Source organism: Arthrobacter sp. 10N43 (genome assembly GCF_056394525.1).
This window is the reverse complement of the sequence record NZ_JBFTIA010000003.1, coordinates 622,543-717,165: the sequence shown is the minus strand read 5'-3', so window position 1 is coordinate 717,165 and position 94,623 is coordinate 622,543. Positions and strand designations below refer to the sequence as shown.

The 94,623-nt window shown below is 66.3% G+C and carries 93 protein-coding genes and 2 pseudogenes (1 of these 95 only partly in view); 50 read left to right on the top strand and 45 right to left on the bottom strand.

Translation table 11 applies throughout. From position 1 onward, the window contains the following. Positions 1-412: 412 nt before the first annotated feature. A complete protein-coding gene (locus tag AC1DDO_RS08200; protein WP_476867827.1) occupies positions 413-1,123 on the bottom strand; it encodes a TetR/AcrR family transcriptional regulator in 711 nt (236 codons plus the stop codon). Between the two features lie 177 nt (positions 1,124-1,300). On the opposite strand from AC1DDO_RS08200, the gene AC1DDO_RS08195 reads away from it, so the two are divergent. From AC1DDO_RS08195 to AC1DDO_RS08175, 5 genes are all read left to right on the top strand, one after another. Continuing rightward, entirely contained in the window at positions 1,301-2,695 is a 1,395-nt protein-coding gene (locus AC1DDO_RS08195) for a flavin monoamine oxidase family protein (RefSeq protein WP_476867826.1), read from the top strand. 43 nt (positions 2,696-2,738) lie between these two features. Further along, on the top strand, positions 2,739-3,662 hold the full coding sequence (locus tag AC1DDO_RS08190) for a universal stress protein (RefSeq protein ID WP_476971728.1): 924 nt from the start codon (positions 2,739-2,741) through the stop codon (positions 3,660-3,662). 14 nt (positions 3,663-3,676) lie between these two features. Next, the gene (locus AC1DDO_RS08185) at positions 3,677-5,206 is read left to right on the top strand and encodes an APC family permease (protein ID WP_476971734.1); all 1,530 of its coding nucleotides are present in this window, start codon (positions 3,677-3,679) and stop codon (positions 5,204-5,206) included. A gap of 302 nt (positions 5,207-5,508) precedes the next feature. Beyond that, on the top strand, positions 5,509-7,704 hold the full coding sequence (locus AC1DDO_RS08180; protein WP_476971727.1) for a multicopper oxidase family protein: 2,196 nt from the start codon (positions 5,509-5,511) through the stop codon (positions 7,702-7,704). Beyond that, positions 7,701-8,843, top strand: coding sequence for a hypothetical protein (locus AC1DDO_RS08175; RefSeq protein WP_476867823.1), 1,143 nt, complete (start codon positions 7,701-7,703; stop codon positions 8,841-8,843). Before AC1DDO_RS08180 ends, AC1DDO_RS08175 begins: the two co-directional genes overlap by 4 nt. Positions 8,844-8,877: 34 nt before the next feature. Here the strand turns inward: AC1DDO_RS08175 and AC1DDO_RS08170 are convergent, their stop codons facing one another. Further along, positions 8,878-9,516, bottom strand: a complete 639-nt coding sequence (locus AC1DDO_RS08170; protein WP_476971726.1) for an NADPH-dependent F420 reductase — start codon at positions 9,514-9,516, stop codon at positions 8,878-8,880. 52 nt (positions 9,517-9,568) lie between these two features. Next, positions 9,569-10,204 carry a hypothetical protein gene (locus AC1DDO_RS08165; protein ID WP_476971725.1) on the bottom strand — a complete coding sequence of 212 codons (636 nt, stop codon included), beginning with the start codon at positions 10,202-10,204 and terminating at the stop codon, positions 9,569-9,571. Between the two features lie 131 nt (positions 10,205-10,335). Here AC1DDO_RS08165 and AC1DDO_RS08160 point away from each other — a divergent pair, with 131 nt between their 5' ends. After that, positions 10,336-10,713 (top strand): VOC family protein, encoded by a 378-nt coding sequence (locus tag AC1DDO_RS08160; protein ID WP_476971724.1) that lies wholly within the window; start codon positions 10,336-10,338, stop codon positions 10,711-10,713. Between the two features lie 47 nt (positions 10,714-10,760). On the opposite strand, the gene AC1DDO_RS08155 is transcribed toward AC1DDO_RS08160, so the two are convergent. Both AC1DDO_RS08155 and AC1DDO_RS08150 read right to left on the bottom strand, forming a co-directional pair. Further along, positions 10,761-11,369: an NADPH-dependent FMN reductase gene (locus AC1DDO_RS08155; RefSeq protein WP_476971723.1), complete on the bottom strand. Its 609-nt coding sequence runs from the start codon at positions 11,367-11,369 to the stop codon at positions 10,761-10,763. Positions 11,370-11,509: 140 nt separating this feature from the next. Beyond that, positions 11,510-11,914: a DUF5997 family protein gene (locus tag AC1DDO_RS08150; RefSeq protein WP_476971722.1), complete on the bottom strand. Its 405-nt coding sequence runs from the start codon at positions 11,912-11,914 to the stop codon at positions 11,510-11,512. A gap of 102 nt (positions 11,915-12,016) precedes the next feature. Between AC1DDO_RS08150 and AC1DDO_RS08145 the strand changes: the two genes are divergently transcribed. Then, on the top strand, positions 12,017-12,760 hold the full coding sequence (locus AC1DDO_RS08145; protein WP_441409135.1) for a LysR family substrate-binding domain-containing protein: 744 nt from the start codon (positions 12,017-12,019) through the stop codon (positions 12,758-12,760). A gap of 34 nt (positions 12,761-12,794) precedes the next feature. Here the strand turns inward: AC1DDO_RS08145 and AC1DDO_RS08140 are convergent, their stop codons facing one another. Continuing rightward, positions 12,795-13,130: a hypothetical protein gene (locus tag AC1DDO_RS08140; RefSeq protein ID WP_476867816.1), complete on the bottom strand. Its 336-nt coding sequence runs from the start codon at positions 13,128-13,130 to the stop codon at positions 12,795-12,797. Between the two features lie 97 nt (positions 13,131-13,227). Between AC1DDO_RS08140 and AC1DDO_RS08135 the strand changes: the two genes are divergently transcribed. The 10 genes from AC1DDO_RS08135 (at position 13,228) to AC1DDO_RS08090 (ending at position 21,107) form a co-directional block, all read left to right on the top strand. Continuing rightward, positions 13,228-13,548, top strand: a complete 321-nt coding sequence (locus AC1DDO_RS08135) for a DUF6221 family protein (RefSeq protein WP_476867815.1) — start codon at positions 13,228-13,230, stop codon at positions 13,546-13,548. Between the two features lie 350 nt (positions 13,549-13,898). Further along, positions 13,899-14,465 carry a DUF805 domain-containing protein gene (locus tag AC1DDO_RS08130; protein ID WP_476971721.1) on the top strand — a complete coding sequence of 189 codons (567 nt, stop codon included), beginning with the start codon at positions 13,899-13,901 and terminating at the stop codon, positions 14,463-14,465. A gap of 201 nt (positions 14,466-14,666) precedes the next feature. Further along, positions 14,667-14,969: an urease subunit gamma gene (locus AC1DDO_RS08125; protein WP_476867813.1), complete on the top strand. Its 303-nt coding sequence runs from the start codon at positions 14,667-14,669 to the stop codon at positions 14,967-14,969. 9 nt (positions 14,970-14,978) lie between these two features. Further along, positions 14,979-15,374 (top strand): urease subunit beta, encoded by a 396-nt coding sequence (locus tag AC1DDO_RS08120; RefSeq protein WP_476867812.1) that lies wholly within the window; start codon positions 14,979-14,981, stop codon positions 15,372-15,374. After that, positions 15,371-17,116 (top strand): urease subunit alpha, encoded by a 1,746-nt coding sequence (ureC, locus tag AC1DDO_RS08115; protein WP_476971720.1) that lies wholly within the window; start codon positions 15,371-15,373, stop codon positions 17,114-17,116. Before AC1DDO_RS08120 ends, ureC begins: the two co-directional genes overlap by 4 nt. Positions 17,117-17,135: 19 nt before the next feature. After that, positions 17,136-17,618, top strand: a complete 483-nt coding sequence (gene ureE / locus AC1DDO_RS08110; RefSeq protein ID WP_476971719.1) for an urease accessory protein UreE — start codon at positions 17,136-17,138, stop codon at positions 17,616-17,618. A gap of 135 nt (positions 17,619-17,753) precedes the next feature. Beyond that, positions 17,754-18,422 (top strand): urease accessory protein UreF, encoded by a 669-nt coding sequence (locus AC1DDO_RS08105; RefSeq protein ID WP_476867809.1) that lies wholly within the window; start codon positions 17,754-17,756, stop codon positions 18,420-18,422. A 47-nt stretch (positions 18,423-18,469) separates the two neighbouring features. Beyond that, entirely contained in the window at positions 18,470-19,087 is a 618-nt protein-coding gene (gene ureG, locus AC1DDO_RS08100; protein ID WP_476971718.1) for an urease accessory protein UreG, read from the top strand. 134 nt (positions 19,088-19,221) lie between these two features. Further along, positions 19,222-20,052 carry an urease accessory protein UreD gene (locus AC1DDO_RS08095; protein WP_476971717.1) on the top strand — a complete coding sequence of 277 codons (831 nt, stop codon included), beginning with the start codon at positions 19,222-19,224 and terminating at the stop codon, positions 20,050-20,052. After that, positions 20,052-21,107 carry a HoxN/HupN/NixA family nickel/cobalt transporter gene (locus AC1DDO_RS08090; RefSeq protein ID WP_476971716.1) on the top strand — a complete coding sequence of 352 codons (1,056 nt, stop codon included), beginning with the start codon at positions 20,052-20,054 and terminating at the stop codon, positions 21,105-21,107. Before AC1DDO_RS08095 ends, AC1DDO_RS08090 begins: the two co-directional genes overlap by 1 nt. Here AC1DDO_RS08090 and galK read toward each other — a convergent pair whose 3' ends face one another. From galK to AC1DDO_RS08060, 6 genes are all read right to left on the bottom strand, one after another. Continuing rightward, positions 21,108-22,280 (bottom strand): galactokinase, encoded by a 1,173-nt coding sequence (gene galK, locus AC1DDO_RS08085; RefSeq protein WP_476971715.1) that lies wholly within the window; start codon positions 22,278-22,280, stop codon positions 21,108-21,110. Then, a complete protein-coding gene (gene galT, locus AC1DDO_RS08080; RefSeq protein ID WP_476971714.1) occupies positions 22,277-23,416 on the bottom strand; it encodes a galactose-1-phosphate uridylyltransferase in 1,140 nt (379 codons plus the stop codon). The genes galK and galT overlap by 4 nt, the downstream gene beginning before the upstream one ends. A gap of 30 nt (positions 23,417-23,446) precedes the next feature. Beyond that, complete coding sequence (locus AC1DDO_RS08075) at positions 23,447-25,612, bottom strand: alpha-galactosidase (protein WP_476971713.1); 2,166 nt, start codon at positions 25,610-25,612, stop codon at positions 23,447-23,449. Positions 25,613-25,732: 120 nt separating this feature from the next. Further along, positions 25,733-27,106 (bottom strand): ABC transporter substrate-binding protein, encoded by a 1,374-nt coding sequence (locus AC1DDO_RS08070; protein ID WP_476867803.1) that lies wholly within the window; start codon positions 27,104-27,106, stop codon positions 25,733-25,735. 53 nt (positions 27,107-27,159) lie between these two features. Next, entirely contained in the window at positions 27,160-28,086 is a 927-nt protein-coding gene (locus AC1DDO_RS08065) for a carbohydrate ABC transporter permease (protein WP_441409120.1), read from the bottom strand. A gap of 11 nt (positions 28,087-28,097) precedes the next feature. After that, positions 28,098-29,054, bottom strand: coding sequence for a carbohydrate ABC transporter permease (locus tag AC1DDO_RS08060; RefSeq protein WP_441409119.1), 957 nt, complete (start codon positions 29,052-29,054; stop codon positions 28,098-28,100). Between the two features lie 171 nt (positions 29,055-29,225). On the opposite strand from AC1DDO_RS08060, the gene AC1DDO_RS08055 reads away from it, so the two are divergent. Both AC1DDO_RS08055 and AC1DDO_RS08050 read left to right on the top strand, forming a co-directional pair. Continuing rightward, complete coding sequence (locus AC1DDO_RS08055) at positions 29,226-30,491, top strand: Gfo/Idh/MocA family protein (RefSeq protein WP_476971712.1); 1,266 nt, start codon at positions 29,226-29,228, stop codon at positions 30,489-30,491. A 1-nt stretch (position 30,492) separates the two neighbouring features. Then, on the top strand, positions 30,493-31,542 hold the full coding sequence (locus AC1DDO_RS08050) for a LacI family DNA-binding transcriptional regulator (RefSeq protein ID WP_476971711.1): 1,050 nt from the start codon (positions 30,493-30,495) through the stop codon (positions 31,540-31,542). A 36-nt stretch (positions 31,543-31,578) separates the two neighbouring features. Here AC1DDO_RS08050 and AC1DDO_RS08045 read toward each other — a convergent pair whose 3' ends face one another. Beyond that, on the bottom strand, positions 31,579-32,271 hold the full coding sequence (locus tag AC1DDO_RS08045; protein WP_476971710.1) for a GntR family transcriptional regulator: 693 nt from the start codon (positions 32,269-32,271) through the stop codon (positions 31,579-31,581). 107 nt (positions 32,272-32,378) lie between these two features. Between AC1DDO_RS08045 and AC1DDO_RS08040 the strand changes: the two genes are divergently transcribed. From AC1DDO_RS08040 to AC1DDO_RS07990, 11 genes are all read left to right on the top strand, one after another. Continuing rightward, positions 32,379-33,137, top strand: a complete 759-nt coding sequence (locus AC1DDO_RS08040; RefSeq protein ID WP_476971709.1) for a LamB/YcsF family protein — start codon at positions 32,379-32,381, stop codon at positions 33,135-33,137. A gap of 112 nt (positions 33,138-33,249) precedes the next feature. Then, positions 33,250-34,587: an MFS transporter gene (locus AC1DDO_RS08035; protein ID WP_476971708.1), complete on the top strand. Its 1,338-nt coding sequence runs from the start codon at positions 33,250-33,252 to the stop codon at positions 34,585-34,587. A 198-nt stretch (positions 34,588-34,785) separates the two neighbouring features. After that, positions 34,786-36,456: a 5-oxoprolinase subunit B/C family protein gene (locus tag AC1DDO_RS08030; protein ID WP_476971707.1), complete on the top strand. Its 1,671-nt coding sequence runs from the start codon at positions 34,786-34,788 to the stop codon at positions 36,454-36,456. Beyond that, on the top strand, positions 36,456-38,225 hold the full coding sequence (locus AC1DDO_RS08025) for an acetyl/propionyl/methylcrotonyl-CoA carboxylase subunit alpha (protein WP_476868442.1): 1,770 nt from the start codon (positions 36,456-36,458) through the stop codon (positions 38,223-38,225). Before AC1DDO_RS08030 ends, AC1DDO_RS08025 begins: the two co-directional genes overlap by 1 nt. A gap of 155 nt (positions 38,226-38,380) precedes the next feature. Beyond that, on the top strand, positions 38,381-39,328 hold the full coding sequence (locus tag AC1DDO_RS08020; RefSeq protein ID WP_476868441.1) for an amino acid ABC transporter permease: 948 nt from the start codon (positions 38,381-38,383) through the stop codon (positions 39,326-39,328). Then, a complete protein-coding gene (locus AC1DDO_RS08015; protein ID WP_476868440.1) occupies positions 39,325-40,089 on the top strand; it encodes an amino acid ABC transporter ATP-binding protein in 765 nt (254 codons plus the stop codon). The genes AC1DDO_RS08020 and AC1DDO_RS08015 overlap by 4 nt, the downstream gene beginning before the upstream one ends. 36 nt (positions 40,090-40,125) lie before the next feature. Further along, positions 40,126-41,037 (top strand): ABC transporter substrate-binding protein, encoded by a 912-nt coding sequence (locus AC1DDO_RS08010; RefSeq protein ID WP_476868439.1) that lies wholly within the window; start codon positions 40,126-40,128, stop codon positions 41,035-41,037. 32 nt (positions 41,038-41,069) lie between these two features. Then, positions 41,070-41,876, top strand: a complete 807-nt coding sequence (locus AC1DDO_RS08005; protein ID WP_476868438.1) for a GntR family transcriptional regulator — start codon at positions 41,070-41,072, stop codon at positions 41,874-41,876. A 10-nt stretch (positions 41,877-41,886) separates the two neighbouring features. Next, complete coding sequence (locus tag AC1DDO_RS08000; RefSeq protein WP_476868437.1) at positions 41,887-42,663, top strand: BtpA/SgcQ family protein; 777 nt, start codon at positions 41,887-41,889, stop codon at positions 42,661-42,663. Continuing rightward, positions 42,660-43,187, top strand: a complete 528-nt coding sequence (locus tag AC1DDO_RS07995) for an ureidoglycolate lyase (RefSeq protein WP_476868436.1) — start codon at positions 42,660-42,662, stop codon at positions 43,185-43,187. Before AC1DDO_RS08000 ends, AC1DDO_RS07995 begins: the two co-directional genes overlap by 4 nt. Further along, positions 43,177-44,133 (top strand): carbohydrate kinase family protein, encoded by a 957-nt coding sequence (locus AC1DDO_RS07990; protein ID WP_476868435.1) that lies wholly within the window; start codon positions 43,177-43,179, stop codon positions 44,131-44,133. Before AC1DDO_RS07995 ends, AC1DDO_RS07990 begins: the two co-directional genes overlap by 11 nt. 203 nt (positions 44,134-44,336) lie before the next feature. Here the strand turns inward: AC1DDO_RS07990 and AC1DDO_RS07985 are convergent, their stop codons facing one another. From AC1DDO_RS07985 to AC1DDO_RS07970, 4 genes are all read right to left on the bottom strand, one after another. Then, a complete protein-coding gene (locus AC1DDO_RS07985; RefSeq protein WP_476868434.1) occupies positions 44,337-45,503 on the bottom strand; it encodes a glycerate kinase in 1,167 nt (388 codons plus the stop codon). Position 45,504: 1 nt separating this feature from the next. Further along, positions 45,505-47,004, bottom strand: a complete 1,500-nt coding sequence (dctA, locus tag AC1DDO_RS07980; RefSeq protein ID WP_476971706.1) for a C4-dicarboxylate transporter DctA — start codon at positions 47,002-47,004, stop codon at positions 45,505-45,507. 112 nt (positions 47,005-47,116) lie between these two features. Beyond that, complete coding sequence (locus tag AC1DDO_RS07975; protein ID WP_476971705.1) at positions 47,117-48,214, bottom strand: tartrate dehydrogenase; 1,098 nt, start codon at positions 48,212-48,214, stop codon at positions 47,117-47,119. 117 nt (positions 48,215-48,331) lie between these two features. After that, the gene (locus tag AC1DDO_RS07970; RefSeq protein ID WP_441411489.1) at positions 48,332-49,246 is read right to left on the bottom strand and encodes a LysR family transcriptional regulator; all 915 of its coding nucleotides are present in this window, start codon (positions 49,244-49,246) and stop codon (positions 48,332-48,334) included. 258 nt (positions 49,247-49,504) lie between these two features. Here AC1DDO_RS07970 and AC1DDO_RS07965 point away from each other — a divergent pair, with 258 nt between their 5' ends. Beyond that, positions 49,505-51,034 carry a CYTH and CHAD domain-containing protein gene (locus AC1DDO_RS07965; protein ID WP_476868431.1) on the top strand — a complete coding sequence of 510 codons (1,530 nt, stop codon included), beginning with the start codon at positions 49,505-49,507 and terminating at the stop codon, positions 51,032-51,034. Positions 51,035-51,067: 33 nt separating this feature from the next. Here the strand turns inward: AC1DDO_RS07965 and AC1DDO_RS07960 are convergent, their stop codons facing one another. Both AC1DDO_RS07960 and AC1DDO_RS07955 read right to left on the bottom strand, forming a co-directional pair. Beyond that, entirely contained in the window at positions 51,068-52,630 is a 1,563-nt protein-coding gene (locus tag AC1DDO_RS07960; protein WP_476868430.1) for a CehA/McbA family metallohydrolase, read from the bottom strand. Between the two features lie 357 nt (positions 52,631-52,987). Continuing rightward, positions 52,988-53,509, bottom strand: a complete 522-nt coding sequence (locus AC1DDO_RS07955; RefSeq protein WP_476868428.1) for a histidine phosphatase family protein — start codon at positions 53,507-53,509, stop codon at positions 52,988-52,990. 296 nt (positions 53,510-53,805) lie between these two features. Between AC1DDO_RS07955 and AC1DDO_RS07950 the strand changes: the two genes are divergently transcribed. Beyond that, positions 53,806-54,906 carry a metallophosphoesterase gene (locus AC1DDO_RS07950; protein ID WP_476868427.1) on the top strand — a complete coding sequence of 367 codons (1,101 nt, stop codon included), beginning with the start codon at positions 53,806-53,808 and terminating at the stop codon, positions 54,904-54,906. A gap of 79 nt (positions 54,907-54,985) precedes the next feature. After that, positions 54,986-55,696: a response regulator transcription factor gene (locus tag AC1DDO_RS07945; RefSeq protein WP_441409107.1), complete on the top strand. Its 711-nt coding sequence runs from the start codon at positions 54,986-54,988 to the stop codon at positions 55,694-55,696. Between the two features lie 37 nt (positions 55,697-55,733). Here AC1DDO_RS07945 and AC1DDO_RS07940 read toward each other — a convergent pair whose 3' ends face one another. The 7 genes and pseudogenes from AC1DDO_RS07940 to AC1DDO_RS07910 form a co-directional block, all read right to left on the bottom strand. Beyond that, a complete protein-coding gene (locus tag AC1DDO_RS07940; protein WP_476868426.1) occupies positions 55,734-57,089 on the bottom strand; it encodes a sensor histidine kinase in 1,356 nt (451 codons plus the stop codon). A 148-nt stretch (positions 57,090-57,237) separates the two neighbouring features. Then, positions 57,238-58,407, bottom strand: coding sequence for a glycoside hydrolase family 53 protein (locus tag AC1DDO_RS07935; RefSeq protein WP_476971704.1), 1,170 nt, complete (start codon positions 58,405-58,407; stop codon positions 57,238-57,240). 145 nt (positions 58,408-58,552) lie between these two features. Continuing rightward, positions 58,553-60,403 (bottom strand): glycosyltransferase family 2 protein, encoded by a 1,851-nt coding sequence (locus AC1DDO_RS07930; RefSeq protein WP_476868424.1) that lies wholly within the window; start codon positions 60,401-60,403, stop codon positions 58,553-58,555. Continuing rightward, entirely contained in the window at positions 60,400-61,446 is a 1,047-nt protein-coding gene (gene galE, locus AC1DDO_RS07925; RefSeq protein WP_476868423.1) for a UDP-glucose 4-epimerase GalE, read from the bottom strand. Before galE ends, AC1DDO_RS07930 begins: the two co-directional genes overlap by 4 nt. A gap of 26 nt (positions 61,447-61,472) precedes the next feature. Next, positions 61,473-62,794, bottom strand: a pseudogene (locus AC1DDO_RS07920) (UDP-glucose dehydrogenase family protein). A gap of 63 nt (positions 62,795-62,857) precedes the next feature. Then, a complete protein-coding gene (locus tag AC1DDO_RS07915) occupies positions 62,858-63,889 on the bottom strand; it encodes a UDP-glucuronic acid decarboxylase family protein (protein ID WP_476868422.1) in 1,032 nt (343 codons plus the stop codon). 492 nt (positions 63,890-64,381) lie between these two features. After that, entirely contained in the window at positions 64,382-64,600 is a 219-nt protein-coding gene (locus AC1DDO_RS07910) for a helix-turn-helix domain-containing protein (protein WP_476868421.1), read from the bottom strand. Positions 64,601-64,829: 229 nt separating this feature from the next. Here AC1DDO_RS07910 and AC1DDO_RS07905 point away from each other — a divergent pair, with 229 nt between their 5' ends. Continuing rightward, positions 64,830-65,768 (top strand): 5'-3' exonuclease, encoded by a 939-nt coding sequence (locus AC1DDO_RS07905; protein ID WP_476868420.1) that lies wholly within the window; start codon positions 64,830-64,832, stop codon positions 65,766-65,768. Between the two features lie 89 nt (positions 65,769-65,857). Here the strand turns inward: AC1DDO_RS07905 and AC1DDO_RS07900 are convergent, their stop codons facing one another. The 3 genes from AC1DDO_RS07900 to AC1DDO_RS07890 form a co-directional block, all read right to left on the bottom strand. Continuing rightward, positions 65,858-66,034 (bottom strand): CsbD family protein, encoded by a 177-nt coding sequence (locus tag AC1DDO_RS07900; protein ID WP_441409098.1) that lies wholly within the window; start codon positions 66,032-66,034, stop codon positions 65,858-65,860. A 136-nt stretch (positions 66,035-66,170) separates the two neighbouring features. Then, on the bottom strand, positions 66,171-66,593 hold the full coding sequence (locus tag AC1DDO_RS07895; protein WP_476971703.1) for an arsenate-mycothiol transferase ArsC: 423 nt from the start codon (positions 66,591-66,593) through the stop codon (positions 66,171-66,173). 87 nt (positions 66,594-66,680) lie between these two features. Beyond that, on the bottom strand, positions 66,681-67,394 hold the full coding sequence (locus AC1DDO_RS07890; protein WP_476868418.1) for a GAF and ANTAR domain-containing protein: 714 nt from the start codon (positions 67,392-67,394) through the stop codon (positions 66,681-66,683). Between the two features lie 316 nt (positions 67,395-67,710). On the opposite strand from AC1DDO_RS07890, the gene AC1DDO_RS07885 reads away from it, so the two are divergent. After that, positions 67,711-68,103: a hypothetical protein gene (locus tag AC1DDO_RS07885; RefSeq protein WP_476868417.1), complete on the top strand. Its 393-nt coding sequence runs from the start codon at positions 67,711-67,713 to the stop codon at positions 68,101-68,103. Between the two features lie 67 nt (positions 68,104-68,170). On the opposite strand, the gene AC1DDO_RS07880 is transcribed toward AC1DDO_RS07885, so the two are convergent. Both AC1DDO_RS07880 and AC1DDO_RS07875 read right to left on the bottom strand, forming a co-directional pair. After that, on the bottom strand, positions 68,171-68,800 hold the full coding sequence (locus tag AC1DDO_RS07880; protein ID WP_476971702.1) for a PadR family transcriptional regulator: 630 nt from the start codon (positions 68,798-68,800) through the stop codon (positions 68,171-68,173). A 151-nt stretch (positions 68,801-68,951) separates the two neighbouring features. Next, positions 68,952-69,872 (bottom strand): alpha/beta fold hydrolase, encoded by a 921-nt coding sequence (locus tag AC1DDO_RS07875; RefSeq protein WP_476971701.1) that lies wholly within the window; start codon positions 69,870-69,872, stop codon positions 68,952-68,954. A gap of 158 nt (positions 69,873-70,030) precedes the next feature. Between AC1DDO_RS07875 and AC1DDO_RS07870 the strand changes: the two genes are divergently transcribed. Further along, positions 70,031-70,573 (top strand): Chromate resistance protein ChrB, encoded by a 543-nt coding sequence (locus tag AC1DDO_RS07870; RefSeq protein ID WP_476971700.1) that lies wholly within the window; start codon positions 70,031-70,033, stop codon positions 70,571-70,573. Continuing rightward, on the top strand, positions 70,570-71,769 hold the full coding sequence (locus AC1DDO_RS07865) for an MFS transporter (protein ID WP_476971699.1): 1,200 nt from the start codon (positions 70,570-70,572) through the stop codon (positions 71,767-71,769). The genes AC1DDO_RS07870 and AC1DDO_RS07865 overlap by 4 nt, the downstream gene beginning before the upstream one ends. Before the next feature lie 35 nt (positions 71,770-71,804). On the opposite strand, the gene AC1DDO_RS07860 is transcribed toward AC1DDO_RS07865, so the two are convergent. The 3 genes from AC1DDO_RS07860 to AC1DDO_RS07850 form a co-directional block, all read right to left on the bottom strand. After that, the gene (locus AC1DDO_RS07860) at positions 71,805-72,938 is read right to left on the bottom strand and encodes a cation diffusion facilitator family transporter (RefSeq protein WP_476971698.1); all 1,134 of its coding nucleotides are present in this window, start codon (positions 72,936-72,938) and stop codon (positions 71,805-71,807) included. After that, a complete protein-coding gene (locus AC1DDO_RS07855) occupies positions 72,935-73,312 on the bottom strand; it encodes an ArsR/SmtB family transcription factor (RefSeq protein ID WP_476868411.1) in 378 nt (125 codons plus the stop codon). Before AC1DDO_RS07855 ends, AC1DDO_RS07860 begins: the two co-directional genes overlap by 4 nt. 81 nt (positions 73,313-73,393) lie before the next feature. Then, positions 73,394-73,894, bottom strand: coding sequence for a MarR family winged helix-turn-helix transcriptional regulator (locus tag AC1DDO_RS07850; protein ID WP_476868410.1), 501 nt, complete (start codon positions 73,892-73,894; stop codon positions 73,394-73,396). Positions 73,895-74,050: 156 nt separating this feature from the next. Between AC1DDO_RS07850 and AC1DDO_RS07845 the strand changes: the two genes are divergently transcribed. Beyond that, positions 74,051-74,698, top strand: a complete 648-nt coding sequence (locus AC1DDO_RS07845) for a hypothetical protein (RefSeq protein WP_476868409.1) — start codon at positions 74,051-74,053, stop codon at positions 74,696-74,698. A 78-nt stretch (positions 74,699-74,776) separates the two neighbouring features. Here the strand turns inward: AC1DDO_RS07845 and AC1DDO_RS07840 are convergent, their stop codons facing one another. Both AC1DDO_RS07840 and AC1DDO_RS07835 read right to left on the bottom strand, forming a co-directional pair. Beyond that, positions 74,777-74,929 carry a hypothetical protein gene (locus tag AC1DDO_RS07840; protein ID WP_476868408.1) on the bottom strand — a complete coding sequence of 51 codons (153 nt, stop codon included), beginning with the start codon at positions 74,927-74,929 and terminating at the stop codon, positions 74,777-74,779. Between the two features lie 144 nt (positions 74,930-75,073). Beyond that, positions 75,074-75,559: a hypothetical protein gene (locus tag AC1DDO_RS07835; RefSeq protein ID WP_476868407.1), complete on the bottom strand. Its 486-nt coding sequence runs from the start codon at positions 75,557-75,559 to the stop codon at positions 75,074-75,076. A 264-nt stretch (positions 75,560-75,823) separates the two neighbouring features. Here AC1DDO_RS07835 and AC1DDO_RS07830 point away from each other — a divergent pair. Further along, a pseudogene (locus tag AC1DDO_RS07830) lies at positions 75,824-77,001 on the top strand (S1C family serine protease); the annotation flags it as partial. Between the two features lie 5 nt (positions 77,002-77,006). On the opposite strand, the gene AC1DDO_RS07825 reads toward AC1DDO_RS07830, so the two are convergent. After that, positions 77,007-77,645 carry a MerR family transcriptional regulator gene (locus tag AC1DDO_RS07825; RefSeq protein ID WP_476971697.1) on the bottom strand — a complete coding sequence of 213 codons (639 nt, stop codon included), beginning with the start codon at positions 77,643-77,645 and terminating at the stop codon, positions 77,007-77,009. 71 nt (positions 77,646-77,716) lie between these two features. Between AC1DDO_RS07825 and AC1DDO_RS07820 the strand changes: the two genes are divergently transcribed. After that, complete coding sequence (locus AC1DDO_RS07820; RefSeq protein WP_476868404.1) at positions 77,717-78,193, top strand: DUF4188 domain-containing protein; 477 nt, start codon at positions 77,717-77,719, stop codon at positions 78,191-78,193. A 36-nt stretch (positions 78,194-78,229) separates the two neighbouring features. Here the strand turns inward: AC1DDO_RS07820 and AC1DDO_RS07815 are convergent, their stop codons facing one another. From AC1DDO_RS07815 to AC1DDO_RS07805, 3 genes are all read right to left on the bottom strand, one after another. Beyond that, entirely contained in the window at positions 78,230-79,102 is an 873-nt protein-coding gene (locus tag AC1DDO_RS07815; protein WP_476971696.1) for a PhzF family phenazine biosynthesis protein, read from the bottom strand. A gap of 74 nt (positions 79,103-79,176) precedes the next feature. After that, a complete protein-coding gene (locus AC1DDO_RS07810; protein ID WP_476971695.1) occupies positions 79,177-80,490 on the bottom strand; it encodes an ABC transporter permease in 1,314 nt (437 codons plus the stop codon). Positions 80,491-80,495: 5 nt separating this feature from the next. Next, the gene (locus tag AC1DDO_RS07805) at positions 80,496-81,428 is read right to left on the bottom strand and encodes an ABC transporter ATP-binding protein (protein WP_476971694.1); all 933 of its coding nucleotides are present in this window, start codon (positions 81,426-81,428) and stop codon (positions 80,496-80,498) included. Between the two features lie 234 nt (positions 81,429-81,662). Here AC1DDO_RS07805 and ykgO point away from each other — a divergent pair, with 234 nt between their 5' ends. From ykgO to AC1DDO_RS07785, 4 genes are all read left to right on the top strand, one after another. Beyond that, positions 81,663-81,785, top strand: coding sequence for a type B 50S ribosomal protein L36 (ykgO, locus tag AC1DDO_RS07800; protein ID WP_476971693.1), 123 nt, complete (start codon positions 81,663-81,665; stop codon positions 81,783-81,785). A 254-nt stretch (positions 81,786-82,039) separates the two neighbouring features. Continuing rightward, positions 82,040-82,585 (top strand): copper resistance CopC family protein, encoded by a 546-nt coding sequence (locus AC1DDO_RS07795; protein WP_476971692.1) that lies wholly within the window; start codon positions 82,040-82,042, stop codon positions 82,583-82,585. 91 nt (positions 82,586-82,676) lie between these two features. Then, positions 82,677-83,321, top strand: a complete 645-nt coding sequence (locus AC1DDO_RS07790; RefSeq protein WP_476971691.1) for a hypothetical protein — start codon at positions 82,677-82,679, stop codon at positions 83,319-83,321. Positions 83,322-83,447: 126 nt separating this feature from the next. Then, the gene (locus AC1DDO_RS07785; RefSeq protein ID WP_476971690.1) at positions 83,448-84,230 is read left to right on the top strand and encodes a YcnI family copper-binding membrane protein; all 783 of its coding nucleotides are present in this window, start codon (positions 83,448-83,450) and stop codon (positions 84,228-84,230) included. 154 nt (positions 84,231-84,384) lie between these two features. Here AC1DDO_RS07785 and AC1DDO_RS07780 read toward each other — a convergent pair whose 3' ends face one another. Next, positions 84,385-84,894, bottom strand: a complete 510-nt coding sequence (locus tag AC1DDO_RS07780; RefSeq protein WP_476971689.1) for a hypothetical protein — start codon at positions 84,892-84,894, stop codon at positions 84,385-84,387. Positions 84,895-85,121: 227 nt separating this feature from the next. Here AC1DDO_RS07780 and AC1DDO_RS07775 point away from each other — a divergent pair, with 227 nt between their 5' ends. Continuing rightward, positions 85,122-85,949 carry a VOC family protein gene (locus AC1DDO_RS07775; protein WP_476971688.1) on the top strand — a complete coding sequence of 276 codons (828 nt, stop codon included), beginning with the start codon at positions 85,122-85,124 and terminating at the stop codon, positions 85,947-85,949. A 24-nt stretch (positions 85,950-85,973) separates the two neighbouring features. On the opposite strand, the gene AC1DDO_RS07770 is transcribed toward AC1DDO_RS07775, so the two are convergent. Further along, positions 85,974-86,786, bottom strand: a complete 813-nt coding sequence (locus tag AC1DDO_RS07770; protein ID WP_476971687.1) for an alpha/beta fold hydrolase — start codon at positions 86,784-86,786, stop codon at positions 85,974-85,976. 57 nt (positions 86,787-86,843) lie between these two features. On the opposite strand from AC1DDO_RS07770, the gene AC1DDO_RS07765 reads away from it, so the two are divergent. Then, on the top strand, positions 86,844-87,500 hold the full coding sequence (locus AC1DDO_RS07765; RefSeq protein ID WP_476971686.1) for a DUF998 domain-containing protein: 657 nt from the start codon (positions 86,844-86,846) through the stop codon (positions 87,498-87,500). Positions 87,501-87,509: 9 nt separating this feature from the next. Then, the gene (locus tag AC1DDO_RS07760; protein ID WP_476971685.1) at positions 87,510-88,262 is read left to right on the top strand and encodes a phosphotransferase enzyme family protein; all 753 of its coding nucleotides are present in this window, start codon (positions 87,510-87,512) and stop codon (positions 88,260-88,262) included. 76 nt (positions 88,263-88,338) lie between these two features. Here AC1DDO_RS07760 and AC1DDO_RS07755 read toward each other — a convergent pair whose 3' ends face one another. Beyond that, the gene (locus AC1DDO_RS07755; RefSeq protein ID WP_476971684.1) at positions 88,339-88,716 is read right to left on the bottom strand and encodes a MarR family winged helix-turn-helix transcriptional regulator; all 378 of its coding nucleotides are present in this window, start codon (positions 88,714-88,716) and stop codon (positions 88,339-88,341) included. A gap of 84 nt (positions 88,717-88,800) precedes the next feature. On the opposite strand from AC1DDO_RS07755, the gene AC1DDO_RS07750 reads away from it, so the two are divergent. Then, complete coding sequence (locus tag AC1DDO_RS07750) at positions 88,801-90,282, top strand: MFS transporter (RefSeq protein WP_476971683.1); 1,482 nt, start codon at positions 88,801-88,803, stop codon at positions 90,280-90,282. Between the two features lie 73 nt (positions 90,283-90,355). On the opposite strand, the gene AC1DDO_RS07745 is transcribed toward AC1DDO_RS07750, so the two are convergent. Continuing rightward, entirely contained in the window at positions 90,356-92,683 is a 2,328-nt protein-coding gene (locus AC1DDO_RS07745) for a putative bifunctional diguanylate cyclase/phosphodiesterase (protein ID WP_476971682.1), read from the bottom strand. 249 nt (positions 92,684-92,932) lie between these two features. Then, positions 92,933-93,403 carry a DUF4383 domain-containing protein gene (locus AC1DDO_RS07740; protein WP_476971681.1) on the bottom strand — a complete coding sequence of 157 codons (471 nt, stop codon included), beginning with the start codon at positions 93,401-93,403 and terminating at the stop codon, positions 92,933-92,935. Between the two features lie 233 nt (positions 93,404-93,636). On the opposite strand from AC1DDO_RS07740, the gene AC1DDO_RS07735 reads away from it, so the two are divergent. Continuing rightward, the gene (locus AC1DDO_RS07735) at positions 93,637-94,620 is read left to right on the top strand and encodes a helix-turn-helix transcriptional regulator (RefSeq protein ID WP_476971680.1); all 984 of its coding nucleotides are present in this window, start codon (positions 93,637-93,639) and stop codon (positions 94,618-94,620) included. Next, positions 94,613-94,623, top strand: the start of a protein-coding gene (locus AC1DDO_RS07730) for an SDR family oxidoreductase (protein WP_476971679.1). It continues 943 nt past the right edge of the window; the window shows 11 of its 954 coding nt (coding positions 1-11); its start codon is at positions 94,613-94,615; its stop codon lies off the right edge, out of view. Before AC1DDO_RS07735 ends, AC1DDO_RS07730 begins: the two co-directional genes overlap by 8 nt.

Genomic DNA, 94,623 nt, shown 5'->3' with positions numbered 1-94,623 from the left:
GTCGGCGCGTAAACCTCATGCCCGGCAGCTTCCAGCAGAGGGACGACTCGCGACCAGCACCAGGCCCCGACGAATGAACCATGCACCAGCACATAGGTCCTTGATGTGTTCATGGATTTCATTGTGCTCTCCTGTTCAGGTAGTGGGAACAGGTGAAGTCGGAGGGCAGCCCGGTAGGCCACCTCATGCGGTACCTGTTCCTGGGCGAGGGCGACACGGCCCCCCCTGGTGCGTGAAATCCTCCGCGAGGTCGAGCAGGCACCGGCTCTCAGGCCCGGCATCCACATCGGCTGAGGGACCGACCGGTGAAGGGAGAGGGCTTTGGCCCTCTCCCTTCACTTTTGTCCGCTGGACACACTCCGCTGGGCTGAGTGCCAACCCGGGAGACTGTCCGGCAAACTAACCCCGCCCGTCAGGGCACCCGCAGCGCACCCAGCCCGGCCAGGAGTGCCTCCAGTCCCAGGCTGAAGGCGACGTCGGCCGGTTTTTCATGGCTGTCCTCGGCCAGGCGGTTGACGGCGGAGGTGAAATTGGGGGTCGACGACGCCATGCTGCCGGAATCAAAGATGTCCGGCGGCGCCGTGACGTCGTAGGCGGAGCCAAAGATGAAGGATTCGAACGCCACGATGGCCGGGACGATGCGCTCCTGGGGAAAACCCGCACGGCTGAAGCCGGCGCTGACAGTCTCGTACATGGCCAGGGTCTTCGGCGCATCCGCCACCGGGAGGACGGCGATGACGGGGATCAGCGGCGTGTGCTTGGAGAACACATCGCGGTAGCTCCAGGCCCAGTCCCTCACGGCCTGCTCCCAGGGCCCGTTTTCGAAGGCGGTGACGTCCACGAACGAGGTCAAGTGGTCCTGGACGAGGACCAGGACGTCCCGCTTGGAGGAGACGTGGTTGTACAGCGCCGACGGCGCCACGTTCAGGGTCCGCGCCAGCGCAGCCATGGTGAAGCCGTCGTAGCCGCTCTTGCCGATCAGCTGCAGCGCGGCCGCGGTGATGCCGTCCTGGTCCAGCACGGCTGCGGCGGGCCTGCCCACGCGGCGGCGCGGCCCGGCGGCGGGGCTGTGCTGGTCTGCCGGGCTGTGCGGGCCGGCGGGGACGCTGGTTGATGCCGTCATTCCGGACTTCCTACTAACTCTGCGGGCGGTTTCTGGGTCATCCCATTCTGCCCCTACTTTACGGGCCAATTTCCCTGGACAGGGGTCTTCCCCGAAGCGGACGGAAGGTCTATCATTCTAAATGAACGACATTCATTTAGTGGTCCGCATCACTCCAGCGGCCACAGGGAGGACATCATGCTGGAACTTGAACGCGACGTCGTAATCGTAGGGGCCGGGCCTTCGGGACTGACCGCAGCCCGCGAGCTGAAGAAGGCAGGGCTGAGCGTGGCGGTCCTCGAGGCACGGGACCGCGTGGGCGGCCGGACCTGGACCGACACGATTGACGGGGCCATGCTCGAAATCGGCGGACAGTGGGTCTCCCCGGACCAGACGGCGCTCCTGGGACTCCTCAAAGACCTCGGGCTGCAGACCTATTCCCGCTACCGCGACGGCGAATCCGTCTTCATCGGCGCAGACGGCAAGCGCACCTTGTACACCGGCGACACCTTCCCCGTCAGCGAAACCACCGCCGCCGAAATGGACAAGCTCACGGCCCTGCTCGATTCCCTGGCCGCGGAGATCGGCCCCGAGGAGCCGTGGGCGCACCCCAAGGCCCGCGAGCTGGACACCATTTCCTTCCACCACTGGCTGCGGCAGAACTCAACGGACGAGCAAGCCTGCAACAACATCGGCCTCTTCATCGCCGGCGGCATGCTGACCAAGCCCGCCCACGCATTCTCCGCCTTGCAGGCCGTCCTGATGGCTGCCTCCGCCGGATCCTTCAGCAATCTCACGGATGAGGACTTCATCCTCGACAAGCGGGTTGTCGGCGGGATGCAGCAGGTTTCGCTGCTGCAGGCCGCGGAACTGGGCGAGGACGTCGTCCTGGACAGCCCGGTCCGCACCATCAACTGGGCCGAGGACGCGAGCGGGGGATACCGCGTCACGGCAGTCTCCGAACGGGCCACCGTGAACGCCCGCTTCGTCATCATGGCCGTGCCGCCGAACCTCTACTCCCGGGTGTCGTTCAACCCGCCGCTGCCCCGCCGCCAGCACCAGATGCACCAGCACCAGTCCCTTGGCCTGGTCATCAAGGTCCACGCCGTATACAGCACGCCTTTCTGGCGGGAGGATGGACTTTCAGGTACCGGCTTCGGCGCCGGCGCCATTGTCCAGGAGGTTTACGACAACACGAACTACGAGGACCCCCGCGGCACGCTGGTGGGCTTCGTCTCGGATGAAAAGGCCGACGCTATGTTCGAGCTCAGCGCAGAGGACCGCCGCCGGGCCATCCTCGAATCGATTGCGTCCTTCCTCGGCGAAAAAGCCCTGGATCCCGAGGTCTACTACGAGTCCGACTGGGGTTCGGAGGAGTGGACCCGCGGAGCCTACGCCGCCAGCTACGACCTTGGCGGGCTGCACCGGTACGGGAAGGACCAGCTGAAGCCGGTCGGGCCCATCTACTGGTCTTGCTCCGATCTCGCGGCCGAGGGCTACCAGCATGTCGACGGCGCCGTCCGGATGGGACAGGCCACGGCAGCACGGATCGTCGCCGCCGCGGATCGTGCGTCCGTCGCGTCGCGGGCGTAGAAATCCCAACAATTCACGTCAATTCAGTTAGGAGAGCGGCCAGATGCGTTACGTAGTGGGGTACTCAGCCAATGCCAGGGGCCACGATGCGGTCAATCTGGCCGTCTCCCTGGCGCTCGGACGCGGAGCGAGCCTGGACCTTGTGCTGGTGGTGCCCGAAGTGCAGCACTCCGGGCACGCCCTCGCACCGAAGGCTGGCTTCGAAAATCTGCTCAATGAGCAGGCCCAGGAGTGGCTCGACCAGGCGCTGGCGCTGGTTCCGCCCGGTGTCCCGGCGCAGGCGCACGTCCGCGGCCATGATTCCGACGCGCACGCACTGATCGAGGCGGCCGAGGAACTGGGCGCGGACATGCTCATCATCGGCGCAACCAGCAACGGGATCTTCAAACGCTTCACCATCGGGTCGGTGGCCAGCGCGTTGCTCCACGCCTCGACCGTTCCTGTGGCCCTGGCACCGCACGGCTACCACCGCCAGGAGGCCCTGACCCGGATCAGCTGCGGACTCGGAACCCGGGCGGGCGCCGAAAAGCTGCTCGATTTCGCCCTGGGCATGGCGTCGAACCGGGACGTGCCGCTGCGCGTGGTGTCGCTTCTGGCGCTCGACGGCGGCGATGCGGCCGATGCGGCCGGTACCGCCGAGGCGGCCCGCGAGTACGCGGCGAAACGCCTGGCCGCCGCCCTGCCCGAGGGCGAACAGGAGGTCCAGGAGGAGGCGAAGACGGAAGTCGTCGTCGCGCACGGTCGCAGCATCGAGGAAGCTGTAGACCGTCTGAGCTGGGAAGACGGCGAGGTCCTGTTGATTGGTTCCAGCCGGCTTGCCAAGGGCCGGTCCATCTTCCTCGGCAGTACGGCCAACCGCATCCTTCGCGCCCTGCCCGTGCCGATGATCGTGGTGCCCAGCGACTATGAACTCAAGCGGCTCAACCATTCAGCGTCGAATGACGTCCCCCGAGAGGCAGAAAAATGAGTACCGAACCCGCGATGTCCAAGGCATCGCAGCCCGGACAGCAGCACGACCAGAAGCACGACCAGCACGGGCTCAGCGAGAAGGGCCTGAAGGCCGGATCGGTGGGCCTGATTGGCGCCGTCGTCATCGGCATTTCCTGTATCGCCCCGGCGTACACGCTCACGGCGGCACTGGGCCCCACAGTGGCCGAGGTCGGCGTGCACCTGCCCGCGATCTTCCTGGTGGGCTTTGTCCCCATGTTGCTGGTGGCGCTCGGCTACCGCGAACTGAACAACGCCATGCCCGACGCCGGCACCTCCTTCACCTGGTCCACCCGGGCCTTTGGCCCTTGGATCGGCTGGATGGGCGGGTGGGGCCTGATTGCTGCGACCATTATCGTGCTCTCAAACCTGGCGGCCGTCGCGGTGGATTTCTTCTACCTCATGCTGGCGCAGCTCACGGGCAACCCGGACCTCGCCGACCTCACCACGAACCTGCCGGTGAATATCGCCACCACGCTGGTCTTCATTGCCCTCGCGTGCTGGATCTCCTACCGCGGCATGGAAACCACCAAGAGCGTCCAGTACGTGCTGGTGGGATTCCAGCTGCTGGTCCTTGGCTGGTTCTCCGTGGCGGCGTTCAGCCACGTGGCCAACGGAACGGCCTTTGACGCGACTGCCATCGCCCCGGACTGGTTCAACCCCTTCGCGGTGGGATCCTTCTCCGCTTTTGCCGCCGGCGTTTCGCTGTCCATCTTCATTTACTGGGGCTGGGACGTCACGCTGACCATGAACGAGGAGACCAAGAATCCGGAGAAGACCCCGGGCCGTGCCGCCACAGTCACCGTGCTGGTCATCGTGATCATTTACATGACCGTTGCCCTGGCCACACTGTCCTTCGCCGGCGTCGGCGATACCGGCCTGGGTGCCGGCAACCCGGAGAACCAGGGCAGCATCTTCGCGGTCCTCGCGGGGCCGGTGATGGGCCCCTTCGCCATCCTGATGTCGCTGGCCATCCTGAGCAGCTCCGCCGCGTCGCTGCAGTCCACGTTCGTCTCGCCGGCGCGCACGCTGCTGTCCATGGGCCACTACAAGGGCCTGCCGAAAAAGTTCGGCCGGATCAGCCCCACGTACAAGTCGCCGAGTTATGCGACGATCGCCTCGGCTGCGGCAGCAGCAGCGTTCTATGTCATTACCCGCACGACGTCGGAAAACGCTCTGTGGGACACCATTACGGCCCTGGGCATGATGATCTGCTTCTACTACGGCATCACCGCGTTGGCCTGTGTTTGGTTCTTCCGCGCCGAGGCGTTCAGCGGGGCGAAGGCGTTCTTCTTCAAGTTCCTTGCACCTCTCCTGGGCGGCGTCATCCTGCTGGTCATGTTCGTCAAGACCGCCTATGACTCCATGGATCCCGCGTACGGTTCCGGTTCGTCAATCGGTGGCGTGGGCCTGGTCTTCATCCTGGGCATGGGCGTCATCCTGCTGGGCGTGGTGCTCATGCTGGTCATGGCCAGGGTCCGCCCCGAGTTCTTCAAGGGCAAGGTCCTCTCCCGCGGGATCTGATCCGCGGCCGGGTCCGGGAGGTCCCCGTCCGGCAGCCGTTTGGAAAGTGAGCCCACTTACCAAACGGCTGGCCGGAGGGGGACCTTCCTGCGTTGGAGGCAGGTTCCAGCCGATCAAGTGATTCCAAAGGTCTGCGACGCATAGTGAGGGGGTCAGCGGCGGAGGGCCAAGCGAAGCTGAGCCCGCAGGGTAGGGAGTTTCCTCGTGATCACTCTTCATTTCACGCAACGATGCGCACGGGATGGCGTCCGCAGGCCTCAGGGCGGCCATACGTCCCCATACGAAGGGGACGGGGACTCGTGATGGATAAGGATGAAGAGGCAGGCAGGGTGTCCCGCCGAACCCTATTGAGGTTGGGGGCGGCCGGGGGCGCCGGCGCCGCCCTGGTTGCCGCGAAGGGCTTGGGCGTGCCGTTTCTCGCGCAGCGGGGCCTGCTCACGGCCGACGGCGCGTTCGCCGCGACGTCAGCAGCGCTCAGTGACGCGTTGTTCTACATCGAAAAGTTCCCGACGAGCCCGCTGATCCTGGAGCCGTTCCGCGACCAGCTGCCCATCCCGAGGGCGCTCCCCCCGGTGCCGAGGTCGGTGTACAGCGCCTGGCCGAAGCCGCCGGGGCCAGGACCCGGGCAGCAGAATTCGCTGCTCAACGAACGGCACCAGATCTGGCCAAGCCAGATCGGCTCTCCGGATCCCATCGTCTACAAGATCGATCTACTGCTTCGGACCCACTCCTTCACCAAGTCCCAAGTGCTGCCGATCGACTCGGAAGGACTGCCGACAGTCTCGTACGACTCATCCGGCAAGACCTACGCGGCCGGGACGAAACGGACATTGCCGCCGAGCACAATCTACGGTTTCAACGGCACGCTCCCCGGACCGATGATCAACGCCGAGTACGGCAAGCCGGCGCTCATCCGCTTCGAAAACCATCTGGACGAGAACCCGCTCCACCTCGACCGCCAGGATTTTGGCTCCCCGGACTGGTCCTTCCTGACCCACCTGCACAACGGTCACACCGCGCCCGAGAGCGACGGCAACCCGCACTACTCGATGGTGGCCGGGCCCAAACATCCGGGCTTCAGGCCGCAGATGTTCGTCGACAACCTGTACCTGAACTGGCCGGCCGGCGGAGACGACCGGGAGAAGCAGAGTTTCTTCTGGTTCCACGACCACACGATGGACCACACCGGCTCGAACGTCTACAAGGGCCTGATGGGCCTCTACCCCATCTACGACCCGAAGAACGGCCTGGACATGGGAGACGAGCGGCGGGGCCTCCGGCTGCCCGGCGTCCGCAAGGACAACTCGGATGGCTCCTTCGACGTCAGGTACGACATCCCGCTGGCCTTCTCCGATCTGCGCCTTGATGACGGTGACACGGTGCACAAGGACATCCACGACGTGCAGGGCGAGTTCCCGGCCGCGAAGAACCCAGCCAAGCATCCCGAGTGGTGGGGCAAGACGTTCTACAAGCACTTCCCCAACCACGGCTTCGTGGGCGATATCTGCGCGGTCAACGGGACGGCCTTCCCGATGCTGGAGGTCAAGCGGCGCAAGTACCGCTTCCGGTTCCTGGACGCCTCGGTCTCGAGGATCTATGAATTCAAGCTGATGAGCTCGACGCAGGGCCCCAAGTCCTCGGCGTCGCTCGGCTTTGTCGATGACGAGCTGGAGGGCCAGTACCGCATCCCTGACGCCCAGCAGTGCATGCAGTTCACCCAGATCGCCTCAGACGGCGGGCTCCTGCCGTTCCCCATCAAGCGGGACTCGTTCGAGCTGTGGCCGGCCAAGCGGCGCGAGGTCATCATCGATTTCACGCGGTACCAGGACGGCACGCCGACCACCAAGGGCGACGTCGTCTACCTCACCAACGTCTTGAAGATGCCCAACGGGCGGATGTGGTCCAACTCGTCCCGCTTCTTCCCCGATCCGGCCTATAGGGTGCCGTTGCTGAAGTTCGTGATCGGCGACACCGCTCAGGACGACAGCCAGATGCCGGCGGCCCTGACGCCTCTGCGCCCGCTTCCGCCGCTGCCGGGCAACTGGCGGAACCTGTTGGATAACCGCCTGATCTTCGAGGTGAAGCGGGGTGCCCTGGGCGGCGAGATCGAGTGGCTCATCAACGGCAAACCCTTCGACCCGACGACCGTGGCGACGAGCCTGAGAAACAATGCTGGCGCGACGCCGCTGGCCGCGCCGAAGAAGAACAGCTTCAACCTCTGGGAGATCCGCAACGGCGGCGGCGGATGGGTGCACCCCTTCCACTTGCATATGGAGGAACACCGCACCGTCATGCGCAACGGCAAGGACGTCACTGTTAAGGCAGATGCCGGGCACCCCGACGACGTCTCGAAAGAAGATCTGGCGGCGCTTGACCCGAACGAGTCGGTGATCCTTTACCGGGGATTCCGGGACTTCGTCGGGCCATACGTGGCGCACTGCCACAACCTTGCGCATGAGGACCACTCCATGATGTTCGGCTGGGAGATCCGGCCATGAAGCAGAGGGAGGTGATCGAGAAGGCAAAGTTCCCCGACGCCCACATTGAACGCAGCGGCCTGAATCCTGGCCCGGCAGCCGTTCCATGGTTGACGGTCGCATCCCTCGCGGTTGTGATGGCCTATGCTGACGGCTTCTGGATGATGTCGCTGCGCGGTGCCGTGGGTGCCATTGAACGCACCCAGGAGCCATTCGTGAGCTGGCTGCGTGAGTCCACCCTGGTTCTGCCGGTTTTCGTCGTCGCTGTTCTTGGCGCCCTCGCGCTGGCGCTCCACCTGTTCGGGCCGGAGCCGCGCAAGTGGAGCACCGTCCTGACGGCGCTGCTGGTAGTCGCCGCCGGAACCGGCGTCGGCATTGTGCTCATTACCGTCAGCTCCGCCTATGACTACCGGCTGCAAGCCGATCAGCTGCAGCTGATCGGCTCGATGAGCCACACTTGCCCGCAGGACGGATGCGTGGCGCTGCAGGAGCAGGCGTCGCTCGGACTCCAGGTGCGAGCAGTGGGCTATGGCAGCGGGATGCTCTTGGTCACCAATTTTGTCCTCGTGGGCTGGGTGGTGGCGATCCGGGGCGGCCGGTTGGACGTCAGCAGCATCCGAGGGCGAACTGCCCGGTGGGGAAAGGACCACCGGCAGATTCTTCTGGCTGGAACGCTGTTCGGCAGCGCAGCCATCCACACCGCCGTCATACCGGAGCATCTCAGCGAGTGGGCTGCCGCCGGTATGTTTTTCGCAATTCTCGCTGCGGCCCAGCTTGCCTTTGGCCTCCTGTCGCTGGGCCGGCGGCACCGCGCCCTGCTCCTGGCGGTCGCGGGAGCCTCGATTGTTCCGCTGGTGCTGTGGGTGTGCTCCCGGACCGTCGGACTGCCGTTCGGACCGGCGGCCGGCACCCCCGAACCGGCCGGTCTGGCCGACATTGCTGCCGGGGTCCTGGAACTGGGCGCACTGCTGGCTGCCGGCGCCCTGCTCCGTGACAAAGACCAGCTGTCCAGGGGCCCACAGGTATCAGCCCACATCCGATCGCTCACGGTTGTGGCGGCGATCGCCGTTGGCGTTTTGGGTCTCGCCGGCACCGCCCCGGCCTGGTTCGGCAACCCGGATAGCTCAGGACACGAGCCGGTCACCGTCCGCCACCAGTGAGGTGCACGGGTCCGGCCGGTTTTTGAGGCGGGCCCTAGTCGATGATTTTCAGGCTGGTGCCCCAATTGAAGGTTGGATATGCGGGGTTGACCTGCAACGCCATGACCAGCTGCTCGAAGCCCTCGAGTTCACGGGCGTGGCGCAGCCCGCCCACCTGGATCGGACGCAGCCCGGCGGCTTCGGCGAAGGCGGCGACGTCGTTGCGGGCCTCCTCGGAGTCAGAGGCGATGAAGACATCCACTGGCAGGCCACCGGCAGCCCCTGCGCCGAGTGGGCCGGCGAAGGTGGTGTTGAAGGCTTTCACCACCCGTGCGCCTGGCAGCAGCGCCGCAATTTCTTCGGCCGCCGACGTTCCCGGGGCGACCACCAGCGAGTCAAAGGTCTCCGTGTCGATCGGGTTGCTGATCTCCACCACCGTCTTGCCGCTGAGCGTATCGCCGAAATGTGTGGCAACCTCCTTGGCAGGTCCGAAGTAGAGCGCCAGGACCACGATGTCGCCCTCGGGAACTTCACTCAGGCCGCCGGAGGTGGTGTTGCCGCCAAGGTCAGCAGCGAGCTTGGCGGCATTATCCGGTGTCCGGTTCAGCACCTGGACGGAGCGGCCGGCGGCGACAGCACGGGTGCCGATTGCCCGTGCCATGTTGCCGCTGCCAATGATCGTGATGTCAGTCATGATGGAACCTTTCCGAGGTGGCCGGTAACTGCCGGATCAACAATTGAAGGAATCAGTTGTGCGCGTGGTCCGGGCCAGGCAGCGCTGCGGGGTTGACGCCGGCCGCGCGTTCAGCCTCAGCCAGGGCGTGTTCCAGCCGGTCCACGGCCGGGGCGTAGGCAACATCCGAACACGGGCGGTCCGTTGGGCTGCCCAGACGCTCGGCGGCCTTGATTGCCCGGATCAGCGCAGCAGTTTCCGGGCGCCGGGTATCGCTCATGGCGGGGTAGTCAATCGAGAACCGCGGGTCCAGTTCGTAGCGCTGCCACCGGGCGAGGGCGTTCCGGTGCCGTGCGGCCGCCGCCTCGTTAAGGAGCTGGGTCTCGCGGCTGGCACGGCGGGTTTTTTGCCGGCGGAGCAGCCGGGGTGCAGCGGCCAGGGCCGCCAGGGCTGCGCCGCCGGCCAGCATTCCGAGCGCCAGACCGGCCCAGGGCCACGTGAAGGATGCAAGGACGATAGCGGGCACAACGACGGCGAGTCCGGCGAACACGTCCCAAAACGCGCCGTCCGCGCCCTCTGAGGGTCCGTCTTGGGCCGCCAGGTGTTTGCGGGCGAAGTAGACCGAGATGAACGCCGCCCCGACGACCAGGACGGCGAGGGCGAGGAACTGCCAGACCGCAAGGGCTCCGGAGTCTGAAAGCGACGTCATTGCACACCTCCGGCGGAACCATCCCGGGCGGGCGCTGTTCCGCTAGTTCCATTGGAATCCCTTGCGGCGGGGCCGTCAATGCCCCGCGCGGGACGTTCCGTCACGGAGCGTCCCGGCGTAGCCTAGGGGCCATGCGACTGAAAATGTGCAGTATTCACGTCAAGGATCCCGCCTCGGCCCATGAGTTCTATACCGGCATCCTGGGTTTCGAGACCCTGATGGCGATGCCGGAGCACAACCTCTTCATCGTCAAGGATCCAGGCGGCGCCGGTGGCGCCGGGCTGCTGCTGGAGCCCAGTGACAACCCGCTCGGGGCGGCGTACATGAACGGACTGCACGACGCCGGAATCCCGGCGATCGTGTTTGGCGTGCCGGACGTGCGGGCCGAATATGACCGGTTGGCTGCCAGGGGCGTGATGTTCCAGGGCGAGCCGTCCGAGGGGCCCGGCGGGACGTCCGTGGTGATGGATGACGGCTGCGGGAACTTCGTGCAGCTGCACCAGGACTAGACGCGGGCCGGGCCTGGCCGCACCCGGCGCCAAACCGGACACGGGGCCTAGCGGTTTACTTTGTCCTTGTCCGGGTTCTCGTCGCCGATGTGGCCAGGTGCGTTGGCGGCCAGGACGCGCGCGACGAAGGAGGCATATTCGTCCATGTAGTGGCCCAGCAACTTGGCTGTTGCCTCGTCCTTGACCTCGCCGTCCTCGCCGTAGACCTCCGGGGTGAAGCGGATGTAGGCCTCCGGCGCATTGAGCTGCGGCGCATCAAGGAAGCTCAGCACGCTCCGGAACGAGGACTGCATCACGGCAGTGCCTATGCCGCCGGGGGAAGCGCCGATGATCCCGGTGGGCTTGCGCGCGAAGGAATTGGTGCCCCAGGGCCGGGATCCCCAGTCGATGGCGTTCTTGAGCGCCCCCGGGATGGAGCGGTTGTATTCAGGGGAGACGAACAGGATGCCGTCGGATGCGGCAACGGCGTCCTTGAGGGCCTGACCTTCGGGCGGAAAGGCTGCATCGAAATCCGGGCTGTACAACGGCAGGTCCTTGATGGGGATCTCCGTGAACTCCAGCTCCGGGGGTGCAAGCCGGATCAGGGCCTTGGACAGCGTGCGGTTGATGGAAGTGCTGGAGAGGCTCCCGACAAAATACCCGATCTTGTAGGCCATGGCCTGTTCCTTCCCGGTGCTCCGCCGGAGGCTGGTGGATTGGGATACAGAGGCGATCGGGCCGGCGGACCCGACTCATTCCGCGAGCATAGCCCTGCGTCCGCGGGATGAAAATAGGTGCCGGAAGGAGCCGGGTGCCGCTATTCGGCCTTGGTGCGGGCTTTCTTGGCGTCCTTCTTGGCGGCCTCGTCCTTGACCCGCTGGGCCTCGGCGCGGACGGCGGCGTGGGTGGAGCGCTCGGTAACCAGCCAGGCCGGGGGAGCCTGGAGCAGCGCGGTGATTTCCGCCGTCGTCAGCGCTTCCTCAACGCCGCCGCGGGCCAGGCCGCTGATGGAGACGTTGAGCTTCTGCGCCACCACGGGCCGCGGGTGGGGGCCGTTGCGGCGCAATTCCACGAGCCACTCCGGCGGGTTGGCCTGGAGCTCGGCGAAGTCAGCGCGGGTGATGGCCGAATCCTGGAACTCCTGGGGTGTCGCCGGCAGGTAGATGCCAAGCTTCTTGGCAACGGTGGCCGGCTTCATGGACTGGGAGTTTGCAGAGGTCATGGTTCAAGGGTATCCGGCTACAAAGCCGCAAGGCACCACACCGGCACCATGCGGACTCCGTGCAAAAGAGCCGTACGACGGCGGTGGCGGTACTGTGAACGTGTGTCCGCCGCAGAAGAAACCCCCGAAAACGCCACACCGTCCGAGCCCGAGGTCCGCGAGCTGCGCTTTGCGTACGTTGCCGGTGTGACCCCCGGAAAATGGATCCGGCGCTGGGAGGAACGTATGCCGGACGTGCCGCTGCACTCTTTCATGTCCGACGACGGCGCGCAGCTCGCCGTGCTCCGCGACGGCTCGGCGGACCTGAGCTTCGTCCGGCTCCCCGTGGACCGCGAGGGCCTGAGCGTCATCCCGCTCTACGAGGAACAGCCCGTGGTGGTGGTACCCAAGGGGCACGAGGTCACCGTGTTCGAGGAAGTGGACCTGGCGGATCTGTCCAAGGAGACTTTCCTTGACGTGCAGGAGCTCGGCGGCCCTGCGATGGCCCTGCAGGTGGTGGCGTCCGGTGCCGGACTGGTGATCCTGCCGATGTCCGTGGCCCGGCACTTCAACGTCAAGGACACTGTGGCCCGGAAGCTCACGGGTGCGCCCGGCACGGAGATCGCCCTGGCCTGGCCCAGCGACGCCACGGACGAGGTGATCGAGGAATTCATCGGGATTGTCCGCGGGCGCACCGCGGCGAGCTCCCGCCAGCCCTCGGCGCAGCAGGAGAAACCCAAGCGGGAGCCCAAGCCGGACCGGCGCGGCACGGGATCTGCCACCAAGAAGCCCAAGGTGGCGCAGCGTTACGCGCCAAACCCGGACAAGGGCCGTGGCAAGGGATCACGGAAAAAAGGCAAACGCTAGGGGATACGCGGACGTTCCCCCGTTGCCGCGGCCGCTACTTGGCGCAGGCGTCCTGAAGGGCCTTGACGGATTCGGCCGGAACCTGGTCTCCGGAATCGGCAATCTGGCGCAGTGGCGTGGTGATCTCAGCGGGTGTGCCGGCGGTTTCCGCGCCGGCGACCAGGCCGCCCAGCAGTTCCTTGTCCTTGACGCTGACGAGGCCGTCCTTCACGAGGGCGCAGGCCTGTTTTTTCACTTCACTGCCGGCCGCCGCTGCAACCTGGGATGCCCCGTCGTTGACGGCCTTTTCGGCGGCGCCCTGCACCTGGCCACAGCCGCTCAGGGCGATCAACGCGGCGGCAGCGGCAAGAGTGGCGAGGCGTCGTTTCATTCATCCACCCTAACAAGCACTGTTGGTGCCGGGGTCCCCGAAAGAGGGGAAACCCTAGGCATAGCCGTGTGAGCACAGGCGCGCATAGGCTCGGTTCGTGGACATCGTCGAGTTCTTGACCGCACGCATTAAAGAAGACGAAGCTGCCGCACTGAAACTTCTCGGCGACCCCACGCTTGCCGTCTCCGGGGAGTGGTATGAACGCCGCCTGCTCCGCGAGTGTGAGGCCAAGCGCCAGCTCATCGGCATCATCGAATCCGCCCGCCAGTCCGTGCTGGCAGCCCTGGTCAGCCAGGAGCCCGCCGACGCCGGCTGGGTGCCGGACGTCATTGAGTGGACCACGCAGTCCCTGCACACCCTGGCCCTGCCGTACGCGGACCACCCCGAATTCCAGTCCCGGTGGCGGATCACGGGATAGCGGTCTTCGGCTTTCTTCCACTCGAAGCAGACCCGGTTGCAACCTGGCCGCCTATTTTCATGCCCTGACCTGCGAAAACAATCCTTCCTCACCCCTGCCGCAGGCGACGTATCGCCGCTACCATGGCACCCGGGGCCTCCTGTGGTGCCCCGGAAAATGGGGGAGAACCATCGCGCACAACCGCTATCTGGCAGGTCAAGCGCGCCCAGGCCTGCCCCGGCACCGCAGAGTCAGGAAAGCAGCAGTAGAGACCCGCAGTTCAGTAAAGACGCGCAGTTCAGTAAAGACCGGCAGTTCATCGATCCAGCCGCAACCGACGCCGCTAGAACCGTCCATTGAAAGAGAGCGACATGTCAGATCCGCATAAGTTCCCGCAGGACACCGGCCGGCAGCAGTGGCCGAGCGAGCAGCCCCGGCAGAACCCGGGGTGGGCGTCCAACCCGTACGGCGCGCCGGCGTACCCGGGCGCGGCGTCCGGGCCGGTGCCGCTCTGGGCACCCCTGTACGGCGCCTCCCTGCCGGAGGCCGTGTCCAGGTTCTTCAAGAAATACGCAACGTTCTCAGGCAGGGCGAGCCGGAGCGAATACTGGTGGTGGACGCTCGTCGCCGGCATCATCTCGCTCGTCTTGGACGTCATCATGCTTGTCGGCGGCTCCGCCGGCGCAACGCTACGTCCTGACGGAACGAGCGTCCCGGGCCCAGGTTACGTTGTCGGGCTGGTTCTGGCCGCCATCTGGTTCCTGGCAGTTCTCGTTCCGTCCCTGGCGCTGACGGTCCGGCGCCTCCACGACGCCAACTACAGCGGCTGGATGTACCTTCTGGTTCTGATCCCTCTGGCCGGTCCCATCATTGTGTTCGTCTTCATCCTGATGGGCCCCAAGCCTGAAGGTCAGCGGTTCGACCAGCCGACCTGGTAGGCGCGCAGGTCAACGGGCCACCGGGGCGGTACGCTCCGGTGGCCCTTCTGCGTCCTGATGCCGGCTCAGTTGAGCGCCGCCAGCCACGAGAAGCCGACAAATGTGACGCCGGAAACCTGCAGGAAATCTCCGCGGCCTACGCTGGTCACACCGCGGCATCTGCGGTCCGCCCGCCGGTGCGGTTCTTGAAGGGATTCCGTCATGCACCTCTTGCCCCGCGAGCAGGAAAAGCTCATGATCGTGGTCGCGGCGGACCTCGCCCGCCGTCGCCAGGCCCGCGGCCTGAAGCTGAACTTCCCCGAGGCCGTCGCCGTCATCAGCTACGAACTGATCGAGGGCGCCCGGGATGGCCGGACCGTGGCGGACCTCATGAGCTACGGAACCACCCTCCTTGGCCGCGACGACGTCATGGAGGGCGTGCCGGAAATGATCCACGACGTCCAGGTCGAGGCCACCTTCCCGGACGGCACCAAGCTCGTCACCGTCCACGACCCCATCCGCTAGGGAGTTTCGATGATTCCGGGAGAATACGTCCTCAGCGCCACTCCGCTGCTGATCAACGCCGGGCGTGAGGCAGTGGAGGTCGCCGTGACCAACACGGGTGACCGCCCAGTCCAGGTGGGCTCGCACTATCACTTCGCCGAGGCGAACCCGGCACTGCACTTTGACCGGCAGACCGCCTATGGCCGGCGCCTGGACATCCCGGCCGGCACCGCCGCACGGTTCGAACCCGGGGACAGCAGGACCGTTCGGCTGATAGAACTCGCGGGCAGTCGGGAAGTGTACGGGCTCAGCAACGCCGTCAACGGACCACTCAACGAGACCGGACTCCGCGAGACCGGACGCCGTGTTTCCGACCTACACGTTTCCGACCCCCGTGTTTCCGAAGGGAAAGGTGACGCGCAGTGAGTTTCGAGCTATCCCGCAGGCAATACGCAGACCTCTACGGCCCGACGACGGGCGACGCCATCCGCCTGGCCGACACCGATCTGTTCCTCGAGATTGAGAAAGACCTCACCGTCTACGGCGAGGAAGTGGTGTTCGGCGGCGGCAAAGTGATCCGCGACGGCATGGGCCAGAACGGCCAGCTGACCCGCGGGGAGGACATACCGGACACCGTGATCACCAACGTCGTCGTCCTGGACTACACCGGCATCTACAAGGCCGACGTCGCGCTCCGGGACGGCCACATCTTCCGGATCGGCAAGGCCGGCAACCCGCAGATCACCGACGGCGTGGACATCGTGATCGGCGCGAGCACCGAGATCATTGCCGGTGAGCGGAAAATCCTGACGGCCGGCGGGGTGGACTCCCATATCCACTTCATCTCCCCGGACCAGGTCACCGCCGCCCTGTGCAGCGGCGTGACCACCATGGTGGGCGGCGGCACCGGCCCCGCCGAAGGCACCAAGGCCACCACCGTCACCCCCGGCAAATGGCACATCCAGCGGATGCTGCAGGCCGCCGAAGGACTCCCTATTAACATCGGCCTTTTTGGCAAGGGCCATGCCTCCGCCGTCGAACCGCTCGCCGAACAGATCCGCGCCGGCGCGATCGGACTGAAAGTCCACGAAGACTGGGGATCCACCACGGCCTCGATCGACACCTCCCTGAAGGTCGCGGACGAATACGACGTCCAGGTGGCCATTCACACCGACACCCTGAACGAGTGCGGCTTCGTGGAGGACACCATCCGCGCGATCGACGGCCGCGTGATCCACACCTTCCACACCGAGGGTGCCGGCGGCGGGCATGCGCCGGACATCATCAAGATCGCCGGGTGGCCCAACGTCCTGCCGGCGTCCACCAACCCCACGCTGCCCTACACGCGCAACACGATCGAAGAGCACCTGGACATGCTCATGGTCTGCCACCACCTGAATCCGGACATTCCGGAGGACGTGGCGTTCGCCGACTCCCGGATCCGCGCCGAGACCATTGCGGCCGAGGACGTCCTGCAGGACCTGGGCATCTTCGCGATCACGTCCTCGGACTCCCAGGCCATGGGCCGCGTGGGCGAAGTGATCATCCGCACCTGGCAGGTGGCGGACAAAATGAAGAAACAGCGCGGTGTGCTCAAAGACCCCCACCGCGGTGTGCACGGCGCCGCTGCCGGGCAGGGGGCGGAGAGCGATAACTTCCGGCTCAAGCGGTACGTGGCGAAATACACCATCAACCCGGCCATCGCGCAGGGCATGGCGGACTCGATCGGCTCGGTGGAGGTCGGGAAGTTCGCCGACCTGGTGCTCTGGGACCCGGCGTTCTTCGGGGTGAAGCCGGAGCTGGTGCTCAAGGGCGGCCAGATCGCCTACGCCCTCATGGGCGACGCCAACGCCTCCATTCCCACACCCCAGCCGCGCACCATGCGGCCGATGTTCGCTGCCTACGGCAAGGCCCTGCAGCAGTCCTCCATCACCTTCCTCTCTCAGGCCGCCATCGACGCCGGGGTCCCGGCCGAGCTCGGCCTGGAAAAGGTCATCCGGCCGGTGTCCGGCATCCGAAACCTCACGAAGGCGGACCTCAAATACAACGGCGCCACCCCGAACATTGAGGTGGACCCGGAAACGTATCAGGTGAGCGTCGACGGCGAGGACGTCACATGCGAACCGTCGGACGTGCTGCCCATGGCCCAGCGCTATTTCCTTTTCTAGGGATCCAGAGGAGACGAACATGATCATCGAAAAGGTCCTCGGCAACACGCACGACCTTCCGCCCGGGCCGGACCCGTATGCCGGGCTCCACCGGGAAAAGGTGGTGCTGCCCAGCGCCCAGCTGGTCAAGCGCATCCAGCGCGTCACCACCGACCACGGCAAAGAGCTAGGCATCAGGCTCCCCTCCGCTGCTTCAGACCTGCGCGACGGCGACATCCTGCACGTGGCCGGGAGCAACATGATCGTGATCTCCGTGCTGCCCACCGACGTCCTGGTGATCGCCCCGCGCTCCATCCACGAGATGGGCGTGGTGGCGCACAGCCTGGGCAACCGGCATTTGCAGGCCCAGTTCTTCGACGCCGCTTCGGAGTACGGGGCCGAGGTGATGGTGTGCCAGTACGACCACACCGTGGAGGACTATCTCAAACACGTCGGAGCGCCCTACGACCGCCAGAAGCGCGTGATGCCCGTCCCCTTCCGCCATGCTGAACACAGCCACTAGTTCCGCAGTTAAAGCCGCGGCGGCGGTTGGGTGCGCCACCCCGGTTTGGGGGCCGTGCCCGCTTCGCGGTGCCCGCCACGCCGCGGCCCCCAAACCGGGGCATCGCTTTGCTTCCTCACTCTGGGCGGCACTTCAGTGAACGGATACCAGCTCGCTTTGCAGCAGCTCACCGATTCTGCGCTTCCTACCGGGGCTTTTGCTCACTCGCTTGGGTTTGAGACTTATATTGAGCGCGGGCTGGTGCGGGATGAGGCGAGCTTTGGGGTTTGGTTGGCGGCGTTCATTTCGCAGCAATTGACTTACTCGGACGCCCTGGCCATTCGGTTTCTCTATGAGGGCGCTGCTGTTGCTGAGCTGGATGAGTTGTTGAGCGCCCAGCTGCTGCCCCGGCAAGTGCGCGAGGCGAGTATCAAGATGGGCGGACGGCTGCTGGAGATCGGGTCCGAGATCTTCCCGTCCCCGGCATTGGCCGAATACAGGGAGCTGGTGGCTTCCGGCCGGGCTGCCGGGCACCAGCCGCTCGCGTTCGCCGTGATCGCCCGCTCGCTGGATGCGCCGCTCCCCGAGGCCCTGGTTGCCTACTTGTTCGCGACGGTCACGTCCCTGACGCAGAACGCGGTCCGGGCCATTCCGCTGGGACAGAACGCCGGCCAGCGGCTGCTGCGGAAGGCGGCCGACGGCGTCGCTGCCGCCGCCGAGCGGGCCGGCCACCTCACGCCCGACGACTTTGGGGCCGTCAGCCCCGGACTCGAAATTTCGCAGATGCGGCACGAACGCCAGCGCGCCCGCATGTTCATGAGCTAGCAGAACTTTACAAGAAATGCTGACGAGAAATATGTCTGGAGAAGTATATGTCTGAGCCCATCATCATCGGCATCGGCGGCCCGGTGGGTGCCGGGAAGACCCAGCTCGTGGAGCGCCTCACCCGCCACATGAGCCGGGCCATCTCCATGGCGGCCATCACCAATGACATCTACACGATCGAGGACGCCAAGATCCTCGCCGCCAACGGGATCCTGCCGCTGGACCGGATCATCGGCGTCGAAACCGGCGGCTGCCCACACACGGCCATCCGCGAGGACACCTCCATGAACACGGCGGCCATCGAGGAGCTGAAGAAACGGCACCCGGACCTGCAGGTGATCTTTGTCGAATCCGGCGGCGACAACCTCTCCGCGACGTTCAGTCCCGAGCTGGTGGACTTTTCCATCTACATCATCGACGTGGCCCAGGGGGAGAAAATCCCGCGTAAGGCCGGCCAGGGCATGATCAAGTCCGACCTCTTCATCATCAACAAGACCGACCTGGCGCCCCACGTCGGCGCGGACCTCTCCGTCATGGAACGGGATTCCCGCGAATTCAGGGGCGAGAAGCCGTTCTGCTTCACGAACCTCAAGACCGACGAAGGCCTGGAACGCGTCATCGAATGGGTGCGGCGCGAAGTCCTGATGCTCGACCTGGCGTCATGAGCACGACGGCGGCCGTTCAGTCCCAGGCGGCTGTCTCACCTGGGCCGGCGCCCGCGGGTGAAGGGGGCCGTGCCCGCTCCGCGGTGCCCGCCACGCCGCGGCCCCCTTCACCCGCGTCCGCTGATCGGCCCGTGATGGGTCACCTTGAGCTTCTGGTCGCCGATCGGGCAGGACGTTCGGTGGCCACGCATCAGTACCATCGCGGGGCTTTAAGGATTTTGCGGCCGCATTACCTGGATGAGTCCGGGCAGGTTTGTTATGTGCTGGTGAACCCGGGCGGGGCCTATCTGGGGGCCGACCTCTATGTGATTGATGTGGAGGTGGCGGATGGGGCGAAGTTGCTGCTCGCGACGCAGTCGGCCACCAAGATCTACCGGACTCCGGGATCTTTTGCCGAGCAGCGGATGCGGCTGCGGCTGGGGGAGGGGGCGCGTTTGGAGCTCGCCCCGGACCAGCTGATCGCCTACCGGGAGGCCAGCTACCGGCAGAATACCCACGTGACGGTGCGGCCGTCGTCGAGCCTGATCATGGCCGAGATTGTGACGCCCGGGTGGTCTCCGGACGGGGCCTCGTTCCGCTACGAGGAGCTGCGGCTGCGGACTGAGATACGGGTCGAATCCGGGGAAGCGGCCGGGCTGCTGGTCCTGGACAACGTGCTCCTCCGCCCTTCGCTGGCCGATGTCACCGGCATGGCGTTCATGGAGGGATACAGCCATCTGGGGTCACTGATTGTCGTGGACCCGCGGGTGGACCAGGAACTTGCCGATGAACTGCACGGGATCATGGCCGGTTACGGTGCCCATACCGGCATTTCGCTCACCGCCAGCATGCTGGGAACGGCCGGGTTGGTGATGAGGTCGCTCTCGAACAGCACGGAAGAACTGCGGCGGGTTGCGGGAGCCGCCACCACCTTGCTGCGGAAGCGCTGGTACGGCCAGGAGCCGCTGGATTTGAGGAAATACTGATGGCCACGATCGGGCAGATGGCGGCCGTGTACCGGCGGCGGGCGCACCTGCCGCTGCGGACGCGGCTCCTGGTGACCTTCGGTGCGGTGGCTGCGCTGCATGCTGCCGCCGTCGTACTCCTGGGCTCCAGTGCGGCAGGCGGCGGACAGCCGCTGGGGGTCGGGCTGGTGCTGACGGCATACCTGGCAGGAGTGAAGCACAGCTACGACTGGGACCACCTCGCCGCGATCGACAACTCCACCCGCAAGTTCGCGGCCGAGCACCGCGATCCGGTCAGTGTGGGCTTCGCGTTCAGCCTTGGCCACAGTTCCGTGGTGGTCCTCGCCGGCGTGCTCGTGGTCGCGGGGGCCTCGCTGGTGGGCAGCTTTATGGAGGAGGGGACTGCCGGAAACCTGCTGCTGCGGATCATCGGCAGCGGCGTGTCGGGGCTGTTCCTGCTGGCCATGGGCGCTTTCAACGGTTCGGCGTTCCTCCGGACGCTGAAGATTTACCGCAGTGCACGCGATGGTGCCTCGATCACCCACGAGGACCTGGCCGCGAGGGGCCTGGTGGCCCGGCTGCTCTCGCGTCCGCTGGCCCGGGTCAGGCATCCGCGGAACATCTACGTGATCGGGTTCCTCTTCGGCCTGGGATTCGACACCGCCACCACGATCGGTCTGCTGGTCATGACGACGGCGGCATCACTGGCCGGCGTCTCACCGCTTGCCCTGATGGCGCTTCCGCTGGCGTTCACCGCCGCCATGACGCTGTGCGACACCGTCAACGGCGTGGCCATGATGCGGATGTACCGCTCTGCCCTGACGGATCCGCGGCGCAAACTCGGCTTCAATGCCGCCATCACGGGCATTTCTGCCGTGTCCGCCCTCTTCATTGCGGTCCTCACCCTGGGCGGGGCCATGCATGAGGTGTTCGGCCTCGGAGACCCCCTGGCCAGTTGGCTCGGGTCCGTGGAACTGGGCGACGCCGGCCTGCTGCTGGTGGCGCTGCTGATGTCCGCCTGGGCCGCGGCAGCGCTGCACGGACGGACATCCGCGCGTGCCCGCTACGGGCGCTGATTACAGCCGCCGCGCCCCTTCTGCCGGAAGGACAGCGAAGACGTCCGGAGCCGGCAGCCCGCGGGCGGTGAAGCGGGCAAGGACCGCGGACCTGGCCCGATCGGCGTCGTCGACGGGAACCAGGGCGATAGCCGAGCCGCCGAATCCGCCACCTGTCATCCGTGCACCGATCGCGCCGTTGGCGCGGGCGGCCTCAACGGCCAGGTTCAGTTCGGGGCAGGAGATCTCGAAGTCGTCCCGCATGGAGCGGTGGCTGGCGTCCAGCAGTTCCCCGATGGCCAGCGGCCCGCGGGTCCCGAGCAGTTCCGCCGTCCGGGCGACCCGTTCGTTCTCGGTAACGATGTGCCGGACCCGGCGGAAGGTCACGTCGTCGAGGATGCGCCCAGCCCTGGGCAGGTCTTCGGCGCCGAGATCCCGAAGGGCGCCCACGCCCATTTCCCGCGCACCCCGGACGCACGAGGCCCGGCGATGGGCATACCCGCCGCTGGCGTGGGCGTGCGAAACCTTCGTGTCAATGACCAGGCAGAGAAGCCCGGCCTCCGCCAGGCCAAGCGGCACAGCGCGGGAGCTGAGGTCCCGGCAGTCCAGGTAGACGGCGCAATCCCTGGTGCCGAGCATCGAGGCGGACTGGTCCATGATGCCCGTGGGCGCACCGACCACATTGTTTTCGGCACGCCGGCCGATGTCCGCCAATTCGGGGCGGCCCAGGCCTGCTCCGGTGAGATCGGACACGGCCAGGGCGACGGCGCATTCCAGGGCGGCGGAGGAGGACAGCCCGGCCCCGACCGGCACATCGGAGGACACGAACAGGTCAAAGCCAGGGACCGTGATGCCGGCGCGTTCCAGTTCCCAGGCCACCCCGGCCGGATAGGCGGACCAGCCCGCGGCCTGGTCCGGGCTGAACGTGTCGAGATCGAATTCGACCGGTTCGGCGCCCGGGAACCCGGAGGCCAGCCGCACGGTGCGGTCCGGCCGGGCTGCCAGGGCCACGGTGGTGCTGCGGTCGATGGCGAAAGGCAGGACGAGGCCCTCGTTGTAGTCGGTGTGCTCGCCGATCAGGTTGACCCGCCCCGGCGCCTGCCACACGCCGTCGGGGCGGCGGCCGAAATGTCTGGCGAAGGCTCCGGTCAGCGCCTCCGCCGGGGCCGTCCGTGTGCTGTTGGTGGTGGTCATGCCGTTCCTGTCCTGGCGTCCCGGAGCCGTGCGGCGACTTCTTCGGGCGTGGTGTCGTTGATGAAGGCGCCCATGGCAGCCTCGGAGCCGGCCAGGAACTTGAGTTTGTTGGCGGCCCGCCGGGGCGAGGTGAGCTGCAGGTGCAGGTAGCCGGACCGGCGCAGGACCGGGTCAACGGGGGCCTGGTGCCAGGCGCTGATGTACGGCGTCGGGCTGCTGTAGAGCGCGTCAAAGCGGCCCAGGAGGTCCGGATACAGGACGGCGAGCTCGTCGCGCTCGGCGCCGGTCAGCGCCGCCAGGTCCGGAACCTGGCGGTGCGGAACCAGATGGATTTCCAACGGCCAGCGGGCCGCGAACGGCACATACGCGCTGAAGAATTCGCCCTCCACCACCATCCGGGCGCCGTCGGCGCGTTCGCCCGCCAAAATACTCCCGGTCAGGGTGGCCGTCCCGCCCGCCGCTTCGTGGAACCGCCCGGCGGCCGAGGCCATCACCGCGGCCCGCGGCGTGACATAGGGGTAGGCGTAGATCTGGCCGTGCGGGTGATGCAGTGTCACGCCGATGTCCTCGCCGCGGTTCTCGAAGCAGAACACCTGCGCCACGCCCGGAAGGGCGCTGAGCGCCTCGGTCCGGTGCGCCCAGGCGTCGATCACCGTGCGAACGCGCCGGCTGCTGAGCGCGGCGAACGTCCCCGTGTGCTCGGGCGTGAACGCCACGACCTCGCACCGGCCGCCGGCGATTCCGCGGGTTCCCCAGCCCGGCGCTGCCGGGGCAGCGGCGAATTCCGGGCCGAGCGAGGGGAAGCGGTTTTCAAACACGGCGACATCGTAATCCGCCGCCGGGATCTCCGAGGGCCGCGCCTCGGTGCTAGGGCACAGCGGGCACTCGTCCGCCGGCGGCAGGTGGGTCCGGTGTTGCCGGTGGGCGGCGACCGCCACCCAGTCCCCGGTCAGCGCGTCGTACCGGATTTCCCCGGCGGGTGCGCGTTCGGGGAGTTCGCGGCGGTCCCTGGACCGGCGCTGCCGGGGACGGTCGGTGTCGTCGAAATACAGGAGTTCGCGCCCGTCGGCGAGCCGCGTACTGGTGACCGCGGACACCGACGCCGGGGCGTCGCTGCGGCTGATGATGCTGGTCATGGGGTTCCTTCAGGGGGTGGAGCCGGGCGGTCAGAGGGCCTGGACGTGCAGGAGCAGGGCGTGCTCCGGGTTCAGGACCGGCAGGGGCAGGCCGACGTGCTGGAGGAAGGCGCCGGTGGCAACGGCCCCGTCTTCCAGCCAGGCCGGAGGCTGGATCTGGGTGAAGGTGTGCGCGTAGTCGCCGTCGAGGGGCGTGGGCAGTTCGGCCCGGACGCGGTAGCTCCGCTTCGGGTCAAGGCCCGGCAGCGAGGCCAGTCCGGGGACCTCAGTCGGGGAGGACGCCAGGGACACGGCAGCGAACAGGGCCTCGCCGGCGTCGTGGGCGACCACGCCGTGGAGACTCAAGGTGGGCTCGGCGGTATCCGCGTTTACCCGCTTGCCCGAATGGATCAGGGCGCGGTGGCGCTTGTACAGCGCAATCACGCGGCGCAGGGTGGCCCGCTCCTCGTCCGTGGCCGCGCGGATGTCCCACTCCATGCCGAAGTGGCCAAAGAGTGCGGTGATGGCGCGGAAGGAGATGTCGTGGGTGCGTGCCGTGGTGTGCGAGGTGGTCGGTCCGATATGCGCCCCGACGAGTTCCGGCGGCAGGATGGCCTGGGTCCAGCGCTGGATGGTCTGGCGTTCCAGGGCGTCGTTGCAGTCCGAGGCCCACACGCGGTCGGTGCGTTGCAGGATGCCGAGGTCCACGCGTGCCCCGCCCGAGGAGCAGCTTTCGATCTCCACGTCCGGGTGTGCTGCCTTGAGCGCGTCGAAGAGCCGGTAGGCCGCGAGCGTCTGCTCGTGGACGGACGGGCTGCCGCCGCGGCCGTGCTCAGTGAGGTCGCGGTTCTGGTCCCATTTGAGGTAGGCGATGTTGTTTTCGCGCAGCAGGGCGTCGAGGCGGCCGTAGATGTACTGCCAGGCCTCCGGGTTGGCGAGGTCCAGGACGTGCTGGTTGCGCCAGGTGTGCGGGAGCCGGCCGCCGTCCTTGTAGGAAAGCGCCGACGGGCCCACGATCCACTCCGGGTGCTCGCGGGCGACGTCGGAGTCCAGGTTGACCATCTCCGGCTCCACCCACAGGCCAAACTCCATGCCGTGGCCGGTAACGGCGTCGATCAGCGGCGTGAGGCCTCCGGGCCACAGACCCTCGTCGACGAACCAGTCGCCCAGGCCGGCGTGGTCGTCGCGACGCCCGCGGAACCAGCCGTCGTCGAGGACGAAGCGTTCGACGCCGAGCCCGGCGGCCGATTCGGCGAGTTCCAGCAGGGGTTCGAGGCGGTGGTCAAAGTAGACCGCCTCCCAGGTGTTGAGCACCACGGGGCGCAGCCGCCCGGAGGTGGTGTCCACGTGCTGCGGGCGGGCGCGGAACCAGTCGTAGAAGGCCTCGGTGATGCCGTCCAGTCCCTGGCCGGAGTAGGCGGCAAAGAGCGACGGCGTGCGGTAGCTGCCGGCGGGGTGGAGCACCACTTCGCCGGAGCCGAGCAGTTCCGTGGCGCCGAGCATCCGCCGGCCGTCGGTGAGGCTGTCGAGGTACTGTTCGTGGTTGCCGCTCCAGCCCAAATGCGTGGCCCACACCTGTCCCCGGCGGTTGGAGAAGCCGGCGGTCCCGGCTGCCACCAGCAGCGAGGAATCGTGGCCGGTCCGGCCATGCCGGCCGGTGCGGACCCAGGTTCCCTGCTGGACGGCGTGCCGCTGCGGGTGGTTTTCACGGCACCAGCGTCCGGTGAGGTCGAGCAGTTCCGTGGCGTCCCGCGGCACCGGCAGCACCGTAGCCAGTTCCTCGAGCTGGTATTCGGCCGTGCCGCTGTTGGTCAGCGTGTGCGCCAGTTCGAGGAGGCCGCCGGGGTGGAGGGTGAGCTCCGAGGCGACCTCGAGTCCGGCCTCGGAATCCCGGTGGATGATCAGCACCCCGCGGCCGCCGTCCTGCACCCGGGCGGAAACCACCCGCAGGGCCGGCGAGAAGTCCTGGCCGGGGCGGCCGTCGGTGGTCCGGTGCCCGCGGAGGCCCGGGCGTCCGGCCCAGCCGGAGGAGGTCTGCGGGAGCAGCCCGGCGGTGACCGGGATGTCGAGGGCGGAGTGGGGGACGGGCCCCCGGAGGATCGCCAGATCGGGGAGGTGTTCGCCGAGGTCGGCGCCCCAGTGGACGATCTCGGCCTCGCCGGAGTCGAAGGCCAGCAGGAGGCTGGTGCCGGCAGAACGCAGGTGCACGGGGTGCATGGGATTCGCTTTCAGTAGTGCGGAAGTCAGGTGCTGGTGCGCGGGATCCGGCTGGGGACCCCGCGCACCGGGCGCCGCAGTTGCCGGCGGCTGTGGCTTCAGAGGCTTACTTGAACAGGCTTACTTGTTGAAAAGTGAGTTGACCTGGTCGTTGGCCTGCGAGAGGGAGCTGGCCGGCTGCTTGCCGGAGACCACGGCGTCCATGGCCGGCTTCATGATGCCGTCCACCTTGGCCGCCTTGTCGGCGATCGGGAACAGGAACGTGGTGTCTTCCTTGACCTGCTGGGTGAAGGGGGTCACGTCCACGCCCTTGGCCTTGAAGGCGGCTTCGGCCTTGTCCGAGGAGGTTGTGATTGCGGGGAACACCACGGCCTTGGAGGCCACGACATCCTGGCACGCGGCGGAGCCCAGGTACTCGGCAAACTTCACGGCAGCAACGGGCTTCTTCGTCCCGGACCACACGGAGTCGGCCAGGCCGTTGAACATGGAGGACCGCTTGCCGTCGGGGCCGGTGGGGGTCGGGGCGATTCCGACGTTGACTCCCTTGTAGCCGGTGTACTGGCCGATCATCCACGAGCCGTGAGCGTTGATGACAGACTTGCCGGCGGCGAAGGTGTCCGCCATGCTCGCACCGACGGTGGTTTCGAGCTTGGGCATGTAACCCTTCTCCGCCATGCTGGCGAACCAGGCGATGGAATCCTGGAACTTGGGGTCGTCGTAGTTGAAGTGGGTGCCCCAGGGGTTCTTGTCCGTGTGGGTCCATCCGGTGGTGCCGGTCAGGTAGCTCCACTCGGTTTGGCCCTGGCCGGAGCCGGAGCTGTTCAGGCCGAGGCCGTAGACGGCGACCTTGGTCTTGTCGAAGCCGGCCTCGTCGCCGCGCTTGCCGTTCTTGTCCACGGTCAGGTGCGCGATCGCCTTTTCATAAGTGCCGCCGTCCTGCGCGTTCCAGCTCAGGCCCTTCATCTGTTCATCGGTGACTCCGGCGTCGGCGGTGAGCTTCTTGTTGTAGAAGAGGGAGATCGTGTCCCAGTCCTTGGGCAGGCCGTAGCGCTTGCCGTCCTCGCCCACCCAGAGATCGGCAAGGCCCTTGTTGTACTGGGCGAGGTCGACGTGATCGTTCGCGACGGCATCGTCCAGGGCCAGGAGCTGTCCGGTCTTGGCGAATTCGGGGTACTTGGCCAGGTGGTCGGTGAAGACGTCCGGGGCGGTGCCTGCGACGAAGCCGTTGGTCAGCGTGCTCCAGTAGTCGTCCCAGCCGCGCTGGGTGATCTTGACGGTGATGTCCGGGTTGGCCGTGTGGAAGTCATCGGCGCACTGCTGGTACGCCGGGAGCTGGTTGGCGTCCCAGAGCCAGTAGCTGATCTCGCCCTTGGCTTCCTCGCCGGAGGCGGCTGAGGCGCCTCCGCCGCTTCCGCAGGCGGAGAGGGCTAGGACAGCGGCGGCCGCGGCGGCGAGGGCGCCGACTGCCTTCTTGCCGGATGCTTTCTTGTTCATGCTGGGGGTCCTTTCGGGACGGTGTATCTGGGGTGGGCTTTTGGGATGGGGTGTTATTTGATGCCGGAGAAGCCGATGGAGTTGACGATCTTCTTGCCGAAGGCGATGAAGAGCAGCAGGACCGGCACGGCCGAGATGAGCGTGGCGGCCATGAGGCCGGACCAGTCCGGGGCACCCTGGGGCGACTGGGACTTGAAGACGCCCAGGCCGACGGTCAGCACGCGGACGTTTTCCTGGTTGCCGACCAGCAGCGGCCAGAAGTATTCGTTCCACTGCCCAATGAAGGTCAGCAGCGCCAGGGTGGCGAGCGGGGCCGCGGCGTTTGGCAGCACAATCTGGAAGAAGATGCGCACGTGCTTGGCGCCGTCGAGCATGGCGGCCTCTTCCACTTCCCGGGACATGTTCAGGAAGAACTGCCGCAGGAAGAAGATCGCGAACGGGGTCATGAAGAGGTAGGGCAGCACCATCCCGAGCATGGTGTTCAGGAGGCCAAGGTTCTTGATCAGCAGGAAGTTGGGCAGCGCGGTGAAGATCGGCGGCACCATCATGGTGGCCAGGAACAGGCTGAACACGGCGTTGCGGCCGCGCCAGCGCAAGCGGGAGAAGGCGTAGGCGGCCATGGCGCTGAAGAAGACGGCGCCGGCGGTGGTGATGCCGGCGAAGATCACGGTGTTGCGCAGGTAGATCCAGAAGTCGATCTTGGCGCCGGAGCCTCCCTCCGCCATGGCCTCCTGGGCGCTTTGGAGGCCGAAGACCCGCTTGTACGCACCAAGGTTGAAGTCGGCCGGCAGCAGGTTCGAGGCGTTGGAAGCCAGGGCGCTGTTGGTGGACAGCGAGGTGCGCAGCACCCAGTAGAAGGGCAGTACCGAGACGGCGACGGCGAGGACCACGAGGGCCCAGGCTCCGGCGCGCCGCCAGTTGAAGCGGCGGCCGGTGATTCGGCGGGACTTGGCGGGAATGGCTGAAGTGGCAGTAGTCATGCTGGGACTCCTTAGTCCAGGTCCGACTCGTTGCCCTTGAGGAACTTCATCTGGATGAAGGCCACCAGGGCGAGGATGACGAAGAGGATGACAGCAAGGGCCGAACCGTAACCGAAGTCAGACTCCGTGAAGGCCCGCTGATAGATGTAGTACTGCAGGACGCGGCTGGCGTTGATGGGGCCGCCCTGCGTGGTGACGGCGACGGTGTCGAAGACCTGGAACGAGCCGATGACGGTGACGATCAGGACGAGTACGACGACGGGCCGGAGCAGCGGCATGGTGATCTTCCAAAAGGTCTGGAGGGGTGAGGCGCCGTCCAGGTTGGCCACCTCATACAAGCCCTGGGGGATGGCCTGGAGGCCGGCGAAGATCAGCAGGGCCGTGTAGCCCATGTGCCGCCACGTATTGATCAGGGCCTGGGTGGGGATGGCCCATTCCTCGCTGCCGAAGAAGGCGACGCGGGGCAGGCCGACGGCGTCGATGAGGTTGTTCACGATGCCGATCTGGTAGTCCAGCAGCCAGAACCACAGGAGCGCGGCGATGACGTTTGCCATCAGGTAGGGCAGCAGCAGGCTGCCGCGGATGAAGGTCGATTTGGCGACCCGGTGCATCAGGAGGGCCAGGCCCAGGGCCAGGACCGTTTGCAGCACGATGTTGATCAGGACGTACTGGGTGGTGACGCCCAGCGCGTTCCAGAACAGTGGGTCCTTGGCGATGGCCGCATAGTTGGCGCCGCCGATCCACTTTGGCGTGCCGAGGATGTTGTATTCGGTGAAGCTCAGGTAGAGGCCCCGGATGCTCGGTACAAGGTAGAACACCACGAAGCCGAGCATCGCCGGGGCGATGAAGAGCAGGGCAACCTTCAGGTCGGTCCGGGGGCGGCGACGGCGGCGGGGGGCAGCATTGCCCGTTCCCGTACCGGTCGCCTTGCGGGCCGGGGCGGCTCCGCGGGCAGTTGTGGTGGTCATTTGTGGTTCCTCCGCAGTTACGTGGATGCTGTGACGTGGATTACAACTGAGGCCTGAATCTACACGAGTAACTTTCCAATGCGCAACCGTTTCCTTAATGTTTCCGGGCGGAAAACATTCCCCCACCACCAGCTATTGACTCGAGTAGAAACTGGTGTGAAACTTGCGTGCATGACGTTCTCACTAGGCATTGTTGGCGCCGGCCAGTTCGCAGGCGCATTCGCCAAACTCTTCGACGCCCACCCCGCAATTTCAGAAGTCCACGTCACCGACGTCCTGCCGGAACGGGCCGAGGCCCTCCGGGAGCGGCTCGGCCTGGCCGGGACCTATCCCAGCTTCGAGGCCATGCTCGACGGCGGCGTGGACGCCGTGGCGATCTTCACCCAGCGCTGGACGCACGGGCCGCTGGTGCTGCAGGCACTCCGCGCCGGCAAGCATGTCTACTCGGCGGTGCCGATGGCCATCAGCGAGGACGAAATCGCCCGGATCATCGACGCCGTCCGCGAGACGGGGCTGACCTACATGATGGGCGAGACGAGCTACTACAACCCCGCCACGGTATACGCCCGCAAACGCCGGGCCGAGGGCGCGTTCGGCCGCATTTTCTACGCCGAGGGCGACTATGTGCACGACATGGACCTGGGCTTCTACGAGGCCTACCAGTACAGCGGCGGGGAGGACTGGAAGCGCACCGCCAGCTACCCGCCCATGCTGTACCCGACCCATTCCACCGGCGGGGTGCTGGGCGCAATCGGCGGCCACGCCGTCAGCGTCAGCTGCATCGGCGTCCCCGACGAGCGCGGCGACGGCGTGTTCGACAAAGATGTGAGCATGTTCGGCAACGACTTCTCCAATGCCACCGCGCTGTTCGAGCTCTCAACCGGCGGGTCCATGCGCATCAACGAGATGCGCCGCGTCGGCTACCCCTCCCACCTGCGCGAAAGCCGCTTCCGGTACTTCGGCACCGAAGCCAGCTTCGAGCAGCTGGCCACGGTCAGCGTGTGGCAGGACAAGGAATCAGTGACCGATGTCAGCGCCGAACTGGCCACCGGGGCCACGCTTGCGGCTGACGATCCTGCGCTGGCCGAGGTCGCACCGGCCCTGCGGGACGCCTTCAGTTCCGGCCTGGCGCCCGTGCACGACGCCGGCCGGCTTCCCGCCGAGTTCCGCGGACTTCACAACGGGCACGAAGGCAGCCACCACTTCCTGGTAGACGATTTCGCCACCGCCGTCGACACGGGAACGCTGCCGCCGGTGAACGCCTGGGAGGCCGCCCGCTACACCCTCCCGGGGATCGTGGCGCACGAGTCCGCCCTCCGCGGCGGGGAGCGGCTGCCCGTGCCGGACCACGGCGACGCCCCGGCCAGGCTGCACGCACCGGGATCCGGCCGCGAAGCATCAGTTGGGGAAGGCTTTGCCGGGGAACTCCGGCGGTAGCATGGTCACTGTGCCACACCCGCCAGCCTCCGCCAGGCCCACGATCACCCGCAAAGACGTGGCCCGGCTGGCTGGTGTCAGCACCGCCGTGGTCAGTTATGTGGTGAACGATGGCCCCAAGCGGGTCTCCCCGGGGACGGCCGCGAAAGTGCGCGAGGCCATCAGTGCCTTGGGGTACCGGCCGAACGCCGCGGCGAGGGCACTGAAACTGGGCTCCAGCGAGATGCTCGGCATGGTGGTTCCGGACACCACCAACCCCTTCTTCGCCACCCTGGCCCGCGCCGTGGAGGAAGCCGCAGCGGCGCGCGGCTATGCGCTGCTGCTGGCCAACTCGGGCGGCTCGGCGGCCAGCGAACGCCGCCAGGTCAAGAACCTCGCGAGCCGCCGTGTGGACGGCGTCTTCCTCTCCAGCGTGCTGTTCGAACCCGACCTGACCGAGCTTGAGCATTCGGAGATCCCTGCCGTGCTGCTGAACCACAGCAGCGAGGTGCCGGGCTTCAACTCGGTGGGCGTGGAGCTGCAAGAAGGCTCCCGGCGCGCCGTCGAGCATCTGGTGGGCCATGGCCACTGCAAGATCGCGCTGGTCATGGGCATGAATGTCGGCAATGACCTCGACGGGCGCGAGATCGGGTGGCAGCAGGGGCTCGCGGAGGCCGGGCTCCCGGAAGGGCCGATTGTGCGTTGCGACTTCGACCGCCAGGGCGGCTACCGCGCCGGGCAGCGGCTGCTCGCGGCCGCGGAGCGGCCCACCGCGGTGTTTGTCAGTTCCGATCTGCAGGCCGTCGGCCTGCTGCGCGCAGTGCAGGAGGCCGGCCTGCGGATTCCTGAGGACCTGGCCGTCTTCTCCTTCGACGGCTCGGCTGAGGCGGAGTACAGCTGGCCGCCGCTGAGCACGGTCGCGCAGCCCGTGCAGGCCATGGCTGAGGCCGCCGTCGAGGCGCTCATCGACTCCGACAGCGAGTCACCCACCAGGAACAGGACCTTCCCCGTGGACCTGGTCCTCCGGGCGTCCTGCGGCTGCGTGCCCGTGCCGGCAGCGCCCGCAGCGTAAGGTCCGGGCTGCTGGTTCACTCCCTGTAGGGCAGGTTCACTCCCCGTGGACGGCGGCCTGGCGCTGCTCTGACCGGTCCAAATAGGCCAGCAGCAGCTCGCCGGCGCGGTCCAGATCCTCCGCTTCGAGGGCCTTGCAGATTTCCTCGTTGTCCGGCAGCCAGCCGCGGTAGAAGTGCGCGTCCAGCGTGGCCTTGTGGAAGAACAGCCGCATCTCGGCCAGGACCTGGGCCATGATCGTATCCAGCCGCCTGCTGCCCGCCAGGGCCACGATGGCGCCGTGGAAGTGCTGGTTGGCGCTGCCCAGGGCCTCTTCGTCGTTGGCGGCTGCTGCAGCTTTGCCCTCTTCCACGGCCGCGCGGACCGCCGCCACGCGCTCGGGGCTGCCGCCGCCGCGGATCGCGCTGACTTCAATGGCGCGCCGGACCGTGTAGACGTCGTGGATGTCCCCGGCCTCCAGGCTTGCCACAAAGACGCCCCGGTTCGGGTGCCGCACCACCAGGCGTTCGGCCGCTAGCTCGGCGAAGGCCTCGCGGACGGTGTTGCGGGAGACGCCGAGGTCTTCGGCGATGGTTGATTCCGTGAGCCGGGCGCCCGGCAGCAGAATTCCCTCGGCCAGCTGCAGGCGAAGTTCGGCCGCCACCCGGTCCGCCACGGAGGGAACTGCCACGCGCAGCCGTGCCGCGGCCGCGCCGAGGGCTGATCCGGCATCTGCATCGGGAGTCGTCATAGTGCCGAATCTACACGATCGTCCCAATGTTGAATCGTCGGATTGTTGAACAATCCGTGAAAATAATGCATCCTTGGTAGGGGGCTATCATGAGACGAGGATCACAAATGGCAACCATTGACCTAAACAGCGACGTTGGCGAGTCTTTCGGACGCTGGACCCTTGGCGACGACACGGCGATGTTCCGCTCTGTGTCCAGCGCAAACGTGGCCTGCGGATTCCACGCGGGTGACCCCAGCGTTATCCGCCGGACCTGCCGCGAGGCGGTCGCCGCCGGCGTCGTGATTGGCGCCCATGTCGGCTACCGCGATCTCGCCGGCTTCGGCCGCCGCTTCCTGGACATCGATCCGGTCGAATTGGCGGACGACGTCGTCTACCAGATCGGCGCTCTGCAGGCGCTGGCCGCCGCAGAGGGCGGCACGGTCCGGTATGTGAAGCCGCACGGCGGGCTCTACAACGCGATTGTCGCGCACACCGGCCAGGCGAAGGCCGTCGTCGACGCCGTAAAGTCCGTTGACCCGAACCTGCCGATCCTGGGCCTGCCGGGCTCCGAAGTGCTCCGCCTCACCGAGGCCGCCGGCCTTCGCGCAGTCACCGAAGCCTTCGCCGACCGCGCCTACAACCCGGACGGCACATTGGTATCCCGTACGTTGCCCGGAGCCGTGCTGGAGGATCCCGCTCTCGTCGCTGAGCATGTCCTCCGGATGGCCACCGATTCCGCCGTCCGCACCATCGACGGCTCCATCCTGAAAATCCGCGCCGAAAGCATCTGCGTGCACGGTGACTCCCCGGGAGCCGTCACCATGGCCGCCGCAGTACGTGAGGCGCTCAACGCCGCCGGAATCGAAACCGCCGCGTTCGTCTAAGGCACTTGCCTTCGTCCCGGCCGGCGTTCACAGCATCGTGCCGGACCCACCCCGTATTTACCGCTGGCTCCACCCCAGCAACAGGCAGCACCCGCACACCTGGAGGAAAACCATGACCACACCGCAGCAGGCCACCCCGGCCGCCAGCAAGAAGAGGATGCCACCCGGCGCCCTCAAGGCTTACGTCGCGAGCCTCACCGGCACGTCGCTGGAGTACTACGACTTCGCGATCTACTCCGTGGCCTCGGCCTTGGTGTTCCCCAAGGTCTTCTTCCCCGGTAACGACGAATACGTCGGGCTGTTGCTGTCCTTCTCGACCTTTGCGGTGGGCTACCTCGCCCGTCCCATCGGCGGCGTGATCTTCGGCCGGCTCGGTGACAAGATCGGCCGCAAGCAAGTCCTCGTGACCACCCTGCTGATGATCGGCATCGCAACGGTGGTGATCGGCGCGCTGCCGGGCTACGCCACCATCGGTATAGCCGCACCCATCATCCTCGTGCTGCTGCGCCTGGCGCAGGGCATCGGCGTCGGCGGCGAGTGGGGCGGAGCCGTGCTGCTCTCCAGCGAATTCGGCGACCCCCGGAAGCGGGGTTTCTGGTCCTCGGCCGCGCAGATCGGTCCGCCCGCCGGCAACCTGATGGCTAACGGCGTCCTGGCCATCCTCGCTGCGACGCTCACCGACGAGGCCTTCCTCTCCTGGGGCTGGCGCGTGGCCTTCCTCGCCTCGGCCCTGCTGGTGGGCTTTGGCCTGCTAATCAGGCTCAAGCTCGAGGAAACCCCCGTCTTCAAGGCCATCCAGGCCCACGGCGAAGCGCCCAAGGCCCCCATCAAGGAGGTCTTCACCAAGGAACCCCGCGCTCTCGTGTCCGCCGCCCTGTCCCGCATCGGCCCGGACGTGCTGTACTCCCTGCTCACCGTCTTCATGGCCGTCTATGCCACCAAGCAACTGGGCATGACCACCAGCAACGTACTCAGCGCCATCCTGATCGGCTCCGCCTTCCAGCTGGTCCTGATCCCCGCGGCGGGCGCCCTCACGGACCGGATCAACCGCCGCCTCGTATACGGCGTCGCCGCCGTCGGAACCGCCCTGTACATCCCGCTGTTCTTCGTCATGATCCAGGACAAGTCGGTCCTCACGCTGACCATCGGCATCGTGATCGGGCTGGCGTTCCATGCCTTCATGTACGGCCCGCAGGCCGCTTACATCACCGAGCAATTCCCGGCCCGGCTGCGCTACGCCGGCAGCTCGCTTGCTTACACCATCGCCGGCGTGTTCGGCGGCGCCATCGCACCGTTGGTCTTCACCGCCCTCTTCGCCTCCAGCGGCAACTGGTTCCTGATCGCCGGCTACCTCGCGGTCGCCTCGATCGTGACGGTGATCGGGCTCGTCATCGGGCGCAACCCGCATACCGACGAAGAAGAACGGCTCCTGCAGGAAGCCCACGCCTGACCCGGATCCGGTTCAGCGGATCCTGTCCACCGGCACAATTCCACCGGCAAAATTTCTCCGGCACAATGAGTGAGGCACCTCGTGATTGAGACAGCAGGGGAAACCCCCAAGCTAGAGAACGCAGCAGTTCAAGAGGACACGGTTCAAGAGCACACGGTTCTAGAGCACCCAGTTCAGAAGGTCCGCTCCGTGCGGGCCGTGGGAACACGCGCGGTCCTCGCCGAGCTCTCCGGCACGCAGGACGTGCTTGCCCTGCAGGCGCTACTGCTGGAGAAGCCGCTGCCGGGCCAGCAGGACGTGCTGGCCGCCGCCGAGACCGTCCTGGTCACGGCCGATTCCCCGGCCTCGGCCCGGCGTATCGCCGCCCGGCTGCTGCAGCTCGATCTCACCGCACCGGTGCAGCGCGACGGCGAGCTGGTGGTCATCGACACCGTGTACGACGGCGAAGACCTCGCCGAAGTCGGCCAGCTCACCGGCCTTGGAGCCGAGGGCGTGATCGCCGCCCATTCCGGCCAGGTCTGGACCGTGGCCTTCGCAGGCTTCGCGCCCGGCTTCGGGTACATGGTGGGGGAGAACCAGCAGCTGGAAGTGCCCCGCCGCACCTCGCCGCGCACGGCCGTCCCCGCAGGCTCCGTGGCGCTGGCCGGGAACTACTCGGCCGTGTATCCGCGGCGTTCCCCCGGCGGCTGGCAGCTGATCGGGCGCACCAGCGCCAGGATGTGGGACCTGGACCGGGAGCAGCCCGCCCTGGCCGCGCCCGGCCACCGGGTGCAGTTCCGGCCGGTCCGGGACGCGGTCACCCTCGGAACCGAGTCCGCCGCGGAGCCGGTGGCACAGCCAGCCGCGCAGTCTGGCGCTGAACCTACGGTCCACAGCGCCGGCGCAGCGCCGGAACCGGCTGCCGGCCAGGACGTCGCCTGCGGACTCCGGATCGTTGCGCCGGGCCTGCAGAGCCTGATCCAGGACCTCGGCCGGCACGGCCACTCCGGCCTGGGCGTCTCCGCCGCCGGCGCGCTGGACCGGGCCTCGCTGCGCCGGGCCAACCGCCTCGTCGGCAACACCCCCGGCGCAGCCGCCATCGAAACAGTCGCCGGCGGGCTCACGGTCCGGGCGGTGGGGGACCAGGTCCTCGCGGTCACCGGGGCGCCGTCGGCACTGAGCATCGAATCCGCGCCGGACAACGCCGGGGACACCTGGCAACGCGCCGCGCTGATGGCCACCCCGTTCGCGCTGCTCGACGGTGAAACGCTCAGCATTGGTGCGCCGCAGAGCGGCTTCCGCAGCTATCTCGCGGTCCGCGGCGGTGTTGATGCAGCCCCGGTGCTGGGCAGCCGCTCCACGGACACCATGTCCGGGATCGGTCCTGCACCCCTGGCCGCGGGACAGGTGCTGGCCGCGGGCGGAGAGGCCGAATCCGGCGTCGTCGGGGCTCCCGAACTGCAGCCGGACTACCCGGGAACCGGGGTGACCGTCCTCGACGTCGTTCCCGGCCCCCGCGCCGACTGGTTCGATCGGGCGGCGCTGGACTCCTTCGCCGCCCAGGAGTGGGAGGTGAAGGCCCAGTCCAACCGCGTTGGCATGCGGCTGGACGGTACACCGCTGCAGCGGACCCGCCAAGGCGAACTGGCCAGCGAAGGCACCGTGGCAGGCGCCCTGCAGGTCCCACCCGAAGGGCTGCCCGTGCTCTTCCTGGCCGACCACCCGATCACCGGCGGCTACCCGGTGATCGGTGTGGTGATCGACTCCCAGTTGGACCTCGCCGCGCAGGTCCCCATCGGCGGCAAGATCCGCTTCCGCTGGGCTGAACACGGCCCCACCGAACACACCGCCACTGAACACACCGTCACCGAAAAAGAAGCGAGTAACTGATGCGCAAGGTCCTGATCGCCAACCGTGGAGAAATCGCGGTCCGCATAGCCCGGGCCTGCGACGACGCGCAGCTGGCGTCCGTCGCCGTCTATGCCGACATCGACGCCGACGCCCTGCACGTTTCCGCCGCGGACGAAGCCTTCAGCCTGGACGGCAACTCTCCCGCCGACACCTACCTGAACATCCCTAAGCTCCTGGCCGCGGCGGCCGCGTCCGGCGCAGACGCCGTCCACCCCGGCTACGGCTTCCTCTCCGAGAACGCCGACTTCGCCCAGGCCGTCATCGACGCCGGACTGACCTGGATCGGACCGGCTCCTGACGCGATCCGGCTGCTCGGCAACAAGATCACGGCCCGCGACGCCGCCGTCCGGGCCGGCGCGCCGCTGGTCGCCGGCAGCGACGGACCCGTGGACACCGCGGCCGAGGCCCGGGCCTTCGCCGAACAGCACGGCCTGCCCATCGCCATCAAGGCCGCTTTTGGCGGCGGCGGCCGCGGCATGAAGGTGGTCCGCGTCCTTGACGAGGTCGAGGAAGCCTTCGACTCCGCCGTGCGCGAGGCAGTTGCCGCGTTCGGCCGGGGCGAGTGCTTTGTGGAGCGTTACCTGGACCGACCGCGCCACGTCGAGGCGCAGGTCCTTGCGGACGCCCACGGCAACGTCGTCGTCGTCGGAACCCGCGACTGCTCCCTGCAGCGGCGGCACCAGAAACTCCTAGAAGAGGCGCCCGCGCCGTTCCTGAGCGAAGAGCAGACCACGCTGATTTACGATGCCGCCAAGGCCGTCTGCCGGGAAGCAGGCTACTCCGGCGCCGGCACGGTGGAATTCCTGGTCGCTGCGGACGGCACCGTCGCCTTCCTCGAAGTGAACACCCGACTCCAGGTGGAGCACCCCATCACCGAGGAAACCACGGGGATCGATCTCGTCCAGGAGCAGTTCAGGATCGCCGCGGGTGAGCCGCTGCGCCACACCGAGGACCCGACGCCGCATGGACACGCCTTCGAGTTCCGGCTCAACGCCGAGGACGTGGGCCGCGGCTTCCTGCCGTCGCCCGGCACCATCGGCGAATTCGCCGGCCCCACCGGCCCGGGCATCCGCCTGGATACCGGGGTCCGCTCCGGCTCTTTCGTGGCGCCGCAGTTCGATTCCCTGCTCGCCAAGCTGATCGTCACAGGCGCGGACCGCCAGCAGGCCCTGCGCCGCGCCCGCCGTGCCCTCGCCGAAATGCGTATCACCGGGGTGGCCACCGTGCTGCCGTTCCACCGGGCCGTGCTCGAATCCCCGGATTTCACCTCCGAGGACGGGCTCGGTATCCACACCCGCTGGATAGAAACCGACTTCGCGGACAAGATCCCGGCCGATCCCGGCTACAGCACCACCGCGCCCGACGGCGAACGCCGCACCATCACCGTTGACGTGGACGGCCGCCGCCTGGCCGTCGGGCTCCCGGCAGACCTCCTGGACGGCTGGGCACTGTCTGGTCGGACGATGTCCGGTGGAGCACTGCCTGCCGGCGTGTCCGTGGACGGAGCCTCCGACGGCGGTGCTGGCGCTGCCGATCCGGGCGAACTGCGCGCCGACATGGCCGGGACCGTGGTGAAGTGGCTCGTCGATCCGGGTGCCGAGGTGTCGGCCGGGGACCCGGTGGTGGTCCTCGAAGCCATGAAGATGGAAACCCAGATCGCCGCGCACCGGGACGGCACTGTCACCGACGTCCGCACGGAAGCCGGCGGAGTGGTTGCGGCCGGTGCCGTGCTGGCCCTGATCGGCTAGCCGTTTTCGGGGATTGAACGGGCCGTTTCCGCTGCGCGGAAACGGCCCGTTGTCGTTCGTGCAGTCACGAAATTTATTGGTCATCCATTGACAGGCGCGCCCCATGACCCTAATTTGAGTTGTACACCTGACCGTACAACTTAAGGAGGTGGGTCATGACGCTGCTTTCCTCTGTAGCAGACAACGCGGCCCGCGTGAGTGTTGATGCTCTGCAGCATCGCAGTTACAGGATTGTCCGCCTAAAACACCCAGGTCGGTGGCTGGCCGGAGCCTTGGTGATAGTCTCACTGGCACTTCTGGCCAAGGCATTTGCAGAAGGCCAAATCCGATGGGACGTGGTGGGTAAATTCCTCACCGCAGACGTGATCCTCCGCGGATTCGCCAACACGCTGCTCATTTCATTCATTGCCATGATTTTGGGTGCTGGGCTGGGAACACTGTTCGCCATCATGCGCTTGTCGAACAACCCCGTAACTCATTTTGTTGCCTGGCTGTATGTCTGGATTTTCCGGGGAACGCCGGTCCTGTTGCAGTTGCTGATCTGGTTCAACATCGCGCTCGTCTTTCCCACCATCACCATTCCGGGTCTGTACGAGGCCAGGACAGTGGATGTGGTCACCCCCTTTGTTGCGGCACTCCTGGGTCTGGGCGTCAATGAAGGTGCCTACATGGCAGAGGTGGTCCGCGGTGGCATCAGCTCGGTTGACCATGGGCAGACCGAGGCCGCCCAAACCATCGGTATGTCCAGGTTCCAGACATTGCGTCGGATCATCCTGCCTCAAACGATGCGGTTGATTATCCCGCCCATGGGAAACTCCGCTATCGGCATGCTCAAGTTCTCCTCCCTGGCCACTGCCATCTCCTTTACAGAAATGCTGAATGCCGCCCAACAGGTTTACTTCGTCAATGGTGCCGTGATTGAGCTGCTGCTGGTTTGTGCCGTCTGGTATCTGCTTGGGACCACGGTCCTCAATATTGTCCAGTTCTACATTGAGCGCCACTACGGCCGCGGTGTCGCCCGTGGGGCAAGCCGGCCACCGTTCCGATTCACTTTTGGCGTATTCCGACTTGCGCCTAAAACAGCCGTTGGGGAGCAGCAATGAGAACAATGGTCAAGGCGATCAATGTCCACAAGAAGTTCAACGGGCAAGAGGTGCTCAAAGGCGTCGATCTGGATGTGCTCGACGGCGAAGTCTTGTGCATCCTCGGCCCCTCCGGTGGCGGCAAGAGCACACTGCTGCGTTGCCTCAACCACTTGGAAACTTTGGATGACGGTGTGGTCTGGATCGATGGCTCCATCATCGGCTATGAGCTGCACGGCGCCGTGCTGCGTGAGCTTCCACCGCGCAAGGTCCGCCAGCAGCAGCGGGAGATTGGCATGGTTTTCCAGAATTTCAACCTCTTTCCCCACATGACCGCACTGCAGAACGTGATCGAGGGCCCCACAACGGTGCGCAGGGAATCTCGGGCCTCGGCGTCGGCCAGGGGAACCGGACTCCTTGCTTCCGTCGGTTTGGGGGACCGCGGCGCGGCCTATCCGGCACAGCTTTCCGGCGGGCAAAAACAGCGGGTCGCCATCGCCCGCGCTTTGGCTATGAATCCCAAGGTCATGCTCTTTGACGAACCAACATCCGCCTTGGACCCGGAGCTGGTCGGCGAAGTCCTGGATGTGATGCGCGAACTCGCGGCATCTGGGACCACGATGGTCGTCGTCACCCACGAAATAGCGTTTGCCCGGGAAGTGGCGGACCGAGTGGCCATCATGATTGACGGCACCATCCGTGAGATCGGGCCACCCGCTGAGGTGCTCTCCAACCCCCAAGATCCGCGCGTACGCAGCTTCCTGAAGCGCGTCCTCAACTAACCCTTCATCGCTCCACCGATCACAAAGGAATCAACAATGACGATGTTTTCTTGGACCACAAAGTCAGCCAAATGCGGCGCCGGACCCGCTGTCCTTGCCTTGGCGGCAATCCTTGCGCTGAGCGCATGTGGCGGGCCGGTCAATGCCACAGCCCCCACCACGGCCGCGCCGGCCAGCCAGGAACTGCGCGCAATGCTTCCAGCAAAGGTCCGTGACACCGGGGTCCTGAACATTGCGATCAGCCTTGCCTATCCTCCGATGGAGTATTCGGATGCCGGTTCCACTGAGCTCAAGGGTGCGGACATTGACTTGGCCAAGGAAATAGCCTCACGGCTCGGATTGAAGCCGAACTTCCAGAATGTCGACTTTTCCCAGCTCATCGTGTCAGCCACCACCGGACGCGCGGACATCATTTTGACCGCATTTTCTGACTTGAAAAAGCGGCAGACAGAGCTTGATTTTGTGGATTATTTCCGAACTGGCAACCAGTTCTTTGCCCCGGTCCAAAACCAGAAGGACATCAAGACCCTGGCGGACCTGTGCGGGCGGACGGTGACGGTATCGACAGGAACAAGTTGGGTTGGATCGGTGGAAGACCTTTCCAAGAGCACCTGCCCGGCGGAAAAGCCCATCAAGATTCTGCAGATTCCTACTCAGGCGGAGGAAATCCTTCAGATGCAGCAGGACCGCGCACAGGCCTCGCTGATCGGCTTCGAAGGGATCCTTGATCTGCAGAAGCAACAGCCGGACAAGTTTTACACCATTGGCGATTTGCTGGAACCGGGAAACTACGGAATTGCCGTAGCCAAGGAATCCACCCAGCTAAGGGACGCCATCAAAGCCGCCATGGACGCCATGAACACTGACGGAACCTATGCCAAGATTCTGGACCAATATGGTTTGAAGCAAGCCGCATTGAAATCCATCACCGTCAACGACGGCAAATAGACACCGAAGCACACCAAGGGAGACAGACTCGCATGACAGCTGATTTTGCGCTCGATCCACAGGATTCGGCACCGCTGTACACGCAGCTCTACCGGGATCTGCGACAGAGAATCCTGGACGGCGAATACGCAGAAGGCGAGGCGATCCCGTCGGAGACGGTGCTGCGGGATTTGCACGGCATCACTCGCAGCACCGTCAGGCACGCGGTATCCCTGCTCGTTTCAGAGGGGCTAGTCCACCAAATACGGGGCAAAGGAACGATTGTCACGTACACACCCATCAACCACAGCATCTGGAACTTCGGCGGCTTCACCGACTTCTCGAGGGCACGGAATCAGAAGCCGGTCACAGTCGTCATTTCCCAAGAAGTAGAGGACGGGACCGCAGGGCTGCAACTGCGCCTGGTCCGGGCCAGAGGTGTTGCGACAGACCAGTCACCGACGTATCTCAACATAGACACATCCGTTCTGAGCCTGGGCCGGTTTCCCGGATTGGACGCGTTCAACTTCGAACGGCTCTCTCTCTATCAGGTCCTGCGCGAGCACTACGGCGTGGCCCCGGTCCGTTCAGAATTCACATTGTCTGTCGCTCTGCCCTCGAACCTGACGCGTCAGGTCTTTGGCGATTTGCCTGGTACGCCGGGGTTCATCTGTGCCAGCGGCGAAGTGTTCAGCAATGACGACGAATTGGTCGAACACACTTCGGTGATCTACTCACCAGCCCTCGAAATGCGTGTCGCCACTTCCTGGAACGGGACTACGCCGGGTTCACCCGCCTCCACTGCGGGCGCTCCAAGACAGCTCGGTTCAGATCCCAACCCGACCTCCCTTACCAGTTAGGAATCATCCCTTGAACAACGGTGACAGCCGGTTTAGCCAAACCTTCAAGACGTCCAAACCCATTCTCGGCATGCTTCACCTTTCCGGAGAGTCCGCGGCCGAAAGACTGGACATCGCTCGGTACGAAACGGATGTCCTCCGCGCCAATGGTGTGGACGGCATCGTCGTCGAAAACTATTTTGGCGATAAGCAGGACGTGCGCAATGTGTTGGAGTGGTTGGAGGGAAGATACCCCGACCTCCTGGTGGGCGTGAATGTCCTGCACGATCACCGTTTGGCTTTCGAACTGGCACGGCAGTTCCGCATCGATTTCATCCAAATGGATTCCGTCGCTGGGCACCTCGAACCGGAGGCAGACGCCGAATTTGCGCTAGAACTCCAGGCCCTTCGCAGCCAGGTGACATCGGTATTGTTCGGCGGGGTCCGCTTCAAGTACCAGCCGGTGAACTCCGGCCGGACAGAGGCAGAAGATTCGATGGTTGGCCTGGAACGGTGCGATGCCTTTGTCATCACCGGAGACGCCACTGGCCAAGAAACGGATTTGGCAAAGGTCCAGCGTTTCCGCTCAATTGTGGGTGATGACTTCCCACTTCTCATCGGCGCCGGCCTGACGACCGCGAACGTGCATGAACAATTGGCGGCGGCCGATGGTGCAATTGTGGGCAGCTTCCTAAAAGACACCCATGTCGACACCGGTCGGGTTCTGGCCGAACACGTAGAGGACCTGATGCGCGAAGTACGCAGTCTCCGCGGTTCTTCATCGGTCTACGAGGAGACGGTGCGATGAAGATTTTGGCAACGGAACTGCTGGCGGAGGATTTTGCACCGTTTGGGCGAGTGCATGTGATGGCATCCGCTCTTCCGGACGAGACCGGCGCTGGCTTGATTGCAGCGGAAGGCAATGGGTGGTCCGATGTGTACACGGCGAAACCGTTGATCAGTACCAATGGGAGTCTGGGCCTGACCCGGGGCGGTGGCACGCCATTTACGACGCATCGGATGGAACGGCACTTGGCCACGGAAGAAGCGCTCTTCACAGCCGGAGCCCCTCTAGTCCTGGCCGTTGCCGAACCAACCGATGCCGGGTATCCCAGCGCGGCAGATGTCCGGGCCTTCGTGATCAGCCCAGGCACCGTCGTTGTGCTGCACAATGGCACCTGGCACGACGCTTGTCATGGCGTTGAGGGGGCGGCCTACTACTACTGGATGGCGGCGACCGGCGGCGACGGCGGGCCTACCTGGACCGACATCAAGCACGGCCCGGTGCACGTTTCCGTCAGCAAGGCAAGGTCGGGATCGCATGACGGGTAGTGCTTCTGGGGAGAGGCCCACGACATTTTTCATTGGCGATGTTGCCATGGACAACTACTACGCTGCGGACCGGTGGCCAGGTCTGGCCGACAAGGCACCCATGAGGGCCACCAGCAGCTATGTGGGAGGAATGATCGCCAACGCAGCGGCCGTTCATGCCGGGCTGGGCGGGCCCACGGAATTTATCTCGTTGCTAAACCAGGGGCCGCTGTCCCGATGCCTGAGCGACGATCTTGGCCGTCACGGCATAGGAACCACGCACATGCTGTACGCGCCAGATGTCCCAGATCCTCTCAACATGATCTTCCTGGTTGGCAACGAACATGTTGTGTTGTACGCGGAGACTGGCGACAGCCCCATGATGCTGTCCGCGGCTGCTGTAGAGGCGCTTCGGTCACCCGGATATCTGTACACCACCCTCTCGCGGGTAAAACGCCTACGAGCCGGGACTGACAGCGGTGAACGGGTGCTGTCGGATCTTCGGCAACACGGACGTAAAGTCGTCTTTGACTTGGACGTCGAGGGATTCGGCATCGCGGACACAGGCTTCCTCCAGGGTGCGGACGTTGTCATTATGAACCAGGTCGGATTCGAGATTTCCTTTGGGGATCCTGACCTCTCTTCTGTCAACGCCTGGATGCACAAACACCGAGTCAACACCGTCATCCGCACCATGGCCGCGGACGGCGTGGAGATCTTTGACGGCACGACGGTGGACCACGTCCATGGCTATGTTGTCCCGGTGGTGGACGTTACCGGAGCCGGGGACACATTCGGTGGCGCGCTCGTCTTTGCCCTGTCCGATTCCATCGACCTGCGGTCATCGGTCGAGTTTGCTGTGGCCGCCGCCTCCCGTGCCGTCACCATTGAGGGGCCCCGCGGCGGAGTGGCCCAACTTGAGGACATCGAGAGGTTCCAAAGGGAGCAAAGAGTCGCGTCCTCATAGAGGTCGTCGCTGTCGCGGCCAAAATGGGAGCGGCCGGGCACGCTGCGGGGCGTGTCCGGCCGTTCTCCAAGCTGCCTAGGACCGTGATTCGGCGAGGGCCGGGGCGGTTTCGGTGCGGTGAGCCGGTGGTTGTGCGCGCCGGTTGAGCCACATTTCCCGTGTTACCCCGGGCGGGCGTTTCTCTCTCCGGCAGCGTGGCGCGGCTAGAACAGCCCTGTTCCAATGTCGTGTCCAATGTCCTTTCCAATCCGGCGGAGCAGCGCGGCGGACAGGACGGGGTCCTTGGACGAGTCCTGATCCGTGTAGTCGGCCAGCGTGTACACCCGGGTGAGGTCCATTTCGGCCCACCGTTCCTGGGGCAGGAGGGAACGGCCGGCGACAGCGATGATGGGACGGGACCCGGACCGGCGTGCGACGGCGGCGGGCAACTTCCCGGCGAGGGTTTGCTCGTCCAGGCTGCCTTCGCCGGTGATGACGATGTCGCAGTGGTCCTTGCGGGCATTGAAGTCCAGCAGGTCCAGGAAGTAGTCGGCGCCGGAGACCTGCTGTGCCCCCAGGAGCAGGCAGGCGAAGCCGAGCCCTCCGGCACTTCCGGCGCCCTCGTGTTCAGCCAGCTGCGCCGCGCCGGCCAATTCCGCTGCCGTCAGCCGGGCGACGAAATGCGCGAGGCCTTTGTCCAGGGCCGCGATTTCCTCGGGGCCGGCGCCCTTTTGGGGACCGAAGACCGCCGGTGCGCCCTGGGCGCCGAGCAGCGGGTTGTGGACGTCGCTGGCGACGACGAGCTCGATTCCGGCCAGTTCCGGCAGGGCGGTCCGGTGGATGCTGTGGATCTGGGCCAGCGCCCCGCCGCTGCCGTAGAGCTGGCGGCCGGCGGCGTCGCGGAAGCTGTAGCCGAGGGCTGTGAGCATTCCCATGCCGCCGTCGGTGCTGGCGCTGCCGCCGAGGGCCAGCACGATCCTGGCCGGCCGCAGGCTGAGGGCGAACAGGACAGCTTCGCCGAAGCCGCGGCTGGAGGCAGCCAGCGGTTCAAGGTTGCCGTCCGGCAGGAGCCCGAGGCCGCACGTGTTGGCCACTTCGACGACGGCGGTGGCGCCGTCGAACGCGATGCTGGCCTGGACGGGCTGGCCGGTGGGTCCAGCGACGGTGTAGTTGCGCCGGGTGAAACCGGAGGCGACGGCGGCATCGACGCTGCCGTCCCCTCCGTCCGCCAGGGGAAGCAGTTCACAGTCGATGGATCCGATTCCGGATCCGGCTGCCGAACGCAGTCCTGCTGCCAGGGCATAGGCCACTTCGCCGGCCGTGAGGCTGCCTTTGAATTTGTCCGGTGCGATCAGGGCCCGCACGCTCTGCGGGGCGGGTGCTGTGGCCATGTCAGTTGCTTTTCGAGTAGACAGGGTGGCGGTCCTCGCTCGATGCCAGATCCTTGTTGGCCGGTTCGTTGGCCGGTTCCGTGGGCTGGGGGCTGATCTCCTTGGGTGTGTGCGGGTCGTGGCCGGTCAGGTCGGCGGCGATGTCCGTGAATTCGTCGAGGGGTGTCGGGTCCTCGCTGGGCAGCGGCTCCACGGCTTCGCCGTTGAAGACGCGGCGGACACGGTCCGCGTCCAGCGTCCGGTCCCACCAGGCAATGAAGAGCGTGGCGACGGCGTTGCCGGTGAAGTTCACCAGGGCCCGGCATTCGGACATGAACTTGTCGATGCCGAAGATGAGCATGATGCCGGCGGCCGGGATGGTGCCGACGGTGGCCAGCGTGGCGGTCAGGGCGATGAAACCGCCGCCGGCGACGCCTGCCGCGCCCTTGGAGGTGAGCAGCATGACCGCAATCAGACCCAGCTGCTGGCCGATGGTCAGGGAGGTGTTGGTGGCCTGCGCGATGTAGACGGCGGCCAGCGAAAGGTAGATGGCGGCGCCGTCGAGGTTGAAGCTGTAGCCGGTGGGCACGACGAGTCCGACTGTTTCCTTCTTGACCCCGGCGTGTTCAAGCTTGCGCATCAGGCCCGGCAGCGCCGGTTCGGCGGTGGAGGTGCCCAGGATCAGCAGGTACTCCTCTTTGAGGTGGCGGATCATCTTGAAGATGTTCAGCTTCAGGAAGGCCATGACGGATCCGAGGACCACGACGACGAACAGGATTGAGGTGGCGTAGAAGAGGGCGATCAGCCCGCCCATGCTGGAGAGGGAGGAGACGCCGTACTTGCCGACAGCGAAGGCCATGGCGCCGAACGCACCCAGCGGAGCGGCCTTCATGATGAAGCCCAGGATCTTGAACATGACCCCGGTGAGGCGCTGGACACCGTCAAGGACGGGCGCGCCGACTTTGCCCATGGCGTTCAGGGCGATACCGAAGATCACGGCAATGAAGATGATCTGCAGGATGTCGCCTTCCACGAAGGGCGCGACGATGCTGGTGGGGATGATGTGGGTCAGGAACTGCCACCACTCCTGGTGGGCGCCGGCGTCGATGAGCTTGGCCGCGGAGTCCGATGTCTTGATCGCGCTGGCGTTGGCGTTGACCCCCTCGCCGAGGCGGAAGATGTTGATGGCGACCAGGCCGAATAGCAGGGCGAAGATGGTGCCGATCTGGAAATACGTCAGTGCCTTCAGGCCGGTCAAGCCGACCTTCTTCAGGTCCGCAACGCTGGCGATGCCCCCGACGATGGTCAGGAACACGATTGGCCCGATCAGCATTCTCATGGCGTTGACGAAGGTGGTGCCGATCGGTTCCAGGGCGATGCCGGCGGAGGGCGCGAGCCAGCCCACGAGAATGCCGAGGACGATGCCGGTCAATACCCAGAAGTACAGCTGGCGGTACCAGCGTGTCTTGGGGGTTTGATTCTTAGCTGCCGCGGCTGCGCCCGCAGTGGTGATTGGTCCCATGATTCCTACCTCATTGTGGAATGTGAATGGCGTGGTGCTTGAAGAATGAAGAGCTGGGTCGGGCGGGCAGCGGCGACGGCGCGCGGCGCCGCCCGCCCCGAAGGTGGTCCGGCTAGACGGCAGCCAGAGTGTGGGTGAGGGCCTGGATGATGGCCTCAGTGACGTCGTCGGTGTTGGCTTCGCCGCCGACGTCGCGCGTCAGGTAGCCAGCGGCCGTGGTCTGCTCGATCGCGGCCTCGACGCGGCGGGCTTCCTCGTGCAGGCCGAAGTGGTCAAGCATCAGGGCGGCGCTGGCGATCGCGCCGATGGGGTTGCTGATGCCCTTGCCGGCGATGTCCGGCGCGGAGCCGTGCACCGGTTCAAACATGGACGGGAAGCGGCGTTCCGGGTTCAGGTTCGCGCTGGCCGCCAGGCCGAGGCTTCCGGCCAAGGCGGAGCCGAGATCCGAGAGGATGTCCGCGTTCAGGTTCGAGGCGACAACGACGGAAAGTTCTTCGGGGTGCAGGATGAACTTGGCGCTCATGGCGTCGACCAGGACGCTTTCGGTGGCGACGTCCGGGTAGTCCAGGGCCACGCGCTGGAACGTTTCGTCCCAGAGGACCATGCCGTACTGCTGGGCGTTGGACTTGGTGACGGAGGAGACCTTCTTCACGGTACGGGTCCGGGCGAGGTCGAAGGCGAAGCGCATGATCCGCTCGCAGCCCTTTTCCGTGAAGAGGGCTGTCTGGAGGGCCACTTCGTTGCCGGGGCCGCGGCCGCTGAGGTTCCGTCCGCCCAGGCCGGCGTACTCGCCTTCGCTGTTTTCGCGGACAACGATCCAATCGAGCTCGGTGTGGTCGGCCTTGCGCAGCGGGGACTGGATGCCGGGGAGGAACTTCACCGGGCGGATGTTGGCCCACTGGTCGAAGTTCTGCGTGATGTTCAGGCGCAGGCCCCAGAGGCTGATGTGGTCCGGGACGTTTTCCCAGCCGACAGCGCCGAAGTAGATGGCGTCAAAGTTCTTCAGGGCCTCCAGGCCCTTCGGGTCCATCATCTGGCCGGTCTTTTCGTAGTAGCCGCAACCCCACGGGAACTCGGTCCAGTCGAAGGCGAACCTGCCGCCTGAATTCTGTGCCAGGGCGTCCAGGACGCGGCGTCCGGCGGAGACAACTTCCTTGCCCACACCGTCGGCGGGAATCGAAGCGATGCTGAATTTCTGGGTGGCGCTCATGTGCCTACCTCCTCGTTGAGTGTGTTAGCAGCGTCACGCTGCCTGTCCTCTTCAAGTAGACGATCCGGCACCGTACGCCGTCCAAGACCAAGATTCGATACGGTAAATAGGCTTAGCCTATTGGTCGTTCGGCTGCGGGCCCTGGGCTACTGCCACATGCAGCTCTGCGACGGCCAGGAAGGCTCTGGCGGCAGGGGTCAGGTCTTCCTTGCGGCTCAGGATGGCGACGTCCAGGTGGGACACTGGCTCGATCAGCAGGGTCCGCAACCCTGACTTGTGCGCCAGCGGCGCCCAGGATGACGGCATGACGGCGTGGCCCACGCCCGCCAGGACCAGCGGCAGGATCGAGGTCCGGTGCGCTACCTCCACCACGATTTCCGTGTTGACGCCCCGGGCCAGCGCATCATCGACCAGCCATCGCATCAGGGATCCGCGCTGGCTTGCGATCAGCCGGTGGCCGCCAAGATCCTCGCGCTGAATGGCCGTCCCCGGGCCAAACGTGTCCGCCTGCGGGTTGACGATCAGGATCAGCGGCTGGCGTTCCAGCTCCAGGACCTGGACACCCGGGACCCGGATGGGGTTTGGGGATCCGGCCAGGCCGATTTCGGTGCTGCCGTTGCGGACGGATTCAATGACTTCCTCGGGCGTAAACGCTGCGCTGACGTTAAGCCGGACCGAGGGATGCGTGCGCGTGTACTCGGCGATCATCGACGTCAGCGGTTCGATGCCGGGGGAGGGCATGGTGATAATGTCCAGCCGCCCGCTCCGCACGCCGCGCAGCGCCTGCACCGCGGACTGCGCGGCATCAAGGTCCCGCATCACCAGCCGGGCCGGTCCGACGAGTTCCTTGCCCGCTTCGCTGAGGACCGCGCGGCGGCCGATGCGGTGGAAGAGCGGCACGCCCAGCTCCTTTTCCAGGCCCGCGATGGTCTGGGACAGGGACGGCTGGGCGATCAGCAGGTGTTCCGCGGCGCGGTTGAAGCCGTCGTGGTCGACGACGGCCAGAAAATACTTCAGCTTCCGGGTGTCCACGCCAGCTCCTTCACCGTTCCGGGGGCTTCCCGCCCCCCGGAATATATGCCCCTGGGGCGACACAGCGGGCGGCGGTGAAGCAAAGATAGCCTACGCCTATCAGGCCGCCGTGGCTCGGCGTGACCTGGCCGCCAAGTCTGGCCGGGCTGTTGCCAGCGGGCCTAGAATCGGGCTGGGCGAACGGGCCAAGGCACCGGCCGACTCGCCAGCGGGAGGATCAAGTCCATGTTCCAGCGGTGCCAGTTGAGGGGGCCTGCCATGGACAGCAACGGAAATATTGAAACGGAACAAAAGTACGACGCTGGGACGTCCACGCCCCTTCCGGAGCTGCTGGAAATCCACGGCGTGGACGATGTCGCGGAGCCGGTGACGGATCACCTTGAGGCGGTGTACTTCGACACGCCGTCCCTTGCTCTCGCCGCACGTCGCCTGACCCTGCGGCGCCGCACGGGCGGCACGGACGCCGGGTGGCACCTCAAGCTTCCCGCCGGCACGGACCAGCGGGAGGAAATCCATGCACCGCTGGGCCAGCCGGAGACCGTTCCGGACGAGCTGTCCGATCATCTGCAGGTATTCACCCGCGGGGAAGAGCTGGTGCCGGTGGCCCGGCTGAGTACGCGGCGCACCACCTACCGGCTTTACGGGCCTATCGGTGAGCATCTGGCCGACTTCGCCGACGACGTTGTCCACGCCGAGGCTTTGCAGCCCCCAGGGCCGGCCCTCGACTGGCGTGAATGGGAGCTCGAACTCGTCCACGGAAACCGGGAGTTCCTCGACGCCGCCACCGAAACCCTGACGTCCACGGGAGCGGCCCGCTCCGCCTATCCGTCCAAGCTTGCCCGTACTTTTGGAGCTGCGTGGCCGGCCGGGCTTAGCCCCCGGGCCGAAAAGACCCGGAAGAAGCTCCGGAAGAAAGGCCCGGCGGTCGACGTCGTGACGGCCTATCTGGACGCACGGATCGAAGACTTCATCACCAATGATCCGGGTGTCCGGCAGGGGACGCCGGATTCAGTCCACAAGATGCGGTCCGCGACCCGCCGGGCGCGCTCCGCCCTGGCCACCTATCGCAAACTCTTCAAGCGCTCAGCGGTCCGTGACCTGCAGGCCGAGTTGAAGTGGCTTGGCCGGGTCCTGGGCCCGGCACGCGACGCCGAAGTCATGCTTGAGCGCCTTCGCCGGCACATCCAGGAACTCCCCGAGGACCAGAGGTCCGGCTCGTTGGAGCAGATGATCGAACTGGAGCTGGTCGCCGTCCACGACGAAGGTTACAGAAACGTCCTCGACACCCTCCAGGCCGGCCGCTATTTCCGCCTCCTCGGCTCCCTTGAGGACTTTCGGGACCACCCGCCTGCCCGGCCCCTCGCCTTCCGCCCCGCGCACAACGTGACGGCCAAGCTGGTGAACAAGGCAGCAGAACGGGTGGAGCGTTCCCGGAAGGCCGTCAAACGCTCCAGCGGCAGGGCCGCCCGCGACACGGCCCTGCACGAAGTCCGAAAAGACGCCAAACGCCTGCGCCACGCCGGCGAATCGGTCAGGAAGATCCACGGCAAACGCGCCGCAAAGCTCACAAAATCCGCTGGACGACTCCAGAGGGTACTCGGCGACCACCAGGATAGCGTCATGGCCACGGCCCTGCTGCGCAGAGTCGCGGCCACCCCGGACCGGCCCGCCGATACCGATCTCGGCGTCAAGAGTTTGCTGAAGATGGAAAAACGTCTCGCCCGGAAGACGGAGAAGAAAGCCCGCAGGGCAGGGAAAAAGCTTCGCGGCCTGCGTCTGCGCTCCTGACCCGGGAAACCTGCTGTCCTGCAGCTTCTTCGGCTATTTGGCGCCGAGGAAGATCGGGTTGGTCAGGGCGGCCATCGGGCCCAGCAGCAGGGCGGTTCCCATGGCTGTCCCGTTGCTGGGCGTGCCGTCCGGCATGGGGTGGCGCACCTCAACGCGCACATAGGCGGCGAGTTGTGGCGTGGTCACCCAGGTGCTGGCTCCCTGGCCCGAGTCCGGCAGGGTAATTTGCTGGGTCTGGCCTTCATCGGTGATGAACCGGACTACTCCGTTCGGCACGCCGGAGATCTTCGCCGTGACACTGACACGGGCATCCGCGGCGGCGTCGAGGCGTTCCCCGACGCCGGCGCTCCGGCCGCCTGACGTGGCACTGAAGTCGACGGACACGTCCGCCGATTCGGCGATCCAGTTCCGGCCGCTGCGGATACCGGCCAGCACGGCGTCGCGGGAGAGCGCCGCGGCGTAGACAACGTTGTGCGGGAACCCGATGACCTGGGGTGCGCTGTGGGCGTCGCTGTTGCCCATCGCCGGGAGCCAGCGGCCGCCGGTGCGCGCGGAGCTGGCCAGCATGGAGTCCCACGTGTTGATGGCGTACTCGTCGTCGGCGGTCCACGGGCCGGTCCACACCTCGACGGCGTCGGCATTCTCGTACCCGAACTTCCAGCGGCAGGCCACGTACGGGCAGTATGGGTGGGCCGGGACCACGATCCCGCCGGAATCGTGGATTCGCTTGGCTTCCTGCTCGAAGCCCTTGTCCCGCGCCCGGTAGCGCCAGTCGATCCATTCGCCGGGTTCGAGCCCGAGTGCGAGGTAGTGCCCGTTCCGGGTGGTCACCTCCTCACCCGTGAGGATGAGCAGGTCGTTGCCGGCCAGCGGCCCCCACGCGCCGTGCGACGCCGGGGTGTTGTGGTCCGTGCTGATCATGAAGTCCAGGCGCGCAGCGCGGGCCCCGGCAGCGACGTCCTCGGGCGTGCGCTTGCCGTCGGAATACACGGTGTGGAGGTGGGCGTCGCCGCGGTACCAGCCGGCGCCGCGGCCCGCGACCTGCTGCGGCGGGTACTGCGGGCGGAAGGCCGCGCCGTCGGGCCCGTAGTCCAGGGTGACGGTGACGGTGTAATCCATGCCCTGCCCGGCCACCTGGTACGGGCCGAGCGCGATGTTCCAGGTGCCCTTGCCGACCGGGCCGGGCAGGTAGCCGGGCGTTGCTTCGGCGGCGCTGATGAAGAACTCCGTGCGGAAGCCGCCGGACCAGCCCCGGAAACCCTTGCCCGCGAGGTCGGTGCCCTTCTCGTCGAAGACGCCGATGTCGCACGCGTTGGCCAGGAGCCCGGAGGCGACGGTGGGCTTGCTGTAGCTGTAGGAGACGCTGATCCTGTTGACACCGGCGGGCACCTCAACGGGCAGGTAGACGAAATCCGCGGCGCCCGGCTCGAGGTGTCCGGTGATCGTCTTGGTTTTGCTGGTGCCGGTATCGGCGGCGGCGAAAGTGACAGGAGCCAGGGTCAGCGCCGCTCCGGTCAGCGCAGCAGCCAGAAAGCCGCGTCGGGAAGGGGAAAGCAGGTCATTGTTGCCCTCATGGGCTTTACAAGGTGAACTCACCCGCCCCATGTTCACCATGCGGACTTAACAGCTGGCGTCCGAAGCCAAGACGGGACATGAACACGAACCCTGGACGGGGATCCACGCGATCCCCGCCCAGGAGCGGCAACCGGGGGTGGCGTCCTCGGCGGAAGGGAGAGAGAATCCAGAGAGAAGGCTCAATCTGACCAGAAGGAGTGATCGGCCATGATCACTGCGGTGGCGCAGGCGCGCCCGGTGGTTAGCCGTGACGGGTACTTGCCCATTGAGGATCACGGCGCCGGGCTCGATGTAAGAAACGGCCTGCTGTTCCGCTACTTGCAGGCATAGATGGTGGCGCGATTAAGGGCCGCTGAGGGCAGCCCGGGACGGTGCAGCTCAGCCCCGGGCGCCGGCCATGACCGGCTCGCCGTTGAAGTATTCAAGCTCCCAGCCGTCAACGGCATGGTGGTGGGCCAGGTTGAGTGCGGCGTTGTCGATGCTTTGCAAGGTGTATCCGACGGCGCGGCTGAGGCTCAGCCGGATCAGCGTGGCGTGGGCAACCACCACGACGCGGCGGCCGCGGAAGCCACCCCGGATCCGCAGCGCGTCCAGTTCGGGTCCGGCCTGCAGGCCCTCAGCGGGTCCGAAGCTGCGCTCGGCAAGTTCCGGTACGCGCCGGGCCGGGCCGAGCCGCAGCCCGTCGGCAATCAGGTCGGCGGTTTCTGCGGCACGGCGCAGCGGCGAGGAAACGACCGCATCCCACTGGTAGCCGGACAGGACGGCGACGGCGTCCCGCGCCTGGCGGCGGCCGACGTCGTTGAGCGGAATGTCGGTGGAACCCTGAAGCCGGCGCTGCACGTTCCAGTCCGTCTGGCCATGGCGGACAAGGGCAAAGGTCGTCAGGGTTGTGTTTTCCATGTTGGCTACGATTCCTTCTGCCGGGTGCGGAATTGATGCAACACGATCCACTACCATCGTTGCCCGGCAGCGCTGAGAAATCTCTGAGGCAACGGCCACGGCGGGCAAAGCGGGCGGTCCACCCGGCCGGGGCCGGGGGCCGGCGTTCCGTAGCCCCCGGCCTGCAAGGGCTAAAGGAATCCCAAAGCCTTCGCGGGTACGCTACGAGGCGGGACCGACGCGGGCCATGGGCTGAACCCGGTTCGGGCCGCCGAGGGGAGGAAATAATGGCTGCCACATCCAGGAATCGCGCAGCCGTGGCCATTGCAATGATGGTTGCCGTGTGCCTGGGTCTGATGCTGGCCGGTTGCCAGTCCGGTCCGCGGGAGGCCAAACCATTCAGTGCTTCGGCGACGGCCCAGCCGACACACGCCCAACCCACAAACGCCCAGCCCAGCAGCGCCCAGCCCTCCACCCCTTCGGCGGTGCCGGCGCCCCCGGGGACTGTCCACTTCACCGCCCAGGGCGACATCGGCGTCAGCACCGGGGCCAAAAAAGTGCTGGACGTTATTGCCGGCCTCCAGCCGCAGTTCAATCTTGCCCTCGGGGACTTCGCGTACAAGGCCGGGATCGAGCAGCAGTTCTGCGACATGGTCAAGGGAAAAGTTGGCGAAAATTTCCCCTACCAACTAATCACCGGCAATCATGAGAGCGACGGCAGCGACGGTGACATCGCAAAGTTCGTCGAGTGCCTGCCCAACAGGCTCCCGGGGCTCCAAGGCGAGTACGGGATCCAGTGGTACGTCGATGTCCCCCAGGCGGATCCCCTGGTGCGGTTCATCATGGTATCGCCGGGCATCAACTTCAAGGACGGGCAACCCCTGGACTACTCGCGCGACAGCGAACGCTGGCGCTGGACAACGGACGCCATCGATGGGGCTGCCTCGGCGCAGATCCCGTGGACCGTGGTTGGCATGCACGCACCCTGCCTGAGCGTTGGAAAATACGGATGCCAGCCCGGCCAGGATTTCACGAACATGCTGATGGAGAAGAAGGTGGACCTTGTCCTGGCCGGCCATGACCACGACTACCAGCGCACCCACCAACTGGGCGTCGGCGGCTCGTGCCCGGGCTTGCAACCGGAGAGTTTTTCATCTGCCTGCCTCATGGATACCGACCAAACCATGGTGAAGGGCGCGGGAACCGTTTTCGCCACCGTGGGTACCGGCGGTGTCGGTCTCTACGATGTGAACGACAACGACGCCGAGGCCGGCTATTTCGCCGCATGGTCCGGCAGGAACCGCGATCCTTCCCTCGGGACCCTGGACCTGAGGGCGAGTGCGGACGAACTGTCCGCCCGGTTCGTTCCGGCAGAGGGCGACTCGTTCACGGACTCCTTTGCCATCGGACGCCGCTGACCGTCGCCCGGGAGAGGCCTTTCTCAGGGTTTGCTCAACCCTCTGCCACATACTGCCTGTATCAAGGAGGGGGGTTTCCGTGCGCATTTTGGTCGTCGATGATGAGAAAGGTTTGGCCGAAGCGGTCCGCCGCGGGCTGACGAATGAAGGTTTCGTCGTAGACGTCATGCACGACGGCGTCAGTGGCCTGTGGGCGTCGACAGAAAACTCATACGATGCAATCCTGCTCGATCTGATGCTGCCGCTAAAGAACGGCTACGACGTCCTGAAGGAGCTGCGGGAACACAAGGTCTGGACTCCGGTGCTGATGCTCACTGCCAAGGACGGCGAGTACGACCAGACCGATGCCTTTGATCTTGGGGCTGATGACTACCTGACCAAGCCTTTCAGCTTTCCGGTGCTGGTGGCGCGGATCCGGGCACTCATCCGCCGCGGTGCACCTGAGCGCCCTGTGGTGTTGACGGTGGGCACGCTGACGCTGGACCCCCTCAACCGCAAGGTCCGTCGGGGGGACAAGGCGATCAAGTTGACCCCCCGGGAATACGGGCTCCTGGAGTACCTCATCCGGCGCCACGACCAGATCGTGACGAAGGCGGAGATACTCGACAACGTGTGGGACCCCGCCTTTGAGGGCGGAGATAACGTGGTGGAGGTCTACATCAGCTACCTCAGGCGCAAGATCGACGTCCCCTTCGGCGTCCAGACACTGACCACGGTGTGGGGGATGGGCTACATGCTCAGCACCGACGTGGACCCGCGGGAACACTCCCCCCGAACCGCCGGGACGTAGGCGGGCCGGTCCTCCCGCCGGTCCTCACGCTCTGTCTTCACTCCGTGGCTGCGGGAAACGCCATCTCGAAGCGGCAGTGGCCCAGCGGGCTCTCGGTGGCACGGATGGAGCCGTGGTGGGCCGACATGATCCCGGCCGCAATGGCCAGCCCCAGCCCACTGCCGCCGCCTTCCCGCGACCTGCTCTCGTCGAGCCGGACGAACCGTTCAAAGACCCGTTGCCGGTCCGCCTCCGGTACCGGTCCGCCGTCGTTGTCTACGGTAATGACCGCGCCTGCTCCGCCTTCACCGGGGTTCAGGCTGATCTGGATCCGCGAGACGGCGTGCCGGTCTGCGTTGTCCAGGACGTTTCGAAGAACCTGTCCCACCCGGCGTGCGTCCCCGCTGATCCGGACGGGGGTCAGCTCTGCTGTGATGAGGTGGGTGCTTGTCGAGCGGAGCCTGCGGGTTTCACGGTCCACGACGTCGTCGAGGTCAACGTCCTCCTCGTTGAGCCGGAAGCCCCCGTCGTGGGCCTTGGCGAGGGTCAGGAGATCCTCGACGAGGTAGTGCATGCGGGAGGTCTCTTCGGAGAGGATGTCCGTCAGCTCACGCCAGGACTGCCCCGACGGGTCCGCGGCAGCGACCTCCACCCCGGCGCGAAGGGTTGCCACGGGGCTGCGGAGTTCGTGGCTGGCGTCCGAAAGGAACCTGCGCTGCGCGCTGTCCGAGGCCTGCAACCGTTCCAGCATCTTGTTCATCGTCAGCGCCAGGGACTGAATCTCGTCGTTGGTCTGCGGAACGTCGACTCGTTCGTTCAGGCGTTCCCCGTCGATGCGGGCGACCTGCCCGCGAATTCGTTCCACTTGCTGCAGGGAGCGGCCCACCAGCAGCCAGACCGAACCGCCAACCACCAGCAGCAGCAGCGGGGCGGCGCCGAGCAGATACCAGGAAACTGTGGCCAGCGTCTCCGCCAGGACTTGTACCCGGGACGCCACCACCACGGTGTAGGGTCCGTCGTCCAGACGGACCGCCGTCGTGACGATCATGAAGTCGCCGGGGTCGCGGACGGTCTCCACCCTGGTGACATCCTCCGTCAGGACCTGGTCCGGGGCGGGACGCAGGGCCGTAAGCGGCTTGGCACCCGCAGTGGGCACCTGCGCGGCCACGACGGCCCCGGCCGGGTTCAGGATCTGGACGATCTGCCCTTCGTGCACGGTGGCCGCGATGTATCGGCCCGCTTCCGCGACATCCTCGTCCCGCATGTGGACGACGACTTCCAGGGCCTCCTGCCGGGCGGCCGACTCAGTTGAGGCGACCAGCGACCCCTGGAGCGAGGCTATGAGCGCAATGCCACCGACCAGCAGCGCCAGGGCGACGACCCCGACGGCGGTCGCTGTTGCGCGCTTGCGCACGCCCCACTGTCTCCCGCGGTTCGCGAGAGGACCCGCCTTGGGCTCGATCATGGTTCAAGGATGGGCCAACAGTTGGTCACCGACAACGTGACCGCGTCCCGCTCTCAGTTCCCTTACAGAATCCTGTGAGCTCCACATGGGTCGCTGCCTAGGGTCCGGCGGCTCCGGTGGGCTGGAATGCGTCCAGTGCCGGCAACCCGTGGCCCCACCAGTCAAAGAGCGTGAGGTTGCTGTGCGAGTTCCCGGTGCGGGCGTCGGTGGGGACCCCGGGGAGCCAGCCGGGTTCCCAGATGAGGTAGCCGGTCCCGTGGCCGTTGGGAACTTCGCGCAGTATCCGGTTGAGGGCTTCGAAATAGTGCGCTTGTCCTTGGGGCGTCGGCGGGTAGGCGGCCGCGTCCGGCAGCGCATCGAGGGACGTGACGACGCTTTGGATGCCGCCGCCCCCGGAAAGGGTCCACGGGTAGGCCGTTTCGGCGATGAGGATGTCTTTGGCGTATCGGTCGGCGAGGACATGGAGGTTTTGTTGCAGGCTGGCCAGGGAACCGTTCCAGAACGGATAGTAGGTCAACCCGATGAGGTCGAAACTGACTCCCTCCTGCTGCACATGGTCAAAGTAGTAGGTCGATGCGCCCTGGTCTCCGCCGGTGTCGGAGTGCAGCATGATCAGCGGGCCGGGACCGGGCCCTGCTTCCTTCGCCCCGCGAATGCCCGCCTTGACCAGCTCGGCATAGCCCGCCCAGTCTTCGCCGGTTTGCTTGTAGATCTGTCCGGTGGGCCACAGCATCCCGTGGGTGGTCTCGTTGCCGATCTGGACGATGGCGACCGGGGTGGCCTGCCGGGCAAAGGCCGCCAGGACGTCGCGGGTGTAGGTTTCCACGGTGCTGCGCAGCTGCTCAGGGTTCTGGCCCTGCCACGCCGCCGGTGTTTGCTGGGCGGTCCGGTCTGCCCAGGAGTCCGAATAGTGCAGGTCCAGGAGTATCTGAAGGCCGGCTGCGCGGGCGCGCCGGGCGAGAGTCAGGGCGGAGTCCAGGTCGCTGGTTCCCTTGGGGGGATCGACCCAGACGCGGAGCCGGGCGTAGTTGGCGCCGTGCCGGGCGAGAATCGTTTCCAGTGGCGCCGTCTGGCCATTGTCACTGAGGGTCTGGTTGTTTGCTTCCTCCTGGAGGGTGAAGGAGATGTCGGCGCCGCGGATCGCGAGCTCCGGTGACGGGGCGGGGCGGGTGATGGATGCCGTGGCGGCGATGAGTCCCAGGGCAGCCACCGAGGCGGCGACCAGCGCGGGCAGCCTCCACCGCGGCCTGCGGGCCCGTCCTTTCAACCTGTTAAAACAGGGCGTTGCCATCATGGCGGGCATCGAAGAGACCAATCGTCGGGGTGCGGGAAGCGCCGGAACGGGGGGACGGCCACAGTCCAGACCGATTCGGGTTGAACCGGTCTGGACTGGTCGGGATTTCTTGGATCTCCTAGATCAGGAAGGGCCGGATGAAGTGCGGGAACTGTGCGATGGCGACCAGAAGCGGTATCCAGACGGCCGCCGTGATGGCCAGGGGGACAGCGACGGTGGCGCGGATGGCGGCGGCCAGCGGGGCTTTCGCCGCCGCGGCGCTCTCATAGGCGTGGAGCAGGGGGACCGCCAGGGCCACGACGGCGTAGGAGCCGGCGGCCAGCAGGCACAGGAACACGTAGCCGTAGGCCGCCGTCAGTGTTTCACCTGTCAGGGCTGCCGCGCTCATGACAACCGATATTCCGTAATAGGGCGTGAGGAGCCTGAAGTCCAGCCGCTCGTAGCTGCCAAGGGATTTGGGTGTGACCTTGAAATCCACTGCCCGCGGGCGGATCTTTTGCAGGACTGCTGCCAGGACGCCCCTGGCAACGAAGGGCCACCGGGCGAGCGTGTAGAGCCAGTTTTCCCAGCTGAGGACGGGGGCTTCCCGGGGGCGCAGGAGGCCCCATCGCCGGGCCAGGAACGTGATCAATACCAGCCACACCGTGATGAATGACCAGCGGACAAGGAATTCGATGTAGCTGACGTTGACCCAGGGAACGCCGGTCACCGCGGCAATGGCGGGCAGCGTCAGCCCCGCGATGGTGGTCAGGGCAAGCAGCGGGTAGTAGGACAGGGCGAAGATGAACCGCAGCCGGAGCCGCCAGGGAAACCGGTGCAGGTGGCGGGGGAGCGTCTCCAAAAGCAGCACCACCAGGCTGCGGGACCACTGGTATTCCTGTACCGCCTTGGCGGCGAAGGTGTGCGGCCCGTCCCCGTGGGCCTCGGCGTCGTGCGCGAAGGCACCCTGCCAGCCCGCCGAGTTGAGCAGGAAACTGGTGGAGAAGTCCTCGGCGAGTTCCGGGCCGATCCCGCCGATGTCCTGCAGGGCCGCCGTGCGCACCGCATAGTGGGACCCGATGCAGAGCGGGGCGAGGCCCGCGACGTGCCCGGCCTGGAACGGGCCATGAAAGGTCCCTTCCTTGTGTACCCGGCCCCTGGCGGACCAGGAGGTGGCGGCGTTGGTGTCACAGATGCTCGGTGCCGCCACATAGCCGACGCTCGCGTCGGTGAACGGCCGGACCATCTCGGCGAGGTAGTTCCGTGCCGGCACGTGGTCACAGTCCAGCTGCGCCACGACGTCGTACTCCTGGTATCCGGCGGTGTCGTAGAAGTAGGCGAGGTTGCCCTCTTTGCACCGGGTCCGCCGGGGCCACTGCTGCTGGTGGTATTCGGCGATGCCGCGGCGGGTTGAGACTCGGATTCCCAGGCGTGAGCACCAGGCAATGACCTCCGGGGACGGGTCCTCGTCGCAAAGCCAGACGTCGTAGGGGCGTGGAAATTCTTGGTCCAGCATCGCCCGGAGAGTCTTTTTCGCCACTTCCCACGGCTCGGAAGGGGCTTTGGTCACCACGAAGGCGACCCGCACATCGGGGACCGGCAGAGCTGGATCGATCTGCCGCAGCCGGTTCACCGCGATCAGGAAATAGCTGGGCAGGTAGGACAGGTAGAACAACAGCACGGAATTGAGGACCAGGCCCGGCCACCCCACGTTGTGCTCGGGCTCCAGCCACCAGAACCAGAACGCGGCGAACGCGACGCACCAGCCGAGGGTCAGGGCGGCAATCAGCTTCCGCCGTCCCGCCGACAGGACCGGAACGTAGAGTGCCTTGTTATTCGCCAGTCGCGGCGCGCGCGGGCCGGAGAGCAGAGGGCCGTGGGGCGTGGCCGTGACCATGGTGCTGGTGTTCTGCGCTTCCTCGGCGCTGGTGCGCCGCCTGTCCGGATTCGGTGCCGGCTGGACCTGCGCGGCCGCTGTCTTCGCGCTCATGCGCTGCCACCTCCACTCATGACGGCGCTTGCATATCCGGCCGGGTGCTTTTCCTGGAAGTTCCAGGCGTCCCGGCACATTTCGGTGAGGTTCCGGCGCGCTGTCCAACCGAGTTCTGCGTTGGCCAGCGCCGGGGATGCGACGAGTGCGGGCACGTCGCCGGGTCTGCGCCCGACGATGCGGTAGGGGATGGTGGTCCCCGTGACGGTCTCGAATTCCCGGATAAGTTCCAGGACGGAGGTTCCGACGCCGGTGCCCAGGTTGTAGCGGCGGAACCCCGGCAGGGGGCCGGTTTCGAGGGCCAGGCGGTGTCCTTCGACCACGTCCATGACGTGGATGTAGTCCCTGACGGCGGTCCCGTCGACCGTGGCATAGTCCGAACCGAACACTTGGAGTTCGTCGTGGCGGCCGGCGGCGAGCTGGGTCAGGAAGGGCACGATGTTTCCCGGGACGCCTGTCGGGTCCTCGCCGATTTCGCCGCTTTCGTGGGCGCCGGCCGGGTTGAAGTAGCGCAGCGCGGTGACCGAGAATTCCGGCTGGCGGGCGCACAGGTCCGCCAGGATTTTTTCGCACATCCATTTGCTTTGCGCGTACGGGTTGGTGGGGCGGGCGGGCGAATTTTCCGTCAGCGGCAGATCCTCGGCGTCACCGTAAATGGAACAGGACGAGGAGAACACCAGGTGCCTGACATCGGCCTCCTGCATCGCGTTGAGGAGGTTGAGCATCCCGGTGACGTTGTTGGTGTAGTACTCCAGCGGGCGGTTCATGGAGTCACCAACGGCCTTGTGCGCCGCGAAATGAACGACGACGTCGATGCGATGGTTCCGGAAGACCTCGCCCAGGGATGATTTGTCGGTCAGGTCCACGTCGTGGAGGGTGATGTCCCGGCCGGTGATGCGCTCGACTTGCTCGATCGCCGCCGGTGAGCTGTTGATGAAGTTGTCGATCACAACGACGTTGTAGCCGTTGAGGATCAGGTCGAGGCAGCAGTGGCTGCCGATGAAGCCGGCTCCGCCGGTGACGAGGGCTGTGGGTCTGATCATGGGGGCGTCCTCCTTGTCCTGTTGGCCTACCTGGCCGGGCGGCCCATGGCCCGGACGGTCCACCCGGCCGCGCGCCAATGGTCGATGTCGAGGGCGTTCCGGGCGTCGAGGATGTGTGGGGTGGTCACGAGCGTGGACAGGTGCAGCGGGTCCAGGTCCCGGTATTCCTGCCATTCGGTGAGATGGACTGCCAATTGCGCGCCTTCGAAGGCTTTGTGGACCTCGGAGGTGTAGTTGAGCAGGGGGTGGGCGGCGCGGGCGTTTTCGATGGCTTCGGGATCATGGACGCGGACCTGTGCTCCCTGGCTCTGGAGGGCGTTGGCGACGCTGAGCGCCGGCGAGTCCCGGATGTCGTCGCTGTTGGGTTTGAAGGCGGCGCCCAGGATGGCGATCCTCTTGTCTTTGAGCGAGCCGCCGAGCATGCCTCGGGCCAGGTTGACCGCGCTGTGGCGCCGGTTGAGGTTGATGGCGTCGACATTTCTGAGGAATCCCAGGGCCTCGTCGATGCCCAGTTCTTCGGCGCGTGCCAGGAAGGCGCGGATGTCCTTGGGCAGGCAGCCGCCGCCGAAGCCTACGCCCGGGGCCAGGAATCGGTTGCCGATCCGTGCGTCGTGGCCGAGGGCCGTAGCAAGGGGAACAATGTCCGTCCCCACGGCCTCACAGACCTCGGAGATGGCATTGATGAACGAGATCTTGGTTGCCAGGAACGCGTTGGCTGAGACTTTCACCAGTTCGGCCGTGGCCACATCCGTTGCTACGTACGGCGTGCCCTCCTCGAGAATGGTGGCGTAGACCTGCCGCAGGGTCGCCTCGGCGTCGGCGGAGGCCACCCCGACCACGAGCCGGTCCGGGTGGAGTGTGTCGTTGACGGCGAATCCCTCACGGAGGAACTCCGGATTCCACGCCACTTGTGCCTGCTCACCCGCTGGGGAGAGCCGGGCCACCATCTCGGTAAGCCGGGCCGCCGTCCCTACTGGCACGGTGGATTTGCCCACAATGAGGCAGGGCCGGAGCAGATGCGGTGTGCCATGCCCTCGATGACCGCGTCAACGAACTTCATGTCCGCGGAGGTGGAGCCGGGCTTTTGTGGGGTACCGACGCAGATGAAGTGGACGTCGCCGAACGCGGCCGCTTCTTCCAGTGAGGTGGAAAACCGCAAGCGGCCCGCGTCGAGGTTCTCCCGCAGAAGGTCCGGAAAGCCCGGCTCGTAGAACGGGGCCACGCCGTGGGCGAGGCGTTCAATTTTCGCGGCGTCGACGTCCACCCCCAGAACGTCGTGGCCGAAGGCAGCCATGCCGGCGGCATGGACAGCACCCAGATAACCTGTGCCAATGACAGTAATACGCATGCTGATCTCCTAAGGACTGCGGTGCGGCCCGAACGGACCGCGGGCTGGTGGGTAGTCGGGGGGCTAGGCGGGTTCGGCCAAGGCCGGACGCTCCGCCCGCTGTGCGGCCGGGGACATTCCTTCGAACTGGGCTCCGGAAAGTTCCAAGGCTGCGGCCTGCACTTCTCCGGCGTGGGAACGGAAATACCTGATGACCTGCTCCAGGCCCTCCTCGGTGGAGACCAGGGGCTGCCAGCCGAGCACATTTGCGGCGAGGCTGATGTCCGGGCGGCGACGGGTTGGGTCATCCACCGGCCGCCGGTGGAATTCAATGTTCGAGGACGAGCCCGTGATCTCCAGGACCAGTTCGGCCAATTCCTGGACGGTCCGCTCCACCGGGTTCCCCAGATTGATGGGACCCGTTTCGTTGCTGTCGATCATGGCCACAAGGCCCCGAATGAGATCGTCCACGTAGCAGAAACTGCGGGTCTGCTGACCGTCGCCGTAGATCGTCAGGGGATCCCCGTTCAGCGCCTGGGCGATGAAGCTGGAGACGACACGGCCATCCTCTGCGCGCATCCGTGGTCCGAACGTGTTGAAGATGCGCACGATCCCCACGTTCACCCCCCGGCTGCGGGAGTAGGCCATGGAGATGGCTTCGGCGAATCGCTTGGCTTCGTCGTAGACACTGCGGGGGCCGATAGAGCTCACGTTGCCCCAGTACTGCTCGTTCTGCGGGTGGACAGTAGGATCCCCGTAGATCTCGCTGGTGGAGGCAAGGACGAAGCGGGCCGCCTTCCTCTCTGCGAGTTTCAGGGCGTTCTCCGTGCCCCGGCTGCCCACGGCCAGCGTTTCCAGGGGGAGCCGATGATAGTCCGGCGGTGAGGCCGGGCTCGCGAGGTGGGCTACCGCGTCCAGCCGCCCCTGGATGTTGAGGGCTGTGCTTACATCCTGCTGCACAAACGTAAAGTTTGGATCATCAGCGAACTTCGCCAGGTTCTCCCGCCTGCCGGTCGAGAGATCATCGACGCAGACGACGGAATCGCCGCGCTTGATTAGTGTTTCGCACAAATGGGAGCCGAGGAACCCTGCTCCGCCGGTGACTAATACACGCATTTCTACCCCTAATTGGATGTGTGGAAGTTGCCATCGATATCCGGTTGCACAGGTGGCTGATGCACAGCTTTCTGCCGCCCGTCACAATGGCGGTGAGCCGCCAAGGTGCGGGGAGTATCTGCCCTCCGGTGGGATCCAGCAGCTGGGGTGTGCTGGCTGGGACCAACGTACGGGGACGCCAAGAATGGCCAACACAGTAGTGGCTACGTGCTTTTTCCGGGGAGAAATCAGCGGCGAAACACAAATGTCATACAAATACTTGGTTCCGCCATTACCCGGAAATAAATGGCGTGAAAGATGGCTCAAAAGACGAAAATGACGAACGCTGTTTCAGCGGGGAAACGTGCGCGAACGGTGAGAGTTAACGCGGAAATCCGCCCATATTGGCCAGAACTGTTGGTGGCGGCCGTCATGATGGAGAAAATGACCCGGCTGGAAAAGTCAGGACGAGCCGTCCGCCCGGCCAGGAAACTGGCGGCGGCGGGCCGGCGGTCAGTGCCGGTTCGAAACCTCGGAGCCTTCGTTCCCGGTGAGGCCCGAGCGTGCAATGTACGCAGAAACGGCGCTCTTAGGGACGCGGTAGGACCGGCCGAAGCGGACGGCGGGGATTTCGCCGGCCTGCACCAGGCGATACACGGTCGCCTTGGACAGCCGCATGACGAGGGCGACCTCGGCCACGGTCATGAGAGCCGAAGGGGTCTGGGCAGTCATCGTCGCCTCCTGGGGAACAGCGGCACTTGCAGTGGATGGTTCACTGGGCCGGGCGTTGACCGCCGCGCACCCCTATGTGTCACCCTGCGGCTACTTCCCATGCCTAGGCTGTGAAAACACTTTGTGTTCCGGGCGGCCGGCTGGAGCGCCCGCCCGCGGCAACCCGGCCTCCTGGGAACAAAACCGTGACGGTCCGCCGCGAGCGGGCGCATCCGTGTCAGGATCAGGTATGGCCGACCGTTTGATGTTGCTCGACACCGCCTCGCTGTACTTTCGCGCGTTTTATGGCGTGCCGGACACGGTCCGCCGCGCCGACGGCACGCCGGTGAACGCTGTCCGGGGATTGCTTGACATGATCACGCGGCTCACAACGGACTACGGCGCGACGCACCTGGTTGCCTGCTGGGATAACGACTGGCGTCCGCAGTGGCGGGTCGACCTCATCCCGAGCTACAAGTCGCACCGGGTCGAGGAGACAGTGGCCGACGGCCCCGACGTCGAAGTCGTTCCGGACGCGCTGGAGGCGCAAATCCCGATGATCCGCAGGGTACTCGAGCTCGCCGGCGTCGCCGTCGTCGGGGCTGCCGAACACGAGGCCGACGACGTCATCGGCACTTACGCCAGCCACGCCGGACTTCCGGTCGACGTGGTGACGGGCGACCGCGACCTTTTCCAGGTGATCGACGACGCCCGTCAGGTGCGGGTGATCTACACGGCGCGCGGAATGCGGAACCTGGAGGTCATGACCGACGCCGTCGTCGTCGAGAAGTACCGCGTGCTGCCCGCACAGTATGCCGACTACGCGACGCTGCGCGGCGACAGCTCGGACGGGCTGCCGGGCGTCGCCGGCATCGGCGAGAAAACCGCCGCGGCGTTGCTCGGCGAATACGGCACGCTCGACGGGCTGCTCGAGGCTGCCGCGGATTCCGGAAGCGGACTGTCCAGCGGCGTGCGGTCCAAGCTCGCCGCGGCCGCGGAGTACCTGGCGGTTGCGCCCGCGGTGGTGCAGATCGTGAAGAACCTGGAGCTGCCGACGCTTGAAGAGGCGGGAGCGCAACTGCATCCCGTGGCAGGTGGTCCGCGGTCCGACTTGGAGCGTCTCGCCACAGAGTGGAACCTGGGCGGCTCAGTTACCCGGCTGCTCGAGGCGCTGGACCTGCATCACTGACGACGGGAGGTCCCTGGAACGCCAGCAGACAAGGCCGGGCGGGAGCGCGCTCCGCCGGACCGCACTCCCGCCCTCCGGAAGCCTGTATTTCAGTGTTTCTTGAAGGCGTCCTTAACTTTTTCGCCGGCCTGCTTCAGGTCTGCTCGGACTTGGTGGCTCTTGCCTTCGGCCTTCATTTTCTCGTCGCCGGTTGCTTTGCCAGCCGTCTCTTTGCCCTTGCCGTGGAGTTTCTCGGCGGCGTTGTGGATCTTTTCACCCAGGCCCATGATGATCCTCCTTAGTGGGTCGCCCCCGCGACGTGGATGCCATGGAGGCCACAGTTAATTGTAGGGACAGAACCCCCGAAAGTGGGGGCGATAGTCCATCCCCTTCGCGGTGGCCTCAGTCGGCCAGCGGACTCTCTCAGCTGCCGGTGAGCTCCGCATACAGCTTCTGCACCCGGGACTTGATGTCGTCCCGCACCAGATGCATGCGCTCCATGCCCTCGATGCCGCGTTCGGACAGTTCGTCCGTCTCCCAGAACTCGAACCGCTTGCCCTCGCGGGGTTCAATCCTGGCCTCGTTGCCCAGGACAATCACGACGTCGGCCGCGTCCAGAACGTCGTCGGAGACGGGCTTGGGGTGCTCGCCGGTGATGTCGATGCCGAGTTCGGCCAGGGAGTCCACGGCCTGGGGGTTCAGGGATTCACAGGGTTTGGTCCCGGCAGAGTGCACCGTGACCGTCCCGTGGGCGAGCTGATTCATGAGTCCGGCGGCGAGCTGGGATTTTCCGCCGTTCTTGCTGCAGATAAAAAGGACGTTGGGTGTTTTCAAGGTCTCGGTCATAGGTTTGATTCTTCCTTCTTTGGGTCCGTGGCACGACGCACCGCAGTCGACGCCCTCCGGTGCCGAGTAGTGGAGGCAGCGGGTGCGCTAGATGGTGATCCTGCGGTTGATGACTTTTTCGGCGGTGTCGTAGAGGGTTTTGTTGTGGGCGCGGGCGTAGCCGCGGAGCAGCGCGAACGCCTCGTTCATGTCGACATTGGAGGTGTGGGCGATGACGCCCTTCGCCTGCTCGATCAGGATGCGGCTGTTGAGGGCGCGCTTGAGCTGCTCGTTGATCAGGGCGTTTTCTCTGGCCGCGCGTTCCTGCAGGAGGGTAATGGTTGCCACGTCCGCGAAGGCCTGGGCAATTGCGGTGTCCTCGGAACTGAGGGGACCGGCTTCCTGGCCAAAGAGGTTCAAGGCTCCGATGGTCCGGTTGCGCAGGCGCATCGGGACGGCGTGCAGGGAACGGAAGCCCTGGGACAGGGCGGAGGACTGGAACAGGGGCCATCGGGAACCCTGCGCAGCGATGTCGTCGATGGCTATGGCGGCTCCGGTCCGGTAGCAGTCCACGCATGGCCCCGCGCCGGCCTCGAGCTGGAGGACTTCCACGAGTTGGCTTTCCTCGCTGGTCGAGGCCATGACCTGGAGGTCTCCGGCCGGATCGACCAGCACGAGTCCGGCGGCTGCGGCGTCAAGAATACCGACTGATTCTTCCACCAGGGTGTGGAGGAGGTCCAAGACGTCGTAGTCCGCCACAAGGGTGTCCGCTATCTTGACGAAAGCGGCACTCACGCGCACGGCCCGGCCCATCGTCGCCATACTCGGATTTTACTGCACCTGCGCGGCTCAGTCGCCCTGCGGGTGCTTTGAGGCCTACCTTCCTGAGCCCCTCCCGGATAAAATAGTGGTGTTGCCCCGGACCCTGGTAGCGCCATTATTCAAGCGCACTGTCCAGGAGGATCCACCGATGCGAGGCAACCCCATGAACCGGCCCGCGTCCCTTCACCCGTACCATCGGTCCGGACCAATAAGCGACGTTCCGCGCCCCGGACGGTTGCTGTCGTTCGCGGAACAACGGTCCCAAGGCGATGCAGATCTTGAATGGCTTTCGGCGCCGTCACCATCGGCCCAGGCAATGGAAGAGCTGGCAGCCGAGCTGGCCGAGCTCTTGGGGAAGCGGCAACAACCGGCCTTCGGACGGCTGTCATCTTCCGTCCGGCAGCTGAACAGAGCGCAAGATGCCGGCACTTGGCGGGACCAGCTACTGGCAGAGATCGAGGATCTCACCGGGGAATTGAAAGGCAGGGTGGCCCGGTACGCGTCGCTGCGGGCAGTTCACGCCTCCGGAGGCGCCGCGGCCCGGGCCGACGCCGCTGCCGTGGCGTGGATGCACCAAACGCTGGAGGATATCGCAGCGACTGCCCTGGGGCTGGAAATCGCGTCACGGGAACTGTTTCTTCGGGCCGGGGTGGCGGAGGAGCAGAATGTGAACGTCGCCCAGGAACAATCGGCAGGAACCGCAGAATAGTCATCCGACTCCGGGCCGGCAGACCTGTCCGCAGAGGCCGACATGCCACATCCAAGTGCCGACGGCGCTAGTCGGCGAGGATGCGGTAGAGCGCACGGCGGGTTTCGTCGAGTTTTTCCATTGCAGCATTGCGTTGCTCCTCGGTTGCCGAGAATCGGAACTGGTGGATGACTCCCATGAGCTTCCCGACACTCTCGTGGAACGCAGGCCCGGAGCCCTGCGCGTCGGTGTTCCACGCGTTCCCCAGCTCTTCTGCGTGATCGGCCACGTAGGCCTTGCCCGCATCGGTCAGTGTGAACTCGGTGCGCCGGCCCTCGCCGACGGGTGCGATGAGATCCTCATCGACGAGCTGCTGGAGCGTCGGGTACACCGAGCCCGGGCTCGGCCGCCAGGCACCAGAGGTCTTTTCGGCAATTGTCTTGATCAGGCCGTAGCCGTTGGACGGCGCCTCGGCCAGGAGGGAGAGGATCGCCGAGCGGACATCGCCCCTGCTGGCCCGCCGTGAACCGCCGGGACCGAAACCGGGACCAAAGCTTGGCCCGAAACCGGGCCCGAAACCGGGCCCGAACCCGCGCCCTGGTCCGAAACCGCCGTGTCCGTGGGGTCCGCGGCGGCTCCTGCCGCGCCCGAAGCGTCCCGCGGCGGGGCCGTCGTCGTTGAATTTATCGTTGAATTTGTCGTCGTGAATGCCCTTCATAGCGGCATCGTCCTTCCAGTTCAAGTGAATCTGACAAGTTATCGCCGATGTTTCGGCGATAGTTAACGATATATCGGTGAGTATCGTCGGTCAAGAGTCAAAGCAACTGGATTTCGGGCTTCAGGGAGGTGGCCCGCCGCAGACCAGCAGGTCACGGGCCGCGCAGGTCATCGAGCAGCCGATGCACCTGCTCCGGCCTCTCGATGTTGGCGAAATGGCCGCACTGCGGGATCGTCACCCTTTGGACGTGCGGGACTATTTCGGCCAGCCGGGCCAGGTCGGACGGAGGCGTGAACACGTCGTGGTCGCCGCGCAGGGCCAGGGCCGGGCAGCGAATGCCGCGCCATTGGCCAAAATCGTAGTTCTCCACAGCCCGGGCGGCCGCGGAGAAGCTGGCCGGCCGGGCGTCGTTGCTGAGCCCGCGGATCACCGCCGCCGGGATGGCTCCGGGTTCTGCGAAGAATGGGGACATCAGCGGCCCCATCAGTGGGGTTGTCCCGATTGCGCGGACCAGTGCCGATCCTGCCGGGCCGAGGGCCGCCATGGTGCGCATGGCCAGCAGCATGCCGACAAACGCCGGGAACCTGCCCAGGCTCCGCAGCGGCCTACGGGCCGCCGCGGACACGGCGAATGTCGTGGCCGAAATGGTGGCCACGCTGGCGGTCCATTCGGGCCACGCCGCGGCGATGTGCAGCGCCAGGAAGCCTCCCATCGAATGGCCCACCAGGTTCCACCGCCGGTAGCCGAGCGCGTTCAGCACACCGGTGATGGCGCGTGCCATCGCCTCGATGCCGAATTGTTCCAGCCGGGCGCCCGCCGTGGATTCCCCCCACCCCGGAAGGTCGATCAGCACCCGGTCGTTCGCCGGCGTCCCGGAAAGCAGCGCCCGGAAGCTGGTCCAGGAACCAGCTGCGCCGTGAAGGTAGACGTCCGCTGTGCCGGACGCCTGACCCTGGCCGGGCGTACCCTCCTGGACGCTCACCATGCAGGGACCCAGTTCCGTGGGAACGATCTGCCGCCGCAGCGTGGCTTCGCCCGTGCGGGCCGGTTCCTGCTGAACGCTCGTTGTCACTTTCTGCTCCTGGTCATTGAATGCCGGCCTTGAATGCCGGCCCTGAAACTCGTCCCCTGAAGGTGATTCGGAGCCGCGGGGGAGCCGGACCGGACCTGCGGCTCCGGTCCGGAACCCGGGCCCGGCGCAAGATTGTAACAACCGTTACAATATAATTTGTGACCCACAGTTCCGAGGTTTCCTGGCTTGTACTGCTCGTGCAAGTGCCGTCGGATCCGTCCCGGCATCGCGTGGCGGTCTGGCGGGAACTGCGCCGACTCGGTGCCGTTCCCGTCGGCCAGGGCGCCTGGACCGCACCCGACGTCCCTGCCTGCCGCGACGGTGCAGAAAAAGCCCGGAAACTCGCCCGCGCGGGCAACGGCGAGCTGATGGTACTGGCCACCGGCTCCGCCGACGCTGACGCCGCCAAACTGCGTGCACTTTTCGATGCGGCCCGGGCGGAGGAATGGGCCGAGTTCGTCGCCGACTGCGGCAAATTCCGGGAGGAGATTGCCCACGAGATTGCGAAGCGGAAGTTCACGCTTGCCGAGCTCGAGGAGGAAGAGCAAAGTCTGGATCGGCTGCGGCGGTGGTTCCGCGCCATCCGGGGCAGGGACGTCTTCGGCAGCGCGCTGGCATCCGGTGCCGAGGAGAACCTGGCGGGCTGCGTTGTTGCGCTGGAGGACTTTGCCGGACAGGTTTACCAGGAGCTTCATTCATGAGCCCATCTCCGCCGGTGCTCGCCGCCCGGTCCTCCTCCGCCCCGTTGTACGCCGCAGGTTTCGTGACCGCCTTCGGCGCGCACAGTATCGCCGCAGGCATGGGCGCCCAGAGCGGAAACATCGGCCTGACCCTTCTCAACCTGGGCATTCTGCTCGCACTGTATGACGTCTCTGAAGTATTCCTCAAGCCGGTCTTCGGTGCCCTGAGTGACCGCATCGGCGCCAAGCCCGTCATCGTTGGGGGCCTGGTGGCCTTTGCCGTGGTGTCCCTCATCGGCCTGTGGGGAGCGGACCCGCTAATGCTGGGACTGGCCCGGCTTGGGCAGGGCGCCGCTGCCTCCGCTTTCTCACCCGCGTCTTCCGCGATGGTGGCCCGTCTTGCCCAGGGAAGGAATGCCGGCACCTACTTCGGGAGGTACGGCTCCTGGAAGAGTCTCGGATACGTCATAGGACCGTTGCTTGGTGCCGCCCTGATATACGCAGGCGGCTTTCCGTTGCTGTTTGCGGCCCTCTCGGTGCTGGCGGCAGCCGCGGCAATGTGGGTGCTCGTCGCCGTGCCGCATCTGGAACCGCTTCCGCGTCGGCGCTACACCGTTCTGGATCTGGCGCGGCAGATCACCGAGCGGCGGTTCCTGGTCCCCACACTGGTACTGGCCGCCTCGACCGCTGCGCTCGGAGCGGCGGTCGGGTTTCTTCCCGCCCTTGCGACGAGGCACGGCCTGGACGCCTTCGCCGGAACGGCAGCCGTCAGTCTCCTGGCAATTGCCTCCCTGCTCACCCAGCCCCGGATCGGGAGGCTGCGCGACAACGGAGGCATCAGCGACGCGCAGGGCATGAGGTGGGGCCTGCTGGTGACCGCAGGCGGCGTCGCCCTCCTGGCCCTGGCCCCCGGTCCGGTCACTATTTACCTGGCTGCTGCGGCAATCGGGGCAGGCGTCGGCATGGCTACGCCAACCGGCTTTGCCCATCTGGCGGACACCACTCCGCCGGGGCGCATGGGCCGCACCATGGGCTCCGCCGAGCTCGGCCGCGAACTCGGAGACGCTGGCGGGCCGCTGCTGGTGGGCGGCATCGCCACACTCATCGGCCTGCCTGCGGGCCTCGGAGCCCTTGCGGCCCTGGTTGCCGTGGCCAGCATTCCCCGGCTTGGCGGCAACGGGTCCGGGACGCCGCGGGATACGCCGGACAGACACTGATTCCCCGCTGGCCGGGAAGCCCGTGAGGCCCGCCGCTAATCGCGGCTCGGGGGATAGTTCAGTTCGGCCGCGCCCGCCCGGTCGAACGTGGGCACTGTCGTCACGGATCCCACGTTCGGGAGTGCCTGGCGGGTGCCGCGGTCGATTTCATCGTGGATAGTGGCCAGTTCCTCCAAGGCAGCGATGCCCGCCAGTGGGATGGAGACTTCGATGTGAAGCCGGTGGCCGGACCAGCGCAACCGTGAAGTTGCGCCCTCGGGGGCATGGGTGCTGACAACTGCTGCCAGGCGTTCCGTCAGGGCGGGGTCGACGCCGTCCATGAGCCGGCGCCCAATGTCGCGCACGGTTCCCCACAGCAACACGGCAATTGCCGCGGAGATGAGCAGGCCCACCATCGGATCCGCGAGGGGGAAGCCCAGCCAGATGCCGATCACTCCGGCGACGACGGCCAGTGACGTGAAGCCATCGGTGCGGGCGTGAATGCCATCGGCGACGAGCGCGGCCGAGCCGATCCGTCGCCCCACACGGATCCTGTAGACCGCGACGAGTTCATTGCCTGCAAAGCCCACGAGCCCGGCGGCGAGAACCCAGCCCAGATTCTGGACGGGCTGGGGTTCAAAGAAGCGGCGGATGGATTCGACGGCGGCCACGACGGCCGAGAGTGCAATCATCGCCACAATGAACAGCCCTGCGAGGTCCTCGGCTCGCCCGAATCCGTAGGTGAACGTCCGGGTCGCACGCCGGCGTCCGAGCAGGAAGGCGATCCACAGCGGCACGGCAGTGAGGGCATCGGAAAAATTGTGGACCGTGTCCGCCAGCAACGCCACGGAGCCGCTGATCAGGACGATGACCAACTGGAACAGCGACGTCGCCCCGAGGCCGAGCAGGGACACCTTTACGGCGCGAATGCCTTGGGAGCTTGTTTCCATGGCGGAGTCGATCGAGTCGGCGGAGTCGTGCGAATGCGGCACGAAGAGTTCCTGCAGCCACCCCTTGAGTCCGGTTGCGTGAATGTGTGCGTGCGGACCGTGGTGGTGGTCGTGCCTTTGAAGGTGGTCCGCGTCCGGACCGCTTTCCGTGTGCCCGGGTTCGTGTCCGTGTCCGTGTCCGGGTTCGTGCGGATGCGCGTGCGCGTGGACTTCGTGGCCGGGTTGCATGGGCCGGTTCATGCCCCGGTGTCCCTCTTGGGGCTGTGCGTCGCGGCACCGTGGTGCGGAGCTGTGCCCAGCGTGTGTTCGGCCTGGTGAATGGCGTCGGCTACGAGCTGCCAGGCGTGCCCGTCCTGCAGGCGGTAGTAGACCTTGGTGCCCTCCTGGCGGGTGGAGACCATGCGCGCCAGCCGCATCTTGGCCAGGTGCTGGGACACGGCAGCCGCGGATTTGCCGGCTTTTTCAGCGAGCTCGTTGACCGGCAGTTCACCGTGTCGCAGGGCCAGGATGAGCCGGACCCGGGTGGCGTCGGCCAGCATGGCGAACACCTCCACGGCGAGTTCGACGTACTGGCTGTCCGCGGTGAGGGTGCAAGCCTTACTATCTGCATTCATACGCAGATACTTACATATGGCGCCGCGTCGGACAAGTGGCGGCGGCCGCGCACCCGCGAAGCAGGCCAGAAGCTTCTCCTCCTACCGCCGGTCGGGACGCCCTGGTTTGGATTCGGTCCGGCTGGTGTCGCGGTGGAGGTCATTGTCGAGGCCGTGCGCGGCGGCCAGCTTGCCCAGCAGTGTCGCAAGCTGCGCTGACTGGTCGCCGGTGAGTGGGGCCAGGAGTTCGGCCTCATGCTGCTCGGCAACCTGGCGCAGTGATCCGAGCACCTCCGTGCCCTCGGCCGTCAGCCAGAGCTCGTAATTCCGCCGGTCGGTGTTGCTGCGCACCCGCACCACCAGTCCGCGCCGTTCCAGCGAGTCGATGAGTGCAACCACGCGACTGGGCACGGCTCCCAGGCGATCGGCCAGGGAGCGTTGGCTCAGTCCCGGCGTGCGTCCCAGCAGGCGCAGCACGCCGGCATCGCCGGGTGTCAGCTCGAGCTCGCGGGTGCGTTCGGCAAAGCGTGAGGATGCCAGTGCCCCCAGCTGGGACAGCAGGAATGCGGTGCGCCTTGACCGCGGAGTATCTTGTGGATCCATACCGCAATATTACTCTCTTGACAGAATGATTCAACAAGTGAATGATTCTTGTTGTGACGTGATTATCGGAAAGGCGCGATCATGACTGAGTTATCTCCCCACCGCACATCCACAACAGCCAGGTCGGGTGGGCCGCATCCGGGCATCCTGGCAGCCGTGAGCCTGGGACTCACCGCCGCCGGCCTGCTGTGCAGCGCAGCCCTCACCGGCGGACAGACCTTCGTCTCGCCGTTCTCTCCCGCCTCGCAGGTCGCGGCATTTTTTCACGGGAACCCCGACGCCGTGCGGCTCACCAGCCTGTTCCAGTTCGGTTCAGCGGTTCCGCTGGGTATCTTCGCGGCCACCGTCTACGCCCGGCAGCTACGGCTTGGCGTGCGCGTCCCTGGTCCGGCGATCAGCTTCTTTGGCGGCATTGCGGCCTCGGTTTTCCTCATGCTCTCGGCCTCCGTGGCGTGGGTCCTGAGCCGGCCGGAGATCACCACCGACCTCACGCTGACCCATGCGCTGTCGTTTCTCGCCTTCATCACGGGCGGTGTCGCCTATGTTGTCGGCCTGGGGCTTCTCGTCGCCGGGATCGCCGTCCCTGCCCTGATCCTGCGCTTCGTGCCGCGCTGGCTGGCTTGGACCGGCCTCATTATCGCGGCTTTGTCCGAGCTCAGCTTCCTCTCAATGGTGGTCGAGCCGCTCCAGGTCCTGTTGCCGGTCGGGCGTTTCGGCGGCCTGATCTGGCTCGTCGCGGTCGGATTCCTGTTGCCCCGGAACCGGGCCGCCGCGAACCGACAGGATGCCCGGGCAGGCAGCTGAGGAACTGATCCGCGCCGGCGGCTGCCTGGCTGCCCGCACTCCTGAACGAGCCATCCGTCATCGTGTGGCTTGCGGCCGTCACCCACAGTGCGCGGTGTCCGCTGCTCCTGGCGATTCGTTCGGGACCTGCCACGTCGTGCCCAGCACGGCGGTCAAGGCCATGGCGGCCAGCGCCGGGATGAGTCCGGTGCGGCCGGTGGTCAGTGGGACGTTGGGGCGGTAGATGATCATCAGGGTCCTCCTTGGGCGGGTGTTCCTGTAATCAATCTCCTGCACTGGAATAGTTGTGAACTTAGCAGGACCTTTGCCGTGGCTGTGCGGGGTGTCCCGCCCCAGTGGACCCGGCTGTGGCGTCCGGGCAGTGGCGTCAGCCCATCAGGGGCTCGCGGTCCACTTCCAGTCCACGGCCGAGTCGGTCAGATTGACGCGGCAGAATTTCGTGGAGGTTTTGGCGTCGTCGTGTCCCACCTTGTAGGAGAATTTGATGCCGAGCTCGTAGCCGGCGGTATTGTCCGGGAGCGGGATCTGTTTCATTTCGCCAAGATATTTGATGCTGACCAGCGTGACTTTAGGGGCGGCGCGCAGCTGTCCGGGCGCAGGGGTTGCGCTGGAGGCCTGGGCCTGCAGGTCATTCGTGCACAGGTTCTTGACCCGCTGTTGTACGCCCGCGTCGACAGTTCCGGCGGAGGACGCAGCCGCAGTCGGGTTACCCGCCGCCGTCGCATCCGCGGACGCGACCGCACCCGGCAAAACTGCCGCCGTCTCCGCTGAAGCGGGCCGCGTCTCCGGGGAGCCGCAAGCTCCCAGGGCCAGGCAGGCAAACAGTGCCGCGCAGACCATGGCCTTGCCGGATCGATGCATTATGCCCCCCGTTGATCGTCGCTGGATTCCGTCCAGCACCTCGTATTCTCCGGAATGGTCCTTGTAGAAAACTGGACAGCAGCGTCGCAACCGGCAACACCCGGGTGGCCGGCCGCCGGCATGGCTGCCTGAAATGCTCACAGTCCGTTCACAGCGGCGCGACAGACCGTCGACAGACCGGGGTTTGAGGATGGGGATAGGTCAACACAGGCAACCACGACGAGATCAGGATGACCCATGAACGAGCATGAACTTCCCACGCACAGCGAAAACCCCGGAACCCGTGCACGCCTGAAGACCCGGAAACGCGTCGGCGCAGGGCTCTATGTTGCCTGCCTGGTGGCTGCGGGCGGCCTCGGCGGGGGCGTGGCGGCCGGGGCGACGTCGATGTGGAACACGGCAGCGTCGGCATCCGGTACGGCAACGACCCAATACACGCCGGTGATCATCAACAACCCGGACAGCGTCAGCGCGGTGACAGCCGCCGCGCAGAAGGCCTCACCCAGTGTGGTCACCATCGGCGCCAGCTCCGGCACGTCGGGCGGTACCGGATCGGGCATCATCCTGGATGCCGCCGGACATATTCTGACCAACACGCATGTGGTCACCCGGACGGACAGGCCGCGAACGCGGCCATCGAGGTTCGGACCAGCGACGGCAGCGTCTACCCGGGGACGGTCGTCGGAACAGATCCGCTCTCGGACCTGGCCATCGTCCAGATCACTGCCCCCGGTCTGGTGGCCGCGACCCTTGGCGACTCCGGTAGCGTCAAAGTCGGAGACACCGCGATTGCCATCGGAGCGCCCCTGGGATTGAGCGGAACGGTCACCGACGGCATCGTTTCGGCAGCGAACCGCACCATCGACACCTCGTCCTCGGCCACCTCCGCCTTGCAGAACGGGGCCTCCGCCGCCGCGCAGGGCACCATCAGCATTAACGTCATCCAAACAGATGCGGCCATCAATCCGGGGAACTCCGGCGGCCCCCTGGTGAACGCGAACGGAGAGGTCATCGGAGTCAACGTGGCCATCGCCTCGGCCGGGTCCACGTCCTCCTCCGCATCCCAGTCAGGGAACATCGGCGTCGGATTCTCCATCCCGATCAACGACGCGAAACGCGTCGCCCAGGAAATCATCGCCACGGGAACGGCCACGCACGGCCAGCTGGGGGTCTCGGTCCGGGACAAGGCCTCGGGAACCGCTTCGGAGTTCACGGCCGGAGCGGAGGCGGCAGCGGTCACCCCCGGCTCCGCCGCGGACAAGGCCGGCCTGAAGGCCGGCGACGTGATCACCGGGCTGGGCGGCCGCAGCGTGAGTGATGCTTCCGAGCTGACGGCGGCGACGCGGGAACAGGCCGCCGGGGCCACGGTAAAGGTCACCTTTGTCCGCGACGGCCAGGAGCAAAGCACGGACGTCACGCTCGGCGCGGCCACAGCCGGCTGACGCGGCTATTCCGCGCCGGACCGCCCGGCGGATCCCGCCACGCCAAAGCGCTGGGAGGATGCGCTTTGCTGGGCGAGCCGGCGCATGGCCAGAAGCACGGGTTCCATCAGGAGGGTCCCGAGCACCACGTGCCGCATCGCGGCCTCCGGCGAATCCGTCGGAACACTTTCGACGTCGGCCTCTGCAATGTCCCGCATTGCCGCGGCATACCGGTCCAGGAGCACCGCGGGCGCGTCAAACCCCGCGTCTGAGAGCCCCTGCAAGGCCCGCACCAGGGCGGCCTGGGCATCGCGGTCGCATGCCTCCGCGCCCCAGCCCCAGCGGTCCAGGAGCTGCTGCGCGGCTGAGAGGTCGACGTCGTCCGGAGCGGTCCTGGCGACCGCATGGTGCGCGATTCCGAGCAGGTCGTGGCCGGACTCCGGCGGGTTCTCCAGGCCCAGCAACACCTCGCGGGTGGCGCTGACGCTAAGCCCGGCAGTGCCAATGAGGGCCCGGATGAGCTTCAGCCGCCGCACATGGGAGTCGTCGTAGCGTGCCTGCGTCGCGGAAGTCAGCACGCCGTCGTGAAGCAGATTCTCCCGAAGGTAGTACTTGATGGTGGCCACCGGGACGTCCGTGGCCGCGGCCAGCTGTGAGATGCGCAAAGATACTCCTTGACTTAGATAGTAGTACTCGCCAATATTGGGGAGTAGCGGTATCTAGTTAGGAGAAAAGTATGGCACGCATTAATGCTGGACGTTTCACGCACCGCCATTCCGGTGATCTGGTGGTGTTCCTGATCGGCATGCGCATCAACAGCCCCTGGCGTCCGGACCTGTGGCTGCCGGCCTTCCTGGCGATGCCGCGGATGCTGAACGAACTCTTCAAGGAGCCGGGCTCAGGCCTCCTTGGTTGTCGGTTCGCCCTCGGTGCCGGCGGGCCGGTGATCGTGCAGTACTGGGAGTCGGTGGAGAAGCTGTATGCCTACGCCAGTGCGCCCGAATCCGAGCACCGGCCGGCCTGGACGGCCTTCAACCGCCAGGCAAGAAAGGCCCCCAAGGCCGTCGGCATCTGGCACGAGACATTCCAGGTCAGCCGGGCCGAAAGCATGTACGTCTCGATGCCCACCGAAGGTCTCGCCCGGGCCACCGAGCTCGTGCCCGTCGGCCCCGGACGCCATCACGCCAGAGAGCGCCTCGCCAACCCGCACTGACGCCCCGGCTGCCACTTTCCGCGGCCGCGCGTCCGATCAGCTGTGGCCCGCGGCGGGGATCTGGACCGCCCGGCCGCTGACCACTACTCCGCCGGCGGCCGGAATGTCCACGGTGAGCAGGCCCGGCCGGCCCACGTGCCGTCCCTGGCGGATGAGCACCCGCGACGGGGGCACGACGAGGCCCAGGATGCGCAGGTAGGCGCCGACCGCCGCCGCGCCGGCGCCGGTTGCGGGGTCCTCCGTGATGGCACCGACGGGGAACAGGTTCCGGGCTTCGAATTCGCCCCTGGCAATCGGGTACAGGACGGCCACCGTTGCGGCCCAGCCCTGGGCGTCCATGAGCCGGCGAAGGGCCGCCGGATCGAAGCCAAAGGAGTCGAAAAGGTTGCGGTCGGCGAGGACCAGCACCGGATGCCAGTTCCCCGAATACGCGATCCGCGGCGGATAGGCCGGATCGAGGTCGCCCCGACTGACGCCGAGCAATCCCAGGAGCTCCGCCAGGATGTCGCCGTCGAACTCCGCCAGTTGTGGTTCGACGGCGGTGAAGGACGCGGTGAGGTCGGCGCCGTCGCCCGCTGTCTCGATGCGGACGGGGCCCACCGGGGTGTCGAAGGTGAAGGTTCCTGCCCCGTCGCGGGCGCTCAGCGCAATGGCCAGCGCAATCGTGGCGTGACCGCAGAAGGGCACCTCGGCGATGGGCGAGAAGTACCGGACCCGGCTCCGGCGCGGGTCGCCGTCGACGTCCGGCTCCGTCACGAAGGCTGTTTCGGCGTACCCGACGGCGGCCGCCACCGCCAGCATCCCGGCGTCATCCAGGTGCCGGGCATCCAGGACTAGGCCGGCAGGATTGCCGCCGTCCGGCGTCGTGGAAAAGGCCGCGTAACGGAGGACTTCGGAGGTGTTTTCCATAGGGCGATCCTCCCATGCTCGATCTTGTGGGCCTGCGGCTTTGGGCATGGAGTCGGGGACCCTGGCAGGCGGAGTTAATTTCCGGCCGGGTCGTTCTTCTTGCGGGAGGTTCCGGCGATGGAGAGCTTGCTCGAGTACTGGATGGACCCGTAGCGGAAGAGGTGGACGGCCAGTCGGAGGATGAGGAACCCGGTGATGAAGAGTTCGGCGATGATGATGGTTGCCTCTACGGGGCTGAGGGTGCCGAATCCGTTGCGGAGCAGGGCCGTCACCGGGGCCGAGAGCGGGAAATAGGTGAAGATCTGGACGATGGGTGCGCGGGGGTCGGAAATGATCAGGCTGATCGCGTAGAACGGGACGAAGATCAGCCCCATCAGAGGCCCGAAGATGGTGCCGGCGTCTTTCGCTGTGGGCATGATCGCGCCGATCGCCACCAGGACCCCGGTAAAGACGATGAAGCCGCCCAGCAGCAGAAGCGCACCGACGAGCATTGTTCCTGGCTCGAAGCTCAGGTTCGAGAGGTCGAGGTCGGGGATGGCGAGTTTGTCGCGGAAGAAGGCGTAGCCGACGGCGATGGGGGTGAGGAAGACCAGGATCTGGACGAGGCCGACCATGAACAGGGCGATGACCTTGCCGATGATCAGCGTGGTCGGATTCAAGGTGGTGAGGATCATTTCGGTGACCCGGTTTTCCTTCTCCTCCAGGGTGCTGTTGAGCATCTGGTTGGAGAGCAGAATGATGGAAACGTAGAAGATCAGCAGGAACATCAGCGGCGGCACGGCGGAGCCGAAGCCCCCACTCGGCTGGCCGTCCTTGAACGTCTGGGATTCGGTCTTCACGTCGCCGCTGGCCGCGGCGGTCAGCTGTGGGGAGCCGACTTCAGCCTGGGCTGAGGCGGTGAGGAGATGCTTGGCGACGGCGTCGTACTTGCCGTTTTCGAAGACCCCCTGGTCTGTGCCGTAGACCTTCACCGGCTGCGTGGCCGGCTCGGCGGGGTAGGCGAAGTACGCATCCGTCGTGCCCGTTTTCACGTCCTGCAGGGCCTGTTGCGGGTCGGCCGCTTTCCGCCCGCCCATGGCCGTCGCGATGCCATCCGAGATCAGCCCGGAGTCATCGGTGTAGGTGAAGGACATGGCCGCGGTCTTCTGGGCGTCCTCGCTGGCCGCGGAGGAGGAGTTGCTGAGGTAGACCAGGCCGAACACGATCGCCATCAGCACGGGAATCGCCAGGGTGGCGATCCAGAAGCGGCGTTTTTTGACGGTGCGGGTGAATTCGAACCCGACCACTGTGCCGAGGTTGTGCCGGGCGAACGGGCGGCCCGCCGGTGCCGGCGGCGGGGGCGGTACCGGCGCGGGAGCGGTGGGCTGTGTTGAGGTGTGCTGGGTCATGGGGTTCAGGCCTCCGCCATGTCGTGGGACTCGCCGTAGACCTTGATGAAGACCTCGTCCAGGGATGTCCTCGCGGTGGTGAAGGACTGGACGGCTACGCCGTTGCCGACGAGCTCGCGCAATACTGCCGCCTCGTCAGCGCCAGGGCGGGGTGAGAGTTCGGCAGCGCCGCCGGCGTCGATGACGACGTCGTACAGGGCCGAGGGCGGCAGTACCCCGGCGTAGGAGAGCCGGTAGACGGTTCCGCCGAACTGTTCCTGGACTTCCGCGACGGTGCCGTAGGCGCGGGAGGTCCCGTCTTTGAGCAGGATCACCCGGTCGCAGAGCCGTTCGACTTCTTCCATCTGGTGGGTGACCATGATGACGGTCGCGCCGGCGAGTTTTTGTTCCTCGATGATGTCCATCAGCAGGCGCCGGTTGACCGGGTCGAAGCCCTTGGTCGGCTCGTCCAGGATCAGCAGCTCTGGGTCGTTCATGATGGTCACGCCGAGCTGGATTTTTTGCTGCTGGCCGCCGGAGAGCTTGTCCAGCCGTGTGGTGGCCTTGTCGGCGAGGTCGACCCGTTCGAGGTAGTCCCGGGACCAGGTTTTTGCGTGGGTTTTATCCAGGCCTTTGAGGCGGCCGAAGTAGACCATCACGTCCAGGACGGACTCTTTCTTGTACAGGCCGCGTTCCTCAGGCAGGTATCCCAGCCGGGCCCCGTCCTGGGGGGTGAAGGGTTTGCCGCCGATGTGCAGGGTCCCGGCGGTGGGCTGGTAGATGCCCAGCAGCGCCCGGAGCGTGGTGGTTTTCCCGGATCCGTTGCTGCCCAGGAACCCGAATGTTTCCCCGGCCCGGACATCGAAGGAGAGGTCTTTGATGACCGTCGTGTCCCCGAAGTCCATCCGGAAGTCTTTGATGTGTACCAGCGGCTCGGCGGCCGGGTCCCCCAGATTCATGGCACCACTGTATCCGGCCCACCGCCGGGACGGCGGCAACCGGCTGACAGTGCCGAAGCGGCGATCCCGGGTCCAGGGGGAGTTCATGGTCTCCCGAAGTCAGCGCCTCCGGTTCCTTGTAATTGAGAATGATTCTCATGTAGAATTGCTGCCATCGGATGGACTCACACATTCGTGCTTCCCGACCCCCTTCCGCCGATTCCACCCACACCAAACACCACCAAGGAGCCACCCATGAAAGTCAGGAACTCGCTGCGGGCACTCAAGAAAATCCCGGGAGCCCAGATCGTCCGCCGCCGTGGGCGCACCTTCGTCATCAACAAGAAAAGCCCGCGGATGAAGGCCCGCCAGGGCTGATTCCCGGCGCTGCATTACCGACGGCGGGATGCCGCCCCGAAATCTGGACGTCACCAGCCCTCCGGTGGCGTCCAGATTCACGTCGAGGCGGTTCAAGGTTTACTGCGGGTGCGCGGGGATACTCTGTGGTCGGCCACCGGTGCCGGGTGTTCGGCCGGAGGGTGTCACCCGGCATCATTGGTTCCACCTTGGGGCAGGGACGTCGTTGAGGGCAGGGGGTGGTTGGCGTGGACGCCGGCTTCGCACGTGCATTCATGCGGTCTGCTGCCGCTGCGGCGCTCGTGGCCGCCCTCGCGACGGTTCTCGCGCCCGCTTCACCGGCAGCGGCCCACGACGTGCTCGAAGCCACCGAGCCGGCCGCCGGAGCCACCGTCGCATCGGTTCCGCCAACCATCCGACTGACGTTCCTGCACACCCCGATCGCCTTGGGCTCGCAGATCCTGATCCGGGACGAGGCCGGCACGAACCAATCTGACGGCCCGGTCGCCGTCGTCGACAATCACGTCACCCAGCCCGTCAAGGCCGGCGCACCGGCCGGCCACTACACGGTGGCCTGGCGGATCGTGTCCGCGGACTCCCATCCGATCGAGGGGACCTTTTCCTTCACCGCCGGTGCGGGACAGCCGGCTGCCTTGTCCGTCCAGGCAAAGCCGGCTCCCGCCCAGACGCCCGGCGGAACGGGGGCGCCGCTGTGGGGACTGGCCGCCGGCGGTGCCGTGCTTGCCGCGGGACTGGCCGGGACAGCGCTCCACGTCCGCCGCCGGCTGTCCGTGAACGACGCCGACGGTCCAGAGTCATGAACGCCCTGCGCGGGTGCCCCGACGCCGGCCGGCCCGTAGAATTTGTAGCGCATCCCCGTCTGCCCCTGGATTCCGGAAAGGACCGCTCCCGATGACGCGTGCTCCGTTCCGGTTGTTCCGTACCGGGTTGATCGGTTCTGTGATTGTGGCGCTGGCGGCCGGCGGGCACCTGGCCGGCGGGGGCCAGCTTCCGGGGCCGGGGATCCTCGCGGCGGTGTGTGCGGTGGCGCTGGTGCCGGTGGCGGTGCTGACCCGGTTCCGGTTGTCCTTCCCCGTTTTGGCCGGGCTGCTCGGCGTGGGGCAGCTGTGGCTGCACTGGTCCTTCGACGTCCTCTCCGCTGCAGTGCCCGTGAGGATTCCGGCGGGAATGTCCGGCCATGCCCATGCGGTCTCGGGCCTGGCCCCCGGACTGGCGGGCCAGGCGATGGCTCCCGGTTCCCTTGATGCGTCCTTTGATGCGGCCATGGCCGGCCCCGGTGCGGGGATGGACGCGGCGATGGTGGCCGCGCACGCGGTCGCGACTCTTCTGACTTCGCTGCTGCTGGCCCGCGGCGAGCGGGCCCTGTCCGCGCTGGCGTCCTGGCTGCGCCCCCTGGTGGACCTGCCGGCGCCCGTCACGATCGTGCCGGCCCGGGTCCCGGGCCCCTGCACGGTGCATCTGATTCTTCCTCTGGAGCGGCCGGGCCGGCGCCTGCCGACAAGGCGCGGACCGCCCGCACCGGTGCCCGCCGCCTGAGACCGCCCTTTCCTTTCACACACGGACCGGGGAGCGCGGGCGGCCACCGCTGCTTACCGCCGGGCCGGCATCCGTGCCGGCCGGCCCCTCTATGACCCGTTATTTTTTGTGAAAGGCCCTCTTGCCATGAAACCCTCCCTTCGCCGTACCCTCACGGGCGCCGCTGCCGCCACATTGACCGCCGGGCTGCTCGCCGCCGGCGCCGCGGCCGCGTCCGCGCACGTCCATGTCGACTCCGATGACCCGGCCGCCGGCGGCTACAGTCACCTGACCTTCAACGTCCCGAACGAATCCGCGACGGCCAAGACCAGCAAACTCGAAGTCACCCTGCCCACCGAGACCCCGCTGACCTCGGTCTCGGTGAAACCGGTGGAGGGCTGGACAGCGGTGATCACCACCGCCGAGCTGCCCACACCGGTCACCATCGCCGGGGCCACCGTCACCAAGGCCCCCCGAACGGTGGTCTGGACCGCCGACGCCGCCCACCAGATTGGCCCGAACGAATACCAGGCCTTCTCCCTCTCCGTGGGCGTCCTGCCCGAGGCCGGCACCACCGTGACCCTGCCCGCCACCCAGACCTACACCGACGGCACCGTCGTGGCCTGGGACCAAAAAGCCCTCGAGGGCCAGCCCGAACCCGAACACCCCGCACCCTCCTTCGTCACCACCGCCGCCGACACCGAACCCGCCCACGGCGCAGCCCCGGCCACGGCGTCCCCCGCGGCCGTGGCGGAACCGGCAGCGTCCCCGGCCCCGGCCGCCGCTCCGGCCACGGCGGCGAGCACCACCGATAACAGCGGCTCCATCGCCGGCTGGATCGGACTCGCCGCAGGCCTGGCCGGACTCGCCGCCGGCGTCACCGCACTGGCCCGCACCCGCACCGCCAAGGGCAAAACAACCGCCAAGTAACAAGGCAAGCAACACACCGGCCTGGCAGCCACCGATAGCCAGGCAACAGACGTCCCGGACAGGCTGCGCTTGTCCGGGACGTCTGCCTAGGAGCACAGGACGCCGCCTTGGGAGGACAGGACTTTCCTGGGTGGGCTGGGGGTTGCCGGGCGGCCTAGCGTCTGTTCCGGGGCGCAGCCGGCGGCAGCTCCGCGCCCGCGCGGTGCAGCAGGGCCAACGCCCTCGAAACAGACGTGTCCGTCTTGGCAACGAGGAGCGCGGTCAGCAGGGCGGCGGCGACGTGGGTGTCCAGCATCAGTTCCTGCCCGTGCCCGTGTCCGGGCACGCCCGAAAGGACGGTGGTCAACTGCCCCGGCTGCCACGCTGCCGTTGCGTGATGCCCGGGCGGTAGCGTCCCGGAAAACGTCCCGGTGAACCGGTCGAACGCCAGGTGCAACACCTGCTGGGCCAGGCCGCAGAGGACCACAAGCAACCAGCCGGGGAGCCTCGCCCGGGCGGCCAATGAAGCGCACATACTCAACAGCGCCATCAGGGCTACCAGAACCGGGACCGGAGGGGCGCCGCCACCGGAGAGAAGGTGGGCGGCCAGACCCAGCCCGACCGACACCGGACCCACTTCCCAGGCCGCGAAGCCGCGCCCGCGGATGAGTCTCAGCTCTTTCATGTCGGCACCTCGCCGCGGCCCTGGATGGATTCCTCCATGTGACCCACAAGAATCGCCAACCCCTCAGGTGGAAAGGGAGAACGTGCGCCTTTCCCCTCCATCGTGCCGCGGATTCGCGCCCAAAGAAACAGCGTCACAAGCCAACCCCCAGACAACGGGTATGCCAAGGACGGGGTACCCGGCCGGATCCCGGCTCGCTAGGCTGTCTCCATGGACGGGAGCGAGAGATGACCCAACGAACCTACCCACAGGGCGTTCCGTGTTGGATCGACACCGAGCAGCCCGACGTCGAGGCGGCCGCCGAGTTCTACGCCGGAATGTTCGGCTGGACGTTCGAAGACGCGATGCCGGCGGGAGCGCCGGGCCGTTATTTGATTGCAAAGCTCCACGGGCAGGACGTCGCCGGGCTGGCCAGCACCCAGGCGGGACCGGCGGCATGGAGCACGTACGTATCCGTCGATGACGCTGATGCCGCGGTCCAACGGATGGTTGACGCCGGCGCTACGCTGCGATCGGCACCCGCGGATGCGGGAGAAGGCGGACGCAGCGCGGCGCTGGCCGATCCGGAGGGAGCCGAGTTCCGCATCTGGCAGGCAAGGCGACGCTTGGGGGCACAAGTGGCCAATCAACCCGGCGCCTGGAACTTCAGCGACCTTCACACGCCCAACCCAAGCGCAGCCATTGCGTTCTACGAGGACGCGTTCGGCTGGCAGGTCGACGACCTCGGCTTTGCGATGATGATCCGCAGGCCCGGTTATGGTGATCACCTTGAGGCGACAGTCGATCCGGGCATCAGGGCGAGGCAGTCAGGGGTGGCCGCCCCACCTGGCTTCGAGGATGCGATCGCCTGGATCGCGACCACCGCCCCCGACAAACTGCCGCGCTGGCACGTCTCGTTCACGGTTGCCGACCGGGACCGGACGGCGGCTGATGCGCAGCGGCTCGGCGCCCAAGTCCTAAGCCAAGACGACACCGCGTGGACGCGCACGGCACTGATCCGGGACCCGCAGGGAGCGGAGTTTACCGCGAGCCAGTTCGCGCCGCCGTCGGGGTGAACGGTCCTTCGAAGGACGGCTACGTCATGTCGTGGAGTGCTCACGCACCCGGGCGAGCCATTCGACCACCAGGGCGTGCGTGAGGGTGGGTTGCTCGTGCAGCAGGGCGTGGCCGGCACGATCGAGCACAGCAAAGGTGGCGCGGGGGTAGTGCTCGATCAACTCCCACGGACCTGTGTACCCGGCCGTGGCATCCTGTCGCCCCGCCAGAATCAACACGGGATGAGGATACGTCTTCGCAGACTCCGGGCGGTCCCGCAATTCCCACTGCGAAAAGATTCGCATCAGGCCCGGCTCGTCAACCAGTGACGCTGCCGGTGCCACAACCTCCTGGAACCGGCCTAGCGTTTCAGGTGTCTGCACAACGAAGTAGCCGCGGTAGGAAGCCTCGGGCTCCGGCCCCAGCCCGGCGGCCAGACCGGCCGACGAAACAAGGACCTCATGCTCGGGCACGTTCCGGGTATGCGCGCCAACCGGGCAGATTAGTACCAGCCCAACAACCTGCTCAGGTCTAAGATTGGCTACCGCACGGGCAAGGTACCCGCCGTACGAATGGCCCAAGACGAGCATCGGTTCATCCCCGATGGTCGCGTCGATCAGGCCGAGCAGAAGGTCCAGGACGTCATCATTGCTCGCGATCGTCCCGGGCGCCGGGGTGCGGCCCATCCCCGGCAGGTCCGGATAGAGGCGCCTGAAGCCGGAAACGTTGGCGAAGATCGGTTCAAGGGCGCCCGCGATCTCGCGATGATCCACACCGGCGCCGTGCAGAGCGAGAACCGGTGTGCCGCTGCCGTGCTCGGCGTAATGCACAAGGACTCCGCTGACCGTGGCCTCCATCCAGACAGTGTAGATCGCAACCGGGCGACGAGGCCTTGACGCACTAGGCTTCAGTTTGTGACTTCGAGTTCTGTCCCCGGCCGCGCTGCCGCTGGACGTCGGCGCGTGGAACTGGCCGCCGTGGCGGGCATGGTGTGCCCAGTCCTTTTTGTCGCCGTTTTCACCGTCTACGGGTGGCTGTGCCCGGGTTACTCCCCGACGAGCATGTTCGTCAGCGAGCTGTCCCTTGGCCCCTACGGCTGGGTCCAGATGCTCAACTTCGTGCTGACCGGCGCCTTGATGGTTGTCTTCGGTCGCGGCCTCGCGGTGCACTTCACTACCGGGGCGGCTTCCCGGGCCGGGCCGGTGCTTGTGCAGTGCATGGGGGTCAGCCTGATGGTGTCCGGACTGTTCGCCACCGATCCGTCGGCGATGTTCGACCAGGCCAGTGCGCATGGTGTGGTGCATGGAATCTTCGGGGCGATCTTCTTCACGCTCGCGCCCGTAAGTTGCTTCGTTTTCTACCGGCGCTTCCGCAGCGACCGGCCCTGGCGCCCACTGGCCGCGTGGACCCTGGCCGCCGGCATCATCCTGACCCTCGGAATTGGCGTGCTCAAGTTCAGCCAGCAGCCCGGGGGAGTGCTGTTCGACTGGAAGGGCCTGGTGCAACGGGTCATCCTTATCGCTTTCATGGCCTGGATTTTCGCGGTCGCCTCCCGGCTGCGCACCCAGTAGCGTGATGGGATGGCCGACGACGAACAGGAACTGACAGGTGGCAATGCGTCGGAAAGTGTTGTGCGCATTGGCGGCACCGTCCGAAAGCCGTGGTTGGAAAACTCCTCCGCCGTGCAGGGCTATCTAGGTGCCCTCCGGTCCGCCGGGGTGGATGTTCCACAGCCCCTCCGGGATGAAGGCGGCCGATGCGTGGTCGAATACGTTGAAGGCGCACTGGCGATGGACCGGCTGCCGCTCGGGCAGGCGGATTTGCAGCGGGTGGGCCGGATGATTCGGCAAATCCACGATGCCAGCGAATCAGTGGTGATCCCGAATCCGGGCGATGCGAAGATGCTGCTGCCGGCAGAGAATCCGAACCTGATGTGCCATAACGACCTCGCCCCGTGGAACCTCATCATGGGAGAGCGCTGGCTATTCATCGATTGGGATGGTGCCGGCCCCAGTACGCGACTGTGGGATCTGGCGTACGCCGCGCAGTCGTTCGGCCTACTGATTGAAGGGCAGCCGGTGGACGACGCCGCCTTGAGATTGCGTGCCGTGGTTGACGGTTACGAAGCTGACGACGCACTGCGCAAGGCGCTGCCGGCCGCCATGGCGAGACGGACCGAAGCGATGTTCAGTCTCCTGAAGTCCTCGAACGAGACCGGGTTCCAGCCATGGGCCGACATGTATGCCAACGGACACGGCGATCACTGGCGTGTCGCGGCTCAATACGTCGTACGGAATCAAGCGGCCTGGGAACAAGCCCTCGCGCAGGAATGAGGATCGGGAAGGCCGCGGCCCTCGCCGCGTCGGCGCCCGTCTGATTGTGCCGCCGCCGCAAGCGACGGCGCAACGGTCAGGCCAGGTTTTCCTTGAGCAGGGCGCGGTGTTCGATGGCGGCTTCCCGGTGGAGTGCGCGGCCGGCGTCGGTGAGTTCCAGGAAGAGTGAGCGGCGATCATCTGCGCAGGAGTGGCGGGAAATGAGTCCGGCCTTGTCGAGCCGGTCCACCACCTTGGACATGGCGCTTTGGGTCATGGGCGTCCGCTCGCCAAGCTGCTTCATCCGGCACGCGGCATCCGCGCTTTCGGCCACCAGATCCAGGATTTCAAACTCCGTCAGGCCGATGCTGAACCGCGTTTCCAGGGCACGGTCGATCGCGCCGGCGGTACGGAAGTAGGTGCTCTGGATGTTGCGCCACTGCTCAACCAGCTGTCGGTCCTGCGCTGTTGCCATGCTGCCATTCTAGTTGATGACGCATTAAAAGTCCACGTCATAATATTCCTTGTCATTCAATGACGCGTCATATAAGTTGATGTCATGACCTCAACTTCCACCCTCGAAAGATCCGCCGGCGAACGGCTTGACCCGGTCCGCTGGACCCGTGCGCAGTGGATGCTTCTCATGGTCCTGTGCACCGTGCTGGCGCTCGACGCGCTGGACGTTTCCATGGTCGGCGTGGCCCTGCCCTCGATCGGCACCGAACTCCACCTGGGAACCGAATCCCTCCAGTGGATCGTCTCCGCCTATGTGCTCGGTTACGGAAGCCTGCTCCTGCTGGGCGGCCGGATGGCGGACCTCCTCGGCCGGCGGCGCATCTTCCTGATCGCACTGAGCGTCTTCGCCGCCGCTTCCCTGCTCGGCGGCCTGGTGGATGACCCGGCCCTGCTGATCGCCACCCGGTTCGTCAAGGGCCTGGCCGCCGCGTTCACAGCTCCCGCCGGCTTCTCCATCATCACCACCAACTTCGCGGAAGGGCGCGAACGGAACCGCGCCGTCTCCATCTTCACCACCTTCGGCGCAAGCGGCTTCTCACTCGGCCTGGTCGTCGGAGGCCTCATGACGGCCATGAGCTGGCGCGGGACCTTCCTGGTCTCCGTGCCGGTGGCAGTCGCCGTCGTGCTTCTGGGCCTCAAGTACATCCCCCGGGACGGCGCCGCAGGCAAAGAACAAGGCAAAGAGCAGGACAGCGGGCACGACGTATGGGGCGCCGTGACACTCGCGGCAGGCATGCTGGGGCTCGTCTACACGCTCGTTTCGGCACCCGGAAACGGCTGGGGATCTGTGGCAACTATCGCCGGATTCGTGGCCTCTGCAGTGGTGCTGGCAGCCTTCGCGGTGATCGAGAACCGAGTCAGGCACCCCTTGATCAGGTTCAGCATCCTCAGGGAAGGCTGGGTGGCGCGGGCGAACCTCAGCGCCGTCGGGCTTTTCGGCTCATACCTGAGCTTCCAGTTCATCCTCACGCTCTACCTGCAGTCCGTGCTGGGATGGAGTCCCCTTGGCATGGCCCTCGCGCTGCTTCCCACGGGCCTGCTGGTGGCTTCGAGCGCGCCTTTCGCGGACCGGCTCATGGACAAGTTTGGCGCCCCGCGGCTGATCCTGACCGGGTTGGCCTCGCTGGCGCTCGGCTACGTGCTGTTCCTGCGGGTGGGGACCTCGCCGAACTACGTGACGGACATTCTGCCCTCCGTTCTGCTGCTGGGCGTCGGCTTTGCCCTGGCCTTCCCGTCCATCAACGTCCAGGCCACCGCGGGCATCCGGAACTCTGAACAGGGCCTGGCGGCCGGCCTGATCCAGACCAGCACCCAGGTGGGGGCAGCCCTGGTTCTCGCCGTCACCACAGCCATGGTCAGCGGTCACGGCGGTGCGTCCGACGGCGGCGCCAATGCGGCGGCCATGCTGGAACAGTACCGGCCCGGCCTGATCCTGAGCGCAGCCGTGGCGGTTGCAGCCCTGGTCGTCGCCGCGATGCCCACTCGCAGCCGGAAGCGGGCGGAAGCAGAGATCCGAGCCGCCTGAGACTGATCACGGGTGAATACGGATCCCGTAGCGGGAGCATTCGGCGCTCCAGCCGGTCGGGGTGAGGGCGTGCCTAGGTGGCCGACGAGCCGGGGTAGAGAATCGAAAACAGGCCCGTCCGGGGCGGGTGGTGGCGGCGGACCGCGAGCCAAGCGTCCAGTTCTGCGGCGGGGACCGGCCTGGACATGAAGAAGCCTTGCGCCACGTCGCAGCCGTAGTCGCTGAGGGCGCGGAAGGCGTCCTCGCTTTCCACGCCTTCCGCCGTCATGTCCAGCCCCAGGCTGTGGGCCAGATCGATCGTCGAAACCACCAGGGCCGTGGCGCGGGAGTCATCGGTCATGGACAGGATGAAGGACTTGTCGATTTTGAGCTCGTCGATGGGCAGTTCGCGCAGGTAGGACAGCGAGCTGTATCCCTTGCCGAAATCGTCGACGGCGATCCGGACACCCATGCCGCGCAGCGCCGTCAGCACCTCGCAGGCCCGGTCGCGGTCACCCACCAGGACGTCCTCGGTGATCTCCAGTACGAGGACGGAGGGTGAGAGTCCGCGTTCCGCGGCCATGGCGCCGACTTGGTCCGGCAGGCCGGAATCGATGATTGAGGGCGCGGAGAGGTTCACCGCGACGGACAGCGGCCGGCCCGTCTCTGCCCAGGCGGCTGCCTGGTCCAGTGCCTTGCCCAGGACGATGCCCGTCAGGTCCGGCATGAGCCCGGCTTCCTCGAACCTTTTCAGGAAGTCGTCGGGCTGCAGGAGCCCCAGGTCCGGATGTTGCCAGCGGACCAGGGCCTCCACGCCCCGGACGTCGCCCGTGCCCAGATCGATCTTTGGCTGGAAGTGCAGGAGCAGTTGGTCCTCGCGCAGGGCCTGGTTCAGCATCTGGACGGGGTGGGACTGGGTGGTACCGGAGATGACCTCCCCGCCGTCGTAGACGCATTGGCCGCCGTGCGTCGATTTTGCCGTGTACATCGCCATGTCTGCCCGGCGCAGCAGCATGGTCAGGTCCTGCCCCTGGTCCGGGCAGCAGGAGATTCCGATGCTGGCGTTCACGTGGACGGTGACGCCGCCCAGATCGTAGGGTTCGGCCAGTGCAGCCCTCAACTTCAGGGCCACGGCCTGCGCTTCCTCGACTCCGCAGTTATCGATGTGCGCGACGAATTCGTCGCCGCCCATTCGGGCCAGCAGGTCCGCGGGCCGCAGCTGACCGGACAGGCGCGCCGCGACCTGGATCAGGAGGGCGTCGCCCACATCGTGGCCGAGGCTGTCGTTAATCTCCTTGAACTTGTTGAGGTCCAGCAGCAGCACCGCACTGTGCCGCCGGCCGTTTGAGGCAAGACGCCTCGGCACGTCGGTGTAGAGGGCCCGCCGGTTCGGGAGACCGGTCAGCTCATCTGTCCGCGCCTGGCGCTGCATATCGGCCAGCCGGATCCGCTGCCGGAATACCAGCGGCAGCGCCGCCAGTGCCAGGGTCAGGCTCGCCAGGACAACGGCCAGCATGGCCACGCGCACCTGCGTTCCCAATATCAGGACCACCAAACTGGCGACCGTAGCCAGGGCAGGAACGGCCTGGGACGGAACGGGCCGTGATTCGTTGCCGGACGCGTCGTTGCGGGCCTGCGTGACAACCCAGATTCCGATCAGGGCGATGCCCAGCGCCCAGGCGGCGTCCAGCGGCGTTCCGACGACGTAGACACCGTTCAGCTCCAGGAGGGCGTAGCCGATGTCGGCGCCGGTGAACATGAGAAGCCCCAGGACCAGCAGGCCCCATCCGCGGCCAACGCTGTGTCCCGTGCTGGCTGCGATCCCAATCACCGCAGCCACCAGCAGGAGGTCCAACAGGGGATAGGCGGCACCCAGAGCCATGGCCACGGAATGCGGACCGTCGAGGACCGAGTTCAGGATGGGGTCCAGGACGACAGCGAGGATGGCGGCGGCCCCGAGGGCTCCGACGGCACTGTCGAGGACCACCGCCCAGGTCATGTCGGGCAGGCGGCGGCGGATGACCACGGCCAGGGTGGCCAGCATCAACAGGTAGAAGCCCACGTAGCCAATGTCGGCCGGCGAGGGCAACGGAACGTCCTCGCCGGCGGCTGATTTCACCACGTAATAGGTTTCCCCGGCGGCCTGGAAGGACAGCGCGCCCGCAGCGAGGATGATCTCTGGCCGCCTGCGCCTGGTGCGGTGCACTATCAGCCAACCGACGACGGCGGGCACCCAGACTGTCAGCAGGTCAAGGAATCCGTCCACCAGCGGGCTGAAATCCCCACTGGAGCGGAAGGCAAGACCGGCCGAATAGGCCGCGGCCACTGTAAAGAGCCCAAAGCTCAACAACCGGGAGAGACGCCCGTCAATCCCGGGGGCTCCCGGGATGGAAGGCCGGCCAGCGGGCTCTTCGGTAACCATGGATCCCCATCTCGTTCCTGCCCTGCCTCCGCTGTTCGAGGACAGGAACCGATGGAGTGCAACTGGAGACCATCGATTGCACTGTCCACTATGCATTAGTGAAGGCGCAGGTCACAGTCACAGGGTAACGACGCGCGGAGCCGTCAGCCTGCTGGCCGGGCGCAGGAACTGGCAATGCCGCTGACACAGGACAGGGCGGACGCCGCCGGCGCAGCCGGCGGCGTCCGCCCTACGAACCGGGGGTAGACGCTAGGAGGTGCTTGCCCCCGCCTCGGCTTTGACGTCCCGGCCGAGCCAGACGCCCAGGCCGATCATGGCGGCACCGAGCAAAAGATGGAGCCAGTTGTCGGCAGAGTTAAACGGGACAAAATTGGCGCTGGTGTTCATGCCGATTATCAGGCCGTAGATCCACAGCACGAGGTACACGATGCCGCCACCGAGCAGGAAAACCCGGGCCAACCGGTCTGTGCGGGCCATCAGAATGCCTGCCACGCCGAACAGCATGTGGACGATGTTGTGGAGCACGGACACCTTAAAAACGCCAAGCAGCAATGCCCCTGACTCGGGTCCCGCGAAGCCCATTGCCACGTAATTTGTAGTGATGCCCGGAATGAACCCGAGAATTCCAACCAGAAGGAAAACCCCGCCAATTGCCAGGGTGGTGTTGTGAAGCGTCAGCCCCATCGCGTGGTGCTGGGCTGGGTGTGAAGCGGTAGTCATGGCCTTCCCTTTCACGCAGAATACTGGCTCTTCGGGTGGAAAACCGGCCACTCGGCAGGGAGTCGCAGGAACCCTGCCGACGCCCACATTTTACTCCTGATGCTTGTCAGTGAGCTTGGAAACCTGTGCCCTAACTGCCCTGTCCGCGGCAGCCTGCGGGCGAGAATTCACGTGTTTTGGGGGTGTCTGATAGACACTGCCACCGGCGTCTTTGCCTGCGTAGCGTGATGGGTGTGGACGGAAAAGTCGAAATTCGAGAGTTCCTGATCTCGCGACGCGCGAAGATCAGCCCTGAGCAGGCCGGTATACCCACTTACCGGGAGCTGCGCCGTGTGCCGGGCCTGCGCCGTGAGGAAGTGGCGCAGCTCGCCGGGGTGAGCACGGACTACTACACGCGGCTGGAGCGGGGCAGCCTGCGCGGGGTCTCGGACGCGGTGCTCGAGGCCGTCGCCACCGCACTTCAGCTGGACGAGGCCGAGCGGGCGCATCTGATGGATCTGGCACGGACGGCCAACATGCCATCGCGCGGGGCTCCCCGCCGGCCACCGCAGCAGCGGGTCCGTCCCGGGGTGCTGCGTCTGTTGGACGGCATGACCGCAGTGGTCGCGCTCGTGCAGAACGGCCGTTCGGACGTGCTGGCAGCCAACCTGCTGGGCCGTGCGCTGTACGCGCCCGTGTTCAACTTCGCCGCACAGCCTGGGCCGGACACGCCAGGGCGGCTGCCGAACCAGGCGCGCTACCTTTTCCTCGATCCGGGCGCGGCAGACCTCTACCCGGATTGGCGGGCGATCGCGGCCACCACGGTGGCGATGCTTCGTTCCGAAGCCGGACGGAACCCGCACGACAGGGCGCTGAACGAGCTGGTCGGGGAGCTGACCACCCGCAGCGGCCTGTTCTCCGCGCTGTGGGCCGGGCATGACGTACGCATCCACACCACAGGAACCAAACGCTTCCACCACCCCGTCGCGGGCGACCTGTCGCTGCAGTACGAGACGCTCTACCTTCCCGGTGACGAGGGACAGACCCTGTTCACCTTCACCGCGGAGCCCGGCTCTGCGTCCGAAAACGCGCTGGCGTTCCTCGCCAGCTGGGCGGCATCGCCTCCCGAAACCACGACCGCCGGCGGCCCTGCCGGCGGATCCACAGTCCCGGGGATGCGCCCCCACGCGCGGCCTGGAACACGTAACCCAGGAAAGACAGAACCAACACATGACTGAACA

What these genes read in the sequence shown, in the direction of transcription:
- AC1DDO_RS08200 (WP_476867827.1), bottom strand. Translation starts at nt 1,123, where the DNA reads ATGACGGCATCAACCAGCGTCCCCGCCGGCCCGCACAGCCCGGCAGAC.
- AC1DDO_RS08195 (WP_476867826.1), top strand. Translation starts at nt 1,301, where the DNA reads ATGCTGGAACTTGAACGCGACGTCGTAATCGTAGGGGCCGGGCCTTCG.
- AC1DDO_RS08190 (WP_476971728.1), top strand. Translation starts at nt 2,739, where the DNA reads ATGCGTTACGTAGTGGGGTACTCAGCCAATGCCAGGGGCCACGATGCG.
- AC1DDO_RS08185 (WP_476971734.1), top strand. Translation starts at nt 3,677, where the DNA reads ATGTCCAAGGCATCGCAGCCCGGACAGCAGCACGACCAGAAGCACGAC.
- AC1DDO_RS08180 (WP_476971727.1), top strand. Translation starts at nt 5,509, where the DNA reads ATGGATAAGGATGAAGAGGCAGGCAGGGTGTCCCGCCGAACCCTATTG.
- AC1DDO_RS08175 (WP_476867823.1), top strand. Translation starts at nt 7,701, where the DNA reads ATGAAGCAGAGGGAGGTGATCGAGAAGGCAAAGTTCCCCGACGCCCAC.
- AC1DDO_RS08170 (WP_476971726.1), bottom strand. Translation starts at nt 9,516, where the DNA reads ATGACTGACATCACGATCATTGGCAGCGGCAACATGGCACGGGCAATC.
- AC1DDO_RS08165 (WP_476971725.1), bottom strand. Translation starts at nt 10,204, where the DNA reads ATGACGTCGCTTTCAGACTCCGGAGCCCTTGCGGTCTGGCAGTTCCTC.
- AC1DDO_RS08160 (WP_476971724.1), top strand. Translation starts at nt 10,336, where the DNA reads ATGCGACTGAAAATGTGCAGTATTCACGTCAAGGATCCCGCCTCGGCC.
- AC1DDO_RS08155 (WP_476971723.1), bottom strand. Translation starts at nt 11,369, where the DNA reads ATGGCCTACAAGATCGGGTATTTTGTCGGGAGCCTCTCCAGCACTTCC.
- AC1DDO_RS08150 (WP_476971722.1), bottom strand. Translation starts at nt 11,914, where the DNA reads ATGACCTCTGCAAACTCCCAGTCCATGAAGCCGGCCACCGTTGCCAAG.
- AC1DDO_RS08140 (WP_476867816.1), bottom strand. Translation starts at nt 13,130, where the DNA reads ATGAAACGACGCCTCGCCACTCTTGCCGCTGCCGCCGCGTTGATCGCC.
- AC1DDO_RS08130 (WP_476971721.1), top strand. Translation starts at nt 13,899, where the DNA reads ATGTCAGATCCGCATAAGTTCCCGCAGGACACCGGCCGGCAGCAGTGG.
- AC1DDO_RS08125 (WP_476867813.1), top strand. Translation starts at nt 14,667, where the DNA reads ATGCACCTCTTGCCCCGCGAGCAGGAAAAGCTCATGATCGTGGTCGCG.
- AC1DDO_RS08120 (WP_476867812.1), top strand. Translation starts at nt 14,979, where the DNA reads ATGATTCCGGGAGAATACGTCCTCAGCGCCACTCCGCTGCTGATCAAC.
- ureE (WP_476971719.1), top strand. Translation starts at nt 17,136, where the DNA reads ATGATCATCGAAAAGGTCCTCGGCAACACGCACGACCTTCCGCCCGGG.
- ureG (WP_476971718.1), top strand. Translation starts at nt 18,470, where the DNA reads ATGTCTGAGCCCATCATCATCGGCATCGGCGGCCCGGTGGGTGCCGGG.
- AC1DDO_RS08095 (WP_476971717.1), top strand. Translation starts at nt 19,222, where the DNA reads ATGGGTCACCTTGAGCTTCTGGTCGCCGATCGGGCAGGACGTTCGGTG.
- AC1DDO_RS08090 (WP_476971716.1), top strand. Translation starts at nt 20,052, where the DNA reads ATGGCCACGATCGGGCAGATGGCGGCCGTGTACCGGCGGCGGGCGCAC.
- galK (WP_476971715.1), bottom strand. Translation starts at nt 22,280, where the DNA reads ATGACCACCACCAACAGCACACGGACGGCCCCGGCGGAGGCGCTGACC.
- galT (WP_476971714.1), bottom strand. Translation starts at nt 23,416, where the DNA reads ATGACCAGCATCATCAGCCGCAGCGACGCCCCGGCGTCGGTGTCCGCG.
- AC1DDO_RS08075 (WP_476971713.1), bottom strand. Translation starts at nt 25,612, where the DNA reads ATGCACCCCGTGCACCTGCGTTCTGCCGGCACCAGCCTCCTGCTGGCC.
- AC1DDO_RS08070 (WP_476867803.1), bottom strand. Translation starts at nt 27,106, where the DNA reads ATGAACAAGAAAGCATCCGGCAAGAAGGCAGTCGGCGCCCTCGCCGCC.
- AC1DDO_RS08065 (WP_441409120.1), bottom strand. Translation starts at nt 28,086, where the DNA reads ATGACTACTGCCACTTCAGCCATTCCCGCCAAGTCCCGCCGAATCACC.
- AC1DDO_RS08060 (WP_441409119.1), bottom strand. Translation starts at nt 29,054, where the DNA reads ATGACCACCACAACTGCCCGCGGAGCCGCCCCGGCCCGCAAGGCGACC.
- AC1DDO_RS08055 (WP_476971712.1), top strand. Translation starts at nt 29,226, where the DNA reads ATGACGTTCTCACTAGGCATTGTTGGCGCCGGCCAGTTCGCAGGCGCA.
- AC1DDO_RS08050 (WP_476971711.1), top strand. Translation starts at nt 30,493, where the DNA reads ATGGTCACTGTGCCACACCCGCCAGCCTCCGCCAGGCCCACGATCACC.
- AC1DDO_RS08045 (WP_476971710.1), bottom strand. Translation starts at nt 32,271, where the DNA reads ATGACGACTCCCGATGCAGATGCCGGATCAGCCCTCGGCGCGGCCGCG.
- AC1DDO_RS08040 (WP_476971709.1), top strand. Translation starts at nt 32,379, where the DNA reads ATGGCAACCATTGACCTAAACAGCGACGTTGGCGAGTCTTTCGGACGC.
- AC1DDO_RS08035 (WP_476971708.1), top strand. Translation starts at nt 33,250, where the DNA reads ATGACCACACCGCAGCAGGCCACCCCGGCCGCCAGCAAGAAGAGGATG.
- AC1DDO_RS08025 (WP_476868442.1), top strand. Translation starts at nt 36,456, where the DNA reads ATGCGCAAGGTCCTGATCGCCAACCGTGGAGAAATCGCGGTCCGCATA.
- AC1DDO_RS08020 (WP_476868441.1), top strand. Translation starts at nt 38,381, where the DNA reads ATGACGCTGCTTTCCTCTGTAGCAGACAACGCGGCCCGCGTGAGTGTT.
- AC1DDO_RS08015 (WP_476868440.1), top strand. Translation starts at nt 39,325, where the DNA reads ATGAGAACAATGGTCAAGGCGATCAATGTCCACAAGAAGTTCAACGGG.
- AC1DDO_RS08010 (WP_476868439.1), top strand. Translation starts at nt 40,126, where the DNA reads ATGACGATGTTTTCTTGGACCACAAAGTCAGCCAAATGCGGCGCCGGA.
- AC1DDO_RS08005 (WP_476868438.1), top strand. Translation starts at nt 41,070, where the DNA reads ATGACAGCTGATTTTGCGCTCGATCCACAGGATTCGGCACCGCTGTAC.
- AC1DDO_RS07995 (WP_476868436.1), top strand. Translation starts at nt 42,660, where the DNA reads ATGAAGATTTTGGCAACGGAACTGCTGGCGGAGGATTTTGCACCGTTT.
- AC1DDO_RS07990 (WP_476868435.1), top strand. Translation starts at nt 43,177, where the DNA reads ATGACGGGTAGTGCTTCTGGGGAGAGGCCCACGACATTTTTCATTGGC.
- AC1DDO_RS07985 (WP_476868434.1), bottom strand. Translation starts at nt 45,503, where the DNA reads ATGGCCACAGCACCCGCCCCGCAGAGCGTGCGGGCCCTGATCGCACCG.
- dctA (WP_476971706.1), bottom strand. Translation starts at nt 47,004, where the DNA reads ATGGGACCAATCACCACTGCGGGCGCAGCCGCGGCAGCTAAGAATCAA.
- AC1DDO_RS07975 (WP_476971705.1), bottom strand. Translation starts at nt 48,214, where the DNA reads ATGAGCGCCACCCAGAAATTCAGCATCGCTTCGATTCCCGCCGACGGT.
- AC1DDO_RS07965 (WP_476868431.1), top strand. Translation starts at nt 49,505, where the DNA reads ATGGACAGCAACGGAAATATTGAAACGGAACAAAAGTACGACGCTGGG.
- AC1DDO_RS07955 (WP_476868428.1), bottom strand. Translation starts at nt 53,509, where the DNA reads ATGGAAAACACAACCCTGACGACCTTTGCCCTTGTCCGCCATGGCCAG.
- AC1DDO_RS07930 (WP_476868424.1), bottom strand. Translation starts at nt 60,403, where the DNA reads ATGAGCGCGAAGACAGCGGCCGCGCAGGTCCAGCCGGCACCGAATCCG.
- galE (WP_476868423.1), bottom strand. Translation starts at nt 61,446, where the DNA reads ATGATCAGACCCACAGCCCTCGTCACCGGCGGAGCCGGCTTCATCGGC.
- AC1DDO_RS07915 (WP_476868422.1), bottom strand. Translation starts at nt 63,889, where the DNA reads ATGCGTGTATTAGTCACCGGCGGAGCAGGGTTCCTCGGCTCCCATTTG.
- AC1DDO_RS07910 (WP_476868421.1), bottom strand. Translation starts at nt 64,600, where the DNA reads ATGACTGCCCAGACCCCTTCGGCTCTCATGACCGTGGCCGAGGTCGCC.
- AC1DDO_RS07905 (WP_476868420.1), top strand. Translation starts at nt 64,830, where the DNA reads ATGGCCGACCGTTTGATGTTGCTCGACACCGCCTCGCTGTACTTTCGC.
- AC1DDO_RS07900 (WP_441409098.1), bottom strand. Translation starts at nt 66,034, where the DNA reads ATGGGCCTGGGTGAAAAGATCCACAACGCCGCCGAGAAACTCCACGGC.
- AC1DDO_RS07895 (WP_476971703.1), bottom strand. Translation starts at nt 66,593, where the DNA reads ATGACCGAGACCTTGAAAACACCCAACGTCCTTTTTATCTGCAGCAAG.
- AC1DDO_RS07890 (WP_476868418.1), bottom strand. Translation starts at nt 67,394, where the DNA reads ATGGCGACGATGGGCCGGGCCGTGCGCGTGAGTGCCGCTTTCGTCAAG.
- AC1DDO_RS07885 (WP_476868417.1), top strand. Translation starts at nt 67,711, where the DNA reads ATGGAAGAGCTGGCAGCCGAGCTGGCCGAGCTCTTGGGGAAGCGGCAA.
- AC1DDO_RS07880 (WP_476971702.1), bottom strand. Translation starts at nt 68,800, where the DNA reads ATGAAGGGCATTCACGACGACAAATTCAACGATAAATTCAACGACGAC.
- AC1DDO_RS07865 (WP_476971699.1), top strand. Translation starts at nt 70,570, where the DNA reads ATGAGCCCATCTCCGCCGGTGCTCGCCGCCCGGTCCTCCTCCGCCCCG.
- AC1DDO_RS07860 (WP_476971698.1), bottom strand. Translation starts at nt 72,938, where the DNA reads ATGAACCGGCCCATGCAACCCGGCCACGAAGTCCACGCGCACGCGCAT.
- AC1DDO_RS07855 (WP_476868411.1), bottom strand. Translation starts at nt 73,312, where the DNA reads ATGAATGCAGATAGTAAGGCTTGCACCCTCACCGCGGACAGCCAGTAC.
- AC1DDO_RS07850 (WP_476868410.1), bottom strand. Translation starts at nt 73,894, where the DNA reads ATGGATCCACAAGATACTCCGCGGTCAAGGCGCACCGCATTCCTGCTG.
- AC1DDO_RS07840 (WP_476868408.1), bottom strand. Translation starts at nt 74,929, where the DNA reads ATGATCATCTACCGCCCCAACGTCCCACTGACCACCGGCCGCACCGGA.
- AC1DDO_RS07835 (WP_476868407.1), bottom strand. Translation starts at nt 75,559, where the DNA reads ATGCATCGATCCGGCAAGGCCATGGTCTGCGCGGCACTGTTTGCCTGC.
- AC1DDO_RS07820 (WP_476868404.1), top strand. Translation starts at nt 77,717, where the DNA reads ATGGCACGCATTAATGCTGGACGTTTCACGCACCGCCATTCCGGTGAT.
- AC1DDO_RS07815 (WP_476971696.1), bottom strand. Translation starts at nt 79,102, where the DNA reads ATGGAAAACACCTCCGAAGTCCTCCGTTACGCGGCCTTTTCCACGACG.
- AC1DDO_RS07810 (WP_476971695.1), bottom strand. Translation starts at nt 80,490, where the DNA reads ATGACCCAGCACACCTCAACACAGCCCACCGCTCCCGCGCCGGTACCG.
- AC1DDO_RS07805 (WP_476971694.1), bottom strand. Translation starts at nt 81,428, where the DNA reads ATGAATCTGGGGGACCCGGCCGCCGAGCCGCTGGTACACATCAAAGAC.
- ykgO (WP_476971693.1), top strand. Translation starts at nt 81,663, where the DNA reads ATGAAAGTCAGGAACTCGCTGCGGGCACTCAAGAAAATCCCGGGAGCC.
- AC1DDO_RS07795 (WP_476971692.1), top strand. Translation starts at nt 82,040, where the DNA reads ATGCGGTCTGCTGCCGCTGCGGCGCTCGTGGCCGCCCTCGCGACGGTT.
- AC1DDO_RS07790 (WP_476971691.1), top strand. Translation starts at nt 82,677, where the DNA reads ATGACGCGTGCTCCGTTCCGGTTGTTCCGTACCGGGTTGATCGGTTCT.
- AC1DDO_RS07785 (WP_476971690.1), top strand. Translation starts at nt 83,448, where the DNA reads ATGAAACCCTCCCTTCGCCGTACCCTCACGGGCGCCGCTGCCGCCACA.
- AC1DDO_RS07780 (WP_476971689.1), bottom strand. Translation starts at nt 84,894, where the DNA reads ATGAAAGAGCTGAGACTCATCCGCGGGCGCGGCTTCGCGGCCTGGGAA.
- AC1DDO_RS07775 (WP_476971688.1), top strand. Translation starts at nt 85,122, where the DNA reads ATGACCCAACGAACCTACCCACAGGGCGTTCCGTGTTGGATCGACACC.
- AC1DDO_RS07770 (WP_476971687.1), bottom strand. Translation starts at nt 86,786, where the DNA reads ATGGAGGCCACGGTCAGCGGAGTCCTTGTGCATTACGCCGAGCACGGC.
- AC1DDO_RS07760 (WP_476971685.1), top strand. Translation starts at nt 87,510, where the DNA reads ATGGCCGACGACGAACAGGAACTGACAGGTGGCAATGCGTCGGAAAGT.
- AC1DDO_RS07755 (WP_476971684.1), bottom strand. Translation starts at nt 88,716, where the DNA reads ATGGCAACAGCGCAGGACCGACAGCTGGTTGAGCAGTGGCGCAACATC.
- AC1DDO_RS07750 (WP_476971683.1), top strand. Translation starts at nt 88,801, where the DNA reads ATGACCTCAACTTCCACCCTCGAAAGATCCGCCGGCGAACGGCTTGAC.
- AC1DDO_RS07745 (WP_476971682.1), bottom strand. Translation starts at nt 92,683, where the DNA reads ATGGTTACCGAAGAGCCCGCTGGCCGGCCTTCCATCCCGGGAGCCCCC.
- AC1DDO_RS07740 (WP_476971681.1), bottom strand. Translation starts at nt 93,403, where the DNA reads ATGACTACCGCTTCACACCCAGCCCAGCACCACGCGATGGGGCTGACG.